We start from the raw sequence: 108,756 nt of genomic DNA on the forward strand, positions 1-108,756 counted from the left end.
AGCCTAGTGATGAGCCGTCTGAGTCGGATGAGCCTTCTGAGTCGGATGAGCCTAGTGATGAGCCGTCTGAGTCGGATAAGCCTTCTACGCCAGAGTCTGATGGTGAGAAGAATCCCTCTGACAAGCCTGAAAAGGGCACCACACCGCGGTGGATCTACCTGATTCCAGGTATTGGCTTGGGACAGATCATCAAGGATCACTTCGACCACAAGGATCATGGCAACCATGATGGTGGCAACGGTGAGCACACCGACGGCCACGATAGCGGCAATGGTCACGAGGCCAAGGAGCAGGATGCTCCTAAGGGTGGCAACCCTGACAGTGGACACGGCCGTGGCGTCGAGGTCCAGGGTCAGGAACCTGAAGAGACTGGCAACGCACTGCCATCCAACGCCGAGCGCGTTGAGATTAAGTCCGTACCGTCCGGCGCAACCGAGCTTGAGCCGGGTATGCAGGATTACATCAAGTAATCCGTAGCCATCGGTTGGGCCGCCCGTAGGGTGCCCAACCGGGGCTGAGACTTAAACACCAAAAAATCCCCTCCAGGGTGTGACTGCACACGCTGGAGGGGATTTGCATATAACCTGCACAAGGTAGACAAAACGAGGAAGTAGAGGAAGCTAGCTATGGGAGAGCACACTGAACCACAGCAGCCGGAAGACAATGGAATGTCGCAGTATCCGGCGAGTGGGGAAGAAGGGGGCGTCGGCAAGCGGGGCATGGGCCGTGGCAAGCTGATCGCTATTATCGCGGCCATCATTGTGGTGGCATTGGTCTTGTTGCAGGTAGTGCTGTACCTGGCGCGCGATGATGGGGATGAGGCTGGCTCGGCGCCGGAGACGGTGGCCAGCGAGAGTGCCCCTGAGGAATCTGGACCGAAGTCCGATGCTTTTGTGGATGATTCGGGCCAGCAGGAGCACGAGTATGATGCCGCGCCTGGTGAATTCAAGGGCTTTGACGGCATGTCCGTAGGCATCGACGGTGAGTACGCGGCCGTGGACCCCGTACAGGTCACGGACCAGGGCGTGCTGCTTCCGCCGCACGACGTCACCCGCGTGGGCTGGTACTCCGCCTCCGCTGTGCCGGGTGAACCGGGCAATGTGGGCTCGAGTGTGATTACCGGCCACATTAACTACCAGGGCCAGGGCACCGGTTATGCGGAGAAGTTCACCAAGCTGAAGAAGGACCAGGAATTCACCGTGGTCATTGACGGCCAGGAGCGTACCTTCCGCGTGACCGAAGCGCCGTACCGCCTGCCTAAGGGCTCCGGATTCCCGGACGTGGTTAATGATAAGGAGGGCGAGAATCGCCTGGTTCTCATTACCTGCGGCGGCCAGTTCGTTGGTGGCGCGCTGGGTTATGAGGACAACATCATTACCGTGGCGGAGCCGGTAGGCGAGCCAGAGCAGCCGGCCGAGCAACCGGCGGGGGAAGCACCGGCTGAGGCTCCTGCAGCCTAGGCTGAGCCTTCTAAGGCGTTCTGTGGAATTGCCCACAGGGCGCCTTTGCTTATCCGGCTTACCTGGCATGTAGGTGGTGGGGTTGAGGCCTAAATATGAAATAATTTAAGGCAGTAAACGCCGCTGCCTGCGGCTTAGAAGGAGCATTTTCATGGATAATCCAGGCGAGATCGCCGGTCATATTGGCACGCCGCTGACCAGCAATGCCACCAAGGTATTGCTGTTGGGCTCGGGCGAGCTGGGCAAGCAGCTGGCCATGTCCTTCCAGAACCTGGGCCTTGAGGTCCACGCGGTGGACTCGTATGCGGGCGCGCCGGCGCACCAGGTGGCGCAGTATAGCTACGTCGCCGATATCAAGGACGCCGGGCGCATCCTGCAGCTAGCGCAGGAGATTCAGCCGCATTTTGTGGTTCCGGAGGTAGAAACCGTTGCGGTAGAAGCGCTGGAGGAGATGGAAGCGCATAGCGACGCCATCGTGGTCCCCTCCGCCCGCGCCTGCGCCATGACGCAGGACCGCCAGTGCGTGCGCGAGGTGGCGGAGAATATCGGGCTGCCGGTTTCGGCATACCGCTTTGCCAGCTCTCTGGAAGAGTTGGAAGAAGCAGTGGGGGAGTTGGGCTTTCCGTGCATCATTAAGCCGGATGTGTCCACCTCCGGCAAGGGCCACATGATCGCGCGCGAAGAGGATGATGTGCGTACCGCGTGGGAGACCGTGCGGCGCGTGTCCTCGGATTCGCAGCGCGTGGTGGCCGAGCGTTTCGTGGACTTTGACCTTGAGGTCACCCTGTTGGCCATCCGTTCCATCGATCCAGCCACGGGCAAGTTGGCTACGTGGTTTAGCGAGCCTATCGGTCACCGCCATGAGCGCGGTGACCTCGTGGAGGAGTGGCAGCCTACCGGCATGAGCGAGATTGCGCTGGAAAACGCGCGCTCGGTGGCCGCCCGCATCTCCAATGAGCTGGGTGGGCGCGGCGTGTATTGCGTGGAGCTCTTCGTTGCGGGCGATGACGTGTACTTTTCCTCCGTGTCCCCGCGGCCCTCTGATACGGCGATGCTGACCTGCTACACGCAGCGTTTTTCCGCCTTTGACCTGCATGCGCGCGCGATTTTGGGCTACCCCATCGACGCCACCCTGGTTACCCCTGGCGCCAGCGTGGTCATCCACGCGGATGAGGAGCTAAATGAGGTGGCCTATACCGGCATCGCCGCGGCCCTCAATTACGCGGAAACGGACGTGAAGCTCTTTGGCAAGCCCGGGGCCTACAAGGGCCGTCGCATGGGCTTGGTGTCTGCCACCGCGGAAAGCGTGGAAGAGGCACGCGACCGCGCAGCACTAGCCGCGCACAAGATCGAGGTGACCTCCACGCCGGGCCTTGTGACCCAGGGCGGTGCGCGCGGCATCGAGCCGGAGGCGGATAACGTCCCCGATATAGAGGTCGTGGAGTACGAGGGCGGCGTGGAGCTTGACCCGAAGCTCGCCTCCGGCGTGGACGACGCCGACTAAGAAGCGGGGCGCAGCATCGGCTGGTGAGGGACTCCCTCGTCGTCGAATAGCTCGCCTACCGGAGTAAAACCAAAGCCGGCGTAATAGTCCACGAGGCCGGCCTGCGCCTCCAAATAGAGCGGCTGGCCCGGGTGCATGCGCTCGCCTAGGTCGACGGCCGCCTGGAAAAGTTCGCAGCCGAGGCCCGTGCCGCGCGCGGCGGGCGCGAGCGCGAAGCGGCCGATTTGGGCGCCGGCGGCGTCGGCAAGCGCGGCGTCAGTAGGTGCGACCGGAAAGACACGGGCCGTGCCGAGCAGCTCGTGGGAGTCCGTATCCCAGGCCAGCAGGTGCACGGTCTGGGGATCGGCGTCGGTGGCGTCAATCTCGGCGTACGGGCAGCGCTGCTCGTGCACAAAGACATCCACCCGCAGCTTGTAGAGCTGGTGGACGTCCAAGGCCGCCAGCTGCCCTAGGGGCGCGGCGGTAATGATGTGTGGCACGGGTTAGTCCTGTGGGCCGGCGTGCTTGACCATCTCGTCCCACTCGACGATCTTGATGCGCTCGCGGCCGTGCGGCTCACCGGCGGCGCGCTCGGCAGCATCCAGGCGGTGCCAGCCTTCCCAGGTGGTCACGGCGATATCGCGGGAGGCCAGGAAGTCCAGGATATCCTGCGGATCGCGCTTGGTGGCCGGCTCCAAGTCGCCGGCCTTGTAATCGGCGATGAGCATGGTGGTGGTGTCCTTGGCATCGGACTTGGTATTGCCGATGAGGCCTACTGGGCCGCGCTTAATCCAGCCGGTGGTGTAGAGGCCGGGGATCTTCTCGCCATCGACATTGGCTAGCACGTGGCCGCCGTCGTTGGGCATGGTGGCCTGGGTTTCGTCGAAAGGTACGCCGTCGACGGACTGCGGGTGGTAGCCCACTGCGCGGTAGACCGCCTGCACCGGCCACTCGGTGAACTTGCCGGTACCGGTTACAGTGCCATCGCCGTTGAGCTCGGTGCGCTCGGTCTTAATGGCGGTGACGTGGCCGTCCTCGCCCAGTACCTCTACCGGGGACTCGAAGAAGTGGATATAAAGCTTGTGCGGGGCATCGCCCGGCTCGCGCATGGCGTAGGACTCCAGCGTCTGGCACACCAGGTCAGTGGACTTGGCGGCGCGGCGGGCCTCTACAGAAGCCTCGTCATACTCGATGTCCTCAGGGTTGACGATGACCTCGATGGTCGGGGACTCGTCCAGCTCCTTAAGCTCCTTTGGCGTGTACTTAGCCTGCGCCGGGCCGCGACGGCCAAAGACGTGGACCTCCTTGGCGCGGTTCTTCTTCAGCGCTGCGTACACGTTATCCGGGATCTCAGTAACTAGCAGCTCATCTGCGGTCTTGGCCAAGATGCGGGAGACGTCGAGGGAAACATTGCCCACGCCGACGACGGCAACGGATTCTGCCGAGAGATCCCAATCGCGCTCGAAGTTGGGGTTGCCGTCATAAAAGCCCACAAACTCGCCTGCGCCATGGTTGCCCTTGAGATCCTCGCCTGGGATGCCCATGTGCTTATCGGCGGTGGCACCGGTGGCGAAGATGATGGCGTCATAATACTCGCGCATCTCCTCGACGGTGATGTCCTTGCCCACCTCGATATTGCCCAGGAAGCGGATCTCTTCCTTTTCCATAACGTTGTGCAGGGACTGCACAATGCCCTTAATACGCGGGTGATCCGGCGCCACGCCGTAGCGGATCAATCCAAACGGCGTCGGCATCTTTTCAAAAAGATCGATCTGCACATCGAGGTCGGATTTCACTAGAAGATCAGAGGCGTAGATGCCGGCCGGGCCGGAGCCGACCACGGCGACGCGCACAGGGGTAGTCATGTGTTGCAGGTGTCCTTTCTTTCGTTTTGCTGCATATTCTACGCGGTCACTATGCGATAAAAACCACAGCATTACTAACCCCAGTTTAGGGAGGTCACGATAGGGCATAGGAGGGGGTAAATCGCGTACAGTGGAATAGTCACCGCGTGTTAATAACTGTGACGTATGACATGAAGTTATGACGCGCGTTAATTGTGTTCAAGTGACCGTGAATGAAAGGTAATTTGCATGTCTGCATCCCATTCCGCAGTTATTAGCGCTATTGGCCGGGGCTTCGATGGCCTCGACGTGCCGGCCCTGGCACAAGAACTGGGCGCGGAGTTCATCCGCCTCGAAGACTTCGATGCTACCGTCAGCGCCGTCCTGGCTAACGCGCCTGCCGCCGAGAACATCGTGGCGCAGGGTACCGGCGATATCGCCTTCGATGCCGAGACAGCTGCTGCCCTCGGCCTGCCGCTGGCCATCATTTCCGGCGCCCCACAGCGCACCGGCGAGCTTGCCCAGCACAATGCGGAATCCCTGGGTGCCACCGTCGCTGGCATCTTCACCGACCTGGAAGCGGTTCCGGGCGCACTTGCCTCGCTTGGCGACGTCTCCCCGGTCATGTCCGCAGACCTCTTCCAGAAGCAGCTCATTGACCAGGCCCGCGCTGCAGGTGCACACATTGTCCTGCCAGAGGGCGACGATGACCGCATCCTCGAGGCCGCCCACGTGCTGCTGCGCGATAAGGTTGCCAAGCTGACCATCCTGGGCAACGAGGCCGATATCAAGGCCCGCGCCGCAGAGCTCAATCTCGACCTGGCTGGCGCCGATATCATCAACCACCTCGAGTCCCCACTGGCAGAGGAATTCGCCGCTGACTTTGCTGAGCTGCGCAAGAAGAAGGGCGTTACCCTCGAGCAGGCTCGCGAGACGATGCAGGACATCTCCTACTTCGCCACCATGATGGTGCACAAGGGCTTGGCCGATGGCATGGTCTCCGGCGCTGCTCACACCACCGCGCACACCATTAAGCCTTCCTTCCAGATCATCAAGACCAAGCCGAATGCCTCCGTGGTTTCTTCCATCTTCCTGATGGTTATGCGCGGCCGCCTGTGGGCCTTCGGCGACTGCGCCGTCAACCCGAACCCCACCGCCGAGCAGCTGGGCGAGATCGCCATCGTCTCCGCACAGACCGCCTCCCAGTTCGGCATCGACCCGCGTGTGGCCATGCTGTCCTACTCCTCCGGCACCTCCGGCTCCGGCCCGGACGTTGACCGTGCAGTGGCCGCCGTGGAGGCCGCCAAGAAGCTGGATTCCTCCGTCAAGGTGGATGGTCCGCTGCAGTTCGACGCCGCCTGCGATCCAGGCGTTGCGGTTAAGAAGATGCCGAATTCTGAGGTTGCCGGTCAGGCAAACGTCTTCGTCTTCCCGGATCTTGAGGCCGGCAATATTGGCTACAAGACGGCACAGCGCACCGGCGGCGCGCTCGCCGTGGGCCCGATCCTGCAGGGCCTGAACAAGCCGGTTAACGATCTGTCGCGTGGCGCGACCGTTCCGGACATCATCAACACCGTTGCAATCACCGCTATTCAGGCTGGAGAGAAATAAATGTCATACGTTCTGGTCCTTAACTCAGGCTCTTCCTCCGTTAAATTCCAGCTGGTCGATCCCGAGTCCAGCGCCACGGATACCCCGCTGGTCTCTGGCCTGGTCGAGCAGGTTGGCGAGCCCCTCGGCGCCGTCACCGTCAAGACCGGTGGCGAGAAGTACAAGGAAGAGCTGGAAATCCCTACTCACTCCTTCGGCCTTGAGCGCGCTTTTGCCATCATGAGCGAGCACAACGTTGGCCCGACCGACGTGGATGTTATCGCCGTTGGTCACCGTGTTGTTCACGGCGGCCGCCTCTTCTCCGAGCCACAGCTCATCGTGGACCAGATTGAGTCCATGATTGAAGACCTCATCCCGCTGGCTCCGCTGCACAACCCGGCCAACCTGGACGGCATCCGCGTGGCCCGCAAGATGCTGCCGGATATTCCGCACGTTGCCGTCTTCGATACCGCGTTCTTCAACACCCTGCCGCCGGCAGCTGCGCTGTATGCCATCAACAATGAGGTGGCATCCAAATACGATATCCGCCGCTACGGCTTCCACGGCACCTCTCACGAGTTCGTTTCCCAGCAGGTGCCAGGTCTCTTGGGCCGCGACCCGATGCACACCCACCAGATCACTCTTCACCTGGGCAACGGTGCTTCTGCTGCAGCCATCCGTAATGGCCGCGCCATCGATACCTCGATGGGCCTGACCCCGCTGGCTGGTCTGGCTATGGGTACCCGTTCCGGTGACATTGACCCGGGCATCATCTTCCACCTCGTCCGCCAGGCGGGCATGAGCGTGGATGAGATTGACAACCTGCTCAACAAGCAGTCCGGTGTCAAGGGCATCTCTGGCGTTAACGACTTCCGTACGCTGCGCGAGCGCATCGACAACGAGGACCAGGATGCTTGGCTGGCTTATAACATCTACATCCACCAGCTGCGCCGCTTCATCGGTTCCTACATGATTGCCCTGGGCCGCGTGGACGCCATCACCTTTACCGCCGGTGTGGGCGAGAACGATACCGAGGTTCGCCAGGATTCCCTGTACAACCTGGATATGTACGGCATCCACTTTGATAAGGAGCGCAACCTGGTCCGTTCCGACCAGCCGCGTATGATCTCCACCGAGGATTCCCCGGTCAAGGTCTTTGTCGTTCCGACCAACGAGGAGCTGGCTATCGCTCAGAAGTCCGCCGAAATCGCCGCAATGGCGCGTGAGGCTGGCCTCTACAAGTAAAGACTCTCACGTCCAGCTAGCGGCTGGACTTTGAACAAAGGGGCGTGTGGTTTAAAAGACCGCGCGCCCCTTCTTTAGTTTTCTGCGCCCTTTTGGCTGGTAGCAGGAAGGCGGGCTAAAAGGTGGTGACGGGGCGGACCTGGTTGGCTAGGTCAACGAGTGCGTAGCGGTGGCGGCTAAACGGTGCTTGGCGCGCGAGGGCGCGGAGTGTCTCGGAGAGACCTGTGCGCAGACCACGCTGGGTAAAGGCGTATTCGAAGAGATCGTTCGGTGAAGCGGCGCGGGAAAGATCGGCGTTGCGCAGGAAATTCAGGCCAGCGGAAATGACGGCGATCTTGATCTGCAGGAAGCGCGGCTCGTTGGTGGGCACCTCTTCGAGGCGTCGGGCAGCGCGGCGAATGCGGGATTCGGAAAGGTCCTGGACGATGAGCTGGAGGATCGTCGTCAAGCGGGCCATGCGGTAGTGGCGCGACGCATTGGGAACCTTGTCGAGGACCACGACGGCTACCTCCACTTGGCCCTCGGAGCGCAGCTGGCGGGCGAGGCCAAAGGAAGAGGAGACGGTGGTGGGGTTGGTAGACCACACGATCCCGTAGAGGCGCATGGAGTTAAAACGCAGCGCGGCCGGGTCCTCCGTGACGTGGTTCCAAATTTCGGGTTGGCCCTCAAAGGCGGAGGTGGGGAGATCCGCCAGGGTGGAGTGCATATTGGAGCAAGCACGGGCCACGGTGGGGTCAATGAGAGAGGTATCGCTGTAATCGAGCTGTTGCAGAATGAGCTCGTTGATGGCGGCGATGGCGAGCTTAGGGGCCGCCTCGCCCGGCAGGAGGTCGAGGACGGTAGAGAAGTATCTTTGGGCGTCGCGGTAGTCATCGTGAAGCAACTCAGTAATGCCTGCGTACCACTGGAAACGCCAGTCTTGGCCAAGGCGATCTTCGATGGAGCTTAGCCACTGGCGGGCCTGGCCGGTATAGCCCAGGTCAATCATGGAGCGGACCACGCCCAGCGGGATTTCGGCGGAGTGTTCATACTCAGGGGTCTGCATGGCCTGGCGGAGGGTCTCCAGGGCTTCCTGTGGCTCGGCATAGGAAGCACCCTGGAGGAGGCCGGCGCCCACATCGTCGCGGTCCAGCAGCGGGGTGGGCAGCGCGGAGACGACCTCGGGGGCAGTGATTTGGACGGTGCGATCGATGCCGTCGATAAGCTGGTCGGTGCGAAAGACCAGGTGTTTGGTGCCAAAAGTGGTACGTTGCGGCGAAAAAAGCGAGTGCTGGGACGGATATTGGAGGCCGTCGCGGATGGCAATGACCTCGCGCAGAACGCCGTAGAGCTGGGTGCGCAGCTCTTTGATGGAGGTAAAGCGGCGCTTTGGGTCCGGGTCGGTGGCGCGCTGCAACAGGCGGTACAGCGAGAGGAAGCGGCGCAGCTCCGGCTCCTCGGTGGGGGTAGGAATGCCCGGCAGATAGACGCCGTCCTCAGTAGGCAGCTTGAGGCAGAGCGCAGCCAGGGTACGGCCGATGGTGTAGATATCGCTGGCGATGGAGGGCCCTTCGGTGGCTACCTCTGGGGCCTGGTAACCCTTGGTGCCGTAAATATAGCCAAAGGCGCCGATTCCGGAAACCGCTCCCAAATCAATGAGCTTGACCTGGTCCTCGGTGACGATGATGTTATCGGGCTTAAGATCGTTGTAGACCACCCCGCGCGAATGCAGGTATTCCAGCGCAGGCAGGATTTCTAGGATATAGGCGATGGCGATATCAACCGGCAGGAGCTTATCGGGTTGCTTTTTGCGCCTGCTTCTTAGCGACGGCCCGCCAACGTACTCCATGACAATAAAGCCACCGGGTACTCGCTCGTCATCGATAAAGTTGAAAATCTTGACGATACCGGGGTGGGTAATATCCGCGAGAAACTCGCGTTCGGCCACCGCAGTGGCGGTTTCGTCGGCCGATTTTTGGGCCTGCATACCTTTGAGAACCACCACTCTTCCCGAGACAAAGTGGTCATTGGCCAGGTAGATCCATCCCATGCCGCCGTGGGCGATAACGCCCAGGATTTCGTACTGGCCGGCCACCATGTCGCCGGGCTGCAGCTGCGGCGGCGGGATCTTTTTGCCGGAGGTTTTCTCGGCCGGATCGATCAGGGCATCGGTAGGTTCGGACGGGGTGATAAAGGGCAGCCGCACCATGCCATCGGCCACGCGGCGCTCGGTGCGGTGGGTGCCGCGGCGCTCACGGAAGGTATCGAGCGCGCGGCGGCGCGAGCGTTGCGAGGAATCCTCTTGGGCCTTCTGGGCGCGCTGCTGTTCGCGTTGGGCGCGGATATTATCCAGATCCGCCAGAAGGCTGGAGATGTGGTCTGGGTCGATGGAACCATCGCCATCTTCATCGTCGTCCGCGAACGGATCGAAAGCCACAGCAGCGGTGCCGGTTTCCTCCCCGGACTCCTCGTCGGCGAAGGGGTCAAAGGCCACGGCCGCAGTGCCCTCTTCCTCTTCGTCCGCAAAGGGGTTGAAAGGAACGGCGGCGGTGGCGGGGCCATCGTCCAGCGCATCCGGCTCCTGCGCGGAATTGGCGGCATTGGTGGGCTGGCGGAAGGCGCGTTGGGTATCGAGGTTCTCCGGTTCGATGTACTCGAGCTCGTCGTCGCTAAAATTCGGGTTATGGCTCATGGCTTAGCGTCCTCCTCGATGTACTTGCCGGCCGGCAGGGTGGGCTCTTCCAAGTAGGCGCCGAGCCACTCCTCAAAGATTGCGGACCACGTGCCGTCGCGGCGGATGCGCTCGAGCGTGGAATTTACTTGGCGCAGCAGCGGGCGGGTGTCATGTTGCTTGCTGGGGCGGCGCACGGCCACGCCGTAGTTTTCGGTCTCTAGCGGCTCGCCCACGATGGACGTATAGGAGTCTTGGGCGGCCATGCCGGAGAGCAGGGCATCATCGACGACGATGCCGTCGGCCTGGTTAAGCTGCAGGGCCATCAGGCAATCGCCCCAGGAACGGGTAACCAAGATATCGGATTTGGGGGCGTGCTCGCGGATGGTATCCAGTGCGGTGGACGCGCCTACGCCGCATAGGGTCTTACCGGCGGCGTCTTTCACGGACCTAATGCCGGAATTGGTGAGCACCAGCATGCGGGTTTGGGTTCTCATATAGGGAATGGAAAAGGCCACGTCGCGCTCGCGTTCAGGGCTAATGGTCATGGTGCGCACAATCATGTCCACCGCGCCGGTATTGAGGGCATCGACGCGGTCGGAGGATTCCACGAAGCGGAAGTCCACCTTATTGGGATCGCCAAAGATATCGCGGGCAATCTCGCGGGCGATATCCACCTCGAAGCCGCGCACGTCGCCGGAGGCGGCATCGCGGTAGCTCATCAAGTTATTGGAACGATCCACGCCCACGATGAGGCGTCCGCGCTTGACGATGTCCGGCACCCGCTCCTTTGCCTTCTTATCATCCGGGCGGTAGCTGCCCTTGATTTCCTCATCAGAGGCGCGGTGAGCTGCGGTAGATCCGGCCTTTTCAATTTCCGCTCCTTCCGGCAGCGGCGGGCCTGGCCGGGAATCGAGGGCGTGCTCGGCGGGCGCCTCCAGCGGAGGGGCGGTGCGAACGTCGCAGGAGGTCAGTGGAAGCGCGGCGCAGACGCAGGCAAGCGTGGCGAGGGTAAGGCGTGTGCGGCGCATTAGAGGTACTCCTGCAGTCGCGGACGGATGCCCAGCCACACGGCAATAATGGCGCACAAGGTCAATAGGAACACGGCCGAGGACACCGCAGTCATAGCGGTCAGGCCGCGCTCCAAGTAGCTGCGCATGGCGATGCGCGCCTGGCCGATGAGATCCGAAAGCTCCGCGTCGAGCTCATCATAGGAACGCGCCGCGGTCATCTCGCCATCCTTGGGCTCGGTGGCCGTGGCCTGGTAGATGGCCTCGTCATAGTCGCCGTCCTTGAGCGCACCCATGAGCTTGTCGTGGGTACCGCGCCACTGCTCGGCGGCCGCCCGGGCACTATGGATGAGTTCTGGGTCGGTGACCTCCACGTCCTCATCATTGAGCGCTTCCTCATAATCCTCCAGGGCCGTTTCGATGGAGTTGATGGAGCTGGAAAAACGCACCATCGAATCCTCCTCGGAGGAGCGCAGCACCAGCGCCAGTGTCTCGGAGGTGCGCGCCTGCTGCGCCTCAATCCGCGAGGCCGTCAGCGAATCCCACGGGCGCGAGGCGGTTTCAAACCCCTGGTGGCCGGTGGACCATGTAGCCAGGTTGGATAGCGCCACCCAGGAGATAGCCAAGAAAAGCAGCACGCTGGCAGTTAAGAAGCCGCGGTTAAAACGCCGCCGGGTCTGGCGCCACAGCCACCATTGGGCCACGGCGAGGAAGAAGAGCGCCGCCAAGAGGCCGGAAAGCGGTACCCACTGCGGCGAGGTGAGCTTTTGCTGCTGCTGATTCACCTTGGCGGTGGTCAGCTGGAATAGCTCGGAGGCAGCCGGCAGGATACGCTCGCGCATGAGCGCCGAGGCATTGGACATATAGGAATTGGCCACCGCATTGCCCGCCCGGTGATTGGCGCGGGCCTTTTCCACCATTGCGGTATAGACGGGCAGCTCGCGTTGGATAAAGGTCACCAGCTCGCGCACGCGGCCATCTTCTTGGGTGGTACCCAGTACGGATTCGGTGGCCGCTACGGAAGCGGCATCGATGGCCTCGTTATAGCTATCGCGGTTGCGCTCCGATTCCACGCCGGCCTGCACAAAGCCGGTGGTGGCCACGGTATCGGCCACCGAGAGCGAACTATAAAGGTGGTGCGCCGCATTCGACATCGGCTCGGTGGTGCTCAGTAGCTCGTCCAAGTCGGAGTGGCGGGCGGCGGAAGACTGGGACATCGATAAGCCGGCGGCGCCCAGGGCTACGGTGAGAATGAGCGTGACCGTAAAAAGCTTGCCTGGGGTGGTGGAGGCGAAGTAGTAAAAGCGGCGCAGCAGGCGCGCCGGGCCCGCGAACCATTCCATGGCGCGGCTACTGAGCCCGCTGAAGGCCGGGCCGGTGGGCGCGGTAACCTCATCGAGCCAGTGATCGCTCGGGTGAGCGTGCTCATCGTGCACGCTTTCTGCCCGGACTGCCTGCTCGGTCATTCACTTAGAATAGCGCCCGCAGTGTGCTGGGCGCCACCATATACCCGCGTGTGTGGCTAGGATAGGCAGCATGCATAACCCTCACAGTGGAGACGGCTGGGCGGCAGGCCCCGGCGGCATTCGCGTCTGGGGAAAATTTGGTGCCGCCGGCCTGTTCCTCGTCGCCGGGCGCAAGGTGCTCCTCCAGCACCGCGCCGCGTGGACCAATCACGGCGATACCTGGGGGATTCCGGGTGGCGCCCGCGATTTTACGGAGACGCCCACCCAGGCCGCTCTGCGTGAAACTCATGAAGAATGCGCGATTGCACCCCAGGACGTAGAGGTGCTCGACGCGCGGGTAACGGCCGGGCCCTATCCCGCGGCGGGGGATCTGCCGGGGGAGTGGACCTACACCACCGTCCTAGCACGCACGCGCACTGGCGCACCGCTTCCTACTACAGCTAATGAAGAGTCCTATGAGCTGCGCTGGGTGCCTTTTGAGGAGGTAGAAAGCCTCCCCCTTCTGGCCGCTTTCCGTCACGCCTTTCCCACCCTGCGGGAGAGCGTGGAGGCATTGAACAGGTAAAGTTGCCGGATTTATGGCACGCTAGTGCCATGATCGAAGTAGAAGGACTGACTAAACAATATAAGTCTGTCCGCGCCGTTGATGATCTCACCTTTCAGGTAAAACCCGGCATGGTCACCGGGTTCCTGGGTCCCAATGGCGCGGGCAAATCCACCACCATGCGCATGATCCTGGGCTTGGATACTCCCACGGCCGGCAGAGCGCGCATCAACGGCAAGCACTACCACGAGCTGAAGGATCCCCTGCGTGAGGTAGGCGCCTTGCTCGATGCCAAAGCGGTGCACCGCAACCGCAGCGCCGCCAACCACCTGAAATGGATCGCGCAGTCCAACGGCATTTCTACTTCCCGCGTTGACGAGGTCTTGGGGCTGGTAGGGCTTTCCGACGTCGCCGGTAAGAAGGTCGGCGGCTTCTCCCTCGGCATGGGCCAGCGCCTGGGCCTAGCCGGCGCGCTGCTCGGTGACCCCGGCATCCTCATCCTGGACGAGCCGGTCAACGGCCTCGACCCAGAGGGCATCCGCTGGGTCCGCCAGCTCGTGCGCGCCCTAGCCGATGAAGGCCGCACCATTTTGATTTCCTCCCACCTCCTCTCGGAGATGTCTCAGACCGCCGATCACCTGGTGGTCATTGGTAAGGGCCGCTTGGTGGCTGACCAGCCCACCTATGACTTTGTGAAGGACCACTCGCAGTCCTCTGTGCTGGTGCGCTCCGACCATCTCGATGCCTTTAGCTCCGCGCTGCGTGCCGAGGGCATCGCCTTTACCGAATCCACCGACGAGGAAGGCCGCCCCCGCCTGGTGATTTCCAACCAGACCACGGACTTCGTGGGCCAGCTGGCCTACTCCACCGGGGTGCCGCTAAATGAGCTCAGCCTCAAGCGCGCCTCCTTGGAGGACGCTTTTATGGAGCTTACTGGCGACGCCGTCCAGTACCACGGCTCCACCGGCGCGCCTACCCCCGGAACCGCTGGCGCCGCCACTCCGTTCGCTCGACCCACCCAGCAGGAGGTTTAATTCGCCATGCTGAATACCTTGAAGTCCGAATGGACCAAGCTGCACACCACCCGCTCCTTCTGGTGGACCACCTTCATCTTCCTTTTCTTTGCCTGGGGTTGGGCCATCCTCAACGCTCGTTTGACTAAGCCGGCAGAAACCCCTGAAGAGGCAGCGATGGGCATGGGGGTTATCACCTCGGATGGTGCGGTGTCCTTCCTGTTGTTCCTCGGCCTGCCCGTGCTCATGATTCAGACCATCATGATCGTGACCACCGAGTACCGCTTTGGCACGCAGACCATTACGTTTATGGCTACCCCGCGCCGTTGGTCGGTGGCTTTGGTCAAGCTGCTCATGTACGCGGTCATCGCGGCCGCGCTGACCTTTATCGCCGTGGCGGGCGCCTACCTGCTCACCGAGCTTTTTGCCCACGATGAAGTAGCCGCGGAATTCCACCCTTGGGATGACGAGATGGGCCAAAAGCAGCTGTGGAAGTACCCCCTAGCCGCCGCGCTCCTTGTCCTCTTCGCACAAGGCCTAGGACTGCTGCTGCGCTCGACGGCTGGTGCCGTGGCTATCGGTCTCATCCTCTTCCTTGGCGTGGACAATCTCGTAGCCACCATCCCCAAGGTCGGCAGCAAGCTGGTTAACTTCATGCCGTTTAAGTCTTTCCAGTCGTGGCTGCTGGAAATGGAACCGGTTGACGCTCCGTGGAAGGAAAACTGGGGATTCTGCCTGGTATTTATTGCCTGGGCCCTTATCCTGTGGGTCCTCGGTGTCATCGTGCTGCAAAAGCGCGACGCCTAAGCTCCTGTAACGCACAGCACCGCCTCGGACGGCAGCTCATTGGCTGCCCACCGGGGCGGTTCTTTGTCTCTGCAGTTATTTCCGCTGCAGCTGCTGCAGCCGGTGCCCTCTTTATTGCAGCGCGGAGGTTAGGCGCATGACATTATCCACGTAGCGGCGAATAAATCCGCGCTCATTCCACTCTTCTAGGGTCAGCTCGTGGCATACAGCCCGGTAGTTGGACACCAGTTGGTTGAACTGGTCAATAAGGTCGCCCTTGGCCACCAACATGGTGGATTCATAGTTCAGGCCGAACGAGCGCGGGTCCATATTGGACGAGCCGAACATGCACAGCGGATCGCGGCCCGGATCATCTGGGTCGGTGATGATGAACTTGGAGTGCAGTACAAAGGGGTAGGGGAATTGGTAGATGTGCACGCCCGCCTCTAGTAGGGCCTGGTAGTAGGAGGATTGGGCGTGGTTGACCATAAACTGGTCCGCCTTTGCCGATACATAAAGTTCCACGTCCACGCCGCGATAGCAAGCGGTGGTCACGGCCTCCAGCAGGGATTCATCCGGGACGAAGTAGGGCGAGCACAGCACCAGACGGTCCTTGGCGTGGTGTACCAAGGAGTTGAACATGCGCAGGTTTGGCTCAGTGGTGTAACCAGGGCCGGAAGGGATTATCTGCAGGTGGTTGGCGTCGGCCGTCTGGGCGTCGTCATATGGCAGCTCATCCAGCGGCAGGTTCTCGTCCGCCTCGAGGTACCAATCCACGGCGAAGACCGCGGACATGGAGGTCACAATCGGGCCGGAAAGCTCCACCATGTAGTCAATCCAGTAGCGGTCCTTGGTCTTGTACTGGCGCTTAATCATATTCAGCGAACCAATAAAGCCGACCTTGCCATCGATGATGACCAGCTTGCGGTGATTGCGCAGGTCCGGGCGGCGGAATCGGCCCTTGTGCAGCTGGATGGGCAGCATGAGATGCCAGTCGACGCCTATCTCCGTAAGCCGCTTGCCCAACTTGAAGTAGCCCTTGTACTTGAAGCTGCCGATCTGATCCAAGAGCAAGCGCACCTTCACGCCGCGGGCGGTAGCCCTGCGCAGCGATTCAAAGAAGACGTCCGTGGTCTCATCCCAAGACTGGATGTAGATCTCGATGGATACGTACTTCTCGGCGCGGTCAATAGCGGCGGCAATGGCGCGAATGGACTCGTCATAATCCGCGTGCAGGCCAAGATTGTGCCCCACTAACGCTGGGAACCCAGTGAGCTCGCGGTTAAGCCGAATAACCGACTCTACTTCCGCCGAAAGGAGGCCCTGCGGATGATCCGGGGTGCGGGCTGTGACGTTTTCAATCTTCTCATTGGCTTCTTGCTGGATGCGGTGGCGACGCCGGTTGATATACGGCGAGCCCATGAGCAAAAACAGCGGCAGGCCGATAAACGGCAGCACCAGAATAGCCAATAGCCACGCGGTGGAACTGGAAGGCCGACGGCCCTCGGGCACGAAACCAACGGCAATGATCTTGATGCCGTAATCAAGGATCAGGAATACGAGCTGCCAGAAGCTGAGATCAAGAGACCAAGACATTTAACGCACGGAATTGAAATCGGGCAGATTGTAATCTGCGAGAAGCGGACAGTGATCGGAGGTTTTATCGCCGGCGCGCTCGACCATGTCTACTTGCGCGCCGGTCACGTGCTGGGCAAGCGGGGCTGAAGCCAACTGGAAGTCGATGCGCATGCCCTCGTTCCTTTGGAAGCGCATGCCCTTGTAATCGAAGTAGGTATAGCGCTGGTCCTCCGTGAACCGGCGGGTAACCTCCTCGAGGCCTGCTTCTTCCAGCATCTGGAACGCGGCGCGCTCTGGCTCGGTGACATGCGTCTTGCCGCGGAATGCCTCAATATCCCACACGTCTTCATCGCGCGGGGCAATATTGAAATCACCGGTCATAAGCAGCTTGGACTGCGCATGATTTTCCGCATAGCGCGCCAAGTGATAGAGAAAGTCCAGCTTGTAGTCATAATGGCGATCCGTGATCTCGCGGCCGTTGGGCACGTAGAGAGACCAGATTTCTACGCCACGGATGCGGGCTCCCAGTGCTCGAGCCTCGCGGTCCTGCGGCTTCTCCGGATCCTTGGCAAATCCCGGCTGGCCCGGAAAGCCGACCACGACCTCCTCGGGCTCTTCCTTGGACACAATGGCCACGCCGTTCCACTGGTTGAGCCCGTGGCAGGTGACGTGCAGGCCCGCCTCTTCGAAGGCCTCGCGTGGAAACTTATCGTCTTTCACCTTAGTTTCTTGCAGGCACAAAACATCGATGTCGTGCTTGGAGATAAGGTCCAGCGCCCGCTGTGTGCGGGTACGAACGGAGTTAATATTCCACGTGGCGATGCGCATGCCACATAGGTTACCTGCCCGCTGCAGCGAGGTCAGCGGGCAGTCCCATAAGGCTCACTACCCAGCCCACAAGGAATCTGCGGGCAGCCCCATAAGGCTCACTACCCAGCCCACGACGAATCAGCGGGCAGTCCCATAAGGCTCACCTCCCAGACCGGAGGTCCACAACGCGGAGCCTAGTCGCGCAGGCGGGCGAAGATGCGGCGGTGCTGCTCGATGAAGCCGAGCTTCTCCGCCAGCCGCACGCCTGCGGTATTGGAAGCCGGGACGGTGAGGTAGGCGTGTTCGGCGCCGTTGTCGCGGCCCCAGTGCAGCAGGTGCTGGAGCGCGAGCGCTCCGTATCCGTGGCGGCGGAAGTCCTCGGCCACTTCGATGGAAGAAAGACCCAGCCACGTGGTGCCATCGCCGGATTCGCTCAGGGTGCCGCGGGCAATGGCGACGGTCTCGCCATCGAGGACTAGGCGGCCAAAGCCGCGTGTTCCCTCGAGGTGAGCGCCAAGGCTCTGCAACGCCTCGGCAGGAAGGGCATCGGTGCGGGATTGATACATCGCCAGCCACTCGTCGTCGGGCTGGGCGGTGAGGTGGAAGGTGGGGGAGGTAGAGGAGGCGTCGGTAAGCGTGGGCAGATCCCGCAGGACCATAGCGAGGCTCTCTGGTTCGGCCTCCCAGGCGGGGTCGGCGAGCAGGCGCTCAGCCGGCTTGCCAATGCGCTCCGGGACTAGCAGGCGCACCGGAAGGTCGTGGCGGGCGTAGAAGGCCTTAATCTCCTCCAGTGGCACTGGCGTAAAACCGGCCGAAGGCCCCACGGGCACGGCCGAGTTGGAGTGGCCGGAAACCCCGTCGCTCGCGCGCAACAGCCAAGAACCATCGCTGGTCCAGGCGTGGTCTGTGCCGGGGAAGGCCGAGGCCGCGGCAACCTCCACGGCGCGGATATCGGAATTGCGGACCATGCGCGGGGAAAGGCGCTTAATGATCTTCAGCTGCTCCGGCGGGATCTCCACCGCCTCTAGGTCGGAAGGGTAGCCGCCGACCTCTTGTGGGCGAATGACCAGCGGGTCGAGGCTGAGTACGTGACCGATGACATCGCTATGGACGCCGCCGAAGTCGCGCCGAGCCACCACGCGCTCGCCCACTTGGACGGCATCGGAGCGGAAAATGCGAGACATTAGTCGTCGTGGCCGAAGGGATCGGCGTCCTCACCCGGTACCCAGGAATAGCCCGGCTCAGTCCAACCATTGCGCTTGATGGCTTTTTTGGCCTGGCGCTTATAGCGGCCGATGAGGGTATCGGTGTAGAGGAAGCCATCGAGGTGGCCGGTCTCGTGCTGCAGGCAGCGGGCGAAAAAGCCATAGCCCTCGACGGCAATGTCATTACCGTTCTCGTCCTTGCCGGTCACGCGCGCCCAGTCGGCGCGGCCGGTGGGAAAGCCCTCGCCCGGCACGGAGAGGCAGCCCTCGTCATCGGAGCCGTCGTCGGCAGGCATGGTCTCTGGGATCTCGGAGGTCTCCAGCACGGGGTTAATAACGCAGCCCTTGCGCATGCCCGCCTCCTCGGACGGCAGCTCGGTGCCATTGGGGCCGTCCGTATCGGGGCAGTGGTAGACAAAGAGGCGCTTGCCGATTCCTACCTGGTTAGCGGCCAAACCTACGCCATGGGCGGCGTCCATGGTTTCATACATGTCTGCAATGAGCTGCTGCATTTCCGGGGTGGAAATCTCGGATTCTTCCACCGGCTGGGTGGGTTCATGAAGCACGGTCTCGCCGTGGATAACGATGGGGCGAATAGTCATGCCTTACAGTTTAGGCATGAACCCCTTGTCTGACCTAGACGCCGCCATTTTGGACTTCGAGGAAACCGCGCCGCGCAGCATCGGCCGCAAGGAAGAGGCTATCCGCGCGCAGCTGGACATCTCCCCGGTGCGCTACCACCAGCGTCTTAACCTGCTTCTCGACGCCCCCGCGGCCGCCCAATCCCATCCCCTCCTGGTTGCACGGCTGCGTCGGCTGCGCGAAGAACGGGAAAACACGCGGCGCGCCGCGCGGGGAAATCCCCCATCTAGTTAATGCTGGGTACTAGTGTTGCGTATGTGACTAATGTGAATCCGGAAAATTCAACCGACAAGGTATCCGACGAAACCCGCGCCGGCTCCGCTGCCGGTGCGTCCGCTTCCCGCGCAGCTAAGCGCCCCGCTGGTGGCGGCGCGCACGCTAAGAAGGGCGGGCTGCCGCTGCGTGGCCTGGCTATGGTCCTCATCGCCGTGGCCGTCATGCTTGGCCTTTGGGCTTTGTACTCCATGACTTCGGGAGACGATGATTCCACCGTTGCCTCCGAGAGCAAGCAGGAAAACTCCACCGGTTCCACCATCGGTGCCGCGCCCGAAGGTTCTGCTGGCCCCGACGCCGCAGGCTCCCGTGCCCCTGGCGCTTCCGAAGGTGCTAGCGCCCCTGCCCCCGCACCGGCGCCCGCACCAGGTGAAGGCGATGCTGCAGGCGACTCGGCCGCGTCCGGCGCTGCCGATGAGGGGGTCGCGGCTGAGGGAGATGCCTCCGCAGGTGAAGAAAACGCCCACTCCGCTGCGCGCGACCGCAACGATATTAAGGTCAGCGTTCTCAATAACTCCGGCGAGGTAGACAAGGCCAAGAAGGAAGCCGATTCCCTCAAGGGCGGAGGCTTCAAGGTTGGCTACGTGGGTAACCTGCCGGGCGATGTCCTCACCGTTCCAAAGACCACCGTCTTCTTCCCAGAAGGTGATACCTCCGCTGAAGCGCTGGCTAAGGAAGTAGCCGCTCGCTACCAGGCTGATGTCGCCCCGATGAATCGCGACCTGCCTAAGGAAGCAACCGATGACGGTGCCGTCGTCGTCGCTCTGGCGGTACCGCAGGCCTAAGCAAGCTGCGCACCTGATTTAGAGTCCAAGGCCATCCGGCCGAAGAGCAAGCACCATAGTTCTTCGGCCGAACGCCTTGGACTTTTGTGATCTGAACGTTTCCGCGCCCGCACGTTCGCCGGTGTGAACAGGTTAAATAAAATTCACGCTTTAATACCTGTCACCCGTTAAGCTGAATGGGTGAAGATCCCGGCAGAACAATTCGCCCGCTCTCCCGAACCAACGCTCGGCGTGGAATGGGAGGTGGCGCTCGTGGACCGCGATACGCGCGACCTTGTCCCGCGCGGCGCAGAACTCATTGACCTCGCCACTGCAGCCCACCCCGAGATTCATCTGGAAAAGGAATTCCTCCAGAACACGGTGGAGCTGGTCACCGGCATCTGCCATACCGTGCCGGAAGCCATCGCTGATCTGAACACTTCCCTGAAAGCAGTGGAAGAAGCAGCCGACAAGCTGGGCATAGACGTCTGGGCCTCTGGCGGCCACCCGTTTACGGACTTCCGGAAGAACCCGCTTTCGGATAAACCCAGCTATCAGGAAATCATCGCGCGCACCCAGTACTGGGGCAAGCAGATGCTGCTATGGGGTACGCACGTGCACGTGGGCGTTAGCCACGAGGACCGCGTATGGCCCATCATCAATGCGCTAATGACCAAGTACCCCCACCTGCTAGCCATTTCTGCGTGCTCGCCTGGGTGGGAGGGCCTTGATACCGGCTATGCCTCCAACCGCACCATGCTGTACCAACAGCTGCCCACCGCAGGCATGCCGTACCAATTCCGGGATTGGGCCGAGTGGCAGTCCTATATGCGCGACCAAGCCATTTCCGGAGTTATCAATCACACCGGTTCCATGCACTTTGATATTCGGCCGGCGTCCAAGTGGGGCACGGTGGAGGTGCGCGTCTCTGATGCGACGTCCAACCTGCGCGAGCTCTCCGCCATCGTGGCGCTTACTCACTGCTTGGTGGTCTATTACGACCGGCTTATCGACGCCGCGGAGCCCCTCCCCATCCTGCAGCCCTGGCACGTAGCAGAAAATAAATGGCGCGGTGCCCGCTACGGCATGGACGCACTGGTGATTACCTCCCGCGAGACCGATGAGGCCTGGGTCAAAGACGAGCTAGCAGAGATGGTGGACGAGCTTACTCCCATCGCGCGCGAGCTGGGATGCGTCAACGAGCTCAAACTCATCCACGAAATTATCGATGGCGGCGCCGGCTATGAGCGGCAGCGCCGCCTCTTCAAAGAATCCGGCAGCTGGCGCGAGGTGGTCGAGGAGACCTGCCGCGAGCTGCACACCTTCCGCCCGCTCTAAACCCGTGGCCTTAATCCTCGGGGCGCGAGTGGCGCCCGTAGGCCGGGGTATCGGGGATATCGGTGATGTCCTGGGTCGCGGGAAACGCGCGGGTTTCGAATTCTACCGCAGGCAATTCTGCAGTCACATGGCTGATAGCGCGCGCCGTTCTCGGATGCCCCTCACGGTTCGTGTCCTCGGCATTAAATGAGTGCGCTGGGCGTACCGCGGTTTCCGCAGTAGCGGGCTCGGGCTGTGCAGGCAGCTGATGGCGGCCCGGGGCGGGCGCTTCCTCGGCCGGCTGGGTGCCAGGAAAAAAGCCCCACACCGCATAGAAGGCGATATAGAGGACGCCGGCACCTGTAAATGTCAGCATGCCCCACGGCTGCAAATCCCAGTGGTTGAGTGAGCGGCTGGCCGCAGAAAGCCATACGGCTGCAGAAATAAACGGCGTCGTTACGGCGCACATTGCGAGCACAGAAACCAGCCCTGAAAACTGCGCGCCGAGGAATCCAGTCAGACGCTTGCCCAGCGCCTGGTTGACAGAGACCATCACCACGACGGCCAGCGGCACCGTCCACACCCAGTGGTGATACCAGGAAAAGGGCGAGACCAGGCAGGAACTGATCCCGGTGAGAGCGAGCGCGGCCGATTTATTGCGGTGCTTCATTGCGGTGCGCAGCCCCAGGCAGGTCAGCACGAAAACCACGGCCACCGCGGCAAGCCAGATCCAGCCGCCATCGATGCCCCAAGCGCGAACCATGACGGAGCGGATGGACTGCGCACCGGGATTGGTGTGCTCGCCCACGCGGGAGGAATTGAAGATGGCATCGGTCCAAAAATCGGCGGCATCCGGGATGGTCACGAAACCAATGGCCACGGTCACCGCGAAAGTAAGGATGGCGATGATTGCTTGCCACCAGCGCTTCTGGAAGAGCAAGACCAGACCCATATAGGCCGGGGTGAGCTTCATACCCGCGGCCAAACCAATACCGATGCCCGGCAAAGCGCGCTTGCGGGGGAGGATGTCCAAGGCCACCAGCAGCATCAAAAAGATGTTGATCTGGCCAAAGAATAAGGTGCCGTGTACCGGTTCATTGGCTGGGGTGCAGCACACCAGCAGGATGCCGAGCAACCAGATTGCCGGGGAGAGCTTGAGACCGCGCTCGCGCAGGACCAGCATAATAACCGTGAACAAGGCGAGGGCGGTGCCGCCCTGCCAGAGGAGGATCAAGGGGGCGTCGGCAAGCGAGGAAAGCCACGTGAAAAGCGTGCCGGAAAAGGGCGGATAGGTAAAAGGCAAGTCGCCAATATAGGCGTTATCGTACAAGTCCGCGCCCTCGGCTACCTCACCGCCGGCGAGCCAATAAATCTTCAGGTCCAAGGGCACACGCCACACAAAGGCACTATTGCCATCGTAGATACTAAAGCGGTAGACGATGACGCCGATAAGAGCGGCGAGCAAAGCCACCACAGTGGGAAGCCCATAAAGCTTTTTCACGGTGAAAAGCGTCTCCTACTTGCGGCGCAGCGACTTCGCAGCGGGTCGGTCGTTGCGGGACATGGTTTCTTCGGTGCCGTACAGACCCTCACGGCGTGCAATACGCGAGGTGCGCTGCGCGGTTACCGGGCTAGTGAACATGGCAAACAGTACCAGTAAAATGAGCATACCTAAATCCCCGCGCTCGGCAACGCTGAAGGATTCCGCGCCGGTGATGCGAATGATGGCGCCGAGGATAGTGATGATAAGCCCTGTGGTTTGTGGCTTGCTTACCGCGTGTACACGAGACATCGTGTCCTTGAACCGAGCGATGCCGATGGCTGCGGCCAAGGTGAGGAGGCTGCCGCCAATGATGAGGATGAGCGAGAGTACATCTGCGATGAAAGACCAGCTCATTGATTATCCCTCTTCCTAAACCTGGTGACGGACACGGTGGAGATGAATCCCAGCAGCGCAATGACCAGCATGGCCGAGACCACCGTGGTATTGAGCGACCAGCACATATAGGTAGCCAACGCGCACTGGAACATCGCGGTAAAGCCGTCCATGCCCACCAAGCGGTCCAGCGAATTGGGGCCGGTGACAATGCGCCAGACGGTGATGAGGAAGGAGACCACCAGCAGCGCGGCGGCCACCAGCAAAATCGCGTTATAGATCTGCGGATCCATTAGGGGTGGCTCCTTTCAAAGATGTCGATGAATGAGGCTTCAAGGTGGGCCACGGCACCGATTTCGCGCTGAATCTGGGCCTCATCGCGGGCGTCTAAGATATGGACGGTAATCATGCGGTTTGCAATGTCGATATCGGTCACCGTGCCGCCTGGCTGCAGGTTATACAGCGTTACGGCCAGGGAGAGTACGAACTCATTATCCAAGCGCATGGGCAGCTCCAAGATGGCGGTCTTGGGCACCGGCTGCGGGCGCACGGCCAGCCAGCCCACCTTGAGCGAGGCGTAGAACAGCTCCCAGAACCAGCGGATCATGAACGCAATGAGCTTGCCCCAAGAGACGTCGATGCCGGTAATGGGCATGGCCGGCAACGGCAGAGCAAAGACGATAACGGTGCCGATGAGGAGTCCGGCCACCACATTGCCCACGGTGATCTCTCCCATGAGCATGCACCACATGATGGTCAGCCAGACGATGAACCACGGGCGGAAGCGGTGGCGCAGGCCGGAAAAGCGTGCGTTAGTCATCGCTAATGTCCTTCCTCTTAGCGGCGTCTGGTGTCTTTACAGTGCCGGAGTGGGAATCGCGGCCGCCGGCTTCTGGGTCGGTGCGGGCATCTAGTCCTGGCTGGGCGGGCGGCTCCGCATCCTGGGAGGGATGCCGGCGATTTTTATAGGAATCCGCTCCGCCGGTGTAGCGCTCTTTCTGGTTGAGGTGGCGGGTGGGGTCATCCGCGCGGTCGCCCAAGACCGCGTATTGATAGATGGACGTGTCCTGCGCGGATTCGGCAGCGCGTGAGGTCACGCCGGACATTGGGCCGGCCAGGAAGGTAATAGAGGTAGACGCGGCCACCAGCAGAGTAGTAGAGGCGATCATGCCAAAGGGCACCCTGCCCACATCCTGGCGGGAGGAAAACTCGACCTCATCGGTGATATCGGAAAGCGGGGCCGGGCGGGCGAGCGCCACGTTACCTTCCGGGGCATCGGCGCGGTCGCGTTGGAAGCCTTTAGCCCATACCAGCATCATGACGTAGAGAGTCAGCAGCGAGGTGACCACGGCACCGACGATGAGCACCCACGCCATCCAGGAACCCTCATTCGCACCGGCTTGCAGCAAGATGATCTTGCCTAAGAAACCGGAGAACGGCGGGATGCCACCCAGATTAATGGCTGGAATGAAGTACAAAATTCCGATAAGCGGGGCCGAGTACATCAGCGAGCCCAAGCGGCGCAGCGACGAGGTGCCGGCTTGGCGCTCAACGAGTCCGACCACGAGGAATAGCGCAGTCTGGACCAGAATGTGGTGTACGGCGTAGAAGATGGCGCCGGAAAGCCCCTGGGCGGTACCGAGCGAGACGCCGAAGATCATGTAGCCAATGTGGCTGACCAGGGTAAAGGACAAAAGGCGTTTAATATCGGACTGCGCAATCGCGCCTAGGATGCCTACCAACATTGTGGCTAGGGCAACCCACATGAGCACGGTATCGAGCCCACCGGCAGTAAAGACGGAGGAGCGGGCGCGGATGATGGCGTAGACACCCACCTTGGTCAACAGGCCGGCGAAGACGGCCGTAACAAGCGATGGCGCCGTGGGATACGAGTCCGGCAGCCAGGCGTCTAGTGGGACCACTGCTGCCTTAATGCCAAAGGCTACGAGCAGCGTGGCAAAGATCGCGGTGCGGGTGCCTTCCGGAATGTCCTGCATCCTCTGGCCAACCTGCGCCATATTCACGGTGCCCACAGACGAATACACAAAGCCCAGCGCGAGCAAGAAAATCATGGACGAGGCCATCGACACCATCACGTAGCCCACACCGGCGCGCACGCGACCGGCCGAGGCACCGAGGGTCAACAGCACATAGGATGCCACGAGGAAGACCTCGAAGCCCACATAGAGGTTGAAGAGGTCGCCGGCCAAGAAGGAGATGTTTACGCCCATGGTCAGCAGCATGTAGGTGGGCAAGAAGACTGCCACCGGCTCGTCCTTGGTGCCATCGCGCACGCCCTGGGAGATGGCGTACCAAATGACAGAAAAGAGCACCACGGAAGAGGTAAAAAGCATCACCGCAGAGAGGCGATCCGCCACAAGCGTGATGCCCACTGGGGCGTCCCAGCCACCCACCTGCAGTGTTTGGATACCCTCAAAATCCGCAATGAGGATCAACATGGCGTTGACTACCGCCGTTATAAGCAGCGAGAAAAATACGATTTGGCGCTGCGCATTGGGCACGCGGGAAAAGATCAAGGCGAGCGCTGCGGCTACCGCCGGGATGATAATGGGCAGGGGAATGAGGTAGCCGATGTAGGGAAAGAGGGCATCGACAAGCGGTTGCATGGTCTCACTCATCGCGGGCCCCCTTTACAGGCTCCTCAAAGGACTCTGGACCGAAGTTATCGCCTTCCTTGGTTGCCCTGCCCGTAGTGGGATCGTTGGAGGCATCGTGATCCGGGCTTGCGGCCGCATTGCCGGGGCGTGCAGCCTTGGCGGCAATGGCGGTATCCTCCGCGTCATCCTCAATGACATCGTCCGTGCGGTAGCGGTACTGGCGGTAGGCCAAGGTCAGTATGAAGGCTGTTAGCGCCATGGAAATGACGATGGCGGTAAGGATCATTGCCTGGGCGAGGGGGTCTGCAATCTCGGCGCCATACGGTTCCGATTCGCGGCCATCGATGGGCGGGGAACCGGCCGAGCCGCCTGCCTGGAGCAAGAAAAGGTTGGCGCCATTGCCCAAAAGCAATAGGCCCAGCAGCATCTTGGTCATGGCGCGGTCTAGCAGCAGGTAGATGCCCGCGGCTACAAGCACGCCGGCGGCGAGCAGGAGGAAGAGGTTGGCTTCCATTTACTTCTCCTTTCCTGTCGTAGCGGCTGTGCTTGCCGTGGTGGCTTGTTTCTTTTCCTTGCGTTGCGCCCGTTGCGCCTTTTGCTTGGCGGTGCGTTGGCGTTGTTGTCGGGCCAGCGAGCGGGCGCGGTCGCGGGCGCGCTGCTTACGCATATCCTCTTCCTCATCTAGCTTCGCGCCCAAGGAACTGAGTATGTAGAGCGTAAGGCCGATGACAATGAGGTAGACGCCCGCATCAAAGACCAACGCTGAAGGCAGCGATACCGCGCCGATGAGCGGGATCTCTGGTGAGGTATACGCGCTGGTTAGCGGCGGGTGGCCAAAGAACATTGGGGCCACCACGGCCACCGCGGATAGGAAGAGTCCGGTACCCATGGTGCGGCCGGCGTCGATAGGCAGGGTTTCATCCAGCTCTGCACGCCCGCCAGCCAGGTAGCGCAGGATAAGAGCCAGCGCGGCGACGAGGCCACCGGCGAAGCCGCCGCCCGGCGCATTATGGCCCGCGAAGAAGAAATAGAAGGAAATCGCGACCATAGACGGGAAGAGCACGCGGGTAGAGACATCGATCATCAGCGAGCGGTTGAGCGCTTGCTCTGATTCCACGCCGGCCGCCAGCCAGCGCCGCCCAGTAACTTGCAGGGTGGGGCGGCGGCTCGCGCGGGCGAAGGACTGGGTGCGATAAATCAGAGAGGCCACGCCCAGCGCAGCGATGATAATGACGGTGATCTCGCCAAAGGTATCCCATGCGCGCAGGTCCACCAGCAAGACATTGACGGTATTGGCGCCGTGGCCAATCTCCTTGGCCAGATCCGGCATGAACTCAGAGATGGGCTTGGACTGGCGCGCGTTGATGGCAAACATCGCCACCACGGTTACCGTCAGGCCCGTGCCCACCGAAAGCCACGCGCGTAGGCGCCCCATTTTGGGATCCTGCTTCCACTCGGTGGAGGCCGGCATGCGGCGCAGCACCAGCATGAAAAGTACCATCACGATGGTCTCCGTCAGCAGCTGGGTAAGCGCCAGATCCGGAGCGCCATGCAGCGCAAAGATGAAGGAAAGCGTATAGCCGGTTACGCCAACGATAATGACGGCGGACAAGCGATTATCGGTTACCGTAGCGACCACAGCGGCCACCATGATGATGAAGGCGGCCACTACCTGCCAAGGATTTTCCGCCACGATCATGCGGATATCGGTGAGGTCACCTTTAATGAGCATGGCTAGCGGTAGCAGCATCAACGTGGCAAAGATGACCGTCAAGTTCAGCTGCAGGGAACCGCGTTGCGTGGTTGCCGTCGTGCGCAGCGAGAGCTTGCGCAGATGAGCGATGACCGAATCATAGGCATCATCCGCATTGCCCAGAGCGGGGTAGGAGAATTGCCATTTTTCTAGCACCTGCCGTTGCCAGTGCAGGATGATACCGGCAACGATGATGAGCGCCGAGAGGCCCAGTGCCACGTTAAAGCCATGCCACAATGCCAGTTCGCTATGTGGCTTGGGGTCGAAGGTGGAATTGAGGTGTTGGTCAAAGGCTGCCGAGAGTGGCTTGGGGAATACGCCGAGCGCCACGGTCAAGGCGGTGAGCACGGCGGGGGAGAGCCAAAGCCCGATGCTGACGGGATGCATCTTGGCGACGGCCTCTGCTGGCTCCGCGCCATTAATCTCCTTCTTTGTGGCGAAGGCGCCCCACAGAAAGCGCAGTGTATAGGCCATGGTGAGGATGGAACCGATGACGTAGGCCACCAGCATCATATTGCGCGGCATGCCTGCTAGAAGCTCCTCATGCATGGTGGCCTCCAGCACTGCCTCCTTGGCCACGAAGCCAAAAAGGGGCGGCACGCCGGCCATGGAAAAACCAGAGATGATTGCAATGCCGAAGAGGAACGGCTCCTTGCGGCCCAAGCCGGAAAGCTTGGTGATGTCCCTCGTGCCCGAGCAGTGGTCGATAGTGCCGACGACCATAAAGAGTGCCGCCTTAAATAGCGAGTGCGCAAAGGTCAGCGCGAGACCAGCCTGCATGGCCTCGCGCGAGCCCACGGCCGCGATGGAGGTGATAAAACCCAGCTGGGAGACGGTGCCATAGGCCAATACCAGTTTGAGGTCGCGCTGCTTGAGCGCCATCCATCCGCCCAGAAGCATGGTAAATACGCCAAGGGAAATGACCACCACATGCCAAGTGGCGACCTCATACATTGAGGGGGCCAAGCGCGCGACCAAGTATATTCCGGCCTTTACCATCGCTGCTGAGTGCAGGTAGGCCGAGACCGGCGTCGGTGCCGCCATGGCTCCGGGCAGCCAGAAGTGCGCTGGCACGATAGCGGACTTGGTGAGCGCGCCGACCAAGATGAGCACGATAGCTACCGTCACGTAGGGCGTATGCGCAAAGTCTTCGTAGGCCGCGATTTCGCTAAAAGTCCACGCCCCAGTCTGCCGTCCGAGCAAGATGATGCCCATGAGCATGGATAGTCCGCCTAGCGCGGTGACCATGAGCGCTTGCTGTGCGGCTCGGCGGGATGAGGCACGCTCCGCGTAGTAGCTGACCAAGAGATAGGACAGCACGGAGGTGATTTCCCAAAACACATACATCAGCAGGAAGCTATCCGCGGCCACCAGCCCAAACATGGCGGTGGCAAAGCCCACCATTTGTGCGGCGAACATCGCTAAGCGCCGCCGCGTGCCATCGAAATAGCCCCAGCAATACACCAGTACCAGTGCGCCCATGCCCAAGATGATCAGGCTAAAAAGGGCGCCCAAACCGTCCAGATGCAGGTCAAAACTTAGGTTCGCAGACGGCATCCAAGCCACGGTGTAGTCCACACCACCGCCGTCCTTGAACGTTCCGCGCAGAAAATGCGCGAGTGTCCATACGAACCCAGCGGCGGGAACCAGCGCCAGAATGCCAAAAGCCGGGCGCCCCATTCGCATGATGAGTAGCGGTGCGGCCACGGTTGCGGCGATGAGAGCACCCAGAAGTAATAGCACGTTGGTTTCTGCGCTCCTTATGGTTGTGTCAAGTTCTCTTGCCCCGCTGCCGCGAATACCACAAACGCCACAACTGCTGAGAGGCGAGAACATTCACATGCCGCGCGCCGCTGAGTACGCTGCGGCGGCACGATGCAAGCAACATGGCCGAGCGCGGGGCCAACTTTTTGCCACTTTACCGGTTTTTCTACGACTTCGAAAGGATTATTTTTATGGGCTGTATTATATGGTGCCATTTCGCGGCAGAAAGAAACCCCGCACCCAAGGTGCGGGGTAAGCCGCGCTAACCGCGGCGGCAGGCAGGTTCCGGGCTGGACCTGGGGTTTCAGTCTTAGGCGTAGCGCTGCAAGAAGAGCGCTTCTGCGGCAGCGATGTTTTCGATCTCGGTGGGATCGACGGACTCATTGGCCGAGTGGATGGTGCACTTTGGCTCCTCCACGCCGTAGAGAGCGATCTCCGCGTTGGGGTGAGCCTCTTGCAGCTCGGTGGTCAGCGGGATGGAACCGCCCATGCCCTGTGCGGCGGTGTCCATGCCATAGGACTCGGAAAGGCACTCGCCCAGTAGCGCAGCGGCGGGCTTTTCTGGATCGGTGGCAAAACCGGCATTGGCCTCAAGCACTTCGGCCTTAACGTGGGCGCCCCATGGGGTGTGGGCGCGGAGGTGATCACAGACGGCGTCGGCAATCGCAGCGGCATCGGCACCGGCCGGAACGCGCAGGTTGAGCTGCGCGGAAGCGGTGGCGGGCACGGCGTTGACGGCTTCTGCCACCGGGGTGGAGGTGAAGCCAGTCACGGTAATAGCCGGGCGGGACCAAACCATGTTGGCCACCGGGGTGGCACCGGCCGGGTCGTCTTCGCCCATGATCTTGGCACCCTCCAGCAGCTGCGCATCGGCGCGGAAGGCCTCGGCCGGGTACTCCTGGCCGGACCACTCGGCGGTGGTATCCACACCATCGATAACGGTGCGGCCGTACTCATCGGACAGGGAGTCGATGGCGCGCATCAGCGCCTTGGCGGCATCCGGTGCCGCGCCGCCAAACTGGCCGGAGTGGACGGCTGAGGCCAAGGTATCGACCTGCACGCCAATCTGCGCGCCACCGCGCAGGGACGTGGTCAAGGTCGGCTGGCCCACAGCGGCGTTGCCCGCATCGGCGATGAGAATGGCGTCGGCAGCAAAAAGCTCTGGGCGATCCTTGATGAGCTGGGATAGGCCCTCGCCGCCGCGCTCCTCGGAGCCCTCGATGAGGTACTTCAGGTTCACCTTGGTACCACCGTTATTGTCCACCGCGCGCAGGGCGGCCAAGTGCATGGCCACATTGCCCTTGCAGTCGGCGGCGCCGCGGCCGTACCAGCGGGTGGAGCCATCAGCGGCCTCACGCTCGGTAAGGGTGAACGGATCGGATTCCCAAGCCTCGCGGTTGCCGGCTGGCACCACGTCATAGTGGGAGTACAGCAGCACCGTCTTGGCGCCCTCATCGCCCTTGCGCTCACCCAAGATGGCAGTGGAGCCATCGGCCGTGGTGATGGTTTCCACGCTCACTCTAGCCTCTTCCAGTGCGGATTTAACCCACTGGCTTGCGCCCTTGGTCTGGTCCTCCAAACCTTCCTCGTCGTGGACGGAGTTAAAGGCCACGAGCTCGCTGAGCTGGCGGAAAATGGTCTCGCGATCGTTGCGAATGCTTTCATTAAGTGCAGTCATGGTCTCTACGGTACCCGCCCGCCCCAAGCTATAGAGCAACCGGAATAGGAAAACGCTGGGGTGATGAACTAAAATTTATTCATTCCACCCTGTGCGGATTCTGTCCGTTCGGATACAAACCGGGGTTAAAACCGGAGTGAAACGGGCGAAAACGGGCGTTGCTGGCTGTAGCCTGCTACGCGGGGTGAGACAAGAAACTTTCATAGCCGAGAATAGAAAGGACCTGGCATGGCGAACGCATCATCCGCCGCAGGTTCCAAGGCCTCCCTGCCCGAGCTGACTCTGCGCGGCATCATCATCGGTGGCCTGATTACCCTCATCTTCACCGCTGCCAATGTGTACTTGGGCCTGAAGGTGGGCTTGACCTTTGCTACCTCCATCCCGGCCGCCGTGATTTCCATGGCGGTGCTGCGCCGGTTCAAAGGCCACAACATTAAAGAAAACAACATCGTGCAGACCATTGCCTCTGCCGCGGGCACCTTGTCCGCCATCATCTTCGTCCTCCCAGGCCTGGTGATGGTGGGGTATTGGCAGGGCTTTGGCTTCGTACAGACGGCCGGCGTGTGCATCATCGGCGGCGTGCTGGGCGTGATGTATTCCATCCCGCTGCGCCGTGCTTTGGTCACCGGCTCCGACCTGCCCTACCCGGAGGGCGTGGCCGCGGCCGAGGTTCTCAAAGTGGGCGACGAGAACGCCGATGGCGCCAGCCATGAGGAAAATGCCAAGGGCCTGCGCGTCATCGTCGCGGGCGGCATTACCTCGGCCGTCATGGCGCTGCTGACTGCGATGAAGGCCGCCGCCTCCGAGGTCACCGCCTATTTCAAGCTCGGCGCCGGCGCGACCACCTTGGGCACCAGCCTGTCCACCGCGCTTATCGGCGTGGGTCACCTGGTGGGCCTGCCGGTAGGCATTGCCATGCTGGTAGGCGTGGTGATTTCCTACTTCATTTTGCTGCCTATCTTCACCACCGGCGATATTACGGGCGCCACCGCGCTTGCCGACGTCGTCGATACCACCTTCTCCGATGACATCCGGTTCATCGGCGTGGGGACCATGGCCATTGCCGCCATTTGGACCCTGCTGAAGATCGCCGCTCCCATTGCTGTGGGCATCCGCCAGTCCCTAGCCTCCTCGCGCGCCCGCAAGTCCGGCTCCGCCGTAGATGTCACCGAGCGCGATATTCCCTTCCCCTATGTCGCCACCACCATCGTGGCGTTCATGGTGCCTATCGCGTTGCTGTTGTGGGACTTTGTGCGCGGTACCGATATTCACGACCACATGGCCGTGCTCATTACCGTCTCCGTACTCTTTACCCTGCTGGTAGGCCTGATTATCGCCTCCGTGTGCGGCTACATGGCCGGCCTGATCGGTGCGTCTAACTCGCCAATTTCCTCCATTGGCATCATCGCCGTGCTCGCTGCCTCGCTGCTCATCGCGGCTGTCACCCGCGGCACCACTGCGGATCCTTTGTCTTTGGTGGCCTACACGCTCTTTACCGCGGCCATCGTCTTTGGCATTGCCACCATTTCCAATGACAACTTGCAGGACCTCAAGACCGGTCAGCTCGTCGGCGCTACTCCGTGGAAGCAGCAGGTAGCGCTCATTATCGGCGTGGTCTTCGGCTCCCTCGTTATCCCGCCGATTCTGCAGGTCATGCTCAATGGCTTCGGCTTCCAAGGCATGGAAGGTGCCGGCGAAGACGCCTTGGCCGCCCCGCAGGCCGCCCTGATGTCCTCCGTTGCCTCCGGCATCTTCGATAGCTCGTTGGATTGGAACCTCATCTTCATCGGTATGGCCATTGGCGCTGTCCTCATTATTATTGATGAGCTCCTGCGCAAGTTCACCGATAAGTACTCGCTGTCCCCGCTGGCCGCCGGCATGGGCATGTACCTACCGGCCGCCCTGACCATCGTCATCCCCATCGGTGCCATCTTGGGTACCTTCTATGACAAGTGGGCCGCGAAGCAATCCCACCCGGAGTTTGCCAAGCGTATGGGTACCCTCCTGGCCACCGGCCTCATCGTGGGCGAGTCCCTCTTTGGTGTGGTCAACGCCGGCATCATTGCCGCTGCCGGCGGCGAGAGCCCGTTGGAAATCTTTGAGGGTGGTGCCTCCGCCACCGTGGTGGGCGTGATCCTCTTTATTATCGCGCTGACGTTCATCTACCGCTGGACCAAGCGCACGGTGAAGGGCTCCTAGTTCCTGATCCATTCCTTATATAACGGCGTCCCTTCGCGGGGGCGCCATTTTTCTTGCAGTCGCGGTGGGAGAGTGCCAGAATGGTCGTTAGCACTCGCACAGTATGAGTGCTAGATAAATCTACATCGTTGTGGTTGAGGTTGGTTCACACTCACCAGCCATGCCGTCGCGGGCGTCCGCAGCGAGAAAGACGTGAGTGTCGTCCTCAATAAACCAAGGAGCACAAACACAATGGCAAAGATTATCGCTTTTGATGAAGAGGCCCGCCGCGGCCTTGAGCGCGGCCTAAACACGCTTGCCGACGCCGTCAAGGTCACCCTCGGCCCCAAGGGCCGCAACGTCGTCCTAGAAAAGTCCTGGGGCGCTCCGACCATTACCAATGACGGTGTTTCCATCGCTCGCGAAATTGAGCTCGAGGATGCTTACGAGAAGATCGGCGCCGAGCTGGTCAAGGAAGTTGCCAAGAAGACTGACGACGTCGCTGGCGACGGCACCACCACCGCAACTGTGCTGGCACAGGCTCTGGTACGCGAGGGTCTGCGCAACGTAGCCGCAGGTTCCAACCCAATGGGCATCAAGCGCGGCATCGAGACCGCTACGAAGAAGGTTGTGGACTCCCTGCTGTCTTCCGCTAAGGAAGTAGAAACCCAGGAGCAGATTGCCACCACCGCTGGCATCTCCGCTGCTGACCCGGCCATCGGCGAGAAGATCGCTGAGGCTATGTACACCGTGGGCAACGGTTCCGTAAACAAGGACTCCGTTATCACTGTGGAAGAGTCCAATACCTTCGGTGTTGACCTCGAGGTAACTGAGGGTATGCGCTTTGATAAGGGCTACATCTCCGGCTACTTCGCTACCGATATGGAGCGCCAGGAGGCGGTCCTGGAGGATCCGTACATCCTGCTGGTCTCCTCCAAGATCTCCAACATCAAGGACCTGGTTCCGCTGCTGGAGAAGGTCATGCAGTCCGGCAAGCCGCTGCTGATCATCGCTGAGGATGTTGAGGGCGAGGCCCTGTCCACCCTCGTTGTGAACAAGATCCGCGGCACCTTCAAGTCCGTTGCGGTCAAGGCACCGGGCTTCGGCGACCGCCGCAAGGCCACCTTGCAGGACATGGCCATCCTCACCGGTGGCCAGGTCATCTCCGAGGAGGTTGGCCTCTCTCTTGAGACCGCCGAGCTCGAGTACCTGGGCCAGGCGCGCAAGGTCGTTGTCACCAAGGACGAGACCACCATCGTTCAGGGGGCTGGCTCCCAGGAGCAGATCGACGGCCGCATCAAGCAGATCCGCGCGGAGATCGAAAGCTCCGATTCCGATTACGACCGTGAGAAGCTGCAGGAGCGCCTGGCTAAGCTCTCCGGCGGCGTTGCTGTCCTCAAGGTCGGTGCCGCTACCGAGGTTGAGCTCAAGGAGCGCAAGCACCGCATCGAGGACGCAGTCCGCAACGCAAAGGCTGCCGTGGAAGAAGGCATCGTTGCCGGTGGTGGCGTAGCGCTGCTGCAGGCTGCTTCCGTCCTGGATTCCCTGGATGACCTCAAGGGTGACGAGGCTACCGGCGTCAAGATCGTCCGCGAGGCCCTGTCTGCACCGCTGAAGCAGATTGCACACAACGCTGGCCTAGAGCCGGGCGTTGTTGCTGACAAGGTTTCCTCCCTGCCGGCAGGCGAGGGCCTGAACGCTGCTACCGGCGAGTACGTCAACCTCATGGAGGCTGGCATTAATGACCCGGTTAAGGTCACCCGCTCCGCTCTGCAGAACGCTGCATCCATTGCAGCTCTGTTCCTGACCACCGAAGCTGTCGTCGCCGACAAGCCTGAGCCGGCCGGCGCCAACAACGGTATGCCGGATGCTGACGCTATGGGCGGCATGGGCTTCTAAACGCCCAAGACGCCCATAGACTGGCGCCCGCAACAACGGGAAAATCTTGAGCGCCCCGCTTCTGTGCTTTAGAGTGCGTGAAACGGGGCGCTTCGGCGTGTCTGCAGCACTTTGCTTAATCAATGCGATATGGCTGCGGTGCGTTTTCACAGAAAGATTTCCGAAATTGTTCGTCATAGACGGTTTTGATTTGGGTCGTAGTCTAAAGAAAAACTCAGCATTTTATTGCGGATATAGGTCTTCAATCACCACAGCTTCTAACATGAGAATCATGCACCCCAATGCCTCATATTGGAGTAACTTGAAAGTTGGAATTTGAAAAGGTTTTCGCTTATAAAGGGTGAGTTTTGTAGCACCTATCGATTTTTGTGCCGGAAATCGTTACGGTCTTAAGTCTTATTTAACCTAGCTTCTCGAAACGTAATGCAAACGCCGAGGTCGGCAGATTATCAATTGAGGTACAAAGTTTTATTGACTGCCGGAAGCCATAAATTCACTCTTATCAAGTTGGCCGCCCGTTGGATCTCTACGCAAATTTGGGTTGATGTCGTTCAAGCTTGTGCTCGAATATCTCTTGTGATGCCCACTGAGGGTGTCTGCATGCCGAAAACCTCTACGCAGCAGATAGCTTCGGAATTATTTTAGGAGTTCAAACATGGACCTCTTCGCCGTTCAGATGCACTTGGACAACTTTGTAAATGCCTGGGAAGACAGGGGCAAGATCGTTGACGGACTAAAGGGGATCGCAAACGTGAAGGAAGTTTTTGAAGACTTCACGCCCTGATTGACTGTTCTTCCACCGCCGTTTTCCCGTCCAGCGAGTAATCTGTAGCACTTCGCTTCAGTTTCATTTTTCGGGAGATATAATATCCTCTGAGATTATCAACCTGCACTCCACTTTTGTTTTCGTTTTGATGCCGTCCATGAGTTTCTTGAAGTCATATCTGAGTATCGCGGAAGGCGGTTCCCGGCTAATCGAAATGTTCGTATAAGAAAATTCTTCAGTTTTGAGCTTGACGCTCAATGAAGCAAGAAGACCTTCCGTTTGGGTAGGCCTTCTTTTCGTTTTGTTTGCTGTCTTAGGGAAGGGTGACTTCGAAAGTTCAACGCGCTTGCTGTCTATGTTCGGGTTACACTAAATGCATGGCTGATATTAAAGACGACGACCTTCCCGAGATCGACCTGGCTAAAACTGACGGCTACGTCGTCGATGGAACCGACGAGGATGATCCTTCGCTAATTATGCCGGATGGTTCCCCGGTTCAGACTTGGCGTGAAAATTACCCCTATGATGAGCGTATGACTCGCGATGAGTACGAGTCCGTTAAGCGTGCACTGCAGATTGAGCTGCTGAAGTGGCAGAATTGGACCAAGGAGACTGGCCAACGCCACATCATCCTCTTTGAGGGGCGCGACGCGGCCGGCAAGGGTGGCACCATTAAGCGTTTTAACGAGCACCTGAATCCGCGTGGTGCTCGCACTGTGGCTCTGGAGAAGCCGTCGCCGCGCGAATCCACCTCGTGGTACTTCCAGCGCTATATCGAGCATTTCCCAGCCGGTGGCGAGATTGTTTTCTTCGACCGCTCTTGGTACAACCGTTCCGGTGTGGAGCGCGTTATGGGTTTTTGCACCGAAAGCCAGCACGCGGAGTTCCTCCGCGAGGTTCCGATGTTGGAGAACATGATTCTGGGCTCGGGTATCTCCCTGACCAAGTTGTGGTTCTCTGTTACCCGTAAGGAGCAGCGCACCCGCTTTGCTATCCGCCAGATCGACCCGGTGCGCCAGTGGAAGCTATCCCCGATGGATCTGGCTTCGCTGGATAAGTGGGATGACTACACCCGTGCGAAAGAAGAGCAGTTCCGTTATACAGATACGGAAGAATCGCCGTGGATTACCATTAAGTCCAACGACAAGAAGCGTGCTCGTATTAACGCTATGCGCTATGTGCTATCCAAGTTCGAGTACACGAACAAGGACCACGAGCTGGTGGGCGAGGTTGACGAGAACATTGTTAAGCGTGGTCGCGACCAGATTGGTGACTAAGCTTGAGCTGAATTAGCTACCAGGTGGGCGGGAAACTCGGAAACTCCGAGTTTCCCGCTTTTTGTATTGGGGGGGTAGCGGGGGTGGATTTGGGAAATACTTTCGGTAGAAATTGCTCTTCCTAAAAGTCTATTTTCGTGCGGTTATGTTACGGGACCGTAGGTGACATTATTGAAAGTTATTTGTGCTCTATGTCGTCGCGTATTTAGCATAACTGTAATCGCAATCTCATATGGAAAAGAATATGAACTACAACACCAGGAGGAGACGGTGATGATGAAGAAGCATATAACCGCTTGCTTGACGGCGGCTGCTGTCATGGCGGCACCAGTGACAGTATCTGGAATGTTTACAGTTGGCGCAGTTGCTCAAGGGGCACCGGCGCCAGCGGCAGATCAGAAACCAGATGTATTGGGACGCCCGACCGTCTCTGACAAGCAGGTTTCTGATGAGGATGGCTACTTCGATAGCCAGCGCGGTCAGGGAGTAAAGATTTACTACCGGAAGCAGAAGGTGGCAAACCCACGCGGTGCGGTGGTTTTGGCGCACGGTGTATCTGAGCACTCGGGGCGTTACGATTACGTCGCCAAGCGCTTGCTCGATGCAGGCTACAACGTCTACCGCGTAGATCACCGCGGCCACGGCAAATCCGCCGGCGGCAGTGTACCGATGGGGCATATTGATAATTTCCAGTACATCCTCGATGATTTCGACCGTGTCGTGGACATGGCGAAGGGAGAAAATCAGGGAGTAAAGACCTTCCTGCTGGGCCACTCGATGGGCGCGCTGGCCGTGGAGGCCTATGGGATTCGCGAGCCGGGCAAGGTAGATGGCATTATCACCAACGGTGGTGGTGCACCGCTGAACCTTTCGGGCAAGAATGTAGCCGGAAAGAATATCACCCCGGATGATATTTCTGAGACCCAGAAGAAGCTGGATCCCACTATCTTTGAGCGCCTACCGCTGGCCCAGCTGACTAGCTTCAATGCGCACTACGCGCAGAACCTGATTCCGCACCGCACCGAGATCGGTGCACAGTCGCCGGAGTGGAGCAAGGACATTCAGCTGTCTAATCCATTTACGGATGGTATCTCCACTAGCCAGGCGGTGAAGGACGAGTATGCCTCTAGCCCGCTCATCGCGCAGAAGACCAGCGCTGGAACCGCCCTGCAGTTGGCGGCGTTTGCAACCTATGACGCCGTCAATGCGGACCTCTTTAGCGCACCAACGCTTATTATGCACGGCACTAAGGATGGCATCGTTCCGCCGTACTTTTCCCAGGATTGGTACAACTCCATCTCTTCCGAAGACGTGGAGTATGTGACCTGGGAAGGCCAGAAGCACGAGGTCTTCAATGAACCGGCTGCCGATCAGGCCCTCGATACCGTCGTGGACTGGCTCGACCGCCACGCCTAAAATACGTGGAGCTCAAAGCGCGAACTCTTGGCAGGCATACAGTGCTTGCCAAGAGTTTACGTATATGTAACCGCCTCGTTGCCCAGGCCGGATAGAAATTGAATTATGAAAAATAAACTCTATGCTTTCTCTTCTGTCCTGGCGCTCACCGGAATGGTGGGCGCGCCCGTTGCGGCGGCGCAGTCCTCGCTTCCGGGTTCCTCTTTTGGTTCTTCTTTGGGGTCATCGTTGAGCTCTTCCTGGGGGTCTTCCCAGGGGGTGTCCGAGGGTTCCTCCGCGGGCGACGATGCGCAGCCGGGGGATGGCACAGAATCGCGGGTGCTGTGGCAGGAAAGCTTCGACGGGGTAGATACCCCGGCATGGTTTACCCACCGCGCGCCGGAGGGGTGGAGCGCGGACGTGCACGGCGTGGACTCGGGCGAGGCCCGCTGGAAGGGCTGGACCTTTGGCGATATGCGCCACTGGACCTGGGCATCTGGTACCGATATGCGCCACTATTTCACCCAGGCGCATGACACTTTCGCCATCATCGACAACAAGCAGCAGCGCTTGGCCGAGGGTGATTCCATGACCGCAGGCCTAAAGAGCCCGGCCATCCCGGTGGCGGGGCAGGAGCGGGTGAATGTGGAATTCGACCACCATTACCGCCAGGGTAAGGATGGGCAGAATGCCACGGTGACGGTCTCCTTCGATGGTGGAGAAGCCCAGGAAATCGCCGCCTTCGACAAAGACGTATTCTCTAAGCACGAGTCCATTGGCGTGGACGTGCCGGCCGGCGCGAAGAATATGCAGGTTAGCTTCAGCTACAACAACGGCAATGATGACTGGTGGTGGGCGGTGGACAACGTGGGCGTCGTCAAGCCGCTCGGTGAGCTTCAAGGCTCGCCGCAGGCTACCGTGGACGTGCTTTCCGACGTCCAAGGTGACCCCCAAGACTACAAAGACGCGGTCCGCCAGTTGAACGGCATGGAGGATAAGGCCGGGGCGTTGGTGCTCAACGGCGACCTGGTGGACGATGGCTCGCAGGAGCAGTGGGACGATTTCTTGGCCGCGCACAGCGAGGTACCGCACGATTCGGACAAGGAATTGTGGACCATTGGCAACCACGAAATGTATGGCAAGGAAGGCTCTGAGACCTACCTCGATCGCTTCCTGAAGTACTCCGGCCAGGATAAGCCGTGGAAGGAAGAGGTAGTTGATGGGGTGCCACTGATTTCTGTGAATACCGAGTTCTATTCCGATATCCTGCGCCACGGCAAGGAGCCCTTCCAGCGCATCAGCAAGGAGCAGCTCGATTGGCTAGATGAGCGCCTGGCTTATTGGGATGCTAAGGGCACTCCGGCGCTGGTCTTTAGCCATCCGCTGCTGCCGCAGACGGTATCGATGTCTCATTCGGCGTGGTACCAGAATGACTTTGAGGACCTCGAGGCGCTTTCCGATGTGGTCAATAAGTACAACAACATCGTGTGGTTTAGCAGCCACAGCCACTCCTCGCTGCACCAAAATAACTGGTGGGGAACCCGCCGCTACGACGGCACCGGCGAGGCCGGCCGCACCGGCTTCCCGGTGGTCAACACCGGCGCAATCCTCAATGAGTATCTGCCGGATGGCGATAATGACGAGACAATCGTCAAGGAAAAGGAAGAGGCCTCCACCGGACTGCGGGTCAAGGTCTTTGCTGACCGCGTCCGGGTGGAGGCCTGGGACTTCAAGTCCGGCGAGATGATTAAATACCAGGACTTCGCGAGGTAGGGCGCAGGTTACTGCCGTCGGCCTAGCGCTTCCACGGCTCGATGGGGTTGCCTTGCCATACGGCGTTGGTGGGCACGCGGTCACCGCGCATCACCAGCGAGCCGGGGCCTACGGTAGAAGCCGTGCCGATGAGCGAGGCCGGCAGTGCCACCGAGTGGGCGGCCAGCGTGGAGCCGTCCTGGATGGTGACAGTATCGAGGCTCATCACGCGGTCCTGGAAAAGGTGGGTTTGCACCACAGTGCCAGGGCCCACGGTGGCGGCCTTACCGATGCGGATGAGGTCCGTTTCCGGGAACCAGTAGGAATCGATCCACGCACCACGGCCGATTTCCACGCCGAGGGCGCGCAGCCCCAGGTTGATCTCGCCGGAGCCGTAGGTGTGCTGGAAGAACCACGGCGCGGCGACGACCTCCACGAAGGTATCCTGTAGCTCATTGAGCCAAACAAAGGCGGACCACAGCGGATGGTCGGCGGCGCGGTGTTTGCCCACGCAGATCCACTTCACCGCGACGGTGACGGCTATGGCCACCGCACCCATGCCCATGAGCACGAGGCCGGAGAGGAGCCAGGTGAGGGGGAAACCGAGGGCGTCGAGAAGCGAGTCGTAGACGCTGAGGGTTGCCGCGAGCAGCATGGCAGAAAACATCGGTGCCAAAAGGCGCATGGTTTCCACCACGCCGCGGGCAGCCTTGACGGCAAAGCCCGGGTTATAGGTCAGCGCCTCGCCCGAGTTGGCGGGGGAGTCCACCTCTACGGTCACGCGGCGCATGCGCTCTGGCGGTGCACCCCACCAGTTGGCGCCGGCCTTTGTCTTCTTGGGGGTAGAAGAAAGAACGGCAACCAGCGAGTTCTTGGATAGCTTGCGGCCGGGTGCGGTAATGCCGGAGTTGCCCACGAAGGAGCGCTTGCCCACCTTGGTCTCGCCGGTGCGCATCCAGCCGCCGCCGAGCTCGTAGCCGCCGATCATGGTGTCATCGGCCAGGAAGGCGCCCTCTTTGACCTCGGTGAGCTTGGGGATCATGACCGCGGTGGAGATTTCCACGTTGGCGCCAATCTCCGCGCCGAGCGAGCGCAGCCACGCTGGGGTCAGCTGCGAGGCATAGAGCGGGAAGAGCTTGGTGCGGGCCTCGTCCATGAGGCGCTCGATGGCCCACAGGCGCCAGCCCTTGACCGACCGCACTGGTGCCACGCCCGGGCTAATTCCCAGGGAGAGAATGCGCACGCCCAGCCAAGTCTGCAGCATATAGGTGGCAAAGGCTGCCAGCGCGCCGACGGGCGCGAAGAAGACCGCACCGACGAAGCTATCGCCACCCGTGGAATGCACGAGGGCGAGGACGATGGCCGCGCCTACCGCCAGCGCCACAACCGGCTGGATGGCGAGAAGGACGGAAGTGGCGTCATAGATAGCCACCCACCACGGCCGGCGCTTCGGGGGATGGGACGGGAAGCGGTGCTTGGAGCGGCCCACCTTCTTGGCAGGTGAGCCGGACCAGCGCTGTCCGTCCTTGATCTTCTTGCGGCCGGTAACGGTGGAACCGGCCTCCACGTGGGCATACTTGCCCACCACGGTGCCAGGCAGCAGCGTGGAGCGCGCGCCCACGCGAGCGCCTTCCTTGACGTCGATGGCGCCCACATGCAGGATATCGCCGTCCAGCCAGTAGCCGGAGAGGTCCACCTCAGGTTCGATGGCGGCGTGCTTGCCCAAGGTGAGCAGGCCGGTCACCGGCGGCAGGGAGTGCAGGTCCACGCCGCGCTTGACCTTGACACCAAGCGTGCGGGCGTAGTTATTCACGCGCGTAGCACCGGCCAGCGAGCTCGCGCCGGAGGTATTAGCCCAGCGCTCGGCCGCCCAGATGCGCAGGTGCGTCGAACCGCCGCGCGGGTAATCGCCCGGCTTAATGCCGGCCGTAATAAGACGCGCACCGTAGCCGCCAATGGGGATGCGGCCGACGGGGGTGACAAAGACGATGAGCATGACGATGACCAGCCACCACGGATAGGCCGCGGCCCACTCAAAGCCCAGCGATGCCGCCACGGTGGAACCCAGCATGAGCCAGGCCAGCCAGCTGGAGGCGGCCAGCGTCATGACGGGGATCTGGATCAGGGTCTGGGCGAGCCGGGTGCCGAAGCCGACCTTGGTGACCTCGCGCATGGGGACGTCGGCAGCCGCGGGGCGCGGTTCGGCTCCCGCAATGAGCTCGGCCAGCGAGCCCAAGCGCGGGTGGTCGTAGAGGTCGCGCACGGCCACGGTGGGGTAGCGCTCCCTGATATGGCCCACGAGGGTCGCGGCCGCCAGCGAGGTGCCGCCGAGCGAGAAAAAGTCGGCGTTCTCGTCTTCCACGGACACGCCGAGCGTTTCGACCCACAGTTCTGCGAGCCACTTCTCGGTCTCGGTCAGCGTGGTCGATTCCACGCCCACTCCCGGCAGCGGCCACGGAAGGGCCTTCTTATCTACCTTGCCGGAGGTACGCACTGGCAGCTCCTCCATTACGCAGATGCGCGGGACGAGTGCGGCCGGCATGGTTTCGGCCAAGCGGGCGTGCGCGGCCTCGTGATCGAAGCCCTTGGCCTCATCCTCGAGGGAAACATAGCCCACCAAGACGGACTCGCCGCCCGGGGTCTTCTGCACGGCCACGGCCGAGTTATAGACGTTATCCAGGGCCGCAACATTGGCTTCGACCTCACCGAGCTCAATGCGGCGCCCGCCAATTTTCACCTGGTCATCCACGCGGCCGACGAAGTACAGCCCGTCTTCTTCCAGGCGCACGTGGTCACCGGTGCGATACGCACGCTGCCAGCCCATCGACTCCAGCGGAGCGTACTTCTCCGCGTCCTTGGCCGGATCCAGGTAGGACGCCAGTCCCACGCCGCCGATCACCAGCTCGCCGACGCCGCCCATTTCCACAGGCATGCCCTGCTTATCGACGACCACCAGGTCCCAACCATTCAGCGGCAAGCCAATGGACACCGGCCGGCCTGGCAGCATCTGCTGCGCACAGGCGACGACGGTAGCTTCAGTAGGGCCGTAGGTATTCCACATCTCGCGGTCCTCGGTGGCCAGGCGGTCCACCAACTCCTGCGAGCAGGCTTCTCCGCCGACGATGAGCAGGCGGATATTATCCAGCGCCTCAGCCGGCCACAGGCCCGCCAAGGTAGGCACGGTGGACACGACGGTGATATCGCGGCGGATGAGCCATGGGCCCAAGTCCATGCCGGAGCGCACCAGGGATCGCGGCGCCGGGACCAAGCAGCCACCGTGGCCCCAGGCCAGCCACATTTCCTCGCAGGAGGCATCGAAGGCGACGGACAGCCCGGCGAGCACACGATCCTCTGGGCCGAGTGGCCCGTGTGGGTGATTGACCAAAAAGAGGCTTGCTTCGGCATCCACGAAGGCTGCCGCGGAACGGTGGCTTACGGCCACGCCCTTCGGCTTGCCGGTAGAACCGGAGGTGAAGATGATCCACGCGGTGTCTTCTGGGCGCGGGGTATTGGGGTTCTCGGCCGGCTCTTCGGCGGACCTGTCGGGGGCGTCCGGGCGCGCGGAATCGCGCAGGAAGCGGAAGCCTTCATCTGTAAAGACGCCATCGATATCGGCCTCGCCGAAGACCATCTCGGCGCGCTCGTCTGGGTCATCGGCGTCGACAGGCACGTAGGCCGCGCCCGCCGCCAGGGTCGCCAAAATGGCGAGGTAGAGCTCGCGCTTGCCGGAGGTCATCCGAATGCCGATCCGATCGCCCCGGCGCACGCCATTGGCGTGCAGCTCGGTGGCCCACAGCTCGACCTCGTGGATGAGCTCGGAGTAGGTGATGATTTCGCCGTCGTCCAGCGCGGCGGCGTCTGGGTGCATCTCCGCGGTGGTGGTGATGATGTCCCACAGCGTGCGCGGCCGCGGCGCCGCGCTACCTAGAAGGTACTGCTGCGGGACGAGCGATTCGGGGCCCGCCATTTATGCCTCGTCCTCGTCCGCGGCAATGATGGACTTGGCCAACTTTCGCAGGTGCTTGAGCTGCTTATTGGTGGACTCATCCAAGGCCTCGTCCTCGGCAGTGGCAACAAGCTCCGCCAGGTCCTTGTGAACCTTCGCGCCCTTCTTGGTGGACGCGACGATCTGGCGGCGGCGGTCCTTCGGATCACGCTCGCGCTTGGCCCAGCCGCGGTCCTCGAGGGCGTCGATAAGACGCACCATGTCAGAAGCATCAATGGCCAGGGTCTCGGAGAGATAGGACTGCGATGCGGCATCCGCGTCCACCAGGCAGGTAAGGACCCAGTACTCGCGCAGCGTCGTCTGCTTGGTCTGCAGGGCAGCCTCGACGCCATCGCGGGTGCGGCGGCGGAGGCGCTCCAGCTGGAATGACGGGGATTCGAGTAGGGCAGTTGGGATTACAGAATTATTCGTGGAAGCCATACCATCATAATAATCCCAAAAGATTGGTTAAGGCCAATTAATCCGTTTCGATGGGAAGTCCGGCAGCCTTCCAGTTATCCGTGCCGCCATCGACGTTAATGGTGTCCCAGCCCAGCGCATGCTCCAGATACTGGCAGACCTGCATGCTGCGACCGCCCGCGTGGCAGATGACGTAAATATCCTTGTCCGGGTCGATTTCCTGGATGCGACCCGTAATCTCACTCATCGGGATATGGGTCGCGCCCTTCGCGCGCTCCACCGCCCACTCATCATTCTCGCGGACATCAATGAGCTGAGCGCCTTCTGGTACTTCAGTTGGTTGAACGTTTTTCATGCCTCATACCCTAGTCACGCATAGGGCCTTGTGCTGCTCCGCGTGCCGCAGTGCTAGCGCTGGAACCGCCAGTAGTGGTGCCACTGCCACGGTGGCTGCACAATGTTGCCTTTACCGTGGACTATCGCGAGGACTTGGCCAACAGCTATGTCGAGGTGGTGCTCGATTGTGGCGGCGGTGAAGTGGAGGGGTTTGTAGCCTCTTTGGACGGCGTCGTTCAGCTTGTGGCGGTCAATTTCGAACCGCTGCCGGTTCTCGCCCTGGTGGTATGCGTAGCCGTCGACCTCGATGGCCAGCTTGTGCTCCTCCAAGAGTAAGTCCCAGCGGTAAGGGCCAATGTATCTGTTGTTGTGCACGGTGACATGGGGCCGAAGCGCGCGGGTGAGGTTGCGCTCGGGGACGCTATCAGCGCCGAGGATGGTGTTTTCCAGCACGCGCCGGGTGTGCTGCGGGAAGCGCTGGAAATCAAGCATGTGGCCCTCCATCTGGGAGGCGCCGTACTGGCCGGCAAAGCAGGCCTCGAGGAAGGCGACGGCGTCTTCTTCCGTCATGATTTCTGTGGCCTGCAGCGGATTGCATACGTTAATGCCACTGAGCTGGCCAAGCGCCTTGGGGCGGGCGCGGCGGCTGCGGAAGTACGGGCTGGAGGCCATCGTTCCCGCGCGCAGGAAGTGGAGTGGGAAACTTAAAGGGTGGCCGAGGTAGTGGTGGGCACACGAGTAGCCGTCGAGCGCCGAATCGGGCCAGCGATGGGAGACGATTTCCGCGAGTTCGCGCGGCGAGGGCTTTCCTTCGGTATAGAGGCCGTGGCAGATTTTCACGGCTTGGTTGTTGATTGCGCGGTGCGCGGCCCTGCGCGTGGTGAAGATTCTCATGCGCCCACCCCTAGGCGTTCATTTCGATCAATTAGGTCCCCCGAGGCCGGTGGTTTCGGCCTGCTATGTGATCGAATTGTACTGCGGGGGCGGGATGGTGTCGCGGGGAGGGCCTTGCGGATGCGAAGAAGGGCAAAAAGAGGCGAAAAGGGGACAAAAAGGGGCGTTTCGATCAAATACGGTCTTGGAGACCGCCGCTTTCGCAGCGCTATTTGATCGAAACGCCCTAAGGGGAGCCCAGAGGCCAATGGGCGGGCCCGAGAGGGGCCCACGGGGCCCGCGCCCATAAGTCTTACTTGAAGCGAGCCTTAGCCTCGTCGAGGATCTTCTCTGCCTCGGCCTTGTCGCCCCAGCCGGAGCCGGTGACTTCCTTGTTCGGCTCCAGGTCCTTGTAGTGGACGAAGAAGTGCTCGATTTCGTCCTTGATGTGCTGCTCCACATCGTTGATGTCCTGGTAGCGCTCCCAGCGCGGGTCGTCGATGACGGCGAGCAGCTTATCGTCGCCGCCGGCCTCGTCGGTCATCTTGAAGACGCCGACGATGCGGGCCTCAACGACTACGCCCGGGAAGACCGGCTCCGGCAGGATGACCAGGGCGTCGAGCGGGTCGCCGTCCTCGCCCAGGGTGTGGTCGATGAAGCCGTAGTCAGCCGGGTAAGCCATCGGGGTGAACAGGTAACGGTCGAGGTAGACCTTGCCGGACTCGTGGTCAACCTCGTACTTGTTGCGGGAGCCCTTCGGGATTTCAATGGTTACTTCAACGCTCACAGCGATGTCCTCCATGGGGGATTGGGTATCAATTACTGCCCATAGTCTAGCGCGTTGCGGATTCGCGCTAGGGTTAAAGGCAATGAAAGCAAAGCATGTTTGGTGGTCAGCGACCGCGCTCGTGGTAGCGGCAGCGGTCGGAGGTACGGCTGCGCTGGGCGTTACCCTCCAGCGCGAATACGGCGATCTCTCGCACGGAGAGGCGCAGGCGGTCGAGGCACCTGAGGAGCCGTTGAGTGCAGCAGAGCCAGGCGAGGCGAACCTGGATGCGCTGAGCGCGAAGCTGGATGAGCTCGCGAAGAATAAGGACCTCGCCACTTTTGGCGGCGAGGTGATCGATACCGAAACCGGTGACGTGGTGTGGCAGCGCGACGCGGATAAGCGGCTTACCCCGGCCTCGTCCACGAAGGTCCTCACCACTGCGGCGGCGACGTTGGCGCTGGATGAGAATGAGAAAATCACCACCAAGGTCTACCGTGGGTCGAACGAAAAGAACGTGGTCATTAAAGCCGCGGGCGATGTGTGGATGACGCACGAACAGCTCGATGATTTGGCCGAGCAGATTTCGAAAAACGTCGAGCAGGTCGATGGCGTCTACATCGATACCTCCGTGTGGTCCGGCGAGGCGCAGGCCCCGGGGTGGGATCCGGAAAACGTGGACGGCGGCTTCGTCGCGCCGATGGAACCGGCCATGCTCTACGGTGGTCGCCTGGGCGCGACGACGGGGGACGTGCCGAGGAGTCATGAGCCGGCTTTGGACGTCGCTAAGCAGCTAGGCGATCGCCTCGGCGCGGGCAAGGTAGGCATGGGCTCTGTGGCGGAGAACGCGCAGGAGGTGGCGAGCGTGGATTCGCCGCCGCTCGCGGACCGCGCCCGAGAAATGGTGCGCCATTCCGATAATGTCATGGCCGAGGCCATTGCGCGTGAGCTGGCGGTTTCCCGTGGTAAGGAAGCCAGCTTTGAAGGCGATACGCAGGCCACGCTGGATGTCCTGCGGGAAGAGGGCTTCGACGTCGAGGGCGTCGACATAAAGGATAATTCCGGGCTCTCGGTGGACAATCGGCTCACGGCCGGGCTGTTGACGCAGCTCATAAATGACGCGGTCAAGGATCCGCGCCTGCGCCCGCTGGTGTCCTACCTGCCTGTGGCCGGCGGCGATGGCACGCTGTACGAGCGCTACGGCGATTCCGCGGCCAAGGGCTACGTTCGCGCCAAGACGGGCACGCTGACTGGGGTCTCGGCTTTGGCCGGCACCGCGCAGGGCAATTCCGGGCGTGTGTATGCCTTTGCGTTCATTGTGAATGACGGCGATATTTTGTCCGCCCGCAAGGCCCAGGACGCATTGGCTTCGGCGTTGCATGAGTTCTAATAAGCCCTTTTGGCCGCGGGTTTCGCCGCACTTTCTAGCGTGTCGGCGCGGCGTGCGCGCCGCTGGCCTTGACCACGCAGTGGCGGTGGGGCTGTCCGGGGGCGCGGATTCGCTGGCTCTCATGGCGGCGCTCGTGGCGGAAGGGCACGAGGCGCTCGCGCTGTGCGTGGACCACGGGTTGCAGGGCGGATCGCGGGCGCAGGCCGAGCGCGCGGCCGAACAGGCGCGAACGCTGGGCGCGCGGGCGCAGGTGCTTAGCGTTGAGGCCGGTGCGGGCGCTGCAGCGGGGGCGGAGTCGATGGAGGCGGCCGCGCGGGCGGCGCGGTATCGGGCACTGGCCGCCGCGTGCGCAGACGAAGGCTTAGAGGTTGCCGTGGCGCATACGGCCGATGACCAGGCGGAAACCCTGCTGCTTGGTGCGCTGCGTGGGCGGGTGACCGGCATGAGCGAGCGCAGCGAGGTCGAAGGCGCCCGCGTGGTGCGGCCTCTGTTGGGCGTGCGCCGGGCCGATACCGAGGGCGCCTGCGCGGAGCTGGGCCTTTCGGCGTGGCAGGACCCACAGAACGCGGACACGAATTTCCGCCGCGTGGCGCTGCGCCGCGAGGTCATTCCGCAGTTGAGCCGCATCATCGGCGGGGACGCGGTGCCAGCGCTGGCGCAAGCAGCGGGCGATGCGGCGCTTGACGACGCCACCCTGCGCACCCCACCCACCACCGACTGCGCCGAACTGGCGGCGATGGCGGAACCGCGGCGCCGGCGGGCGATCGCTGCGTGGCTGGTCAGCGAGGGGGTAGAGGTAACAAGGAGGGGAGTGGGGGACGTCGGCAAGCTGTGCACCCACTGGCACGGGCAAGGCCCGGTGGCCGTGCGATCGGCGCGGCAGGTGGGGCAGAGGTTGGAAGTAGCCCGTATAGGTGGCAAACTGGCACTATTGTCCGGTCATTAAAGGAGCGCACACGTGCACGACAAGAAAGACTTCGCCGTTCCCGCAAACCGCTACGGTGACGATGTAGAAGCAATCCTCATTGGAGAAGAGGAACTGCAAAGCCGCGTCCAAGAACTCGCGGATATGGTCTCGCAAAAGTATGCCGACTCTGAGCAAGACCTCCTGTTGGTCTGCGTGCTCAAGGGCGCCGCATTCTTCCTCACGGACTTTGCGCGCAAGCTATCCATCCCCTCCGAGCTGGAGTTTATGGCCGTATCCTCCTACGGCGCCTCCACCTCCTCTTCCGGCGTGGTGCGCATTTTGAAGGATTTGGACCGCGATATTGCCGGGCGCAACGTGCTCATCGTGGAAGACATCATCGATTCCGGCCTCACCCTGTCGTGGCTCATCCGCAACCTGGAAGGCCGCAACCCCGCCTCGCTGAACGTGGTCACCCTGCTGCGCAAGCCCGAAGTAGTCAAGGCCGATATTGACCTGCTGGATGTGGGCTTTGATATCCCGAATGAATTCGTCATCGGCTACGGGCTGGACTATGCGGAACGCTACCGCGATCTGCCTTACGTGGGCACCCTCCACCCCGATGTCTATACCACCAACTAAAATCGCGCAGTAATGAAAAACAACAAGATTCTTCGCTACGGCGGGATAGCGGCGCTTATCCTTATCGCGCTGTACGCCTTTACCTTCTTTAGCAACGATGCCCGCGGCTACGTGCAAGCGGATACCTCCGTTGCGCTGACCCAGCTCAAAGACAAAAACGTCGATGAGGTGGAAATCGATGACCGCGAGCAGCGCCTGCGCATCAAGCTCAAGGACGAAATCACGGTAGACGAGCGCGACGGCGTGCAGGAGATCGTGGCCAAGTACCCGGCCCGCGCCTCCGAGCAGGTCTTTAACGCCGTCAAGGATTCCGGTGCCGAGAAGTACCAGACCAATGTCACGCAGGAATCCTTCTTGGGCTCCATGCTCAGCATGCTGCTGCCGATGATCATCCTCTTCGGCGTGCTCTTCTGGCTCATGTCCCGCATGCAGCAGGGCGCTGGTGGCATGTTTGGCATCGGTGGTTCCAAGGCCAAGGAACTGACCAAGGATATGCCGACCAATACCTTCGAGGACGTGGCCGGCGCGGATGAGGCCGTGGACGAGCTACAGGAGATCAAAGACTTCCTGGAAGATCCCACCCGCTACCACGACCTAGGCGCCAAGATCCCGCGCGGCGTGCTGCTCTACGGCCCTCCGGGTACCGGTAAGACCTTGCTTGCCCGCGCCGTGGCCGGCGAGGCCGGAGTGCCGTTTTATTCCATCTCCGGTTCTGACTTTGTGGAGATGTTCGTCGGCGTGGGCGCCTCCCGCGTGCGCGACCTGTTCAAGCAGGCGAAGGAAAATAGCCCCTGCATTATCTTCGTGGACGAGATCGACGCCGTGGGCCGCCAGCGCGGTTCCGGTACCGGCGGCGGCCACGATGAGCGCGAACAGACCCTCAACCAGCTCCTGGTAGAAATGGACGGCTTTGGTGACCGCGAAGGCGTAATCCTCATCGCCGCTACCAACCGTCCGGATATCCTCGATCCGGCGCTGCTGCGCCCGGGCCGCTTCGACCGCCAGATTCCGGTCACCAACCCGGATCTTGCCGGCCGCGAGGAGATCCTGCGCGTGCATGCGAAGAATAAGCCGCTGGCAGAAGAGGTTGACGTAGCGCAGCTGGCCAAGCGCACCGCCGGCATGTCCGGCGCGGACCTGGCCAACGTACTCAACGAGGCCGCTTTGCTTACCGCCCGCATCGGCGGCAACGTCATTACTTATGACGCCCTGGAAGAGGCCACCGACCGCGTGGTGGGAGGCCCGCGCCGCCAGGGCAAGATCATCTCCGAGCACGAGAAGAAGGTCACCGCTTACCACGAGGGCGGCCACACCCTTTCCGCGTGGGCCCTGAAGGATATTGAGCGCGTGTACAAGGTCACCATCCTGGCCCGCGGCCGCACCGGCGGCCACGCCATGACCTCCCAGGAAGATGACAAGGGCATGTACACCCGCGACGAGCTCTTCTCCCGGCTGGTCTTTGCCATGGGCGGCCGCGCGGCCGAGGAACTGGTCTTCGGTGCGCCGACCACTGGTGCGTCTTCCGATATTGAAAACGCCACCAAGATCGCTCGTTCTATGCTCACCGAGTACGGCTTCTCCCCGGATCTGGGCACCGTGAAGTACGGCAAGGAACAGGGCGATCCCTTCAGCCAGATGGGTGGCGGTGGCTCCATCGATTACTCCGATGAGGTTGCCTCCAAGATTGATGAGCAGATGCGCTACTTGCTCGAGCGCGCGCACGAGCAGGCCTATGACATCCTGCGCAATAACCGCCACTACCTGGATAAGCTGGCCGAGGCCCTGCTGGAGAAGGAAACCCTGCGCCGCCCCGACCTGGAGCGCATCTTCGATGGCATCGAGCCACGCGAAGCTTTCGACGTCTTCCCAGGCGAGGACGATCGCTTCCCCCGCCAGATTGGTTATGCGCCGGTCAAGACCCCGGTCGAGCTGGCCAAGGAGCGCGGCGAGGAGCTGCCTAAGCGCATGACGCTTCTCGATGCCTCCCGGGCCGCCCGCGAGCGTCGCCTCGCCGGCGAAGAGCCGAAGGGTGAGGTGGGCTTCAACTTTGGTCAGCACGCCGGCGATTACGTCGACCCGGACACTGCCCGCGAGCTGGGCAGCGGTCCCGCGAAGGACTCCGCGGACTCCTCGCCGGCCCAGTCTGATCAGCAGGCTCGCGACGCCCAGTCTGCTCCGGCTTCCGAGCCCACCGCCCGGCCGGCTGCACGCCCCGCTACCGGTGGTGGAAAGCACCACAAGCCAGATGCCGGCGCGGATGCTGAGGCTGAGACCCGCCAGTGGTTTACCCCTGGCTGGGACGAGAAGGATCGCCGCAAGAACCCCTATGCGCGCGAGGACGACAAGCAAGAAGATAACTAATGCCTGATAATCACATTCCCGCTCGCGCTGCCTTTGACCAAGACCGAGCGGAGGCAGCGGTGCGTGAGCTGCTCCTTGCGGTAGGGGAGGACCCTGACCGCGAGGGCTTGCGCGAAACCCCGGCCCGTGTGGCCCGCGCCTACCGCGAGGTCTTCGCTGGACTGCACGAGGATCCGACCGAGGTCCTGCACAAGACCTTCGCTGAGGACCACCAAGAATTGGTTTTGGTGCGCGATATCCCCATTTATTCCACCTGCGAGCACCACTTGGTGCCGTTCTACGGCGTGGCGCATATTGGCTACATCCCGGGCAAAGACGGCCACGTCACCGGTTTGAGCAAGCTCGCCCGCCTGGCGGATATGTACGCTAAGCGCCCCCAGGTCCAGGAGCGCCTCACCCAGCAGGTTGCAGACGCCTTGGTGGAGGTCCTCGGTGCGCAGTCCGTCATCGTGGTCATTGAGTGCGAGCACTTGTGCATGGCCATGCGCGGCATCCGCAAGCCGGGTGCGACGACGACCACCTCCGCGGTGCGCGGCGGCTTCAAGAACAATGCCGCCTCCCGCGCCGAGGTGCTCAGCCTGATTCGCAGCTAAGTCCCCCCCGGTTACCACGAAAGCGAGAAGGAGCACGCCATGCAGCAGGCAACCTCGGTATCGGATCTGAGCATCGCCAACCGCACGCTGGTGATGGGCATTGTCAACGTCACGGAGGATTCCTTCTCCGATGGCGGTAAGTGGTTGGACGTCGATGCCGCCATCAACCACGCCCGCGAACTCGTGGCGCAGGGCGCGGACATGATTGACGTCGGCGGCGAATCCACCCGGCCGGGTGCGGTGCGGGTAGAAGCGGACGTCGAAAAGCGCCGCGTGGTTCCCGTCATTAAGGCGCTGACCGAGCTGGGCATCCGCACCGCCGTGGATACGATGCGCGCCTCGGTGGCCCGCGCGGCGGCAGCGGCCGGGGTGGACATGATCAATGACGTTTCCGGTGGCCTAGCCGATCCGGAGATGTATCGCGCGATGGCCGAGGCCGGCGTGCCCGTCTGTTTGATGCACTGGCGCACGCTGCAGGAAGGCGCCTTTGGCTCCGCGGCCGGTAGCGCCGACCACGGCGGCGATGTGGTGCGCGATGTGCATGAGACCCTCGAGCGCCTGGCGAATAACGCGCTGGAGGCCGGCGTGCGCCGCGATAATATCGTGCTCGATCCGGGCTTAGGCTTCGCCAAAACCCCGCAGGATAATTGGGCGCTGCTCAAGGCTCTGCCGGAGTTCCTCGACGCCGAATTCCCGGTGCTGGTGGGAGCCTCGCGCAAGCGCTTCCTCGCCGCCATCCGGGAGGACCGTGGCGTGGAGTCCAGCCCACTGCTGGCCGATCCCGCGACTGCGGCCGTGACCGCCATTTCCGCCCAGATGGGCGCGTGGGGTGTGCGAGTGCACGAGGTCGCCGTCTCCCGCGATGCCGTCGATGTTGCGGCCGCGTGGAACGCCGGTAACGGCTACGCGGGCGGGGCCAATGCTAGCGGCAGCTATAGCAATGGCGCCGATGGCAACGGCACCATGAAATCCACCGCTCTACCGCGCAACCCTGAGGAGTAAAACATGGCAGACCGCATCGAGCTCACCGGCCTGGAGTGCTTTGGCTACCACGGCGTCTTCGAGGAAGAAAAGCGTACGGGCCAGCCTTTCATCGTGGACATCACCTGCTGGTCCGAGTTCGCAGAGGCCGCCGCCACCGATGATCTGACCAAGACCATCAATTACGCCGAGCTTGCCGACGTCGCCGCGAATATCATCGAGGGCCCCGCCCGCGACCTCATCGAGACCGTCGCCAGTGAGGTGGCCGATACCATCATGGAGACCTTCGAGGGCCTGCATGCCGTGGAGGTCACCCTGCACAAGCCGAAGGCGCCGATTCCGCGCACTTTTGCCGACGTCGCCGTGGTCGCCCGTCGCTCCCGCAAGCACGCGAGGACCCTCTAATGCGTGCGGTGCTGTCTATCGGCTCCAATATGGATGACCGCGTGGAGCTTTTGCGCACGGTATTCGACGAGTTTGCTGGCGAGATCGTTGCCGCCTCGCCCGTCTATGCCACCCCTCCGTGGGGCGTGACGGACCAAGACGAATTCCTCAACGCGGTGCTCATCGTGGACGTCGACGAGACTCCGAAGGAACTCCTGCGCCGCGGGCAGAAGCTTGAAGAGGCCGCCGAGCGCGTCCGCGTGCGTCACTGGGGACCGCGCACGCTGGATGTAGACATCATTGATATCGAGGGCTATACCTCCGATGACCCAGAGCTTATTGTCCCGCATCCTTATGCCCACGAGCGTGCCTTCGTGCTGATTCCGTGGTTGGCGGCCGATGCTGGTGCTAGGTTGAGTGGGGAGGGCGTCGCCAAGCGGGTAGCAGCACTCGACCCGAGAGAGCGCGCCGAGATTCGCCGGCTGGGCATGATGGAGGAGCTATGACACGGACCTCGCTGGGTGCCCTCATCGGCACCGGGGTCTTTTTCGCCGCCGCGGCGGCCATCCTCACCACGCGCTTTTATGGCTCCATGCTGCAAATCCCGGTAACGGTCTCGGCCACGCTGTGGCTTATGGCCGTTGTCTGTGTGGCGCTGACCTGGAAGGTGGACCAAGCCACCGAGGACGAGCATGGCATTGGCCTGGATAATTCGCAGCTCAACCCCATGACCATCACGCAATTCATGCTGGTAGGCAAGGCCTCGGCATGGACGGGTTCCATCGTGGGTGGCATTTATGCCGGCATTGCCGTCTACGTCATCCCCAACGCCGGTACGCTCACCGCAGCGTCCGATGACCTCGTGGGTGTCATTGCCTCCGCACTTGGTGGCCTCGCGATGGCCGCCGCTGGCCTGCGGCTAGAGCGACACTGCGAGACCCCGCCCCCACCAGATGGGGTTCAAACGGTACATTAGTGAGCATGACTGAGCCGCGCTCTTCTTCTAGCAATACTTCCGCCAAGACGACCAAGCCGGACTTGGGCCAGATCGGCCTTATCGTCCTCGTGGTGCTGGCCGTTGTAGCCAGCATCGTCATGCTGATTTCCGGCTCTGCCGCCGCGCTCAAGATCGCCCTCATTGCAGCACTGTGGGCTGCCGTGCTTGGCTTCTTCCTGGTCATGCGCTACCGCCGTCAGGCCGAGGAATCCGTGACCAAGCTGGAGCTGCAGGAGCGCGCTCACCGCGCCGAGCTTAAGCAGGCCCGCACAGCCGATGGCCAGCCGCTGCCAGACCAGGAGCTGCTGGATGAGATCCGCACCGAGCTGGCTGCCATCCGCAAGCAGATTGAGGATCTTTCCGGCCAGGACTTTACCTATGAGCCGGCCGCCCTGCACGCCGAGGCGCGCCGCATCATGCAGCTCGAGGCTCAGACCGCGGCTGCTACTCGCCCTGGCTCTGAGGAAGGCAATGTGGACTTCACCCAGTCCTCTTCTGGCGCTCCGTCCGCCGATGCCATCGCTGGCCGCCTGGGCAACCAGCCGTCCGCGGCGCACGCCGAGTCCAACCCGCTTAATGACATTATCAGCGAAAAGACCCGTGCGCAGCGCACCTCCGGCAAGACTTCTGGTGCCTCCACCTTCAATACTGGTGGCTTCCAGGCCGTGCGCTGGGATACCGGCGGCGATGATTCCCTGAAGAACACCCGCACGTCCGCGGCCAGTGAGCACCACGGCAGCCACCGCAAGCCAGAGGCTGCCACCAAGGCCAATGATGAAACCCAGGACATTCCGCAGCAGGCGGCTCCGCAGCGCGACGAGCGCGCGGAGTATCCAGGCTCGGGTCAACATGTGGCTCCGGAATCGGCCGAACCAGTACGCCAGAAAGCAGCCCGCCCGCATCACCGTGCGGCTGAACCTCAGCCAGAGGAGCAGACACGCGGGCGCCGTCGCAGCGACGATAAGCGCGAAGGCGCGGTCTCCGTGGCCGAGCTTCTGGCGCAGGCGAAAAATAAGAAGGATAAATAAATGCGCCCGCCACGCATGCGGGTAGCCCTTTTTGGCCGGAGCCTGGCCGGTTTTACCTTGGCCAATGCCATGGAACGCGCCGGCCATGAGGTGCAGATGCTCTCGGACCCGTCCGAACTTGCCTCTTTTGAGGCCCTCATCATCGCCGTGGGCGATGCCCGTTTAGAAGCCACCGTGGAACTTCTTGAACCCCACGTCCACCACGGGCTTATCGTGTTCCACACTTGCCTCTCGCGCGGTGTCCAAGTGCTAGATCCGCTAGAAACGCGCGGGTGTGTCGTTGCGGCACTCGCCCCATTTGCACATATGCGCTGGGCCGTGACCACCCTGGACGAGTTGGGCGAGACCGTAGTGGAGCTCAATATCACCGAGTTCCGCGGCGAAGCCGTCGCGCTTTCCGATGCCGAACGTCCTTCCTTTGCCGCCCGTGCCTACTACGCCGAGATGCTGCGTCGCTTGCACATCTCTGCGTCGGTCGATGCTCGTTTCCTCCCCTCTGCAGAGGAAAAGCCCATGGTGGGTGAGGACATGGACACCGAAGAAATCATCGCCGCCTATCGCGGTGTTACCGACCCCGGCCTGCGCCGCAGCTACGTGGAGGTTGCCCGCCGCCTAGGTGAGGTTGACGGCCGCGAGGAGCTGGAAATGTGGGCCCTACAAGAGGAGAGCCGATGAGCCTAGAGCTGGGAAACGCCACCGTCATCAGTGAGATTGAGCGCATCCGCATGGTTGGCAGCGCCTTTCATAAGACTGGCCGTCCGGTAGCCTTCGTACCGCTGACCAACGGCGTGCACGCCGGTCATATCGCGTTGGTGCGCGCGGCCAAGCACATTCGCGGCGCGGTTACCGTCGTGGCCCTGCAGTCCCCGCACGAGGAGGATCTTGAGCTCCTGCGCGCCGAGGGCGTGGACATCGTGTGGGATTACTCGCCAGAAACCTTGTGGCCGCATGGCCGCCGCATCGCCGTGGCTCCGGCCGACGCCGCGACCGCCCTCGAGCCGGACCTCAACGAGGATCTCTCGCTGTACCTTGCGCTCATTCTGACGCTTTCGCCTACCGACGTCCTCCTGGGCGAAAAGGACTACGAGCTCCTTCTCGCCATTCACCACGCGGTTCAGGACTTCCACCTGGGTGTCCGCGTGCAGGGCGTGCCCGCTGTACGCATGCCCGATGGTGTGGTGATGAGCCTGCGCAATACCAACGTTCCGGCCGAATCCCGTGACCAAGCCGCGGCCCTATCCGCCGCGCTGACCGCCGGCGCGCATGCCGCCGAAGCCGGTGCGGAGAAGGTCCGCGGGGTTGCTGCGGAAGTCCTGCGCGCCGCCGGCGTTGAGCCCGACTACCTCGAGGTGCGCGGCCGCGACCTCGGCATGCCTCCCGAGGAGGGGGATGCCCGCTTGCTCGTCGCCGCGACAATCGGCGGCGTCCGGCTCATCGATAATGTGGGCCTGCCGCTGGGCATCGGCTTTAATAATATTGAAGAGCACGAAGCCAAGGCCGAGCTCGAGCGTGAGCAACAACGCGCACAGGGTACCGCTTCCCAGCAGCCATCGGAGGACTAATGACCGATATTCAGATCCGCGACCTCGACCCGCGCGATGAGCCCCAAGCGATTTCCTTCGCTATCGAGGGCATGCACCTGCACTGGTTTGTGAAGAACCCGCGCTTTGAGCGCGCCTATGGCCGCTACTTTTGGGATTTAGAGCGCGCCAAAGCCACCGATATCCTGGCCGCCTACGATGGCGACCGCTTCCTCGGCGTGCTTTTAGCCTCCATGAAGGGCAAGCCCGCGTTGCCGTATCCGTGGTGGCGCAAGGCCTATGTCCGCGCGGTGGAAATCTTTAATAACCTGCGCCCGGGCGGGCACCGCGATGATTACGATGCCGCCAATCAGGACATGCTGCTCAAGTACTTGGGTAAGCACCCTATTGATGGCGAAATCGGCTTCCTCGTCGCGGACCCCAATTCCGGCGTGAGCGGCGTGGGTACGGCGCTGCTCGAGGCCTTCGAAGCCCGTCACGAGGGAAAGAATGTCTACTTGTTTACCGATGACGGCTGCACTTATCAGTTCTATGACAGCCGCGGTTTCACTCAGGTGGGCGAGCGCACTATCGCGGTCAATGAGGACCGCGACTTGGAGTGCATGCTCTATGTGCGCCGCCTTGGCACGCCGCAGGCTTAGCGTGCCGCAGGCTTAACGCGCCAATGCTCCCATCGGGTCCCATGCCGGCAGGGTAGTCACGGAATCGGACTTGAGAGCCGCCTGGTATTGCTCCGGCAGGCGGGAGGGGTGCACGGCGATTTCGAAGACGAACTCGTCGAACCAGTCATCGGCCATGGTCCAAAAGCCCTTATCGGCCTTCTTCGGGCCCCAGGAATTCTCCACGCGCCAGCGATTGACGGTGCCGTCGTCTGCGATATCAGCGCCGGTAAAGACCATCGCGTGGGTCATGAGGGACTCGTGCAGGCGCAAACGCTGCGCCTTGTCCAGATCCATCTCCACGCCGTAGAAGGCCTCATAATCGTGCAGGTGCTTGGCCCACACGCCGTGCTCATCATCGGATTGCTGGTCGGTATCGCAGCCGAACCAGACCGGCTGGCCGTCCTCGATGGAGGCACGCGCGGCATCGCGCAGCACCTCCACAGGCGCGTTCAAATAGGTCACGCGCTTTCCAGCCACATTGCCCAGATACTCCACGGTGTAGAGCTCGCCGTAGGCGTTGCGCGGGTCATTGACCACGCACACGTACTCGCTTAGGTCCGCCGGCAGGTATTCCTTGGCAAACTCCTGCGGGGTATAGGTACCAGCGCGGTGGAACTCATCGTCCTTATCGCGGTACTGCCACACAAAGTCCTCGGGTGGCAGGCCAAGGTTGGCGGTGAGAATACGGTAGACGTCGGCAAGCGCCTGCTCATGCGCGCCCTCTTCGCCGCGGCGGATGCGGTGGGCGGCGCGGCGCAGCACGGTTTGCAGATTGCGGTTAAGCATCGCCGTGGCCTCGGAAGACGCGGTCTCCGGCATCGCGTACTGCGGCACCACGCCGTACTTTTCCACCAGGGCGACGAACATGGACCACTGGCCGCCGTCATCGATGGGATCATCCATGAGCTTGGCAACGGTGCGGTCCGTAATCTCGCGGTCCTTGAGCTCAGCCATGGCGGTGAGGAACCAATTGGCCTTCTCCAGCTTGTCAAAGAAATAAATATAGGTCTGGGAAAGCTCAAAATCCTTGAGCTTGGCCTTGTCCATCAGGCCGCCGCGCAGGGAATTGAGGCCGGCAAAAATCCAACAGCGGCCAGAGGCCTTCTGGTCGGCCACGCCCCAGGAATCAAGCTTATGGCTGGTTACCGGTGTGAGGCTGCGTAATTGCTCGTGGTCGAGGCTGAGCTTGTCGACGCCCTCCTGGGCCACCCCATTGCGTACCAGGCGCAGCGTGGCATCGTTGGTGAGCTCGGCATTATCGGCATGAACCTCGTTCGGTTTAATCTCTGTCATTTCTCGATTCTCCTTAGTTCATCCGGTCCCAGAGGGGAAGCTCAATTGGTTCGGTGGCAAGAGCCTGGGCCAGCTCGTCGCTCAGGTGCTCCTTGCGGACGGCGATGTGGAAGACGTTTTGGTCAAACCAGGCAGCGGCCATCGTGGCAAAGCCCTTACCGGGCACATCCTCGCCATCGTCCTTGCGTGGCGGCTTAGAGCCCCAGGAGTTCTCCACGCGCCAGGCGCGGTCACCATCGACTCCGGTGAGCACCATCGCGTGGGTGGGCGCGGTCTCGCCGGAGGTAAAACGCTCCTCCTTGCTCATGGAGGAATCGATGCCGTAGAGGCCATCGGTATCCACCAATCCCTCGTCCCATACGCCGTTGAGGAAGGAGAACTGGCGGTTGACATCGCAGCTAAACCACACCGGCTCGCCGGCAGCCAGGCTGCGCTTGGCAGTTTCCTTCAGCTCGGCCGCGCTGACGTTGAGGTACTCCTGCGGTGCGCCGCCCAGAACATTGGTCTCCTCGGCGCTGCTGAAGACTCGATGCTTGGGGTTGGTGGAGCGGGGGTCATCGGCCAGTACCACGTACTCGTCCAAGTTCGGCAGGTACTTATCGGCAAACTCGCGCGGGGTGGAGTGCAGCCGCACGAATTGCTCGTCCTTGGTGCGATACGCCCAGGTAAATTCCTTCGGCGGGGTGCCCAGGTGGATGGCCAGGATGCGGTGGATATCCTTGCGCGCCTGGGCGAGGATTTCTTCGCGCGGGCCGTCCTGTGCGGCGGCGCGGCGCACCACGGTGGCCAGGTCGCGGTTCATCTCCGCGGTATTTCCAGACGAGCGCACCTCCGGCATGACCTCGGCAGGGACGACGCCGTATTTGGCTACGAGGTTGCTAAAGAAGCACCACCAGCCGCCATCGGCCCCCGCGTGGTCGAGCACCGCGGCGACGGTGCGCTCGTCCCAGCCTGCGTCCTTCTTATCCAGCAGCTGGTTGAGCACCAAGTTGGCGCGTTCCAGCTTGTCAAAGTACTGCAGGTAGGTGAAAGAGAACTCAAAGTTATCTACATTGAGTTCCTTGGCCGCGCGGTGACGGAAGACGTTCAGCGCCGCGAACATCCAGCAGCGGCCGGAGCGCTTTTGGTCCGATACGCCCAAGCTATCCAGCTTGACCTCGGTGGTGGGGTAGAGCGCCGTAATACGGTCGCGGTCTAGGGCCGCCTTGGCCGCCCCGACGTTGGTGATGGCGTTGCGCGCGATGCGCAGCCGGGAATCGGCCGCGGCCTCCTCGCGCAAGTGGGATAGGTATTCGTTGGTGAGCAAAGTCATAGTTTCGGTTTTAGCAGACCCGAGCCCACAGCGGCGTGGGCGGGTGGAGCTAGAGATGGGCCGCCAGCTTGCCGACGGCCCCCGGAGTCCCCACTTCCTCCGGCAGCCACGGAACCTCGCGCACCGGGGTATCAGGCAGCTGGGTGCGCAGGAGCGCGAGTGCCTTATCCTCGGCGGCGTGCCGGGCGGCCAAGAACTCGCCTTGGTCGGCCGGGGTGCGCCGGTTAACCAGCATGGATCCCACCCGCACACCGTTGCTCGTGAGGTCCGCATGAAACTCGGCAGATTCCAGCACGGGCAGGCGCTCGGCGGTGAGCACGATGTGGAACACGGTGCGCGGGGAGGCAAGCGCGGTGCGCAGCTGGGCAAAGCGCTCGCGGCGCTGGAAAAGCGTGGCGCGAATTTCCTGATTGCGCCTGTCCACCGGGTCATTATCCGCGCCGCTTCCTTGCGACATTCCGCGCACCAGTGAGCCGAATTTATCGGATTTCTCGCGCCGGGAGAGCAATCCATCGGTATAGGCGGCCATGATCTCCGGCAAGGCCATCAGCCGCGAGGTATGCCCAGAGGGGGCAGTATCGAAGATGAGGTAGTCGAAGTCGGACTCCTCCACGACCAGCGCCGCTATGCGTTCCAATAGTGCCGCCTCTTGTGCGCCGGGCGATTGCCGGGCTAGGTCGAGGTGCTTCTTCACCTCGCCATGGAGGTGTTCGGGCATAAAGCGGCGCATCGAGTTCCCTACCTGCGCTAGGTGCTGCTCGGTCGCGCGCGCAGGGTTGATCTCGATGGCAGACAGGGTAGGGGTGAGGCTGACGGGGGCGTCGCCAAGCGAGGCACCAAAAATATGTCCCAGGTTATGCGCCGGGTCCGTGGACACCAGGCAGACGCGGTGATTGCGGGACAGGCGCAGCGCGGTGGCGGTGGCCAGGGTGGTTTTACCCACCCCGCCCTTGCCGCCGAAGAACATGATAGGTGCGGTCTCTAGCAACATTGAATATTCTCCAGCGGGGATCTATCCATTCCCATGCGCGTATGCCAGGCGTGGAAATCCTCATAGACCAGCGGCAAAAGCTCCAGGGTGTAGTAGCTGGCCGGGTTGGGGATACCCAGGGCCTCCGAGGCAACCAACATCAGGAAGAGATCGTCTTCTTGCTGCTGGGCCTTGGCAAAGCTGGCGCGGTATGGGGCCTGGTAGTACTCAGTGAGCCCGGCCGCAAGTGCCTTAAGCTTGTCGAGCATGCTCGGGCAGCGGGGCGTCAAGGTCATCATCGGTCCACTCCAGCGGGGTCTCCTTGCGGGCACGGGAAATGGCGCCGACGGCCTCCACGATGACCCAGATGGCGGCCACCACGATGATGACGTCCATGCAGAATAGCAGCCAGTTCTGGCTGGTAAAGAGGGACTTCAGCTGGAGCAGTGCGGCCCACAGTGACATGGCGGTAACGAAGATGAGCGGGAAGACCACCGGCCACGTCGGCCGGCGCAGGTGGGTCAGGATGACCACCACGATGGCCAAGGAAAGGCCCGCCATGAGCTGGTTGGTGGTGCCGAATAGCGGCCAGATGGTCATGCCGCCGGAACCATCCGCACCGGCGGAGAAGGTCAGGCCGAAGGCCAAGCCCACCGCGATCACGGTGGCGGCCAAGGCCTTGATGCGCACGCCCATGATCTCGCCGATTTCTTGCACCACTAGGCGCTGCAGGCGCACGCCCGAGTCCATGGTGGTGGCGGCGAAGAGGACGGCCATGGTGGCCAAGATGGTGCCGGAGAGCGAGGTGGGAATCCCCATGCCCTCATTCATGAGCGCGCCGCCACCTTGCACGAAGGCCTCCACGCCGCCGGCATTCCACTCGGAGTAGATCTCTTCCCACTGCTGCAGGGACTTAAAGCCTGCGGTGGTGGCGATGATGGTGCCCAGCGCGAGCAAGCCCTCGCCTACGGCGCCGAAGTACCCCACAAAGCGCACGTCAGTTTCCTTATCCACCTGCTTGGACGAGGTGCCGGAGGCCACGACACCGTGGAAGCCGGAGATAGCGCCGCAGGCGATGGTGACAAAGAGGAGTGGGAAGATGCCTGGGGTACCGTCCGGTACGTTGTCGCGCAACGCCGGTGCGGCAAGCGAAGGGCGGGTTATGAGGAAGGAGCCGTACAAGATGGCCAGGCCCACAAAGAGCTGGAGGCCGTTGATGTAGTCGCGCGGCTGCAGAAGTACCCACACCGGCAGCATCGAAGCGATGAAGGCGTAGATGAATAGCAAGATGATCCACACGCCGTTGGCGGGGATGCCCAGGACCGTATCTGGCAGGACCACAGGCACGCGGTCACCGATGATCATCAACGCGTAGAGCGCAACAACACCCACGATGGAGACCAGCGGCAGGTTCCACTTCAGGCGGTAGATGGCCTGACCGATAAGCAGCGCGACGACGATGGCGCCCCACGTGGGGATAACGGCCGTAGGGGTGGAGACCAGCAGGTTCGAAATGACCACGGCGAAGGCCGCATTCACCATCAACAGCAGCAGGAAGATGACGATGAGGAAGAGATTGCGCCCGCGCTTGCCAATGTAGCGCCCAGATAAAGTGCCGATGGACTGGCCCTTGTGGCGCTGCGACGCCCACAGCGCACCTAAATCGTGCATGCCGGCAAAGAAGACGGTGCCGAGGGTGACCCAGAGAAACGCCGGGACCCAGCCCCAGATGACGGCTACGGCCGGACCAATGATGGGCGCGGCGCCCGCCACGGAAGTGAAGTGGTGGCCCCACAGAACGTATTTATTGGTGGGCACGTAGTCCACGCCGTCTTCCATGGTGTGGGCCGGGGTGGAGTAGTTCGGGGATAGCCGGAAAATACTCTTTCCTAGGAGCTTGGAATAGAGCAGATAGCCGGCGCCCATCATCGCGATGCCGATGATGGCGAGGACAAGAGAGTTCATGGTGTGCGTCTCCTCATGGGCGGGCAGGTGGCGTGTCTCACACGTGCGGTTAGTATGCCACAACTCACATAGGTAGTAGCCCGTGGGGGAGACTGGTGGGTGGATTTATATTTGGAAGGCGCAGGCGGCGCAGTTCCTCATGCTGCCAGTAGGGAAAACGACTGCGCGGCCCGAGTTCCAGTGGAGGAACGTGGGCCGCGCGGTGGGTGCTTAAACCAGGTGGTGGTTACTTCTTATCGACGCCGATGTTGCCGTCCTTCTTCCACACCACAACCACTGCCGGGCGAGGAGTGGACTTGCCGCCCTCTGGCCAGTGGGAGGTCTGTTTTTCGAAGGTGGCGTCATCGGTCTCGCCTGGGTGCTGAACGTTGACCATCACGCGCTCATCGGTGACGATGGGGCCGCAGGTCTCAGCGCCTGCCGGGACCGTCAGGAAGCACTTGAGCTCACCGCGGGTATCGCCCTCAGTGGTCACGGCGTAGAGGCCATCGTTGGACTCAAGGGCGTTGCCGTCGGTGGAGATCCACAGGTTGCCGTGGCTATCGAAGGCCAGGTTATCCGGGCAGGAAATTGGGGAGACCTTCTCCTTGTCAAAGCCACCAAAGTAGGTATTTGCTTCCTTCGGGTCACCACAGACTAGGAAGAGGTTCCAGGTGAACTTCTCGCCAGCGTGGTCATCTTCAATCTCCATGACCAGGCCGTTCTTGTTTTCCTTGATAGGAGCCCACTCCATCGGCTCTTCCTTGTTCTTCTTGGCATTCTCGCCGGTAGCGCCGCGGTAGGAGTTATTGGTCAGGGCCACGTAGACCTTCTCGGAGTCTGGGTGAACCTGCATATCCTCCGGGCGGTCCATCTTGGTGGCGCCCACCTTATCGGCGGCCTCACGGGTGTAGACGGCAACCTCTTCGGCAGACATGCCATCAACGTGGGACTCGAACTTGTTGTTCTCCGTATCGGAGGTCAGCAGCTTGATCCATTCGCCCTTGCCATCAAAGGCGCCATCCTCTGGCAGCACGCCGGAGCCGTCAATCTCGTCCTCTGGGGAGTTGCCCTCTACCTTGGCCACGTACAGGGTGCCGTGGTCCAAGATGGTGAGGTTGTGCTCGATGTCGCCTTCTTTGTACTTCTTGGTAGAGATGAACTTGTAGATGTACTCGAAGCGGGAGTCATCGCCGGAGTAGCACACGACGGTGCCATCGGATGCGATGTGGATGTTGCCTGCCTCATGCTTGAAGCGTCCCAGCGCGGTGTGCTTGATCGGGGTGGACTTCGGGTCCAGTGGGTTGATTTCTACGATCCAGCCGAAGCGGTTGGGCTCGTTCGGCTCCTTGGAGACGTCGAAGCGCTTATCAAAGCGCTCCCACTTGCGCTGGGATTCGCCATCTTCCATGCCGAAGCGCTCGAGGGATTCCTGCGCCTTCTTGTCATCCAGGTTGGCGTGAGCGAAGTACTGGTCAAAGTTCTCCTCGCCGGAGAGCATGGTGTTCCACGGGGTGATGCCGCCGGAGCAGTTATTCAGGGTGCCCTTGACCTTCTTGCCGGTCTTATCGGCGGAGGTCTTGACGTAATCGGAGCCGGCCGCTGGGCCAACCAGGGTGAACTCGGTCGTGGCGGTGATGCGGCGGTTGAGCGGGCCGAACTCGCGCTTGAGTTCACCGGTATCGCCTACCTTGGACACCTCCACGATGGAGTGGCCGTGGCCAGCCCAGCCGATCTTGGCCTGCTCCTCGGTGGGGTTATCCGCATCGTAGTTGGGGAACATCTGCGGCTCGGTGGTGTACTCGTGGGAGCAGACGTAGATAAGGCGGTTGTCATCGTCCGGGTGCTCGATAAGGCCAGCGAAGTCATTGTTGAAGCCGAATTGCTTCTCGGCTGCCTCGGCGGTCTGGTTCTTGTCATCGAATTCCGGCGCGTCCTCAAACAGTGGGTCGCCCCAGGCAATGAGGACGGACTGCTCGTAGCCATCCGGGATGACCACTTCGTCCTTCTCGTTTGGCTGTACTGGGTCGAACTTCATGCCCTCTGCGGAGGTGAGCTCAACGTTCGCCTCAGAGGTCTTGCCACCCTTGCCCTCGGAGGAAGAAGCCTCGTTGGACGCATCATCCGGGTTGGAGCAGGCCGCCAAAGCAGCGCCGCCGCCAACGGTTACGACAGACAGGCTGCCCGCACGCAGCGCGGTACGGCGGGAGAACTGGTCAGCAAAGTACGGGTTATTGGACTTGTTCTCGCACTCGCCAAAGCACGCATTACCGCACTTGTAGGTGCAGGTCAGGCTGGAACGAGAGGATGCAAAGAGGCTAGAGAGAAGGTTGCGGCCTTTAAGCGCCATTATTACTGCTCCAAAAGGGTCGAAAATATTGTTTAGGCACGGGGACAGCCATTTATATAAGGGGATCTCAGTAACTGTGCGTTGGCGCTGAGGTGACGGTGAAGTGAATTATGCGTAAATCTTTTCCGGGGTGAAGGTGGCGTGGGCTAAATCGCGTGCTGCGGTGGGGATCGACTACCCTAGGCTAACGTGAGCGAGCAGAAGAATAATGAAGTAAACGATGTCCCTGAGCAGCTGCGCATCCGCCGCGAGAAGCGCGATCGCCTGCTGGAATCCGGCGTAGAGGCCTACCCGGTCACCGTTGAGCGCACCATCTCTTTGAATGATTTGCGCCACGATTTTCGCGTAGTGGCCGAGGGCGAAGAGCCGGGCACGGAAGAAGGCGTGACCTACCTGGCCCCAGGCGAGGAAACCGAGGTAACCCACGCCATTGCCGGCCGCCTTATCTTTATGCGCAATACCGGCAAGTTGTGCTTTGCCACCCTGCAAGATGGCGACGGCACCCAGGTGCAGGCCATGCTTTCTTTGGCTGAGGTAGGCAAGGAGCGTCTCGACGCTTGGAAGTCCGATGTTGACTTGGGCGATTTCATCTCCGTGCGCGGCCGCGTAATTTCCTCCCGCCGCGGCGAGCTGTCCATCATGGTCTCCGAGTGGACCATGGCCGCTAAGTCCCTGCGCCCGCTGCCGGTGTCCTTCGCCGATATGGCAGAAGATACCCGTGTGCGCCAGCGCTATAACGACCTCATTATCCGCGAAGAGGCCCGCAAGAACGCCATGATCCGCGTGAAGGTCATGCGCGCGCTGCGCAACTACCTGGAAAGCCAGGACTTTGTTGAAATCGAGACCCCGATGCTGCAGACCCTGCACGGTGGCGCGGCCGCTCGCCCGTTTATCACCCACTCCAATGCGCTGGATATTGACCTCTATCTGCGCATTGCGCCGGAGCTGTACTTGAAGCGTGCCGTCGTCGGCGGCATTGACCGCGTCTTCGAAATCAACCGAAACTTCCGCAACGAGGGCGTGGACCGTTCTCACTCGCCGGAGTTCGCCATGCTCGAGACCTACGCTGCATGGGGCGACTACGACGATTGCGCCCGCATGACGCGCGAGTCCATCCAGGCCGTAGCGCGCGACGTCTTTGGCTCTACCACCGTCACCCTGGCGGATGGCACCGAGTTCGACTTCGGCGGCGAAGAGTGGCCCGAAATCGAGATGTACCCTTCCCTCAATGAGGCCCTGCAGCGCAAGTTCCCGGGCCAGCCGGAGGTCACCATCGATACCGACGTCGAGACGCTCAAGGGCATTGCAGACGTCATCGGCCTTGACGTCCCCAAGGATGGCGGCTGGGGACACGGCAAGCTAGTGGAGGAAATCTGGGAGGTCCTGTGCGAGGACCAGCTAGAAGGCCCCATATTTGTCAAGAACTTCCCGGTTGAGACCTCCCCACTGACCCGTCAGCACCGGTCCAAGCCGGGCGTGACCGAGAAGTGGGATCTCTACGTCCGCGGCTTTGAGCTGGCAACTGGCTACTCCGAGCTGGTGGACCCGGTTATTCAGCGCGAGCGCTTTGAGGACCAGGCCCGCCTGGCCGCCGGTGGCGATGACGAGGCCATGGTGCTGGACGAGGACTTCCTCGCTGCAATGGAGCAGGGCATGCCGCCTACGGCCGGCACCGGCATGGGCATGGACCGCCTGCTGATGGCCCTGACCGGCCTGGGCATCCGTGAAACCGTGCTCTTCCCACTGGTTAAACCAGAGCAGAAGTAGCCGCTCAGCGGCCAATCGCTAGCCGTCAGCCCATGAGGCTGGCGGCTTTTGCCGTGCCTGGGCTAGTGCGAAAGCGGCCCGGCGGATTTATCGCCGCGCAGGCGCTTAATTATGTTCTCGGCCGAAATCAGACACATCGGCACGCCCACGCCCGGCACGGTGGTGGCACCCGCGTAGTAGAGGCCGCCGACCTTGCGCGAGGCGTTGCGCCCGCGCAAGAACGCCGATTGCCGCAGCGTGTGCGCGGGCCCGATAGAACCGGCCGACCAGGCGTGGTAGCGCTCGGCAAAATCGGCCGGGCCCAGCGTGCGCTTGACGACGACCCTGTCTACCAAATCCGGCACCCCGGCCGTGGCTGCGATGTGGTCGAGGGCGGCGTCGGCAATCGCGGCAACGCGCTCGGATTCCTCTGCGTGGTAGGCATTGCCGAACCCGGGCGCCTCCGCGGCCGGCACTGGCACCAGAATGAAGAGGTTTTCGTAGCCCGCGGGCGCTACGTTCGGGTCGGTGGCCGAGGTCTTGGACACGTAGATGGACTGCGAGGCACCCAACGGCCGGGAAGGCTCCGGACCGGAATAGACGGCGCGGAAATCCGGATCCCAATCCTGGCTAAAAAGCAGCGTATGGTGCGCTAGTTCTGGCAGCTCGCCCTTTACCCCGGCCAAAATGAGCACGGTGCCCAGACCTGGATTGCGCCGGCCCCAGTAGCGCTCCGGGTAGGTGCGCAGCTGTGGTGGCAATAATTGGGTCTCGGTGTGGTGCACGTCCGCCGCCGAGACCACGATATCGGCATGGATGGCGCCCTTATTCGTGCGCACGCCCGTGACCTGACGGTTGGCGACCTTGATGGAGGTCACCTCCTCGCCCAAGCGGAAGGTGGCGCCGAATTTCTGTGCCTGCCGGTAGATGGCCTGGACCACGGCCGCGAACCCACCCTGCGGGTAGCGAACGCCCTCCACCAGGTCGGTGTGGCTCATCAGGGAATACAGTGCCGGTGCGGCCGCCGGTTCGGAGGACAAAAAGACCGCCGGGTAACTCAAGATTTGGCGCAGGCGGGCATCAGAAAACGTCCGGCCCACATGTTGCTTTAGGTTCGCCGTAAGCAACGCCACCAACTGGGAAAGCCGGCTGCGGATATCGCGGTGCACCAGGTTCAGCGGCGCGGAGAAGGTGGTGTAAAGGAAGTGCTTAAGCGCCATCTCGTAGGTATCGCTGGCCTGCGCCAAGTACTCGCGAACTTTTTCCCCCGCGCCGGGCTCGAGTGACTCGAAAAGCGCGGTGACTTCCTCGATGCCGGAGCGCACATCCACCGGCGCATCGCCATGAAAGACGCGGTAGGCGGGGGAGAGGTCGACCAAGTCCAGCTCCGCCTCGGTGGAGGTGCCGCACAGCGCAAAGAAGTGATCGAATGCCTCGGGCATGAGGTACCACGACGGGCCGGTATCCCAGCGGAAGCCAGCCTCCGCAAAGCTGCCGGCGCGCCCGCCTACCTCATCCAGCGAGTCCACAACGGTGACCTCGTAGCCCTCGCGGCCGAGCAAAGCGGCGGTGGCGAGTCCGGCGATGCCGGCTCCAATGACGACGGCGTGCATGACGTCTCCTTAATCTCCGGCTGGGTGTGGGGTATGGCTGCTGTGGCCGCGACGGCGCACCGCGCGGGCCGCGAGCCAAGCCTTGGTGTGGTTCGGCACGGATACCCGCGTAGTGGCAAGCGCCGTAGCCGGAGTGGCGGCAAGGCGATTGGTGAGCTCAGCAAAGATATCCGCCGCCGCGCTCACCCCCACCCGTGCAGAGGCCGGCAGCAAGTCGATGGTGAGCGCGGCGGTGGCGAGCTCCCGGCGGATCTCTGCGATGAGCGCGGACTTGGTGGCCTCATCTATGCGCCCGGATGGAGCCTGCTGAAAATAGGTGCGGCCCAAAGTGGAGCTATCCTCGCGCAGGTCACGAAGGAAATTAATCTTCTGAAAGGCTGACCCTAGCGCGCGGGCGCCGCGCTCCATGGCGGCGCGGTCGGCAGGGGAGACGTCCTCCTCGGCCAAGAAAATTTGCAGGCACAATAGCCCAATGGCTTCCGCTGAGCCGTAGATATAGTCCTGTAGCTCCGACGGGGAATATTCGCGATGGGTCAGGTCCGTGCGCATGGAGCTAAAGAAGGCCGCAAGATGTTCCTCGTGGAAGCCGCAGCGGCGAGCGGTAATGGCATAAGCGTGCACAACCGGGTCGGTGTGCAGTCGCTGCTGCGGCGCGGCCAAGATGGTCTGTTCGTAGGCATCCAGCGCGGCGGCGGGGTCGGTGTGGGCTTGGGCTGCGGCGCCGTCGACAAGCTCATCTGCAATGCGCACCACCGCGTACAGGTGACGGATATCGGCGCGCACTCGCCCGCGCAAAAGCCGCGTGGCCAGGGAGAAACTGGTGGAGTACTGCCCCATAACCTGCGCGGCCGCGCGGGAGGCCGCTTGGTCATAGCGAGTCAACATATCTGTCAACGTAGCATGCAGCCTGTTAGCGGTTCGTGGCGCGTGGCTGCCCCTCGGCAAAGCCGGCGGCGGATTGCACGCCTACGGTGGCGCGCTCGCGGAAGGCGGCCAAGGAATCGGCGCCGGCGTAGGTGCACGAGGAACGCACGCCAGAGACAATCCGGTCCACCAGGTGCTCCACGCCACCGTGCTCGGGGTCGAGGTAGATGCGAGAGGTAGAAATGCCCTCTTCGAACATCTCGCGGCGGGCGCGTTCAAAGGCCTCGGTATCGGAATTGCGGCCGCGCACCGCCCGGCGCGAAGCCATACCGAAGGACTCCTTATAGAAGGCACCGTCGGCATCCTTGTGCAGGTCACCTGGGGACTCGAAGGTGCCGGCGAACCAAGAGCCAATCATCACATTGGAGGCGCCCGCGGCAAGTGCGAGGGCGACATCGCGCGGGTCGCGTACACCGCCGTCGGCCCAAACATGGGCGCCAACCTCGCGGGCGGCCGCGGCGCACTCTAGGACGGCCGAGAACTGCGGGCGGCCCACGCCAGTCTGCATGCGGGTGGTGCACATCGCGCCCGGGCCCACACCGACCTTGATAATGTCCGCGCCTGCCGCGGCCAGCTCGCGTACACCCTCGCCTGTGACGATATTGCCGGCAGCAATGGGAAGTCCCAGATCCAGCGCCTTAACCTTGCGCAGCGCGGTGAGCATGCTTTCCTGGTGGCCGTGTGCAGTATCGATGACGAGGACGTCAGCACCGGCCTCCGCTAGAGCACGGGCGCGACCTTCCACGTCACCGTTGATGCCCACCGCAGCACCGATGTGTAAGCGGCCTTGCTTGTCGACGCCCGGCCTATACATCTTCGCCCTCACCGCACCCTTCCTAGTGAGGATTCCGGCCAAGGTGCCATCCGGGTTGACCACTGGCGCCAGCTTGCGGGAGGTTTTGCGCAGCTTGGTAAAGGCCTCCTGTGGGTCAATGCCCACCGGCAGCGTGACCAAGTCGGTGGTCATCAATTGGCCAACGGCGGTGAAGTTATCCTGTCCGCGCAGGTCCTTCGGCGTGATGATACCGATGGGCATGTCCCCCTCGACCACAATGGCGGCACCATGGGCGCGCTTGTGCAAAAGGTTGCTGGTATAGCCCACGGTGTGGTGCGGTTTGACGGTAATTGGGGTGTCATAGACCAAGTCCGCCGCCTTCACAGAGGCGATGGTTTCTGCGGCCGCGTCTAAGGAGAGATCCTGTGGCAGGATGGTCAGCCCGCCGCGCCGAGCGATGGTCTCGGCCATGCGGCGCCCGGCCACGGCGGTCATATTGGCCACGATGAGCGGGATGGTATTTCCGGTGCCGTCCTCAGTAGTGAGGTCTACCGACTGGCGCGAGCCCACCTCGGAGTGGCTCGGGACCATAAATACGTCGGAGTAGGTCAATTCGTACGGCGGATGGGAATCGTTGAGAAAACGCACTGGGGTGTACCTCGCTTTAGGCTCGGGTGGCGCGGTCTCACCGCGCGGATGAAGACACTAAAACTATACTCCTCGACTTTCCCCGCACCCGCGGCCTCAGTATCCTGTCTGGGTGTCTCAGAAACCAGATCCCCACATTTCCGCAGAGGTAAAAATCAACCTCACCATCCTCGTCCTTGGCGCGATGGTGATGATCCTGAACGAGACCGCCTTGTCGGTAGCACTGCCCACCATCATGGCGGACTTTGACATCCCCGCTACCTCCGCCCAGTGGCTGCTTACCGGTTTCCTCCTCACCATGGGCGTGGTCATCCCAACCACCGGCTTTCTTATGGATAAGTTCACCACCCGGCAGATCTTCTTGGCCTCGTCGGGCGTTTTTCTTGCCGGTACGGTGTTGGCGGCGCTCGCCCCGGCCTTCGGCGTGCTGCTGGTGGGCCGCGTATTCCAGGCGGCCGGCACCGCCTTGATGATCCCCACCCTGATGACAGTGGCGATGACCCTCGTCCCGCCGCAGCGCCGCGGCAGCGTCATGGGCATTATCTCCGTGGTCATTTCCGTGGCCCCAGCGCTCGGCCCCACCGTAGGTGGCTTCGTGTTGAGCATGTCTAGCTGGCACGTCATTTTCTGGACCATGGTGCCGCTGCTTGGCCTCATCTGCGCCGCCGGCTATTTCCGCCTGGTCAACGTGGGAGATAAGCGCGATACCCCGCTGGATTTCCCGTCCGTCGTCCTGTCCGTGATCGCCTTTGGCGGATTGGTCTACGCCGTATCGTCCCTGGAAAACATGCTGGAGGGCGATGGCCTCGTAGACATCGTCGTTCTCATCGTCGGCCTCGTGGCCTTGGCGCTTTTCACCCGCCGTCAGCTGCGCCTGGCCAAGGACAATCGCGCTCTTTTGGACATGCGCCCGTTTACGGTTCCCAACTTCACTGTGGCGGTACTAGGCATGCTGCTCATGTTTGGGCTATTGCTCGGCGTGGTCAATATCCTGCCCATCTACCTGCAGACCTCTCTGGCGGTAAGCTCGCTGGTCACCGGGCTCGTTGTCATGCCTGGCGGCTTGCTCCAAGGCGGCATCTCGCCGATGGTCGGCCGCCTCTATGACATCCACGGGCCCCGCCCACTCATGATCCCCGGCGCCCTGCTCCTAGCCGCGGGCACGTGGCTGATGACCCTGCTCAACGAGGACAGTGCGGTATGGATGGTCATTGGCATGCATATCCTTTTTGCCCTGGGCATTGCGCTCATGATGACGCCGCTGATGACGACGTCCCTGGCCTCCCTGCCAGACGAGCTCTACTCGCACGGCTCCGCCATCCTCAATACCCTGCAGCAGCTGGCGGGTGCGGCAGGCACTGCCTTCCTGATGACCTTCCTGACCCGTGGCACCAAGTCCGGTGCGGCCCAAGGCATGAACGAGGCAGCCGCGACGGCTCACGGCGCGCACTGGGCCTTCCTTTTTGCCGGCGTGCTTTCGCTGGTGGTCGTTGTGCTGGCCCCGTTCCTCAAGCGCGTGCCCTCCGGGGAATAGGCACGAGGACAAATTAAGAGGCGCACAGCGGTAGGTTCAGCCGCTCCTCTTCAGCCTTATCGCCCCACACCAGGAATGCGGACTGGGTGCCTTCCACGGCCATCACGTAGGTCGGAACATCCGCGGTGGTCTCAAAGCTTTGGATGGTGCATTGGTCATTGGAAAGCTCGACCGGTTCGGCGTCGGGAAGCATGGCATCGCGCTCCTCCACGCTGGGGTAGTAGGTCACGATGTAGTTGAACCCATCGCCCACGCAGGAAATCTTGGCCTCCTGGCCAGGCTCCGGCTCGCGCGAGGAGCACTTAGCCCCATCGAAGCCGTCCTGGCCGCTGCGGGAGCCCACCAAGTCCGGATACGCATCCGCGAGGTTTTGCTCCTTATCATTCCAGCTGGGGTAGTACAGGAAGAACCACAGCGCGGCCGCAGCAGCAATCGCGGCCACCGCCAGCACCGTGATGAGCGCAATGAGCCCGCCCTTGCCCTTCTTCTTCGGCGCGGATGCCAGCGGTTGCTGCGGCTGCGCCATGGGCTGGGCCATTGGTTGCGGCTGCGGCTGTTGCGGCGGAGCAAACTGCTGCTGAGGGCGTGGCTCCGGCTCCTGCACGCGGGGAATCTGCGCGGTATCAAACTCGCGCTGCGGGCGCAGGTGCTCCACCACATCCTTGGCGCTCTCTGCCGTGCCAGTGGGCTTATACTTCGGGCACTTGCGGGCCACAAGCTCTTCAAACGCCGCTACCGCATCGCCGGGCTCTTCGCCGGACGGACCGGCCGCAGCCAGCACCGAAACCTGGCGTTGCTTATCGACGCCCACCCGGGCCTCCCTTAGCCCATGCACCGCAAAGTCTGCCCGGCCGCGGGAAATTAGGAAGTCCACTGCACCCGCCAGTGGACCAAAGACGTCGGCGGCCTCTTCGCGGCTGAGATTATTGGGCAGCTCAGAAAGCTGGGTTCCGGAAGTCCCTTCGCGCACGATGAATTCCTGCCCGTCCGCGGTGGTGCCCGTGCCCACCAGCGGCGCGATGGCTGGGTGGCGCAACCCATGCAGTGCCGTGGACTTGTCCACCACTCCGGTAATTTCCGGCGCGAAGATTTCCACGCTCAGCTGCTGGTGCGTGCTTCCATCTTCGACCACAAAGAGGGTAGACGATGGCGCCTCATCCAACACGGCCAATTCGTGCAGGTTGTGCTGGGTGGCAAAGAACTCAGGAAGCTGGGGCACGGTCGCGACGTCCTTAAATAGTGGGGAGGGCAGGGAACAAAAACGATTCTAGATTACATGCCCATGCCCCTGTTCGCTACCGGCGTACACCCGTGTGAGCTGCGAATATGGTGGATTCTGGCGGTGTTGCGGGCATCTGGGAACAAAACCGGAAATTATCGGCGGACTGCCGCGTTAGAGTGGGTATCACATTAGAAGCGAAAGTATAGGGGAATCATGTTCGAGAGGTTTACCGATCGTGCTCGCCGCGTCATCGTTTTGGCGCAGGAAGAAGCACGCATGCTTAACCACAATTACATCGGCACCGAGCACATCCTGCTCGGCCTTATCCATGAGGGCGAAGGCGTAGCCGCCAAGGCGCTGGAATCCATGGGTATCTCCCTGGAGGATGTCCGCCGCGAGGTCGAGGAAATCATCGGCCAGGGCAGCCAGCCACATACCGGCCACATCCCCTTTACCCCACGCGCCAAGAAGGTCTTGGAGCTTTCCCTGCGCGAAGGCCTGCAGATGGGACACAAGTACATCGGTACTGAGTTCTTGCTATTGGGCCTCATCCGCGAGGGCGACGGCGTCGCCGCCCAGGTGCTGACCAAGCTCGGCGCCGACCTGCCGCGCGTGCGCCAGCAGGTTATCCAGCTGCTGTCCGGTTATGAGGGCGGCCAGCAGGAGGGTGGTTCCTCCAACGGCCAGGGCTCCGGTCCGGTCGGCGCGGGTGCTGGTGCAGGTGCCGGCGCGGGCGGCCGTGGTGGCTCCGGCGGTTCCGGCGAGCGTTCCAATTCCCTGGTGCTCGACCAGTTCGGCCGCAACCTCACCCAGGCCGCGAAGGACGGCAGGCTCGATCCGGTCGTTGGCCGTGAGTCCGAGGTAGAGCGCATCATGCAGGTGCTGTCTCGCCGTACGAAGAATAACCCGGTGCTCATCGGTGAGCCGGGCGTTGGTAAGACCGCCGTCGTCGAGGGCTTGGCGCTCGACATCGTCAACGGCAAGGTTCCGGAGACCCTCAAGGATAAGCAGCTTTACTCGCTCGACTTGGGCTCCCTGGTTGCCGGCTCCCGTTACCGCGGTGACTTTGAGGAACGCCTGAAGAAGGTGCTCAAGGAGATTAACCAGCGCGGCGACATCATCTTGTTCATCGATGAGATCCACACCCTGGTTGGTGCTGGTGCTGCTGAAGGCGCCATCGATGCAGCCTCGCTGCTCAAGCCGAAGCTAGCTCGTGGCGAGCTGCAGACCATCGGTGCTACGACCCTTGAGGAATACCGCAAGCACATCGAAAAGGATGCCGCCTTGGAGCGCCGCTTCCAGCCGGTCAAGGTGGAGGAGCCTTCCCTGGATGACACCTTCTTGATCCTGAAGGGCCTGCGCGATAAGTACGAGGCGCACCACCGCGTGTCCTACACCGATGAGGCGCTGCATGCTGCAGCTTCCCTCTCGGATCGCTACATCAATGACCGTTTCTTGCCGGATAAGGCCGTTGACCTCCTCGATGAGGCTGGCGCCCGCATGCGTATCAAGCGCATGACCGCGCCGAAGGGCCTGCGCGAGGTCGATGACCGCATCGCTGAGGTCCGCAAGGAAAAGGAAGCGGCCATTGACGCCCAGGACTTTGAGAAGGCAGCCGGCCTGCGCGATAAGGAGCGCAAGCTGGGCGAGGAGCGCGCGGAGAAGGAAAAGCAGTGGCGCTCTGGCGACCTTGAGGAAATCGCCGAGGTAGGCGAGGACCAGATCGCCGAGGTTCTGGCGCACTGGACCGGCATCCCTGTACTGAAGCTGACGGAGAAGGAATCCAACCGCCTGCTCAACATGGAAGAGGAGCTGCACAAGCGCATTATTGGCCAGGACGAGGCGGTCAAGTCCGTCTCCCGCGCCATCCGCCGCACCCGTGCAGGCCTCAAGGATCCGCGCCGCCCGTCCGGTTCCTTCATCTTCGCCGGCCCGTCCGGTGTGGGTAAGACCGAGCTGTCGAAGTCCCTGGCTAACTTCCTTTTCGGTTCGGATGATGACCTCATCCAGATCGACATGGGTGAGTTCCACGATCGCTTCACCGCTTCCCGCCTCTTCGGTGCCCCTCCGGGATACGTTGGCTACGAGGAGGGTGGCCAGCTGACCGAGAAGGTTCGCCGCAAGCCGTTCTCCGTTGTGCTTTTCGATGAGATCGAGAAGGCCCACAAGGAGATTTACAACACCCTCCTGCAGGTGCTGGAAGATGGCCGCCTTACTGACGGCCAGGGTCGCGTCGTCGACTTCAAGAACACTGTTCTCATCTTCACCTCGAACCTGGGCACCCAGGACATCTCGAAGCCGGTGGGCTTGGGCTTTACTGGTTCCTCCGAAAACGATGCGGATGCCCAGTACGACCGGATGAAGCAGAAGGTCAACGACGAGCTGAAGAAGCACTTCCGCCCAGAGTTCTTGAACCGTATCGATGACATCGTCGTCTTCCACCAGCTCACCCAGGAGCAGATTGTGGAGATGGTCGAGCTGCTCATCGGCCGCGTGGCCAAGCAACTGGATGAGCGCGATATGGGCATCGAGCTCACGCAGAAGGCCAAGGACCTGCTGGCTAAGCGCGGCTTCGACCCGGTATTGGGTGCTCGTCCGCTGCGCCGCACCATCCAGCGCGAGATCGAGGATCAGCTCTCTGAGAAGATCCTCTTCGGCGAAATCGGCGCCGGCGAGATCATCACCGTCGACGTCGAAGGTTGGGACGGCGAGTCCAAGGACAACACGGGTGCGAAGTTCACCTTCAGCCCGCGCCCGAAGCCTCTGCCGGAGGATACCGAGGAGCCGCAGCTTGACGACGCCGAGGTGCGCGAGAACGATGCCGATTCCACCGATGCCGGCGAGCCCGACACCATCACTCCGGACGTTCTGGGCGATGGCGGCTCCACCGCCGCCGGAACCGACCTAGAGTCCGGCTCTGGTTCCGACTCCGATGACGACGGCCACAACCCGCCGCCAGCAGGCGCCGGCCAGCCGATGTAACTCTGGGCAACGATTAAAGCCACCCAGCACTTCGCTTCCTGCGAGGCTGGGTGGCTTTTTGTGTGCAGTTCCGCGGGCTCGGACCCCATTTAGCCAGCACAATTAGATGGCGCCGGTTTTCCGTTGAAGCGGTCAAAGAGGTACTTCAAGCCCACCGGGATATTGACGTAGAGCGGCAGCGCGTGGTCGGCGCCAGCGCCCGGGATGGTCGCGGTGCCGGGCGCGGCCATGAAGTCTACGGTTCCGCCCATCTGGCAGTAGGCTCCTGCGGCGGCGCGGACCTGCTCGTGCGGGATGAGGTCATCGTGCGGCGAGCTGGCGATCATTGCCGGGCCCTTGAGCGGGTGCTTGCCCTGATTCTGCCGTAGCAAGGTTTCCTTGATGGCGGGCTTGCGTTCTACGAGCTCGGATAGCGATTCTCCGGTGCGGGTGAGTTGGCGGGTGTTGGTAAAGCCCCACATGAGGATGGAATCGCCGGTACAGGTGGTAGCCGCGGAGCGCAGAAAGTCGATGCCGCGGGGATTTAATTCTTCAAGGACCGCATCGCGGAATTTGGGGTCACGCTCAGCAAAGCCATTGATGGCGTAGCCCAGCACGTGGACGATGGAAGAGCCGTCGATGGCCTTCATGACCTTGGGTAGGTCAGCCGGCGGGGCACCGGAGTAGGTTCCGGCCACGTTCAATTCGGGGACATAAGAGTCGGCGAATTCCGCAGCGGCCAGTGAAGCGCCGCCGCCTTGCGAGTAGCCCGCAAACCCAATAGGGGAGTCCTGCGGAGCGTGCGCCAGTTCCAGGCCGGAGCGGGCGGCATCAAGCATGGCGTGTGCTTCTTCAATGTGATTAACGTAGGTGTGGTGCCCTGGCATACCGAGTCCGATAAGGTCCGCGACGATGACGCGAGCGCCATGCTGGAGTGCGCCCATATAGAAGCCGTATTCGTAGTTCGCATTGATGGTAGGGGAGCCGACCTTGCTTAGTTCCACGGAGCCTAGGCCCATGCCGGCGCGCGATGGTGCACACTGGTCTCCTGTGCCGCGAGTGCCGGGCGCAAAGATGATGGTGGGCCGCTCGCCCTTGCCGCGCCACGGCGCATTTGGCTCGTACAAGGTGGCTGAGGCCTGAATTGGCTTGCCGCCATCCGTGGTGGTGTCGTAGGTGAACGCCTGGCCGCGGCCGATGCCATCGAGTACGTGCGGCGAAGGCCGAGTCGAGGTTACCGCCGCATTTGCGGCCGGCGGCAGCAGGAGGGAGCCGAGGATTAGTGAACAAACTGTGAGGAGTCTCATACAAATCTTTTCCATGCCCAAAACCTACTGCGCAGTAGGAACGGTGGAAGTGGAATTGCTAAAATAAATGCTCATGGGACTTCAGTATCGTTCAAGAAAGAAGACCGGCAAGAATAGCTGGATCAACGTCTCCGGATCCGGCGCGTCGATGTCTACCAAGGTAGGACCGGTCACCTTCAATTCCCGCGGCGGCATGTGGGTGAACCTGCCGGGCGGATTCAATTTCCGCGGCCGCTGGCGTTAACCAGATTACACCCTCCGGATCGCGACCTGCGATTATAGCCGGCCATTATTAACCTCCTAAATAGGGAGGTGGAACAGGCCGGCGTCGTTTTGCTCGGCGAGGCCGTCGGCAAGCAGCGAAGCCAACGCCCGGGAGCGCTGGGCCGCATCGGGCCAGACCACGTCAATCTCGGACTGCGGCACCGGCCGCTCCGCCGCGCGCAGCACGTCCAAAATCTTGCCGCGCACCTGTCGGTCCGTGCCGACGAATTTTTGCACGCGCTTTTTCGCCTGTGCCTGCTCTTCCGCACTCGGCTGCGGCCGGCCCGCCAACTGCCATGCACAGCTCGCGCGCAGCGGGCATTGCTCGCAGAAAGGATTCTTCGCCGTGCACACCAGCGCTCCCAATTCCATGAGCGCGGCCGAAAAACGCGGCCCATTCTCGGCCGGCAACAGCTCCGCCACGGCCGCCAACTCCCGCTTCGACGGCTGCGGCGCCAAGAACCTACCGTCCTCCGCGCGCGCATATACCCGGCGCACATTGGTATCGACCACCGGCACATTTACCCCATAGTGGAAGCAGGCCACGGCGCGCGCGGTGTAGTCACCGATGCCCGGCAGGCGCAGCAGCTTATCGACGTCCGCCGGTACCTCGCCCTCGCCAATGGCCGCCGCGCACTCCCACAGGCGCAGCGCGCGCCGCGGATAGCCCAGCTTGCCCCAGGCGCGCAGTACCTCCGCCCGGGTGGCCTGAGCAAAGTCCGCCGGGGTGGGCCAGCGCCGCATCCATTCCTCCCACACCGGAGCCACGCGCGCGACCGGCGTCTGCTGGCTCATGACCTCGCTGAGCAGCACACCCCACGCGCTCGTGCCAGGCCGGCGCCACGGCAGGTCGCGTTCATTGGCATTGAACCAGGAAAGAAGAGCTTGCGAATCCATCGTGGGAGATAGTCTAGGGCATTAGAATGTGGCCTATGCCTTTACGTAATGTTGCCCACGAACCGCAGGCCGTATGGGAGGCCCTCCAAGCGGGAAATCAACGCGTGCTGGACGGCGAGACCGTCGACGTGCGCGAGATTTATAACCGCGAGGGCCTAACTCACGGCCAGGATCCCCGCGTGGTGGTCATTTCCTGTTCCGATTCCCGCGCCCCCATCGAGCACGTTTTCAACATCGGCTTCGGCGATGCCTTTGTCATCCGCACCGCGGGCCACATTCTTGACGACGCCGTCCTGGCCTCCCTCGACTACGCCCTCGCCGCCCTCAAACCCAACCTGCTGGTGGTCCTCGGCCATCAATCTTGCGGCGCGGTGGGCGCGGCTACCGGTTTCGTGGCCGGCGGCGAGCTACCCACCGGCCTGCAGCGACCCATTATCGAGAAGGTCGCCGCCTCCGCGCTGGTGGCGGGACCGAATGCCACGACTGACGACGTCGAGCGGGAACACACCCGCCAGACCGTCGCCCAGCTGGTTGCCAGCGTGCCCAACGTGCGTCGCCTATTAGACGAGCGCGTTTTGGGCGTTATCGGCGCGCGCTACCTGCTGGAAGACTCCAGCGTGGAAACCCTGCAGACCTTCGGGGTGGAATAACCCAACCTGACACGCGGCGCGGGCTTAGCGCACCGGCCCGCACCCACCGCTTAAAATTGACAGCGTGACGCAGAAAAAGCCCCTACCTGAAGAGATCTACAAGCGCCGCCGCGTGGCGGCGCTCATCATCGTGCTCGTGCTGGCCGTGGTGCTGATCTGGGCGGCCGTGGCCGCCTTCGGGGGTAGCAGCGATGAGCCGGCCGATACCGCCGCCCCCGCACCCACGCCGGAGCAGACCTCGTCTTCTGCTGCCCCGGAGACCTCCGAGGCCGCCCCGGAGACCTCCGAGGCCGCCTCGGAGACGGCTGCGGAGGCTTCGGCCGAGGGGGCGTCGGAAAGCAAGGCGGCCGAAAGCGAGCCGTCGAGCGCTGCGCCTGCAAGCTCCGAAGCAGCAAAGAAGACCTGCGATCTCGCGGACCTCGACGTGCGCACCTCCATGCTGAATTACTCCGTTCCGGAAGGCGAGCTGCCGAAGTTCTTCATGACGGTCACCAACCCCACGGCCGCGGACTGCAAAATCGACCTGGACAAGAACCTGCTGCGCTTCGAGGTCTACAAGATGGCCGATAACCAGCGCGTGTGGTCCGATACGGATTGCTACGCCTCCGTGCAGACCGGCTCGCAAACCTTCCCGGCCGGCAAGGACGTGAAATTCGAGGCCGAATGGTCCCGCCAGGCCTCCAAGCCGGGCGAGTGCACCGATCGCCCCGCGGCCGAACCTGGGGCCTACTTCGCCCACACCGTCATCGGCGATAACTCCTCCCCGCCGCAGGACTTCACGCTGCGCTAGGCGCTATTCCGACACCGCGGCGATGGCCTGCCCCAGCGTCCCAGCCTGGTGCACGCGCATGCCCTCTACCGGCTCGATATCCCCGCGTGGGACAATCGCGTGCTTGTAGCCCAACCGCGCGGCCTCCATCAAGCGCCGCTCCACATTGGGCACCGGCCGCAACTCGCCGGCCAGGCCCACCTCGCCGATGACCACGGTCTTGGCCGGCAGCGGCTGCTCGTGTAGCGAGGACCACGTTGCCAGCGCCACCGCCAGATCCGTGGCGGTTTCCGTAATTCGCATGCCACCCACCGTGGCGACATAAGCATCCTTATCGTTGGTGCGTTGGCCGGCGCGCGCCTGTAGCACCGCAAGCACCATCGGTACGCGGTTGGAGTCCAGCCCGGTCACCACGCGCCGCGGGTTCTTTGCTACCGGGTCCACCGTCAGCGCCTGCACTTCCGCGAGGATCGGCCGCACGCCGTCCATCGCGACCGTCACGGCCGATCCATCCGGCGTCGTGCCGCGGTGCGAGAGAAACAGCCCTGAGGGGTCCGCGACTTCCCGAATGCCGCCGGCCGTCTGCTCAAAACACCCCACCTCGTCGGTGGCGCCAAAGCGATTCTTGATGCCGCGCAGCATACGCAGGCTGGATTGGCGGTCGCCCTCGAAGTTTAAGACGACGTCGACAAGATGTTCCAACACGCGCGGGCCGGCCACGTTGCCGTCCTTGGTCACGTGGCCCACCAGCAGCACCGGAATGCCGGTGGACTTCGCCAGCGAAGTCAGCGCGGCCGTCACCGCGCGCGATTGCGCCACGCCGCCCGATACGCCCTCCACGCCCACGGCGTGCATGGTCTGCACCGAATCGACGATGATGAGGCTCGGCTTGAGCTTATCCACGTGCCCAAAGACCGCATCCAAGTTGGACTCGGCCGCCAAGTACAGCGATTCCTGCAGCGCCCCGGTGCGTTCGGCGCGGGAGCGGACCTGGCCGGCGGATTCCTCGGCCGTCGCATAGAGCACGGTGCGGCCGAGCTGGGCCCACCGCGAGGCTACTTCCAGCAGCAGCGTGGATTTGCCCACGCCGGGCTCGCCGGCCATGAGCACCACTGAGCCGGGCACAATGCCGGTTCCTAGCACGCGGTCGAGCTCGCCGATGCCGGTGCGCACCGTCTTAGTCGCCTGCGCCCCAATCTTGGTAATCGGCTGTGCCGGGCTCGACGGCGCTACGCCCTTGCTTGCCGACGTCCCCGCTGTCCCAGGCCCTGCCACCACCGGCGCCCGTTCCTCCAACGTGCCCCAGGACCCGCAGTCTGGGCAGCGCCCGAGCCACTTCGGCGAGACGTAGCCGCATTCGGAACATGTGTGGATAGGGCGAGATTTCTTGGCCATGGCTTCTAGCCTAAAACACATAAACGCCCCCGGCCCGAAACGGGCTGGAGGCGAGACTTTTGGGCGGTGGGGCTTAGTTCTTTGGAGCCTCGGAGGAGTAGCCCTCGGACGACTCGACGTCGCGGTCGAACTCGCCGGACTGCATCTGGGTGGCGGCGATAGTGGCATCCACGTCGATGGAACCGTTGGAGAACTCGAAGGTGACTGGGCGGTCGCCGGCGTAGCCGAAGTCATCGTTCTTCAGCCTGGTGGCGATGTACTGGACGGTCTCGGAATCCTGCTGGGTGGTGGCGTCCAGGTTCTTTTGGGAATCCGCGATGATGGACTGGTCGCGGTGCAGTGGCTGAGCCTTGTCCATCTCGACGCGCTGGCCGTCGACCTTGACGGACTCCAGGGAGATGACATCGGTGTCGTAGCCCTGGTTTACGGCGGTGAACTTCAGGGCAGCGGAGCCGTCCGGTTCTACCAGGATGGTGACATCGCGAACCGCAACCTTGTTGTCTTCCGTGCTTGCAGAAGCGCCATCGACCGCAGCCACCTTGTCAGCGGTCTGGGTGACGTGACCCGCCGAGCAAGAAGCCAGCGCCAGAGCGGAGACGGCGGTAACGGAAATAATGGCACCGCGGCGGGCGGCGGACTTCAGGGACTGCACGTTGAGCATCCTCCATCAATTGCGATCACAGGGCTTATCAACGCTTTAGCCTAGTCCCTTTCGCATTAAAGTACACAGTTTGTCCCAAACCGGGCGGGTAGACCGTGGGGGTATACGGGGGTATCCGCAGGCGGGGCGGCCGTGCGTGATAAAATAGCGGCCTTAGTCAACCGGGATAAATCGGGAACACAAGGAGTGGCAATGGAGTATAAGGTCGGCGAGGTCGTCGTCTACCCGCACCACGGTGCGGCCGTCATCGAGGATATCGAGACCCGCGAGATGGGCGGCGAGACGCTGGAATACCTGGTGCTGCACATCAACCAGTCCGACCTAGTCGTCCGCGTGCCCATCAAGAATGCCGATAACGTCGGCGTGCGCGACGTTGTGGGCAAGGAAGGTCTGGAAAAGGTCTTTTCCGTGCTGCGTGACGAGGACGTTGAAGAGGCCGGCAACTGGTCCCGCCGTTATAAGGCTAACCAGGAGCGCTTGGCCTCCGGCGATATCAATAAGGTTGCCGAGGTCGTTCGCGACCTATGGCGTCGCGACCAGGACCGTGGCCTTTCGGCCGGCGAGAAGCGCATGCTGGGCAAGGCCCGCACCATCCTGGTGGGCGAGCTCGCGCTGGCCAAGCCGGTTGATGAGAAGAAGGCCGACACCATGATGGAAGAGATCGATGCCACCATCGAGCGCCACCGCGCGGCCGGATTGGTAGACGATAAGTCCATCACCACCGATATCGACAACGACATCGATCTCGATGACCTCTCCTTCGACGACGAAGACTAAACCGCGCGTCATCGCGCTCATCGCGGCCGCCGGCCAGGGCACCCGTCTCGGGGCGGAGGTGCCGAAGGCGTATGTCGAGCTGCGCGGACGCACCCTCCTGGAGCGCTCCGTGCGCGCGCTGCTGGCCTCCGGCGTGGTCGATGAGGTCATTGTTCTGGTCAGCCCAGACATGGAGCCTGAGGCCGCCCGCATCATCGGCCGCATCGGCACCGCAGGCGCTCAAGACACCAGCAACGCCACGCCCATCCGCCTCGTGCACGGCGGCAGCGAGCGTGCCGATTCCGTGTGGGCCGGCCTGCAAGCAATTCCCGACGATGACGCCGTGGTGCTCATTCACGATGCAGCCCGGGCGCTGACTCCGGCGGCGATGGTGCGGGGCGTCGCCAAGCGTGTGCTCGAAGGCGCCCCCGCGGCCGTGCCGGTTGTTCCCGTGGCCGATACCATCAAGGAAGTCGCGGCCGACGCCGTGGTGAGCACGCCCGACCGCTCCCGCCTGCGCGCCGTGCAAACCCCGCAGGCATTTCGCCTTTCTGCGCTGCGCCAAGCCAACCTGGATTATTGGGCCCAGCGGCCGGAGTTTACCGCCACGGATGACGCCAGCCTCATGGAATGGCACGGCGAGCGCGTGGCAACCGTGCCGGGCGATACCCTGGCGTTCAAAATCACCACGCCTATCGATCTCACCCTGGCCCACGCCCTGACTGAGGAGACCCATGACTAACCCGATTATCCCGCGCGTTGGCATCGCCACCGACGCCCACCAGATCGAGGCCGGCAAGGACTGCTGGATCGCCGGCCTGCTCTTCGAGGGCGTGGATGGCTGCGAGGGCCACTCCGACGGGGACGTGGTAGCGCACGCGCTTGTCGACGCCCTCTTATCCGCCTCCCACCTCGGCGACCTCGGCTCCTTCGTGGGCGTCGGCAGGCCCGAATACGACGGCGTATCCGGGGCGAAACTGCTGCGCGAATGCCGCGAACTGCTCGAATCCGAAGGTTTTATCATCGGCAACGCCGCGGCCCAGCTCATCGGCCAGACCCCCAAGATGGGCCCGCGCCGCGAAGAGGCCGAAGCGGTACTGAGCGAAATACTTGGTGCCCCCGTGTCCGTCTCTGCCACGACGACGGACCACTTAGGCTTCACCGGCCGGAAGGAGGGCCGCGCGGCGGTTGCCACGGCCGTCGTCTGGCGCGCCTAGCCCACCACACTAACCCCGCGCACGCGTCAATTAGACTGGGTGGCGTGAGTACTTTGCGCATTTATGACACAGCCACCCGCAGCCAACGCGATTTCGAGCCGATTCGCCCCGGCCACGCCTCGATTTATCTGTGCGGCGCCACCCCGCAGGCCCAGCCGCACATCGGGCATCTGCGCTCCGGCGTCGCCTTCGACATCCTGCGCCGCTGGCTGCTCGCCCAAGGCTATGACGTAGCCCTGGTGCGCAACGTCACCGATATTGATGACAAGATCCTCACCAAGGCGGCCGAGAATAATCGCCCCTGGTGGGAGTGGGTGTCCACCTATGAGCGCGAGTTCACTAAGGCCTATAACACCTTGGGCGTCATCCCGCCTTCGGTAGAGCCGCGCGCGACCGGCTTTGTCACCCAGATGGTCGACTATATGCAGCGGCTTATCGACGCCGGCTTTGCCTACCCCGCCGACGGCTCCGTCTACTTCGACGTCGCCGCCTGGACCAAGGCCGAAGGCTCCGATTATGGTTCGCTGTCCGGCAACAAGGTAGAGGAAATGGAGCAGGGCGAAGGCGAGGATTCCGCCAAGCGCGGCGCACAGGACTTTGCCCTGTGGAAGGCCGCGAAGCCGGGCGAGCCCAGCTGGCCTACCCCGTGGGGCGATGGCCGCCCTGGCTGGCACCTGGAGTGCTCGGCCATGTCCACCTATTACCTGGGCTCTAATTTCGATATCCACTGCGGCGGTCTAGACCTGCAGTTCCCGCACCACGAGAACGAAATCGCGCAGTCGCACGCGGCCGGCGATAAGTTCGCCAACTACTGGATGCACAACCACTGGGTGACGATGTCGGGCGAGAAAATGTCGAAGTCGTTGGGCAACGTGCTGTCCATCCCGAATATGCTGGAGCTGGTGCGCCCGGTGGAGCTGCGCTACTACCTGGGCTCGGCACACTACCGCTCCGTGCTGGAGTATTCCGAGGCCGCGCTGACCGAGGCCGCCGCCGGCTACCGCCGCATCGAGGACTTCCTCGGCCACTTCGACGATCTGGAGCTTGGCGAGTGGACGCAGGGCTTTGAAGACGCGATGAATGATGACATCGCGGTGCCCAAGGCTTTGGCGGAAATCCACACCACCGTCCGCGCCGGCAATAAGGCGCTCGCGGCCGGCGATGAGGCCGAGGCGCGCACGCTGGCCAGCCAGGTCCGCGCGATGGCGCACGTACTTGGCTTTGACCCGCTGGAGTGGGAAGATGGAGCGCAAGCTAGCGGGGCGGATGCCGCGCTGGATGCGCTGGTACAAGCTGAGCTGGAGCGGCGCACCCAGGCGCGCGCGGACAAGGACTTCGCTACTGCCGACGCCGTCCGAGACCGCCTCGCGGCCGCCGGCATCACCATCACCGATACCCCAGACGGCCCGACTTGGTCGCTGGCGCAGCGTTAAGCACTCCGAAAGGACATAAATTATGGCACGTACCCACGGCCGCGGTGGCGCGGGAATCCGCAAGACCAATAAGAAGGGCGCAACCAAGGGCTCCGGCGGCCAGCGCCGCAAGGGCCTAGCCGGCAAGGGCCCGACGCCCAAGGCGGAGGACCGCATCTACCACGCCAAGCACAAGGCCAAGCTGGAGCGCGAGCGCCGCAACTCCGGCCGCCACCAGAAAGAGACCGCAGAGATGGTCGTGGGCCGCAACCCGGTCATCGAGTGCCTGCACGCCAAGGTGCCGGCCACCACGCTCTACATCGTGGCCGGTACCCGCAACGACAAGCGACTGTCCGAGGCCGTGGCCATGTGCAATACCCGCAATATCCCCATCATCGAGGTGCAACGCCACGAGATGGACCGCATGACCGGTAACGGCATGCACCAAGGTATCGGGCTGCAGATTCCGCCGTATAAGTACGCCGACGTCGACGAGCTCATCGCCCGTGCAGCAGAGAACGCACGCCCAGGCATGTTCGTCATCCTGGATAACATCACCGACCCGCGCAACCTCGGCGCGGTCATCCGCTCCGTGGCGGCCTTCGGCGGCGACGGCGTCATCATCCCTGAGCGCCGTTCTGCGTCCGTAACCGCCGTGGCGTGGCGTACCTCGGCCGGCACGGCGGCGCGCCTGCCGGTTGCCCGCGCGACGAATATCACCCGCACCGTGCAGCAATTCCAAAAGAGCGGTTACCAGGTCGTCGGCCTGGACGCCGGCGGCGAGCACACGCTGGATACCTATAACGGGGCGACGGATCCCGTGGTCATCGTCATCGGCTCCGAGGGCAAGGGTATCTCCCGCCTCGTGCGCGAGAACTGCGACGTCATCATGTCCATTCCGATGACGGACTGGGTCGAGTCCCTCAATGCTTCCGTCGCGGCCGGCTCCGTGCTTTCCGAATTCGCACGTCAGCGCCGCGCGGCCAAGTAACCTCCAGCGAGGTTTTTAGCCGCTTTCCGCCCAGGGTGGAAGCCACTTAATGGTTCCATTCACCCTGGCCAGGCGGCCGCGCAGCGGCGGGGCGTTGGGGTCATCGTCGTTGACGCCGTTGTGATACGGGCAGGCGATGGTGAGATTCTCGGGGTTCGTTTCACCGCCGTGGCGCCACGCGGTGAGGTGGTGGACTTGGCATTCATCGGCGGGGTAATTGCACTGCGGCCACGGGCAGGTGGGATTTTCCGCGGCGGCCATGGTGCGTTGCTTCGGTGAGGCGAGCCGCTCTGTGCGATAGAGGTTTACCGGGCCTTTAACGGGGTGGATAAGGGTGACATAGCCGTGCGCGGTAAATGCGCGGCGCACTAGATCCGCGCCGGTCATCCGGGCACCATTGGTCAGTTGCAGGGTGATGTCATCGCCTGCGGTGTCGACGACGCGGTCGAGTTCGTCCAGGCGCAGCACCACATTGGTGGTCACGGCCGGGCGGGAAGCGGCGGCGGTGCCTTGAAAAATCTTGCGCACCGAATCGAGCGGGGCGTCCTTATCAAGCGCGGCGTGCATATCCGCGATGTCAGCAGACTTGCCGGTAATGGTCATGGTCCACGGCCCATCGGCGCGGCGGTAGAGCTTGACTCCAGGCTTGCGCTGCGGCGGACCTTTAATCTCGCGCACGCGCTTGCGCCCCTGCTTATCGACGTCCGACACGTCCCCCTTCATCCCACATAGCTCCCGCCGCAGCGCCCAAGCCTGGCGCTTATTCTTCAGCTTGGTGGCGTGGCGCTCGATAGCCAGCAGCGCGGTGAGGCTGTGTTCGTTGGTGCGCGCCGCTGCGATGGATTCGCGCTGGAGCCGGCGAAAGGCGGTGGGGCCGAAGTAGGTATCGGCGAGGGTGAGAAGGCGGGCGGCGGTGGTGTCGGGACAGCCGGCGTCGATAAGCGCGCGCTTAGTAAGGCCATGGCAGTCGGCGACGATGTCCATGCCGGCGGCCAAGCCTGTCAAGAATGTTTGTAGCGCGTTCACGGCTCCACACGTTAAGTGCGGGTGCACGCCGGCGCGCGGTGCGCTGGGTGCGGGTGTGGATAACTAGGCCTCGGCGTCGTCGAGGCCGAAGAACTCGCGGGCCTTATCCACAGCGCGGAAGGAATCCGTATTTGGGCCTATGCGTGGGTCGGTTTTCATGCTAGAGGGAATCACGTGGCCGAGGCCCTCCATGGTCCACAGCTCGACGGGGAAATCGCCGTCGTATGCGGTGGCGGTGACATCCGCGGTGGGGTGGTAGTCGCGGGGTGGCTGACAGCCATTGGCCAGCGCGAAGTGCTCGGCGGTGGCCGGCGCGGAAAGCACACGGCCGCGGGTGCGCTCGGCATCCAGCCCGGCGACCCCGCCCTCATAAGGCGCGTACGGGTCGGCGGTGCCGTGGAAAAACAGCAGTGGCGTGGGCCTGTAGCCTGCCGGGTTGCTGGGCGCGTGGTTGTCGCCCTCGCCCAGGGTGGAGGCGAAAATGCAGGCGCGGGTGAGGCTAAAGGGGGCGTCGAAAAGCAGGCGGAGCACCATCTGCCCGCCGTTGGAGTAGCCGCAGGCAAAGGTGCGGTCGGTGCCGAATTCGCGCCGCATCTCTTCGACGAGGAAGGCAGTAAAGGCAACGTCGTCCACGTTCTCCGCGCGGGCGGTAACCGGCAGGATGCTGCGGCAATCGTTGAAATGGCGGTCGATGCCGTCGGGGTAGACGAGGACGGTGTTGGTGGCGTCGGCAAGCTCGTCGAAGGTGCCGTTGGTAAAGCGGCGCATCACGCTGCCGGACTGCAGCGAGCCGTGGAAGAAGAGCAAGAGGTCCGGGCGCGGGCCGGGGTTATCCGGCGCGATGACGAGGAAGCGGCGGGTGCGGCCATCCACATCCGCGGTGCGGCGGTGTACGTGCATAGCCGCCCAGTCTAGTCGGCGTGGTGCTCCTCGGCGGTGCTGTGGCAGTCGGCGTGGAAGCGCCTAGCGGCGACCTCGTCACGCACCGCCTTTTTATTGCGCTGCCAGCCAATGAGGCGGCACACCAAGTAAATGACAAAAGAAATGGTGGTAACAAAAACCGAGACTGGAAGGCCGGGCGCGAGCGACAAGACAAAGCCGCCGACGGCCGAAACCTCGGCGAAAATGGTGGCCCACATGACCGCGCGCAGAGGCGAGGAGGTAATCTGCACGGCCGCAGCACCCGGGGTGATGAGCAGTGCCATGACGAGCAGCGAGCCGACGATTTGTACCGACTGCGCGGCCGCCAAGCCTACGAGTACGGCGAAGGCGACGGAAATGAAGCGGGTGGGTACGCCGGCTGCCTGGGCCATGACCGGGTCGGCCGAGGCGAAGAGCATGGGCCGCCATAGGATGGCCACGGCGGCGAGGATGATCACGGTGGTCGCGGCCAAGAGCCATACCGAGGCCGAAGAGACGCCGACGATCTGGCCGGTCAGCAACGTCATCGCGGTATTCGCGTTGCCGGGGTAGAGGTGTAAAAACAGCACCGAGAGGCCGAGGCCAAAGCTCATGACCACGCCAATGGCGCTGTCTTGTTGGCCTTTGAAGCCCAGCACGGCGAGGATGATGGCGGCCACGATGGCGCCGGCCACCGCGCCAAAGCCGAGGTTGAGGCCGAAGAGCAGTGCGGCCGAGGCACCCATGAGCGCGAGCTCGGAGGTGGCGTGGACGGAAAAGGACATCTGGCGCAGCACGATGAGCGAGGTCATCACGCCGGAGAGAATGCCCAGCAACGCGGAGGCGATGAGCGAGGACTGCACAAAGTCCACGCTGAGCAGGTACTGGGTGTCTTCTACAAAGCTAGACAACGATAAGCCTCCCATCGACGTTTAAGACGTTGACCTTGGAACCGTAGAGCTCGGAAAGGGCATCGGAGCGCATGACCTCATCCACGGTGCCGAAGGTATGGCCGCCAGGGGCGAGGTAGAGCACCTTATCGGTCACGCCGAGCACCGGGTTGATTCCGTGGGTGACAAACATGATGGAGGTACCGCGCTCGCGGCGCAGCGCATCCAGCTTGTCCACGGTGGCCTGCTGGCGCGCCGGGTCGAGTGAGAGCAGCGGCTCGTCGGCGAGGATGAGCTCGGGGTCGTTGGCCAGCGCTTGGGCTTGGCGGATGAGCTGCTGCTGGCCGCCGGAAAGCTGGCCGACGCGGCGGTCGCGCAGGCCGGTGGCACCGACCTCGGCGAGGAGCTCATCGACGCGATGGCGGGGTGGGCGGCGGCGTCGGAAAGCGCCGTGGGCGAGCGAGAGCGAGACTAAATCGCGGGCGCGCAGCGGCAGGTCGGCCGGGAACATGCGTTGCTGCGGGATGAAGCCGACGCGGCAGTTAACGTCGACGGTGCCGGCCGTGAGCTTGCGGGTTCCCAAGATGGTGCCGAGCAGGGTGGATTTGCCCACGCCATTGGGGCCCAAAACGGCGATAAACTCGCCGCGGTCAACGGCGAGGTTAAGGCTGGACCACAGCGGGGCAACCGCCGCGTCATGAAACTGGATGAGCACTAGAGATTCCCCAGGGAATCGGTGACCTCGTCATAGTAGGTCCAGAATTCTTTGCCATCCGGTGGGGTCTCGCCGATTTCGACGATAGAGACGTCCGCATCCTCCGCGGCGGACTTAATGCGGCCGGCGGTATCGGTTTCGGTCTGCGGGTTAAAGATGAGCAGGTCTACCTTGTCCTCTTTAATCGCCTTGGTGAAGGCGGCGAGGTCGGCGGCGGTGGGCTCGCCCTCAGAAATAGTGGCCTTGCGGTAGCCCTCTGGGGTGACATCCTTGCCGGAGGTGTACTTCATGATGTAGTCCGCAATCGGCTCGGTCTGTGCGTAGGAGAGGTCGCCCGGCAGTTCCTTGAGCTTGTCGCGCAGGCGGTCGACGTGGGAGTCCACGCGCTCAGTGCTGGCGTTGGCATCGGTATTGAGCTCGTTAATCTGGTCAGCGATATTTCCTGCGACCTCGTCAAGCGCGGCCGGGTCGTACCAAATGTGCTCGTTGCCCTCAATATTGGTGACCTTCTCCGGGTCCTTCTTGGCGGTGGCCTTAGCAGCGTCGATGGTCATGACATTGGGGTCATCGGCCAGCTTGCCGTGATCGGTCAGCGGCAGGGCGGAGACGATATTGTCCTGGTCGGAGACGGCCTGGTAAATCCAGGAATCGTAGCCGCCGCCGTTGACTACGAGCAGGTCAGCATCCTCGGCCTTGGCGATATCGGCCGCGGAAGGCTCGAAGTGGTGGGGGTCGACGCCGTTGCCCTCGACGATGGGCTTGACCTCGATGTCCACGCCGGAGGCGGTATCGGCCACGGCTTGGGCGACGTCGGCCCAGATGGAGGTGGCCGCGACGATGGAGATTTTCTTCTGGGCGCCCGGCTCGGCGGCCGAGTCCTCGGTGTCGGAGGAGCAGGCGGTGGCGGTCAGCAGGAGGCCACCGGCTGCGAGGAGGGCTGCGGATGCGCGAAGTGAGGTATGCATAGCTTCCAGTGTGCGTTTGATGGGAACCATTGTCAATTGAATATGTATTGAAAATACGGCCGCGGAGTATGCTTGCGGTCATGGTGAAACGCAGCCCCACCCGCAAGACGCTAGCCTCGCTGGCCGCCGAACTGGGTGTTTCGCGCACGACGGTATCCAATGCTTATAGTCGGCCGGACCAGCTTTCGGCCGCAACACGCGAGCGCATCCTGGCGGCGGCGAAGGCGCGGGGGTATCCCGGGCCGGACCCTACGGCCCGCAGCTTGCGTACTCGCCGCGCGGGCTCTGTGGGCGTGCTGCTGACCGAGCACCTGTCCTATGCCTTTGAGGACATGGCCTCGGTGGATTTCCTGGCTGGCATGGCAGAAGCCTCGGCCGGCGCGCAGACCACACTCACCCTCATCCCGGCCGGCCCAGAGGGTGAAGCGGAGGCCGCCAGCTTGGTGGGCGCGGCCGCGGTGGATGGCTTTGTGGTCTATTCCGTGGCGGCCGGGGATGCCTACCTCGAGGCGGCGCGCGGCCGTGGGCTGCCGGTGGTGGTCTGCGATCAGCCGACGGACTCGGGCCTGCCGTTCGTGGGTATCGATGATCGCGCGGCGATTGCCCCAGCCGCCCGTGCGCTGGTGGAGGCCGGCCACCGCAAGATTGGTGTGTTGGCGATTCGTCTCAAGCGCGAGCGCCACGACGGCCCCATTTCGTGGGGTGAGCTGCAGGGTGCCGATATGCACGTGCAGCGCGCCCGAGTCATGGGTGCCATGGACGTCTTTGCCCAGGCGGGCATCGCGCCGGAGACCGTGCCCGTGGTTACCCAGCACATCAACGATGCGCAGACCACGCGGGCGGCCGCGCAGTTGCTTCTCGACGCCCACCCCGACCTCACCGCCGTCCTGTGCACCACCGACTCCATGGCGCTGGGCGTGATGACCTATGCACGTGAGCGGGGCATCGACATTCCCGGCGAGCTTTCCGTTACCGGCTTCGACGGCATTGATACGGCGCAGCGCCTTGGCTTGACGACGATCGTCCAACCCAATAAGGCCAAGGGCGCGGCCGCCGGCCACATGCTCGCCAAGCTCATCGCGGGCACAGAGGACTCGAGCGTGGGCGAAACTACGGTGCTACGGCGCGTGCTGCAGACCAGCTTCGCGGCCGGGCGGACGGTGGCTCTGCCGCGCTCGGTGCCGCTTCGTTAGTCTGCGGCGTGTTAAGCCGCGCCGCCGTTGTTGGGGCGGCCGACATGGTCCGCGCGGGCGGCGGCGAGTTCGGTGAGGAAGTGGGCGACGGCGTCGACGTCGGCAAGCTGCACTACGGCCGCCGTATCGCCCTCGCCGACCTTGACGCCGACGTCTGGCGGCTGGTGCAGGGCGCGGAAACCGTCCTCATCGGTGACGTCATCGCCCAAGAAGACCACGGCGGTGGCTCCGGTGCGCTCGCGCAAGTTCTCAATCCACGTGCCCTTGGTGGCCTGGGTGGCGGAGAATTCCACCACGGACTTGCCGGCCGTGCGCGGGAAGTCGCCCGGATCGAGCGCGAGGGCGGCTTCGTAGGCTTGTGCGGCAGCTTCTGGGTCGGAATCCTCGAGCGCGCGCAGGTGCAATACGCGCTGGAAGGGCTTGACCTCGATATCCGCGCCGGGGAAGCGCTCCATGATCGTGCGGATCTCAGCTTCCTTGGTGGCGAGGTGCTCGCGCATCGCGGGGGTTAGATCCGTGTCCTCCCACGAGGATTCGGCGCCGTGGGAGCCGCCGAAGAGCACGGGCTCGCGCAGCGGGCACACGTGCTGCAGGCCTTCTAGGTGGCGGCCGGAGAGCACGGCCGCAGTGGTGCGCGGCAGGTGGGCCAGTTTATCCAGGGCACGCAGTGATTCCTGGTTCATCTCGACCTCATAGATAGCCGTGGCGAAGGGGGAGAGCGTGCCGTCGAAATCCGAGACCACCGCGAGGTGTTCGGCGGCGGCAAGGGCCTTGATGGTGGTTGAAAGCGTCATGGCTTCCAGCCTACGTAATTAACCGCCGAGGGAAACCAACTTGATAGACGGCGAGTCCACTTCATCGGTGACCAGTTCCAAGACCAGTTGGTTATTGGAATTGACGGTGTAGTGGAAATCGTGGTCCGCGGAAATCAGGTTGCGCAGCAGGTTATCGGCCCACACGGATGCGCCGTGGCAATCCTCGGTGGTCTCGTCATACTCCACCTCATCAAAGTGGAGACGGTTGCCTTCGCGGATGTTTTGGCGCTCATCATCGGCGGAATAGGTCACCTTGCCCACCATTTGGGCGCACCCGGTGGTGCCCACCATTGTGGACTGGCCAAAGCTCAACGTGGGCGCTTGCGGGATGGATTCCGGGATGGTGGAGGCGGCGTCCGGGGTGGTGTTGATGGAGACTACCTGCCACTGCTTATCCAGGATCTGCTCATCGCCGGGGGCTTGGGGCTCCTCGTCGCCGGAACCACAGCCGGCCAGTAATGCGGCGGCACAGGTCGCGGCAATGGGCGCTGCGGCCAGGCGGGGAAAGCGAGATATCATGCGCCCGCCTCCTGTTCTTCGGCCTGGCGCAGGCAGCCCAGGAAGGACTGGGACCATAGCTGCACGTCGTGCTCGGTGACCTGCTGGTGCATGGTGAGCATGCGCTGGGTCATGGTGGAGGGGGCGTCGTCAAGCGCCTTGAGCGCATTGAGCAAGGCGGCCTTGACGGACTCGATATCGAAGGGATTGCACAGGTAGGCCTGGCTGAGCTCATCGGCCGCGCCGGCGAACTCGGAAAGTACCAGCGCGCCCGAGCCATCGTCGTGGCAGGCGACGTATTCCTTGGCCACCAGGTTCATGCCGTCCTTGAAGGGGGTGACCAGTATGACATCGGCCATGCGGTAGTAGCAGCGCAGGAGGCTCTTGGCCACGCCCCGGTGCTGGTAGTGCACCACCGGGTGGCCAACGCGGGCAAAGCGCCCGTTGATGCGGCCAACGGCTTCTTCCACCTTGGAGCGAGTGGCCTTGTAATGGTCGAGGCGCTCGCGCGACGGCGTGGCTAGCTGCACCAGCGTTACCTCTTCCGGATCGAGTACGCCGGTGTCCAGCAGCTCCTCGAAGGCGGTCAGCCGCTGCAGGATGCCTTTGGTGTAATCGAGCCGGTCCACGCCCAAAATGATGCGCTGGGGTGAGCCCAGCTCTTCGCGCAGCTTGGCGACGTCCCCCTTCTCCTCCCCAGTGAATGCGGCAAAGTCCTTCGCGGCGATGGAAATGGGGAAGGCGCCTACGCCAATGGTGCGCCCCTGTGGCAGGCGAATATGCGCGGTGACCTCGCGGGTACTAGCCTCGCCTTCCACGTCGAGGCCCTGACGGCGGGCAAGCTCCAAGAAGTTGCGGGCATTGGCCTCCAAGTGGAAGCCGATGAGATCCGCGCCAAGTAGCCCGCGCACGAGCTCCTCGCGCCAGGGCAGCTGGCGGAAGAGATCGGCAGAAGGGAAGGGGATGTGCAGGAAGAATCCGATGGTGAGATCCGGGCGCTTCTGGCGCAGGATGCCAGGCAAAAGCTGCAGCTGGTAGTCCTGTACCCATACGGTGGCGCCCTCGGCGGCGACCTCGTCTACCTCATCTGCAAAACGCAGGTTGACCTCCCGATAGGCGTGCCACCAATCGCGGTCATAGGTAGGGGTGACGATGAGATCGTGGTAGAGCGGCCACAGGGTGGCATTAGAAAAACCTTCGTAAAAGCCCTCGAAATCGGACTCGGTGAGCTTGACTGGGTGCAGCAGCACGCCGGTATCGGTGCGGAAGGGCTCTGGTGCGGCATCGGCCACACCGGGCCAGCCCACCCAGCAGCCCTGGTGAGATTCGAGGACTGGAGACAAAGCGGTGACCAGACCGCCCGGTGAGGGAGTCCAGGTATGGCTGCCATCGGGCCGGGTTTCTAGATCTACCGGCAGGCGGTTGGCCACCACCACGAAGTCATTGCCATGCTCACTCATGGTGCAAGAATAACTTAAGACTTCTTCGTGGACTTCTTCGTTGCCTTCTTGGAGGCCTTCTTCGTCGCCTTTTTGGTGGCCTTCTTTGTAGCCTTCTTGGTCGACTTCTTCGTCGATTTCTTGGTGGACTTCTTAGTCGACTTCTTCGTGGACTTCTTGCTGGATTTCTTGGTCGATTTCTTTGGAGCGGCATCGGCCTGCTCCGCCAGCACCTTCTTGTGCACTAGGCCCTTTGGCTCCACGCCCAGCATGGACATCAGGGTCACGCCGTCGAGGAAGTCCTGCGCATAGGTGGCCACGATGCGGCGGGCTGCGCGGGAGGTCTCCTCCTCAAGGGCGTGATTCTGGTCAGCCTGTGGGTGGGTGTCTTGGACCTTGGGTGGCACGACGTGTCCTCCTGAACGTTGTGGAAACTACTTAAGCGCTTGCAAGAAAAGCTATCAGAGCAAATATTGTACGCTACCGGCGGCGTTTAGGGTCGCTCGGGTCCGGATTCGGTGCCTGGCTGCTCCGGTTTCTGGGATTGAAACGTTTCGGTGCCGGGCACGGTATAGGTGGTCTTCTCGCGCTGCTGCGGCTGCGCCGGCCACTGGGAATCCTCCGGCCACAGGTCCGCGGCCGAGCGGGTGTGTGGCGCATGGCTTTGGGCCTCGTGGCGCGGGTGCTGCTGCGGTGGCTTCGGTCCGAGCTTCGGTGGTAGCTCCGGGCGATTGACGCGCGGGGCAAACGGGGACATCGGCACGCGCGGGATGCGCGGGGCCTTGCGGGCCAAGTGCGTGGCCTTATGGAAGGAGAAGCGGCCGATGCGCTTAAAGGCGGAGTAAGGGCGGAAATACTGCGGGCGACGCAGGCGGCGGGCCACGCGCTCGCCCAGCACCACGCCGGCGGCCAGTGCACCGGAAATAGCCAGCGCCGTTGCGATATTGGTAAAGCCGGTAATCATCTGCTCATTGAGCGAGGCGTACATGCCGCGGTAGAGCATGAGGCCGGGCAGCATCGGCGTATAGCCCACGATCATGGTGATAAGCGGCGGGATTCCCCAGCGGCGCGACATCAAACCGCCGGCCAGGCCGACGACCACGGCGGAAAGACCAGAGGCAATCACCGGGCCGACGCCGAAGGGCACCACCACGAAGTAATAGAAAATCATGCCGGCCGCGGCCGTAAGGCCAGACATGGTGACCTCAATCCAGGCCGCACCGCAGGCCAGCGCAAAGGCAGCAGAACCGGTACCGCCAAGCAGCACTAGCAGTGGAATTTCGTGGTAGACCGGCGGGGCCAGCGTGGCCAGCGGCGGCAGGTTAAAGCCCAGCGAATCGGCCAGCTGGATGCCCACGCCCACGCCGGCGATGATGGCGCCGGTGGACAGCAGGGCTTCGAAGAATCTGGCGGAGGAGGTGACGGGGGCGCGCGTGATGCCGTCGACAAGCGATTGCACCAACGTCAGCCCCGCCACCAGCACGATGATGCCGGAGGCAATGATCTGCGCGGGCGAGAAATTAATGCCGAAGGAGGCCGCGACGTTGTACAAAATGGCGGCCGGGAAAACGGCGAAAAAGCCGCCGACCACATTCTGATAAAAGGGCGGCAGGCGGTAATTAGCCAACCAGGCGTTTAAGCCCATGATGAATGCGGAGACCACAAACGCCACCACGCCGACGAGCAGGTCGCCGCCAAGCATCATGGAAATCAGGCCACCCATCGCGCCCCAGCCGAGCATCACCGTGGACGGCTTATAGGGCGCTGGCATGCGGTCGATCTCGTCTAGGCGCTGCTCCGCCATGGCCGGCGGCATCTGGCCGGAATGGATGGAGCGAATGAGCTTATCGACGGCCGCGAGCTTGGAAAAATCCACGCCAATGCTCGGCACCACGCGGAAGACGTGCAGGTTCTTGCGCTGCTCGCCGGTGCCAATGGTGGTGTGGATGGTGATGGTATTCATCAAGATGTCCACGTGGCAGTAGTGCAAACCATACGACGACGCTGCCAGGTGCACCTGGGCGCGCGCATCCGAGTTGGCGGTGCCGGCTCCGATGAGGATTTCACCAATGCGCGCGGCGATCTCCATAACGCCGGTGACCTGGGCGGCGTCGGTCAGATCGACCGGCGCGAGTGGTGATGGCGGCGGTGCGGCTTTAGCCGCGTCGATGATGGCTACCTGGCCTGAGGAAGCGCGCAGGCGCTCCCGCATAGCGGACAAAAATGACACGGAAATAACCCTCGAAAAAGCGCTGTGAATGTGGGAAAGATTCTGCCTGAACTTTAGCCCCTGCACCCTGCCAATGCATAGATGGGGGACCGGCTTTCCCCTCGGCGGCGGTGCTCGGGTACTATGCAACGAGCGGGATTTCTCCCGCGGTGCTGGAGTGGCGCAATTGGTAGCGCAACGCACTTGTAATGCGTAGGTTGCGAGTTCAAGTCTCGTCTCCAGCTCAAAAGGAGGCTGGGCCCCGGTGTGGGCCTAGCCTTCGGTGGTTTTTGAGGGGGCATCAATAAGCCGAAAAAGCCGGTCGACCATGCGCTGGCGATTAGCGGGGGATAGCTTGCGCTGGTTGAGGTGATCGTGCACCCACAGGCCGGTACTAAGGAGCATGACTAACAGATCATCCTCGTCCGTCTCGGCGGCGGAAGGATCGACCATCCAGCGCGCATCCACCTCGGCCCACTGGGCGGAAAAATCCGGGTGGGTCTGGGAATGTACGCACATCAAAAGTTGGATGAGCGGGTCGTTCTTGCCCATCGACAATACGAGCGCTCGGGAGCGCTCGGCCCAGCTGAGCTTGCTTGCCGGGTGGCCGCCGGCCAGCTTCTCGAGTTCTGCCTCCCAGCGTGCGGCGCAAAATCCATGGCAGTCTACGAGCAGATCGTGGCGGGTAGGGAAGTGATAAATGAGTCCGGACTTGGACATGCCGGTCGCCTGCGCCAGGGAGTCGTAGGTAAGGCCAGAGACGTCCTCAGCGGCGATGATGTCGAGCGCAGCTTCAAGGGCTGCCGTCTTTTTGTTGAGTCGCGGCATAGGGATCTCCTGATTTGGGGTTATCGCGGAAACACCAGGCGGTTATCGCGGCTAGGAGCAAGGCGAAGCAAGCTAGGCCGCCGATGGTGGAAAGATATCCGGCATTGTAGGCGCTCGCGGCGGCCGCGTGGGAAGAGGGGTGATGCAGTGCGTCGGTACCCTGTTCCGCGAGGTGAGGGGGCAGTTCGCGGGCCATGAGCAGTGGCACGAGGGTGCCGGTCAGTGCAATGGAGATCAGGGTGCCGAATTCATAGGAGACCGCTTCTACGCCCGAGGCCATGCCCGTGCGATGAAGCGGAGCGGCATTGATGATGGCGGTCGAGGACACGGACATGGCCAGGCCCGCGCCTAGGCCGGTGAGCACTAGGGCGGAGACGAATAGGGGAAGCGTCTCGCCCCGGCTCACCACCACCAGTGCCATGCCGGCGGCCATGAGCAAGAATCCGCCGCTAATGAGTGGGAGGAACCCCACGCGATGCAAGATGGCGCCACCCAGGATGGAGGTAGGGATGGCAGAGAGCGCCATGGCGGAGATGATGAGGCCGGCGTGGAGGGGTGAGAGGGCATCGACAAGCTGCAGCTTTTGGGTACTCAGCAGCTCCAGGCCGGCGAGGCCGAACATGGCGCCGCCGGCCGTTAGGGCCCCGCCGCTGAAGATGCGGGAGCCAAAGATATCGAAGGTCAGCAGGGGATCTGACAAGCGAGCCTGGCGGCGGCCAAAGGCGAGCGCGCCGCAGATGAAGACGATGCCTGCGGCGGCACTTACCGGCCAATTGTGTGCCAGGGATTTAATGGCCAGCACCAGGCTGGCGAGAGTGATAAGGGAATACAGGGACGAGGGGAAGTCCCAGTGTTTATGAGGGTTCGGAGCGTTTGGCGGGGCAAGGAACAAGGTCAGCGCAATAGCCACGACCACAACGGGGACATTGAGCAAAAAGACCGAGCCCCACCAGAAATGCTCCAAAAAGAAGCCGCCCACGGTGGGGCCAGCTGCCGCGCCGATGACGGCGACAGAACCCCAGATGCCAATGGCCGTGTTGCGCTCCACCTCATCGGGAAAGGTCAGGCGGATGAGCGCCAGGCTCGACGGCATCATAATGGCGGCGCCGCAGCCCAAGAAGGCGCGGCCTAAAACCAGCGTCCAAGCGCTGGGGGAATAAGCGGCGAGCAGGGAAGCGCCGCCGAAGACGGCCAAGCCGATGAGGAACATCCGCCGGTGGCCGGTGCGATCGCCCAGTGTGCCGGCGCCAAGAAGGAGGCCGGAGAGCACCAACGCGTAGGCGTTGATAATCCAGAGCTGCTGGGTATCGGTCGTATGCAATTGCTGCGACAGCTGCGGCAATGCGGTGTAGAGGATGGAATTATCCAGCCCAACCATGAGTAACCCCAGAGAGATGACGGCGCAGAAAGACCACCGCTGGGTGGCCGTGGAGGCCGCAGCGGTGTGGTCTTGTGCGCGGGACGGGTGGATACTCATAGCGCAGTAAACAGTACCGAACGGTCGTTACAGTTTGTAGCCGAAGATAGGTTAGTATTGCCTTCCTCACAGCTGGGCGCGATGTGTGAGTGTATAGGAGATAAGTGGACTTTCCTGCGGTCTAAGTAGCACAGTGGTATTAACACCAATTAAGAGTTAAGGATGATTTTTAATGGCACGTAATTATGCAGAACAGCTAGTTGACACCCTGGAAAAGCAGGGTGTCGAGCGCATTTATGGCCTCGTCGGTGACTCCCTGAACCCGATCGTTGATGCCGTCCGTCGCTCCTCCATCGAGTGGATTCACGTCCGCAACGAGGAAGCAGCAGCCTTCGCTGCTGAGGCAGATTCCCTGACCACCGGCAAGCTGGCCGTATGTGCCGCATCCTGCGGCCCGGGCAATACCCACCTGATCCAGGGCCTGTACGACGCCCACCGCAACGGCGCCAAGGTTCTGGCACTGGCTTCCCACATCCCATCCCGCCAGATCGGCTCTAAGTTCTTCCAGGAGACCCACCCAGAGGCAATCTTCCAAGAGTGCTCTGGCTACTGCGAGATGGTCAACTCCGCTGAGCAGGGCGGCGTTGTCCTGCACCACGCCATCCAGTCCACCATGGCCGGCAATGGTGTTTCCGTCCTCGTTATCCCGGGTGACGTCTCTATGCAGGAGGCTGAGGATGACTCCTTCGTCGAGTCCAAGATCTCTGCTGGCCGCCCGGTCGTCTTCCCGGATCCGGCCGAGGCCGCTGCCCTGACCCAGGCCATCAACGAGGCTAAGTCCGTCACCCTCTTCGTTGGCGCCGGCGTCAAGGATGCCCGCGAGCAGGTGCTCAAGCTGGCGGAGAAGATCAAGGCTCCCATCGGCCACGCTTTGGGTGGCAAGATGTACATCCAGTACGAGAACCCGTTCGACGTGGGCATGAACGGCCTGCTGGGCTACGGTGCGGCACACGAGGCCACCCACGAGGCTGACCTGCTCATCCTGCTGGGTACCGACTTCCCGTACAACGACTTCCTGCCGGATGCCAACGTGGCACAGGTGGACATCAACGGCTCCCACATCGGCCGCCGCACCAAGATTTCCTACCCAGTCACCGGTGACGTCGCCGCCACCATCGAGAACATCTTGCCGCACGTGGATGAGAAGAAGGACCGCTCCTTCCTGGATAAGATGCTCAAGAAGCACTACGGCAAGCTGGAGCACGTCGTTGAGGCTTATACCTCCAACGTGGACAAGCACACCCCGATCCACCCGGAGTACGTTGCTGACCTCATTGACAAGAACGCCGATGAGGATGCCATCTTCACCGTCGATACCGGCATGTGCAACGTGTGGGGCGCTCGCTACATCACCGCTAACGGCAAGCGCGAGCAGATCGGCTCCTTCCGCCACGGCACGATGGCCAACGCCCTGCCACAGGCACTGGGTGCACAGGCCGCTAACCCGGGCCGCCAGGTCATCACCTTCTCCGGTGATGGCGGACTGTCCATGCTGATGGGTGAGCTGCTCACCGTGAAGCTGCACAACCTGCCTATCAAGATGTTCGTGTTCAACAATTCTTCTTTGGGCATGGTCAAGCTGGAGATGCTGGTGCAGGGTCTGCCGGAGCACGAGACCGACCATGAGTCCGTCAACTTTGCCAAGATTGCAGAGGCTTCCGGCATCAAGCACTTCCGCATTGAAGATCCGAAGGACGCACCGGAGCAGATCAAGAAGGCGCTGGCTTATAACGGCCCGGCTCTTATCGACGTCGTTACTGACCCCAACGCCCTCTCCCTGCCACCAACGCTGACCATCGAGCAGCTCATGGGCTTCTCCAAGGCTGCCACCCGCACCGTTCTGGACGGTGGCGTTGGCCAGATGATCACCATGGCAAAGTCCAACCTGCGCAACATCCCGCGCCCGCAGGACTTCTAAATAGCGCGCTGCGCTAGCTACCACGCCCTTCCTCGCCTGGGGAGGGGCGTGGTTTTCTTTTGCCCCGACCAGGCCGAGTACTCACGTTCACAGGATTCAGGCAGAAACTCTTCAGTAGGCTGGAAAGCAAGCGTGTCATGATGACGTGTTAGAAAATCACAACCTTTAAGGGGATCTGAGGAGAACATGGAAGACACTAAACTCGCCAAGGTTCTTGTCGTCGATGACGAACCCAATATTGTGGAGCTACTCACCGTATCGCTGAAGTTCCAGAACTTCGAGGTGTACAGCGCCAATTCCGGCAACGAGGCGCTGCGCATTGCCCGCGAAGTAAACCCTGATGCCTACATCCTGGACGTCATGATGCCGGGTATGGATGGCTTCGAGCTGCTGGGCAAGCTGCGCCAAGAAGGCTTGGACGGCCCGGTGCTCTACCTCACCGCTAAGGACGGTGTGGACCAGCGCATCCACGGCCTGACCATCGGCGCGGATGATTACGTGACGAAGCCATTTAGCCTGGAAGAAGTGATCACCCGCCTGCGCGTCATCATGCGCCGCGGCGGCGCGGCGGAAGAATCCACCAACGATGCCACCATGAGCTATGCGGATCTGACGCTCAATGATGACACCCATGAGGTCACCAAGGCCGGCGAGCTCATCGAACTTTCTCCCACCGAGTTCAACCTCCTGCGCTACCTCATGCAGAACAAGGAAGTGGTGCTGTCCAAGTCCAAGATTCTGGACAATGTGTGGCACTACGATTTCGGCGGCGATGGCAACGTGGTCGAGTCCTATATCTCTTACCTGCGCCGCAAGATCGATACCGGCGAGACGCAGCTGATCCACACCGTGCGCGGCGTGGGTTATGTACTGCGCACCCCGCGCTCCTAAAGTGCTTAAGTGATGGAAGATTCACAGGAGACCCAGGGCCAGGCGCCTGCACCGGCGGCGGCGCGCCCGCAGTCCATGTGGCTTGAGGGCCTGGGGCAAGGCGAAGGGGAGGAAAAGTCCTCCAAGCGGCGAATGTTTTCCCAGATTCCGCAGGCAATGCCGCTGCGGACGTGGCTGGTCATCCTCCTCGTCGTGGTCTCCGGGCTCGGCATTACGGGCTCGTCCTTTGCGGTGAATTCCATCATGCGCAACGTGCTCTTCAACAACGTCGATGATGAGCTGCGCTCCGCGTCGACCACATGGGCGCGCGATATCAGCAATGACTTCTTCATCGGCGATCACACCAAGCGCCCGCCTACCGAATACGTGGTGCTGAACTACCTGCCCGATGGCACCATCCGCTACTCGGGACCATCGTCAACCACCCCGAATGCGGAGAATATCCCGCTCGGCGGCTACCCCACCACCGTGGGTTCCATCGAAAACAACACCAAGTGGCGCGCGCTCGCCTTCGCGGATTCCAATGGCGTCATCACGGTCATTGCTAAGGACATGACCCATGAAAAAGAAATCCTGCACGGCCTAGCCATGGTGCAGGTGACCATTGCTGCCATTGCTTTGGCTGCCATTGCGGCCGTAGGTTTCTGGTTTATTCGCAGGGCGTTGCGGCCGCTGCGGGTGGTGGAAAAGACGGCGTCGCAAATCGCGGCAGGCGACCTAGACAAACGCGTGCCCAAGTGGCCGCTGCACACGGAGGTGGGCCAGCTGGCTGCCGCGCTCAATATCATGTTGGGTCAGCTGCAGCGCTCCGTCGTGCGCGCGCAGGAGAAAGAGGAACAGATGCGTCGCTTCGTCGGCGATGCTTCGCATGAGCTGCGCACGCCGCTGACGAGCCTGCGCGGCTATACCGAGCTTTATCGCTCCGGCGCCACCAAGGACGTGGACCTAGTCTTTTCCAAGATCGACGATGAGTCCAAGCGCATGTCCTTGCTGGTGGAGGACCTGCTGGCCCTCACCCGCGCTGAAGGCACGCGCCTAGACCTGCGCCCGGTGGACCTATTGGAACTGGCCCTGTCCGTGGGCTCTTCCGCGCGCGCGGCCTTCCCCGGCCGCGAGATTGAGGTGGCCAACGACGCCAAATCCATCCCGGTGGTCAATGGCGATGCCAGCCGCCTGCACCAGGTGCTGCTCAACCTAGTGACCAACGGCATCCGCCACGGCGGCGAGGATGCGACCGTGACGCTGCGCCTGCGCCGCGAGGCTAATGACGTGCTAGTCGATGTCAGCGATGACGGCAAGGGTATGTCCCAGGAAGATGCGGCACACATCTTCGAGCGCTTTTACCGCGCGGATACCTCGCGCACCCGCGATACGGGCGGCTCCGGCCTGGGCCTGGCCATCGTCCACTCCCTGGTGGAGCAGCACGATGGCAGCATTAGCGTCGACTCCGAGCTCGGCCGCGGCACCACCTTTACGGTGCGCCTGCCCGCGCTTGCCGACGCCCCCTCTGAGCCCTAGTCCTCCCGAATACCGTCCTCGTTGCAGCCGAGGTGCTGACGGATGCGGGCGGCCGCCTCATCCATCGCGGCATCGTCGGTGTTCTCGGCGTCGAAGGCCTTGGCAAAGTCATACTCTTCCATCTTCTCGGTGGGGAAGAGGTGGATATGGGTGTGCGGGACATCGAATCCGGCGATGATGTAGCCGGTGCGCGGGGTATCAAATGCGGTCTTGATAGCGCCGCCGATTTCCAGGGCGACCTCGTTGAGGTGGGCCCAGGTCTGGGGATCCAGGTCGGTCCACTTATCTACTTCCTCGATGGGCACGACCAGGGTGTGGCCGTAGCGCAGCGGCTCGATGGAGAGGAAAGCCACGCAGGTCTCATCGCGGTAGACAAAGCGAGCGGGTAGTTCACCATTAATGATCTTTGTAAATACAGAAGCCATGTGTGCCAGGCTACCCGCTGGTTATGATGGTGGGCATGCGCATTCTCGTAATTGGTTCGGGCGGCCGTGAACACGCCCTTGTCAAGGGCCTGTCCGCCGACCCTAAGAGCACCGAAATCCACGCCGCGCCAGGCAGCGCGGCCATGTCCGCCCTCGCTACCGTCCACCCGGACTACTCCCAGGTAGATGACGCTGATCGCATGGTGGAGCTCGCCCAGAGCATCGCCGCGGACCTCGTTGTCATCGGCCCTGAGGTTCCCCTCGTCGCCGGCGTGGCCGATGCCCTGCGCGCGGCCGGCATCGCTGTCTTCGGCCCCAGCAAAGACGCAGCCCAGATCGAGGGATCCAAGGCCTTTGCCAAGGACGTCATGGAGTCCGCCGGCGTCAAGACCGCCCGCGCGGAGCAGCTGCGCCCAGGTGCGGGCGAGGACGACATTGAAGCCGCCCTCGACCGCTTTGGTCCGCAGTTCGTGGTCAAAGACGATGGCCTGGCCGGCGGCAAGGGCGTGGTGGTCACCCCGGACCGCGCCGCCGCTCGCGCCCATATCGATGCCGTCCTCGCAGCCGGCAACCCGGTGCTGCTGGAATCCTTCCTCGACGGCCCCGAAGTCTCTCTCTTCTGCTTAGTCGATGGCGAGACCGTCGTCCCGCTGCTGCCGGCTCAGGATCACAAGCGCGCCTATGACAACGACGAGGGCCCCAATACCGGTGGCATGGGCGCCTACACCCCACTGCCGTGGCTGCCGGAGGACGGCGTGCAGCGCATCGTGGACGAGGTCTGCACCCCTGTGGCCAAGGAGATGGCGCGCCGCGGCACCCCTTATTCCGGTCTGCTCTACGCCGGCCTGGCCTGGGGCGAAGAAGGCCCGGCCGTCGTCGAGTTCAACTGCCGCTTCGGCGACCCAGAGACCCAGGCAGTGCTCTCCCTGCTCAAGTCCCCGCTGGCTGAGGCCCTTAACGCCACGGCCACCGGCACCCTCTCCGAGCTCCCGCCGCTGGAGTGGGAGGATGGCTTCGCCGTCATCATCGTCATGGCGGCCGAGGGCTACCCGGCCTCCCCGCGCAAGGGCGATGCCATCTCCGGCGCTGCCTTGGACGATCCGCAGCGCGTCCTCCATGCCGGCACCGTGCATACCGATGGCGCCTACCGCACCGCGGGCGGCCGCGTGCTCAGCGTGCTGGGCAAGGGTGCCACGCTTGCCGACGCCCGCGCAGACGCCTACGCCACCGTCGACGGCATCGAGTTTGCGGGTGGCTTTGTGCGCCGGGACATCGGCAAGCGAGCAGAAGCCGGTGAGATTTCTCTCTAACCTTTCACCCCGCGGCGGGGCAGGCATGGAATAATAGCCACGTGGCTGAAAAGAAGAAGATTTCCAACGTCCTGTCCTCCCGCTATGCCTCCGCGGAGCTGTCCAATATCTGGAGCCCGGAGCATAAAATCATCTTGGAGCGCAAGCTCTGGATCGCGGTCATGCGCGCCCAGAAGGATCTGGGCGTAGACATCCCCGCCAAGGCCATCGATGCCTACGAGGCCGTGGTAGAGGACGTGAACCTCGAGTCCATCGCGGAGCGCGAGCGCGTCACCCGCCACGATGTGAAGGCCCGCATCGAAGAATTCAATGCGCTGGCCGGCTACGAGCACATTCACAAGGGTATGACCAGCCGCGATCTCACCGAGAACGTGGAGCAGCTGCAGATTCACACCTCGCTGGAGATCATCCGCGATAAGGCCATCGCCGTGGTCTCCCGCATCGGCCGCCACGCCGCCGAGTACCAGTCCCTGGTCATGGCGGGCCGCTCCCACAACGTGGCCGCGCAGGCCACCACCCTGGGCAAGCGCTTCGCTACGGCCGGCGATGAGATGCTGCTGGCCATCGAGCGCGTCGAAGACCTCCTTGGCCGTTACCCGCTGCGCGGCATCAAGGGCCCGATGGGCACCTCCCAGGACATGCTCGATCTCATGGGCGGCTCCGAGGACAAGCTCGCCTCCCTGGAGACGGCCATCGCGGATTACCTAGGCTTCCACCGCATCTTCAATTCCGTGGGCCAGGTCTACCCGCGCTCCCTCGACTTCGACGCCATCTCCGCCCTGGTGGAGCTCGGCGCCGCCCCGTCCTCGCTGGCCACCACCATCCGCTTGATGGCCGGCAACGAGACCGTCACCGAGGGCTTCAAGGAGGGCCAGGTTGGCTCCTCTGCCATGCCGCACAAGATGAACGCCCGCTCCTGCGAGCGCGTCGGCGGCCTGCAGGTCATCCTCCGCGGCTACCTCACCATGGCCGCGGACCTCGCTGGCCAGCAGTGGAACGAGGGCGATGTCTTCTGCTCCGTCGTCCGCCGCGTCGCGCTTCCCGACGCCTTCTTCGCCCTCGACGGCCAATTCGAAACCTTCCTTACCGTCCTCGACGAGTTCGGTGCCTTCCCGGCCATGATCGACCGCGAACTGGAGCGCTACCTGCCCTTCCTGGCCACCACCCGCATCCTCATGGCGGCCGTGCGCGCCGGCGTGGGCCGCGAGACCGCCCACGAGGTCATCAAGGAAAACGCCGTGGCCGTCGCGCTCAATATGCGCGAAAACGGCGGCGAGCAGGACCTAGTCCAACGCCTCGCCGCCGATGACCGCCTGCCTATGGACGAGTCCGACCTCGAGGCCGCCCTGGCCAATAAGCACGCCTTCATTGGCGCCGCCGAGTCCCAGGTCAGCCAGGTCCTCAACCGCATCAACGCCCTGGTAGGCGAGCATCCCAAGGCCGCGGCCTATACCCCGGGCGAGATCCTCTAAAACGAGCCTCGCTGGGCTCCTTCCTTTTTGCAGTGCGCCTTCCTTTTTCGCATTTCGATCAAATAGTCCCCGAATTCCACTGAACTGCTCCCCATTAGTTGGACTGAGAAATCAGTTTCCGATTAGTGGGGAGTAGTTTTCATTGAGAGCTCGAAGT

The 108,756-nt window shown here is 62.4% G+C and carries 95 protein-coding genes, 1 tRNA gene and 1 pseudogene; 48 read left to right on the top strand and 49 right to left on the bottom strand.

Translation table 11 applies throughout. The annotated features are described in order from the left end of the window. The 3 genes and pseudogenes from QP915_RS06890 to purT all read left to right on the top strand — a co-directional run. Positions 1 to 470 (top strand): annotated as a pseudogene (locus QP915_RS06890) (hypothetical protein); the annotation flags it as partial. Positions 471 to 626: 156 nt separating this feature from the next. Beyond that, positions 627 to 1,460 carry a class F sortase gene (locus QP915_RS06895; protein WP_284768796.1) on the top strand — a complete coding sequence of 278 codons (834 nt, stop codon included), beginning with the start codon at positions 627 to 629 and terminating at the stop codon, positions 1,458 to 1,460. Positions 1,461 to 1,611: 151 nt separating this feature from the next. Then, positions 1,612 to 2,964, top strand: a complete 1,353-nt coding sequence (gene purT / locus QP915_RS06900; protein ID WP_284768797.1) for a formate-dependent phosphoribosylglycinamide formyltransferase — start codon at positions 1,612 to 1,614, stop codon at positions 2,962 to 2,964. On the opposite strand, the gene QP915_RS06905 is transcribed toward purT, so the two are convergent. Together QP915_RS06905 and QP915_RS06910 are read right to left on the bottom strand one after the other, a co-directional pair. Then, positions 2,961 to 3,443, bottom strand: coding sequence for a GNAT family N-acetyltransferase (locus tag QP915_RS06905; protein ID WP_284768798.1), 483 nt, complete (start codon positions 3,441 to 3,443; stop codon positions 2,961 to 2,963). The genes purT and QP915_RS06905 overlap by 4 nt on opposite strands. Positions 3,444 to 3,446: 3 nt before the next feature. After that, positions 3,447 to 4,808: an FAD-dependent oxidoreductase gene (locus QP915_RS06910; RefSeq protein ID WP_284768799.1), complete on the bottom strand. Its 1,362-nt coding sequence runs from the start codon at positions 4,806 to 4,808 to the stop codon at positions 3,447 to 3,449. A gap of 228 nt (positions 4,809 to 5,036) precedes the next feature. Between QP915_RS06910 and pta the strand changes: the two genes are divergently transcribed. After that, complete coding sequence (pta, locus tag QP915_RS06915; RefSeq protein ID WP_284768800.1) at positions 5,037 to 6,398, top strand: phosphate acetyltransferase; 1,362 nt, start codon at positions 5,037 to 5,039, stop codon at positions 6,396 to 6,398. Continuing rightward, entirely contained in the window at positions 6,399 to 7,622 is a 1,224-nt protein-coding gene (locus QP915_RS06920) for an acetate kinase (RefSeq protein WP_005325574.1), read from the top strand. A 115-nt stretch (positions 7,623 to 7,737) separates the two neighbouring features. Here QP915_RS06920 and QP915_RS06925 read toward each other — a convergent pair whose 3' ends face one another. Genes QP915_RS06925 through QP915_RS06935 form a run of 3 tightly spaced genes read right to left on the bottom strand, consistent with a single transcriptional unit; the run spans position 7,738 to position 12,748 of the window. Continuing rightward, complete coding sequence (locus tag QP915_RS06925; RefSeq protein WP_284768801.1) at positions 7,738 to 10,293, bottom strand: serine/threonine protein kinase; 2,556 nt, start codon at positions 10,291 to 10,293, stop codon at positions 7,738 to 7,740. Then, a complete protein-coding gene (locus tag QP915_RS06930; RefSeq protein WP_284768802.1) occupies positions 10,290 to 11,303 on the bottom strand; it encodes a glutamate ABC transporter substrate-binding protein in 1,014 nt (337 codons plus the stop codon). The genes QP915_RS06925 and QP915_RS06930 overlap by 4 nt, the downstream gene beginning before the upstream one ends. Further along, positions 11,303 to 12,748, bottom strand: a complete 1,446-nt coding sequence (locus tag QP915_RS06935; protein ID WP_284768803.1) for a GlnX family signal transduction membrane protein — start codon at positions 12,746 to 12,748, stop codon at positions 11,303 to 11,305. Before QP915_RS06935 ends, QP915_RS06930 begins: the two co-directional genes overlap by 1 nt. A 70-nt stretch (positions 12,749 to 12,818) precedes the next feature. Between QP915_RS06935 and QP915_RS06940 the strand changes: the two genes are divergently transcribed. From QP915_RS06940 to QP915_RS06950, 3 genes are read left to right on the top strand one after another with little or no spacing between them, the layout of a single operon-like run. Then, complete coding sequence (locus QP915_RS06940; protein WP_005329848.1) at positions 12,819 to 13,313, top strand: NUDIX domain-containing protein; 495 nt, start codon at positions 12,819 to 12,821, stop codon at positions 13,311 to 13,313. 29 nt (positions 13,314 to 13,342) lie between these two features. Next, positions 13,343 to 14,326, top strand: a complete 984-nt coding sequence (locus QP915_RS06945) for an ABC transporter ATP-binding protein (RefSeq protein WP_284768804.1) — start codon at positions 13,343 to 13,345, stop codon at positions 14,324 to 14,326. 6 nt (positions 14,327 to 14,332) lie between these two features. Further along, positions 14,333 to 15,112, top strand: a complete 780-nt coding sequence (locus QP915_RS06950; protein WP_284768805.1) for an ABC-2 transporter permease family protein — start codon at positions 14,333 to 14,335, stop codon at positions 15,110 to 15,112. 111 nt (positions 15,113 to 15,223) lie between these two features. On the opposite strand, the gene cls is transcribed toward QP915_RS06950, so the two are convergent. The 4 genes from cls to QP915_RS06970 form a co-directional block, all read right to left on the bottom strand. Further along, positions 15,224 to 16,687 (bottom strand): cardiolipin synthase, encoded by a 1,464-nt coding sequence (gene cls, locus QP915_RS06955; protein WP_284768806.1) that lies wholly within the window; start codon positions 16,685 to 16,687, stop codon positions 15,224 to 15,226. Then, positions 16,688 to 17,497, bottom strand: coding sequence for an exodeoxyribonuclease III (locus QP915_RS06960; RefSeq protein ID WP_284768807.1), 810 nt, complete (start codon positions 17,495 to 17,497; stop codon positions 16,688 to 16,690). A gap of 176 nt (positions 17,498 to 17,673) precedes the next feature. After that, entirely contained in the window at positions 17,674 to 18,663 is a 990-nt protein-coding gene (locus QP915_RS06965; protein ID WP_284768808.1) for an N-acetylglutamate synthase, CG3035 family, read from the bottom strand. Next, a complete protein-coding gene (locus tag QP915_RS06970) occupies positions 18,663 to 19,286 on the bottom strand; it encodes a peptide deformylase (RefSeq protein WP_284768809.1) in 624 nt (207 codons plus the stop codon). The genes QP915_RS06965 and QP915_RS06970 overlap by 1 nt, the downstream gene beginning before the upstream one ends. On the opposite strand from QP915_RS06970, the gene QP915_RS06975 reads away from it, so the two are divergent. From QP915_RS06975 to QP915_RS06985, 3 genes are all read left to right on the top strand, one after another. Next, positions 19,285 to 19,560, top strand: a complete 276-nt coding sequence (locus tag QP915_RS06975; protein ID WP_284768810.1) for a DUF3263 domain-containing protein — start codon at positions 19,285 to 19,287, stop codon at positions 19,558 to 19,560. The genes QP915_RS06970 and QP915_RS06975 overlap by 2 nt on opposite strands. Before the next feature lie 23 nt (positions 19,561 to 19,583). After that, a complete protein-coding gene (locus QP915_RS06980) occupies positions 19,584 to 20,384 on the top strand; it encodes a LytR C-terminal domain-containing protein (RefSeq protein ID WP_284768811.1) in 801 nt (266 codons plus the stop codon). Positions 20,385 to 20,564: 180 nt separating this feature from the next. Further along, a complete protein-coding gene (locus QP915_RS06985) occupies positions 20,565 to 21,701 on the top strand; it encodes a glutamate--cysteine ligase (protein ID WP_284768812.1) in 1,137 nt (378 codons plus the stop codon). A gap of 10 nt (positions 21,702 to 21,711) precedes the next feature. Here QP915_RS06985 and QP915_RS06990 read toward each other — a convergent pair whose 3' ends face one another. The 8 genes from QP915_RS06990 to QP915_RS07025 all read right to left on the bottom strand — a co-directional run bounded on the left by QP915_RS06990 (position 21,712) and on the right by QP915_RS07025 (position 31,369). Further along, positions 21,712 to 23,181: a glycosyltransferase 87 family protein gene (locus QP915_RS06990; protein WP_284768813.1), complete on the bottom strand. Its 1,470-nt coding sequence runs from the start codon at positions 23,179 to 23,181 to the stop codon at positions 21,712 to 21,714. Positions 23,182 to 23,196: 15 nt separating this feature from the next. Continuing rightward, positions 23,197 to 23,577: a monovalent cation/H(+) antiporter subunit G gene (locus QP915_RS06995; RefSeq protein WP_284768814.1), complete on the bottom strand. Its 381-nt coding sequence runs from the start codon at positions 23,575 to 23,577 to the stop codon at positions 23,197 to 23,199. Then, complete coding sequence (locus QP915_RS07000) at positions 23,574 to 23,849, bottom strand: monovalent cation/H+ antiporter complex subunit F (protein ID WP_049360305.1); 276 nt, start codon at positions 23,847 to 23,849, stop codon at positions 23,574 to 23,576. The genes QP915_RS06995 and QP915_RS07000 overlap by 4 nt, the downstream gene beginning before the upstream one ends. After that, complete coding sequence (locus QP915_RS07005) at positions 23,849 to 24,376, bottom strand: Na+/H+ antiporter subunit E (protein ID WP_284768815.1); 528 nt, start codon at positions 24,374 to 24,376, stop codon at positions 23,849 to 23,851. Before QP915_RS07005 ends, QP915_RS07000 begins: the two co-directional genes overlap by 1 nt. Next, entirely contained in the window at positions 24,369 to 26,195 is a 1,827-nt protein-coding gene (locus QP915_RS07010) for a Na+/H+ antiporter subunit D (protein WP_284768816.1), read from the bottom strand. Before QP915_RS07010 ends, QP915_RS07005 begins: the two co-directional genes overlap by 8 nt. Further along, positions 26,188 to 26,688 carry a Na(+)/H(+) antiporter subunit C gene (locus QP915_RS07015; protein ID WP_284767042.1) on the bottom strand — a complete coding sequence of 167 codons (501 nt, stop codon included), beginning with the start codon at positions 26,686 to 26,688 and terminating at the stop codon, positions 26,188 to 26,190. Before QP915_RS07015 ends, QP915_RS07010 begins: the two co-directional genes overlap by 8 nt. Further along, positions 26,689 to 29,670 carry a Na+/H+ antiporter subunit A gene (locus QP915_RS07020; RefSeq protein ID WP_284768817.1) on the bottom strand — a complete coding sequence of 994 codons (2,982 nt, stop codon included), beginning with the start codon at positions 29,668 to 29,670 and terminating at the stop codon, positions 26,689 to 26,691. It abuts the gene before it with no gap. Positions 29,671 to 30,001: 331 nt separating this feature from the next. Continuing rightward, positions 30,002 to 31,369: a M20/M25/M40 family metallo-hydrolase gene (locus QP915_RS07025; RefSeq protein WP_284768818.1), complete on the bottom strand. Its 1,368-nt coding sequence runs from the start codon at positions 31,367 to 31,369 to the stop codon at positions 30,002 to 30,004. A 228-nt stretch (positions 31,370 to 31,597) separates the two neighbouring features. Here QP915_RS07025 and QP915_RS07030 point away from each other — a divergent pair, with 228 nt between their 5' ends. The 6 genes from QP915_RS07030 (at position 31,598) to QP915_RS07055 (ending at position 40,657) form a co-directional block, all read left to right on the top strand. After that, positions 31,598 to 33,568, top strand: a complete 1,971-nt coding sequence (locus QP915_RS07030) for an OPT family oligopeptide transporter (protein WP_284768819.1) — start codon at positions 31,598 to 31,600, stop codon at positions 33,566 to 33,568. Positions 33,569 to 33,799: 231 nt separating this feature from the next. Beyond that, complete coding sequence (gene groL, locus QP915_RS07035) at positions 33,800 to 35,446, top strand: chaperonin GroEL (RefSeq protein ID WP_023019954.1); 1,647 nt, start codon at positions 33,800 to 33,802, stop codon at positions 35,444 to 35,446. 655 nt (positions 35,447 to 36,101) lie between these two features. After that, positions 36,102 to 36,230: a hypothetical protein gene (locus QP915_RS07040; RefSeq protein ID WP_284768820.1), complete on the top strand. Its 129-nt coding sequence runs from the start codon at positions 36,102 to 36,104 to the stop codon at positions 36,228 to 36,230. A 359-nt stretch (positions 36,231 to 36,589) separates the two neighbouring features. Next, positions 36,590 to 37,489 carry a polyphosphate kinase 2 gene (ppk2, locus tag QP915_RS07045; protein ID WP_005329883.1) on the top strand — a complete coding sequence of 300 codons (900 nt, stop codon included), beginning with the start codon at positions 36,590 to 36,592 and terminating at the stop codon, positions 37,487 to 37,489. A gap of 345 nt (positions 37,490 to 37,834) precedes the next feature. Beyond that, positions 37,835 to 38,905: an alpha/beta hydrolase gene (locus tag QP915_RS07050; protein WP_284768821.1), complete on the top strand. Its 1,071-nt coding sequence runs from the start codon at positions 37,835 to 37,837 to the stop codon at positions 38,903 to 38,905. 105 nt (positions 38,906 to 39,010) lie between these two features. Next, positions 39,011 to 40,657, top strand: coding sequence for a metallophosphoesterase family protein (locus QP915_RS07055; RefSeq protein WP_284768822.1), 1,647 nt, complete (start codon positions 39,011 to 39,013; stop codon positions 40,655 to 40,657). 22 nt (positions 40,658 to 40,679) lie between these two features. Here QP915_RS07055 and QP915_RS07060 read toward each other — a convergent pair whose 3' ends face one another. The 5 genes from QP915_RS07060 to QP915_RS07080 all read right to left on the bottom strand — a co-directional run bounded on the left by QP915_RS07060 (position 40,680) and on the right by QP915_RS07080 (position 47,037). Continuing rightward, entirely contained in the window at positions 40,680 to 44,603 is a 3,924-nt protein-coding gene (locus QP915_RS07060; RefSeq protein WP_284768823.1) for a Pls/PosA family non-ribosomal peptide synthetase, read from the bottom strand. Continuing rightward, the gene (locus QP915_RS07065; RefSeq protein WP_005325642.1) at positions 44,604 to 45,062 is read right to left on the bottom strand and encodes a MarR family winged helix-turn-helix transcriptional regulator; all 459 of its coding nucleotides are present in this window, start codon (positions 45,060 to 45,062) and stop codon (positions 44,604 to 44,606) included. 37 nt (positions 45,063 to 45,099) lie between these two features. Then, positions 45,100 to 45,396, bottom strand: a complete 297-nt coding sequence (locus tag QP915_RS07070; RefSeq protein ID WP_049377914.1) for a rhodanese-like domain-containing protein — start codon at positions 45,394 to 45,396, stop codon at positions 45,100 to 45,102. A gap of 53 nt (positions 45,397 to 45,449) precedes the next feature. Next, positions 45,450 to 46,271: an endonuclease domain-containing protein gene (locus tag QP915_RS07075; protein WP_284768824.1), complete on the bottom strand. Its 822-nt coding sequence runs from the start codon at positions 46,269 to 46,271 to the stop codon at positions 45,450 to 45,452. Positions 46,272 to 46,563: 292 nt separating this feature from the next. Beyond that, complete coding sequence (locus tag QP915_RS07080) at positions 46,564 to 47,037, bottom strand: inorganic diphosphatase (protein ID WP_005329894.1); 474 nt, start codon at positions 47,035 to 47,037, stop codon at positions 46,564 to 46,566. 82 nt (positions 47,038 to 47,119) lie between these two features. Between QP915_RS07080 and dacB the strand changes: the two genes are divergently transcribed. Genes dacB through QP915_RS07145 form a run of 13 tightly spaced genes read left to right on the top strand, consistent with a single transcriptional unit; the run spans position 47,120 to position 58,478 of the window. Beyond that, positions 47,120 to 48,406, top strand: a complete 1,287-nt coding sequence (dacB, locus tag QP915_RS07085) for a D-alanyl-D-alanine carboxypeptidase/D-alanyl-D-alanine endopeptidase (protein WP_284768825.1) — start codon at positions 47,120 to 47,122, stop codon at positions 48,404 to 48,406. Continuing rightward, a complete protein-coding gene (gene tilS, locus QP915_RS07090) occupies positions 48,396 to 49,352 on the top strand; it encodes a tRNA lysidine(34) synthetase TilS (RefSeq protein WP_284768826.1) in 957 nt (318 codons plus the stop codon). Before dacB ends, tilS begins: the two co-directional genes overlap by 11 nt. A 12-nt stretch (positions 49,353 to 49,364) precedes the next feature. Continuing rightward, positions 49,365 to 49,952, top strand: a complete 588-nt coding sequence (gene hpt / locus QP915_RS07095) for a hypoxanthine phosphoribosyltransferase (RefSeq protein ID WP_284768827.1) — start codon at positions 49,365 to 49,367, stop codon at positions 49,950 to 49,952. 12 nt (positions 49,953 to 49,964) lie between these two features. Next, on the top strand, positions 49,965 to 52,313 hold the full coding sequence (ftsH, locus tag QP915_RS07100; RefSeq protein WP_284768828.1) for an ATP-dependent zinc metalloprotease FtsH: 2,349 nt from the start codon (positions 49,965 to 49,967) through the stop codon (positions 52,311 to 52,313). Next, a complete protein-coding gene (gene folE / locus QP915_RS07105; protein WP_005325658.1) occupies positions 52,313 to 52,906 on the top strand; it encodes a GTP cyclohydrolase I FolE in 594 nt (197 codons plus the stop codon). Before ftsH ends, folE begins: the two co-directional genes overlap by 1 nt. Before the next feature lie 39 nt (positions 52,907 to 52,945). Beyond that, complete coding sequence (folP, locus tag QP915_RS07110) at positions 52,946 to 53,908, top strand: dihydropteroate synthase (RefSeq protein ID WP_284768829.1); 963 nt, start codon at positions 52,946 to 52,948, stop codon at positions 53,906 to 53,908. Positions 53,909 to 53,911: 3 nt separating this feature from the next. Further along, positions 53,912 to 54,292: a dihydroneopterin aldolase gene (gene folB / locus QP915_RS07115; RefSeq protein ID WP_239273353.1), complete on the top strand. Its 381-nt coding sequence runs from the start codon at positions 53,912 to 53,914 to the stop codon at positions 54,290 to 54,292. Next, entirely contained in the window at positions 54,292 to 54,777 is a 486-nt protein-coding gene (gene folK / locus QP915_RS07120; RefSeq protein WP_284768830.1) for a 2-amino-4-hydroxy-6-hydroxymethyldihydropteridine diphosphokinase, read from the top strand. The genes folB and folK overlap by 1 nt, the downstream gene beginning before the upstream one ends. After that, positions 54,774 to 55,247, top strand: coding sequence for a DUF3180 domain-containing protein (locus QP915_RS07125; protein ID WP_284768831.1), 474 nt, complete (start codon positions 54,774 to 54,776; stop codon positions 55,245 to 55,247). Before folK ends, QP915_RS07125 begins: the two co-directional genes overlap by 4 nt. A 5-nt stretch (positions 55,248 to 55,252) precedes the next feature. Beyond that, positions 55,253 to 56,296: a DUF6779 domain-containing protein gene (locus tag QP915_RS07130; RefSeq protein ID WP_284768832.1), complete on the top strand. Its 1,044-nt coding sequence runs from the start codon at positions 55,253 to 55,255 to the stop codon at positions 56,294 to 56,296. Further along, a complete protein-coding gene (locus QP915_RS07135; protein ID WP_284768833.1) occupies positions 56,297 to 56,971 on the top strand; it encodes a 6PGD fold domain-containing protein in 675 nt (224 codons plus the stop codon). It begins immediately after the preceding gene. Continuing rightward, complete coding sequence (locus tag QP915_RS07140; RefSeq protein WP_284768834.1) at positions 56,968 to 57,858, top strand: pantoate--beta-alanine ligase; 891 nt, start codon at positions 56,968 to 56,970, stop codon at positions 57,856 to 57,858. Before QP915_RS07135 ends, QP915_RS07140 begins: the two co-directional genes overlap by 4 nt. After that, the gene (locus QP915_RS07145) at positions 57,858 to 58,478 is read left to right on the top strand and encodes a GNAT family N-acetyltransferase (RefSeq protein ID WP_284768835.1); all 621 of its coding nucleotides are present in this window, start codon (positions 57,858 to 57,860) and stop codon (positions 58,476 to 58,478) included. The genes QP915_RS07140 and QP915_RS07145 overlap by 1 nt, the downstream gene beginning before the upstream one ends. A 12-nt stretch (positions 58,479 to 58,490) precedes the next feature. Here the strand turns inward: QP915_RS07145 and QP915_RS07150 are convergent, their stop codons facing one another. From QP915_RS07150 to QP915_RS07175, 6 genes are all read right to left on the bottom strand, one after another. Further along, entirely contained in the window at positions 58,491 to 59,792 is a 1,302-nt protein-coding gene (locus QP915_RS07150; protein WP_284768836.1) for a C1 family peptidase, read from the bottom strand. Between the two features lie 13 nt (positions 59,793 to 59,805). Then, positions 59,806 to 61,104: a C1 family peptidase gene (locus tag QP915_RS07155; protein WP_284768837.1), complete on the bottom strand. Its 1,299-nt coding sequence runs from the start codon at positions 61,102 to 61,104 to the stop codon at positions 59,806 to 59,808. Positions 61,105 to 61,153: 49 nt separating this feature from the next. After that, on the bottom strand, positions 61,154 to 62,095 hold the full coding sequence (locus QP915_RS07160) for an ArsA family ATPase (protein WP_284768838.1): 942 nt from the start codon (positions 62,093 to 62,095) through the stop codon (positions 61,154 to 61,156). Continuing rightward, a complete protein-coding gene (locus QP915_RS07165; RefSeq protein ID WP_284768839.1) occupies positions 62,086 to 62,343 on the bottom strand; it encodes a cory-CC-star protein in 258 nt (85 codons plus the stop codon). Before QP915_RS07165 ends, QP915_RS07160 begins: the two co-directional genes overlap by 10 nt. After that, positions 62,327 to 64,039, bottom strand: coding sequence for a carbon starvation CstA family protein (locus QP915_RS07170; RefSeq protein ID WP_284768840.1), 1,713 nt, complete (start codon positions 64,037 to 64,039; stop codon positions 62,327 to 62,329). The genes QP915_RS07165 and QP915_RS07170 overlap by 17 nt, the downstream gene beginning before the upstream one ends. A gap of 226 nt (positions 64,040 to 64,265) precedes the next feature. After that, positions 64,266 to 66,368, bottom strand: a complete 2,103-nt coding sequence (locus QP915_RS07175) for a PhoX family protein (protein ID WP_284768841.1) — start codon at positions 66,366 to 66,368, stop codon at positions 64,266 to 64,268. 189 nt (positions 66,369 to 66,557) lie between these two features. On the opposite strand from QP915_RS07175, the gene lysS reads away from it, so the two are divergent. After that, the gene (gene lysS, locus QP915_RS07180) at positions 66,558 to 68,135 is read left to right on the top strand and encodes a lysine--tRNA ligase (protein WP_284768842.1); all 1,578 of its coding nucleotides are present in this window, start codon (positions 66,558 to 66,560) and stop codon (positions 68,133 to 68,135) included. Between the two features lie 62 nt (positions 68,136 to 68,197). On the opposite strand, the gene crtI is transcribed toward lysS, so the two are convergent. The 3 genes from crtI to QP915_RS07195 are packed head-to-tail and all read right to left on the bottom strand — an operon-like array spanning position 68,198 to position 72,074. Continuing rightward, on the bottom strand, positions 68,198 to 69,727 hold the full coding sequence (crtI, locus tag QP915_RS07185) for a phytoene desaturase family protein (protein WP_284768843.1): 1,530 nt from the start codon (positions 69,725 to 69,727) through the stop codon (positions 68,198 to 68,200). Positions 69,728 to 69,736: 9 nt separating this feature from the next. Then, on the bottom strand, positions 69,737 to 70,612 hold the full coding sequence (locus QP915_RS07190; protein WP_284768844.1) for a phytoene/squalene synthase family protein: 876 nt from the start codon (positions 70,610 to 70,612) through the stop codon (positions 69,737 to 69,739). A gap of 25 nt (positions 70,613 to 70,637) precedes the next feature. Continuing rightward, positions 70,638 to 72,074, bottom strand: a complete 1,437-nt coding sequence (locus QP915_RS07195) for a GuaB1 family IMP dehydrogenase-related protein (protein WP_284768845.1) — start codon at positions 72,072 to 72,074, stop codon at positions 70,638 to 70,640. A 112-nt stretch (positions 72,075 to 72,186) separates the two neighbouring features. On the opposite strand from QP915_RS07195, the gene QP915_RS07200 reads away from it, so the two are divergent. Continuing rightward, positions 72,187 to 73,608 carry an MDR family MFS transporter gene (locus QP915_RS07200; protein WP_284768846.1) on the top strand — a complete coding sequence of 474 codons (1,422 nt, stop codon included), beginning with the start codon at positions 72,187 to 72,189 and terminating at the stop codon, positions 73,606 to 73,608. Between the two features lie 13 nt (positions 73,609 to 73,621). Here the strand turns inward: QP915_RS07200 and QP915_RS07205 are convergent, their stop codons facing one another. After that, a complete protein-coding gene (locus QP915_RS07205) occupies positions 73,622 to 74,827 on the bottom strand; it encodes a serine/threonine protein kinase (protein WP_284768847.1) in 1,206 nt (401 codons plus the stop codon). Positions 74,828 to 75,043: 216 nt separating this feature from the next. On the opposite strand from QP915_RS07205, the gene QP915_RS07210 reads away from it, so the two are divergent. Next, positions 75,044 to 77,812 (top strand): ATP-dependent Clp protease ATP-binding subunit, encoded by a 2,769-nt coding sequence (locus tag QP915_RS07210; protein ID WP_284768848.1) that lies wholly within the window; start codon positions 75,044 to 75,046, stop codon positions 77,810 to 77,812. A gap of 89 nt (positions 77,813 to 77,901) precedes the next feature. Here the strand turns inward: QP915_RS07210 and QP915_RS07215 are convergent, their stop codons facing one another. Further along, a complete protein-coding gene (locus tag QP915_RS07215; protein ID WP_284768849.1) occupies positions 77,902 to 79,113 on the bottom strand; it encodes a lipase family protein in 1,212 nt (403 codons plus the stop codon). 58 nt (positions 79,114 to 79,171) lie between these two features. Between QP915_RS07215 and QP915_RS07220 the strand changes: the two genes are divergently transcribed. Further along, positions 79,172 to 79,342, top strand: a complete 171-nt coding sequence (locus QP915_RS07220) for a DUF4236 domain-containing protein (RefSeq protein WP_080970400.1) — start codon at positions 79,172 to 79,174, stop codon at positions 79,340 to 79,342. A gap of 56 nt (positions 79,343 to 79,398) precedes the next feature. Here the strand turns inward: QP915_RS07220 and QP915_RS07225 are convergent, their stop codons facing one another. Beyond that, positions 79,399 to 80,259: an HhH-GPD family protein gene (locus tag QP915_RS07225; protein ID WP_284768850.1), complete on the bottom strand. Its 861-nt coding sequence runs from the start codon at positions 80,257 to 80,259 to the stop codon at positions 79,399 to 79,401. Positions 80,260 to 80,294: 35 nt separating this feature from the next. Here QP915_RS07225 and QP915_RS07230 point away from each other — a divergent pair, with 35 nt between their 5' ends. Continuing rightward, positions 80,295 to 80,909, top strand: a complete 615-nt coding sequence (locus tag QP915_RS07230) for a carbonic anhydrase (protein ID WP_284768851.1) — start codon at positions 80,295 to 80,297, stop codon at positions 80,907 to 80,909. Positions 80,910 to 80,973: 64 nt separating this feature from the next. After that, entirely contained in the window at positions 80,974 to 81,699 is a 726-nt protein-coding gene (locus QP915_RS07235) for a flagellar basal body-associated FliL family protein (RefSeq protein ID WP_284768852.1), read from the top strand. Between the two features lie 3 nt (positions 81,700 to 81,702). On the opposite strand, the gene radA is transcribed toward QP915_RS07235, so the two are convergent. Next, a complete protein-coding gene (gene radA / locus QP915_RS07240) occupies positions 81,703 to 83,073 on the bottom strand; it encodes a DNA repair protein RadA (protein ID WP_284768853.1) in 1,371 nt (456 codons plus the stop codon). A 73-nt stretch (positions 83,074 to 83,146) separates the two neighbouring features. Continuing rightward, positions 83,147 to 83,734 (bottom strand): hypothetical protein, encoded by a 588-nt coding sequence (locus QP915_RS07245; RefSeq protein ID WP_284768854.1) that lies wholly within the window; start codon positions 83,732 to 83,734, stop codon positions 83,147 to 83,149. A gap of 192 nt (positions 83,735 to 83,926) precedes the next feature. On the opposite strand from QP915_RS07245, the gene QP915_RS07250 reads away from it, so the two are divergent. From QP915_RS07250 to rlmB, 5 genes are read left to right on the top strand one after another with little or no spacing between them, the layout of a single operon-like run. Continuing rightward, a complete protein-coding gene (locus QP915_RS07250) occupies positions 83,927 to 84,511 on the top strand; it encodes a CarD family transcriptional regulator (RefSeq protein WP_005325718.1) in 585 nt (194 codons plus the stop codon). Next, a complete protein-coding gene (gene ispD / locus QP915_RS07255; protein ID WP_284768855.1) occupies positions 84,483 to 85,232 on the top strand; it encodes a 2-C-methyl-D-erythritol 4-phosphate cytidylyltransferase in 750 nt (249 codons plus the stop codon). Before QP915_RS07250 ends, ispD begins: the two co-directional genes overlap by 29 nt. After that, positions 85,225 to 85,707 (top strand): 2-C-methyl-D-erythritol 2,4-cyclodiphosphate synthase, encoded by a 483-nt coding sequence (ispF, locus tag QP915_RS07260; protein WP_086588190.1) that lies wholly within the window; start codon positions 85,225 to 85,227, stop codon positions 85,705 to 85,707. The genes ispD and ispF overlap by 8 nt, the downstream gene beginning before the upstream one ends. Positions 85,708 to 85,751: 44 nt before the next feature. Continuing rightward, a complete protein-coding gene (gene cysS, locus QP915_RS07265) occupies positions 85,752 to 87,140 on the top strand; it encodes a cysteine--tRNA ligase (RefSeq protein WP_284766998.1) in 1,389 nt (462 codons plus the stop codon). A 22-nt stretch (positions 87,141 to 87,162) separates the two neighbouring features. Further along, a complete protein-coding gene (gene rlmB / locus QP915_RS07270; protein WP_284768856.1) occupies positions 87,163 to 88,110 on the top strand; it encodes a 23S rRNA (guanosine(2251)-2'-O)-methyltransferase RlmB in 948 nt (315 codons plus the stop codon). Between the two features lie 15 nt (positions 88,111 to 88,125). On the opposite strand, the gene QP915_RS07275 is transcribed toward rlmB, so the two are convergent. From QP915_RS07275 to QP915_RS07295, 5 genes are all read right to left on the bottom strand, one after another. Beyond that, positions 88,126 to 89,136 carry an HNH endonuclease signature motif containing protein gene (locus QP915_RS07275; RefSeq protein WP_284768857.1) on the bottom strand — a complete coding sequence of 337 codons (1,011 nt, stop codon included), beginning with the start codon at positions 89,134 to 89,136 and terminating at the stop codon, positions 88,126 to 88,128. Between the two features lie 63 nt (positions 89,137 to 89,199). After that, positions 89,200 to 90,036, bottom strand: coding sequence for a CE1 family esterase (locus QP915_RS07280; RefSeq protein ID WP_284768858.1), 837 nt, complete (start codon positions 90,034 to 90,036; stop codon positions 89,200 to 89,202). Between the two features lie 11 nt (positions 90,037 to 90,047). Then, complete coding sequence (locus QP915_RS07285) at positions 90,048 to 90,962, bottom strand: metal ABC transporter permease (protein ID WP_284768859.1); 915 nt, start codon at positions 90,960 to 90,962, stop codon at positions 90,048 to 90,050. Further along, positions 90,940 to 91,641: a metal ABC transporter ATP-binding protein gene (locus QP915_RS07290; protein ID WP_284768860.1), complete on the bottom strand. Its 702-nt coding sequence runs from the start codon at positions 91,639 to 91,641 to the stop codon at positions 90,940 to 90,942. The genes QP915_RS07285 and QP915_RS07290 overlap by 23 nt, the downstream gene beginning before the upstream one ends. After that, a complete protein-coding gene (locus QP915_RS07295) occupies positions 91,641 to 92,636 on the bottom strand; it encodes a metal ABC transporter solute-binding protein, Zn/Mn family (RefSeq protein ID WP_502869325.1) in 996 nt (331 codons plus the stop codon). Before QP915_RS07295 ends, QP915_RS07290 begins: the two co-directional genes overlap by 1 nt. Positions 92,637 to 92,686: 50 nt before the next feature. On the opposite strand from QP915_RS07295, the gene QP915_RS07300 reads away from it, so the two are divergent. Continuing rightward, entirely contained in the window at positions 92,687 to 93,799 is a 1,113-nt protein-coding gene (locus QP915_RS07300) for a LacI family DNA-binding transcriptional regulator (RefSeq protein ID WP_284768862.1), read from the top strand. Between the two features lie 11 nt (positions 93,800 to 93,810). On the opposite strand, the gene otsB is transcribed toward QP915_RS07300, so the two are convergent. From otsB to thrE, 5 genes are all read right to left on the bottom strand, one after another. Further along, the gene (otsB, locus tag QP915_RS07305; RefSeq protein WP_284768863.1) at positions 93,811 to 94,593 is read right to left on the bottom strand and encodes a trehalose-phosphatase; all 783 of its coding nucleotides are present in this window, start codon (positions 94,591 to 94,593) and stop codon (positions 93,811 to 93,813) included. A gap of 18 nt (positions 94,594 to 94,611) precedes the next feature. Then, positions 94,612 to 95,133, bottom strand: a complete 522-nt coding sequence (locus tag QP915_RS07310; protein WP_284768864.1) for an META domain-containing protein — start codon at positions 95,131 to 95,133, stop codon at positions 94,612 to 94,614. Then, positions 95,130 to 96,572, bottom strand: a complete 1,443-nt coding sequence (locus tag QP915_RS07315) for an alpha,alpha-trehalose-phosphate synthase (UDP-forming) (RefSeq protein WP_284768865.1) — start codon at positions 96,570 to 96,572, stop codon at positions 95,130 to 95,132. The genes QP915_RS07310 and QP915_RS07315 overlap by 4 nt, the downstream gene beginning before the upstream one ends. 14 nt (positions 96,573 to 96,586) lie before the next feature. Next, on the bottom strand, positions 96,587 to 96,958 hold the full coding sequence (locus tag QP915_RS07320; protein WP_005325749.1) for a hypothetical protein: 372 nt from the start codon (positions 96,956 to 96,958) through the stop codon (positions 96,587 to 96,589). 86 nt (positions 96,959 to 97,044) lie between these two features. Further along, positions 97,045 to 98,781: a threonine/serine exporter ThrE gene (gene thrE, locus QP915_RS07325; protein WP_284768866.1), complete on the bottom strand. Its 1,737-nt coding sequence runs from the start codon at positions 98,779 to 98,781 to the stop codon at positions 97,045 to 97,047. Between the two features lie 151 nt (positions 98,782 to 98,932). On the opposite strand from thrE, the gene QP915_RS07330 reads away from it, so the two are divergent. Then, a tRNA-Thr gene (locus QP915_RS07330) sits at positions 98,933 to 99,005 on the top strand. Positions 99,006 to 99,033: 28 nt separating this feature from the next. Here the strand turns inward: QP915_RS07330 and QP915_RS07335 are convergent. Continuing rightward, a complete protein-coding gene (locus QP915_RS07335; RefSeq protein WP_284768867.1) occupies positions 99,034 to 99,588 on the bottom strand; it encodes a TetR/AcrR family transcriptional regulator in 555 nt (184 codons plus the stop codon). Further along, a complete protein-coding gene (locus QP915_RS07340) occupies positions 99,554 to 101,065 on the bottom strand; it encodes an MFS transporter (RefSeq protein ID WP_284768868.1) in 1,512 nt (503 codons plus the stop codon). The genes QP915_RS07335 and QP915_RS07340 overlap by 35 nt, the downstream gene beginning before the upstream one ends. A gap of 172 nt (positions 101,066 to 101,237) precedes the next feature. Between QP915_RS07340 and QP915_RS07345 the strand changes: the two genes are divergently transcribed. From QP915_RS07345 to QP915_RS07355, 3 genes are all read left to right on the top strand, one after another. Next, positions 101,238 to 102,983, top strand: coding sequence for a pyruvate dehydrogenase (locus tag QP915_RS07345; RefSeq protein ID WP_284768869.1), 1,746 nt, complete (start codon positions 101,238 to 101,240; stop codon positions 102,981 to 102,983). Between the two features lie 186 nt (positions 102,984 to 103,169). Beyond that, positions 103,170 to 103,874: a response regulator transcription factor gene (locus tag QP915_RS07350; protein ID WP_005325775.1), complete on the top strand. Its 705-nt coding sequence runs from the start codon at positions 103,170 to 103,172 to the stop codon at positions 103,872 to 103,874. 12 nt (positions 103,875 to 103,886) lie between these two features. Continuing rightward, positions 103,887 to 105,392 (top strand): sensor histidine kinase, encoded by a 1,506-nt coding sequence (locus QP915_RS07355; protein ID WP_284768872.1) that lies wholly within the window; start codon positions 103,887 to 103,889, stop codon positions 105,390 to 105,392. On the opposite strand, the gene QP915_RS07360 is transcribed toward QP915_RS07355, so the two are convergent. Continuing rightward, on the bottom strand, positions 105,389 to 105,817 hold the full coding sequence (locus QP915_RS07360; RefSeq protein WP_284766983.1) for an HIT family protein: 429 nt from the start codon (positions 105,815 to 105,817) through the stop codon (positions 105,389 to 105,391). The two genes, QP915_RS07355 and QP915_RS07360, sit on opposite strands and share 4 nt — an antisense overlap. Positions 105,818 to 105,852: 35 nt before the next feature. Here QP915_RS07360 and purD point away from each other — a divergent pair, with 35 nt between their 5' ends. Together purD and purB are read left to right on the top strand one after the other, a co-directional pair. Beyond that, on the top strand, positions 105,853 to 107,127 hold the full coding sequence (gene purD / locus QP915_RS07365) for a phosphoribosylamine--glycine ligase (RefSeq protein ID WP_284768870.1): 1,275 nt from the start codon (positions 105,853 to 105,855) through the stop codon (positions 107,125 to 107,127). A gap of 41 nt (positions 107,128 to 107,168) precedes the next feature. Further along, positions 107,169 to 108,599 (top strand): adenylosuccinate lyase, encoded by a 1,431-nt coding sequence (gene purB, locus QP915_RS07370; protein ID WP_284768871.1) that lies wholly within the window; start codon positions 107,169 to 107,171, stop codon positions 108,597 to 108,599. The last annotated feature ends 157 nt before the right edge of the window (positions 108,600 to 108,756 follow it).

The sequence above is a fragment of the Corynebacterium sp. MSK158 genome (genome assembly GCF_030229085.1).
GTDB lineage: Bacteria > Actinomycetota > Actinomycetes > Mycobacteriales > Mycobacteriaceae > Corynebacterium.

What these genes read in the sequence shown, in the direction of transcription:
- QP915_RS07170 (WP_284768840.1), bottom strand. Translation starts at nt 64,039, where the DNA reads ATGAACTCTCTTGTCCTCGCCATCATCGGCATCGCGATGATGGGCGCC.
- QP915_RS07075 (WP_284768824.1), bottom strand. Translation starts at nt 46,271, where the DNA reads ATGAGAATCTTCACCACGCGCAGGGCCGCGCACCGCGCAATCAACAAC.
- folB (WP_239273353.1), top strand. Translation starts at nt 53,912, where the DNA reads ATGGCAGACCGCATCGAGCTCACCGGCCTGGAGTGCTTTGGCTACCAC.
- dacB (WP_284768825.1), top strand. Translation starts at nt 47,120, where the DNA reads ATGAAAGCAAAGCATGTTTGGTGGTCAGCGACCGCGCTCGTGGTAGCG.
- QP915_RS07210 (WP_284768848.1), top strand. Translation starts at nt 75,044, where the DNA reads ATGTTCGAGAGGTTTACCGATCGTGCTCGCCGCGTCATCGTTTTGGCG.
- rlmB (WP_284768856.1), top strand. Translation starts at nt 87,163, where the DNA reads ATGGCACGTACCCACGGCCGCGGTGGCGCGGGAATCCGCAAGACCAAT.
- QP915_RS06960 (WP_284768807.1), bottom strand. Translation starts at nt 17,497, where the DNA reads ATGCGCATCGCCACGTGGAATATTAACTCCGTTCGTACCCGCACACAG.
- QP915_RS07005 (WP_284768815.1), bottom strand. Translation starts at nt 24,376, where the DNA reads ATGACTAACGCACGCTTTTCCGGCCTGCGCCACCGCTTCCGCCCGTGG.
- QP915_RS07285 (WP_284768859.1), bottom strand. Translation starts at nt 90,962, where the DNA reads ATGGGAGGCTTATCGTTGTCTAGCTTTGTAGAAGACACCCAGTACCTG.
- QP915_RS07300 (WP_284768862.1), top strand. Translation starts at nt 92,687, where the DNA reads ATGGTGAAACGCAGCCCCACCCGCAAGACGCTAGCCTCGCTGGCCGCC.
- QP915_RS07355 (WP_284768872.1), top strand. Translation starts at nt 103,887, where the DNA reads ATGGAAGATTCACAGGAGACCCAGGGCCAGGCGCCTGCACCGGCGGCG.
- folK (WP_284768830.1), top strand. Translation starts at nt 54,292, where the DNA reads ATGCGTGCGGTGCTGTCTATCGGCTCCAATATGGATGACCGCGTGGAG.
- ispD (WP_284768855.1), top strand. Translation starts at nt 84,483, where the DNA reads ATGACCTCTCCTTCGACGACGAAGACTAAACCGCGCGTCATCGCGCTC.
- pta (WP_284768800.1), top strand. Translation starts at nt 5,037, where the DNA reads ATGTCTGCATCCCATTCCGCAGTTATTAGCGCTATTGGCCGGGGCTTC.
- QP915_RS06940 (WP_005329848.1), top strand. Translation starts at nt 12,819, where the DNA reads ATGCATAACCCTCACAGTGGAGACGGCTGGGCGGCAGGCCCCGGCGGC.
- QP915_RS07150 (WP_284768836.1), bottom strand. Translation starts at nt 59,792, where the DNA reads ATGACAGAGATTAAACCGAACGAGGTTCATGCCGATAATGCCGAGCTC.
- QP915_RS07315 (WP_284768865.1), bottom strand. Translation starts at nt 96,572, where the DNA reads ATGAGTGAGCATGGCAATGACTTCGTGGTGGTGGCCAACCGCCTGCCG.
- QP915_RS07295 (WP_502869325.1), bottom strand. Translation starts at nt 92,636, where the DNA reads ATGGTTCCCATCAAACGCACACTGGAAGCTATGCATACCTCACTTCGC.
- QP915_RS07230 (WP_284768851.1), top strand. Translation starts at nt 80,295, where the DNA reads ATGCCTTTACGTAATGTTGCCCACGAACCGCAGGCCGTATGGGAGGCC.
- QP915_RS06930 (WP_284768802.1), bottom strand. Translation starts at nt 11,303, where the DNA reads ATGCGCCGCACACGCCTTACCCTCGCCACGCTTGCCTGCGTCTGCGCC.
- QP915_RS06995 (WP_284768814.1), bottom strand. Translation starts at nt 23,577, where the DNA reads ATGAGCTGGTCTTTCATCGCAGATGTACTCTCGCTCATCCTCATCATT.
- QP915_RS07145 (WP_284768835.1), top strand. Translation starts at nt 57,858, where the DNA reads ATGACCGATATTCAGATCCGCGACCTCGACCCGCGCGATGAGCCCCAA.
- QP915_RS07065 (WP_005325642.1), bottom strand. Translation starts at nt 45,062, where the DNA reads ATGGCTTCCACGAATAATTCTGTAATCCCAACTGCCCTACTCGAATCC.
- QP915_RS07125 (WP_284768831.1), top strand. Translation starts at nt 54,774, where the DNA reads ATGACACGGACCTCGCTGGGTGCCCTCATCGGCACCGGGGTCTTTTTC.
- QP915_RS07160 (WP_284768838.1), bottom strand. Translation starts at nt 62,095, where the DNA reads ATGTTGCTAGAGACCGCACCTATCATGTTCTTCGGCGGCAAGGGCGGG.
- QP915_RS06975 (WP_284768810.1), top strand. Translation starts at nt 19,285, where the DNA reads ATGCCTTACAGTTTAGGCATGAACCCCTTGTCTGACCTAGACGCCGCC.
- QP915_RS07050 (WP_284768821.1), top strand. Translation starts at nt 37,835, where the DNA reads ATGTTTACAGTTGGCGCAGTTGCTCAAGGGGCACCGGCGCCAGCGGCA.
- QP915_RS06950 (WP_284768805.1), top strand. Translation starts at nt 14,333, where the DNA reads ATGCTGAATACCTTGAAGTCCGAATGGACCAAGCTGCACACCACCCGC.
- QP915_RS06910 (WP_284768799.1), bottom strand. Translation starts at nt 4,808, where the DNA reads ATGACTACCCCTGTGCGCGTCGCCGTGGTCGGCTCCGGCCCGGCCGGC.
- QP915_RS06925 (WP_284768801.1), bottom strand. Translation starts at nt 10,293, where the DNA reads ATGAGCCATAACCCGAATTTTAGCGACGACGAGCTCGAGTACATCGAA.
- QP915_RS06935 (WP_284768803.1), bottom strand. Translation starts at nt 12,748, where the DNA reads ATGACCGAGCAGGCAGTCCGGGCAGAAAGCGTGCACGATGAGCACGCT.
- QP915_RS07135 (WP_284768833.1), top strand. Translation starts at nt 56,297, where the DNA reads ATGCGCCCGCCACGCATGCGGGTAGCCCTTTTTGGCCGGAGCCTGGCC.
- QP915_RS07220 (WP_080970400.1), top strand. Translation starts at nt 79,172, where the DNA reads ATGGGACTTCAGTATCGTTCAAGAAAGAAGACCGGCAAGAATAGCTGG.
- QP915_RS07060 (WP_284768823.1), bottom strand. Translation starts at nt 44,603, where the DNA reads ATGGCGGGCCCCGAATCGCTCGTCCCGCAGCAGTACCTTCTAGGTAGC.
- crtI (WP_284768843.1), bottom strand. Translation starts at nt 69,727, where the DNA reads ATGCACGCCGTCGTCATTGGAGCCGGCATCGCCGGACTCGCCACCGCC.
- QP915_RS07175 (WP_284768841.1), bottom strand. Translation starts at nt 66,368, where the DNA reads ATGGCGCTTAAAGGCCGCAACCTTCTCTCTAGCCTCTTTGCATCCTCT.
- purT (WP_284768797.1), top strand. Translation starts at nt 1,612, where the DNA reads ATGGATAATCCAGGCGAGATCGCCGGTCATATTGGCACGCCGCTGACC.
- QP915_RS06970 (WP_284768809.1), bottom strand. Translation starts at nt 19,286, where the DNA reads ATGACTATTCGCCCCATCGTTATCCACGGCGAGACCGTGCTTCATGAA.
- QP915_RS07345 (WP_284768869.1), top strand. Translation starts at nt 101,238, where the DNA reads ATGGCACGTAATTATGCAGAACAGCTAGTTGACACCCTGGAAAAGCAG.
- tilS (WP_284768826.1), top strand. Translation starts at nt 48,396, where the DNA reads ATGAGTTCTAATAAGCCCTTTTGGCCGCGGGTTTCGCCGCACTTTCTA.
- QP915_RS07310 (WP_284768864.1), bottom strand. Translation starts at nt 95,133, where the DNA reads ATGATATCTCGCTTTCCCCGCCTGGCCGCAGCGCCCATTGCCGCGACC.
- QP915_RS07030 (WP_284768819.1), top strand. Translation starts at nt 31,598, where the DNA reads ATGGCGAACGCATCATCCGCCGCAGGTTCCAAGGCCTCCCTGCCCGAG.
- cls (WP_284768806.1), bottom strand. Translation starts at nt 16,687, where the DNA reads ATGTCTTGGTCTCTTGATCTCAGCTTCTGGCAGCTCGTATTCCTGATC.
- QP915_RS07000 (WP_049360305.1), bottom strand. Translation starts at nt 23,849, where the DNA reads ATGGATCCGCAGATCTATAACGCGATTTTGCTGGTGGCCGCCGCGCTG.
- QP915_RS07340 (WP_284768868.1), bottom strand. Translation starts at nt 101,065, where the DNA reads ATGAGTATCCACCCGTCCCGCGCACAAGACCACACCGCTGCGGCCTCC.
- groL (WP_023019954.1), top strand. Translation starts at nt 33,800, where the DNA reads ATGGCAAAGATTATCGCTTTTGATGAAGAGGCCCGCCGCGGCCTTGAG.
- ftsH (WP_284768828.1), top strand. Translation starts at nt 49,965, where the DNA reads ATGAAAAACAACAAGATTCTTCGCTACGGCGGGATAGCGGCGCTTATC.
- QP915_RS07350 (WP_005325775.1), top strand. Translation starts at nt 103,170, where the DNA reads ATGGAAGACACTAAACTCGCCAAGGTTCTTGTCGTCGATGACGAACCC.
- QP915_RS07190 (WP_284768844.1), bottom strand. Translation starts at nt 70,612, where the DNA reads ATGTTGACTCGCTATGACCAAGCGGCCTCCCGCGCGGCCGCGCAGGTT.
- QP915_RS06945 (WP_284768804.1), top strand. Translation starts at nt 13,343, where the DNA reads ATGATCGAAGTAGAAGGACTGACTAAACAATATAAGTCTGTCCGCGCC.
- QP915_RS07225 (WP_284768850.1), bottom strand. Translation starts at nt 80,259, where the DNA reads ATGGATTCGCAAGCTCTTCTTTCCTGGTTCAATGCCAATGAACGCGAC.
- QP915_RS07015 (WP_284767042.1), bottom strand. Translation starts at nt 26,688, where the DNA reads ATGGAAGCCAACCTCTTCCTCCTGCTCGCCGCCGGCGTGCTTGTAGCC.
- QP915_RS06920 (WP_005325574.1), top strand. Translation starts at nt 6,399, where the DNA reads ATGTCATACGTTCTGGTCCTTAACTCAGGCTCTTCCTCCGTTAAATTC.
- QP915_RS07010 (WP_284768816.1), bottom strand. Translation starts at nt 26,195, where the DNA reads ATGAGTGAGACCATGCAACCGCTTGTCGATGCCCTCTTTCCCTACATC.
- ppk2 (WP_005329883.1), top strand. Translation starts at nt 36,590, where the DNA reads ATGGCTGATATTAAAGACGACGACCTTCCCGAGATCGACCTGGCTAAA.
- QP915_RS07155 (WP_284768837.1), bottom strand. Translation starts at nt 61,104, where the DNA reads ATGACTTTGCTCACCAACGAATACCTATCCCACTTGCGCGAGGAGGCC.
- QP915_RS07130 (WP_284768832.1), top strand. Translation starts at nt 55,253, where the DNA reads ATGACTGAGCCGCGCTCTTCTTCTAGCAATACTTCCGCCAAGACGACC.
- QP915_RS07280 (WP_284768858.1), bottom strand. Translation starts at nt 90,036, where the DNA reads ATGCACGTACACCGCCGCACCGCGGATGTGGATGGCCGCACCCGCCGC.
- otsB (WP_284768863.1), bottom strand. Translation starts at nt 94,593, where the DNA reads ATGACGCTTTCAACCACCATCAAGGCCCTTGCCGCCGCCGAACACCTC.
- QP915_RS07055 (WP_284768822.1), top strand. Translation starts at nt 39,011, where the DNA reads ATGAAAAATAAACTCTATGCTTTCTCTTCTGTCCTGGCGCTCACCGGA.
- purD (WP_284768870.1), top strand. Translation starts at nt 105,853, where the DNA reads ATGCGCATTCTCGTAATTGGTTCGGGCGGCCGTGAACACGCCCTTGTC.
- folP (WP_284768829.1), top strand. Translation starts at nt 52,946, where the DNA reads ATGCAGCAGGCAACCTCGGTATCGGATCTGAGCATCGCCAACCGCACG.
- radA (WP_284768853.1), bottom strand. Translation starts at nt 83,073, where the DNA reads ATGGCCAAGAAATCTCGCCCTATCCACACATGTTCCGAATGCGGCTAC.
- QP915_RS07245 (WP_284768854.1), bottom strand. Translation starts at nt 83,734, where the DNA reads ATGCTCAACGTGCAGTCCCTGAAGTCCGCCGCCCGCCGCGGTGCCATT.
- QP915_RS07360 (WP_284766983.1), bottom strand. Translation starts at nt 105,817, where the DNA reads ATGGCTTCTGTATTTACAAAGATCATTAATGGTGAACTACCCGCTCGC.
- QP915_RS07165 (WP_284768839.1), bottom strand. Translation starts at nt 62,343, where the DNA reads ATGCTCGACAAGCTTAAGGCACTTGCGGCCGGGCTCACTGAGTACTAC.
- QP915_RS06965 (WP_284768808.1), bottom strand. Translation starts at nt 18,663, where the DNA reads ATGTCTCGCATTTTCCGCTCCGATGCCGTCCAAGTGGGCGAGCGCGTG.
- QP915_RS07070 (WP_049377914.1), bottom strand. Translation starts at nt 45,396, where the DNA reads ATGAAAAACGTTCAACCAACTGAAGTACCAGAAGGCGCTCAGCTCATT.
- ispF (WP_086588190.1), top strand. Translation starts at nt 85,225, where the DNA reads ATGACTAACCCGATTATCCCGCGCGTTGGCATCGCCACCGACGCCCAC.
- QP915_RS07250 (WP_005325718.1), top strand. Translation starts at nt 83,927, where the DNA reads ATGGAGTATAAGGTCGGCGAGGTCGTCGTCTACCCGCACCACGGTGCG.
- QP915_RS07040 (WP_284768820.1), top strand. Translation starts at nt 36,102, where the DNA reads ATGGACCTCTTCGCCGTTCAGATGCACTTGGACAACTTTGTAAATGCC.
- QP915_RS07140 (WP_284768834.1), top strand. Translation starts at nt 56,968, where the DNA reads ATGAGCCTAGAGCTGGGAAACGCCACCGTCATCAGTGAGATTGAGCGC.
- QP915_RS07215 (WP_284768849.1), bottom strand. Translation starts at nt 79,113, where the DNA reads ATGGAAAAGATTTGTATGAGACTCCTCACAGTTTGTTCACTAATCCTC.
- QP915_RS07025 (WP_284768818.1), bottom strand. Translation starts at nt 31,369, where the DNA reads ATGACTGCACTTAATGAAAGCATTCGCAACGATCGCGAGACCATTTTC.
- QP915_RS06895 (WP_284768796.1), top strand. Translation starts at nt 627, where the DNA reads ATGGGAGAGCACACTGAACCACAGCAGCCGGAAGACAATGGAATGTCG.
- QP915_RS07335 (WP_284768867.1), bottom strand. Translation starts at nt 99,588, where the DNA reads ATGCCGCGACTCAACAAAAAGACGGCAGCCCTTGAAGCTGCGCTCGAC.
- folE (WP_005325658.1), top strand. Translation starts at nt 52,313, where the DNA reads ATGCCTGATAATCACATTCCCGCTCGCGCTGCCTTTGACCAAGACCGA.